This is a genomic window from Limnobacter sp. SAORIC-690 (assembly GCF_002954425.1).
GTDB lineage: Bacteria > Pseudomonadota > Gammaproteobacteria > Burkholderiales > Burkholderiaceae_B > Limnobacter > Limnobacter profundi.
Genome location: NZ_MQVZ01000001.1, coordinates 2066489 through 2181831 on the forward strand (window position 1 = coordinate 2066489; position 115343 = coordinate 2181831).

99 protein-coding genes, 1 tRNA gene and 7 pseudogenes (1 of these 107 cut by a window edge) are annotated in these 115343 nt (G+C 52.4%); 46 read left to right on the plus strand and 61 right to left on the minus strand.

Annotated features, from left to right (window positions below; translation table 11 throughout):
- Positions 1-116: 116 nt before the first annotated feature.
- Both BSZ31_RS09905 and BSZ31_RS09910 read right to left on the minus strand, forming a co-directional pair.
- Positions 117-746, minus strand: coding sequence for a response regulator transcription factor (locus tag BSZ31_RS09905; RefSeq protein ID WP_105028622.1), 630 nt, complete (start codon positions 744-746; stop codon positions 117-119).
- Positions 739-2277 carry an ATP-binding protein gene (locus BSZ31_RS09910; protein WP_105028623.1) on the minus strand — a complete coding sequence of 513 codons (1539 nt, stop codon included), beginning with the start codon at positions 2275-2277 and terminating at the stop codon, positions 739-741. The genes BSZ31_RS09905 and BSZ31_RS09910 overlap by 8 nt, the downstream gene beginning before the upstream one ends.
- Positions 2278-2457: 180 nt before the next feature.
- Here BSZ31_RS09910 and BSZ31_RS09915 point away from each other — a divergent pair.
- From BSZ31_RS09915 to BSZ31_RS09925, 3 genes and pseudogenes are all read left to right on the plus strand, one after another.
- Positions 2458-3449 (plus strand): annotated as a pseudogene (locus BSZ31_RS09915) (CheR family methyltransferase).
- On the plus strand, positions 3446-4048 hold the full coding sequence (locus BSZ31_RS09920) for a chemoreceptor glutamine deamidase CheD (RefSeq protein WP_105028624.1): 603 nt from the start codon (positions 3446-3448) through the stop codon (positions 4046-4048). Before BSZ31_RS09915 ends, BSZ31_RS09920 begins: the two are co-directional and overlap by 4 nt.
- Before the next feature lie 11 nt (positions 4049-4059).
- The gene (locus tag BSZ31_RS09925; RefSeq protein WP_105028625.1) at positions 4060-5199 is read left to right on the plus strand and encodes a chemotaxis response regulator protein-glutamate methylesterase; all 1140 of its coding nucleotides are present in this window, start codon (positions 4060-4062) and stop codon (positions 5197-5199) included.
- A gap of 1 nt (position 5200) precedes the next feature.
- Here BSZ31_RS09925 and BSZ31_RS09930 read toward each other — a convergent pair whose 3' ends face one another.
- Entirely contained in the window at positions 5201-6919 is a 1719-nt protein-coding gene (locus tag BSZ31_RS09930; RefSeq protein ID WP_105028626.1) for a bifunctional diguanylate cyclase/phosphodiesterase, read from the minus strand.
- A 102-nt stretch (positions 6920-7021) separates the two neighbouring features.
- Between BSZ31_RS09930 and greB the strand changes: the two genes are divergently transcribed.
- Positions 7022-7579 (plus strand): transcription elongation factor GreB, encoded by a 558-nt coding sequence (gene greB / locus BSZ31_RS09935; protein ID WP_105028627.1) that lies wholly within the window; start codon positions 7022-7024, stop codon positions 7577-7579.
- A gap of 352 nt (positions 7580-7931) precedes the next feature.
- On the opposite strand, the pseudogene BSZ31_RS09940 reads toward greB, so the two are convergent.
- The 8 genes and pseudogenes from BSZ31_RS09940 to BSZ31_RS09975 all read right to left on the minus strand — a co-directional run bounded on the left by BSZ31_RS09940 (position 7932) and on the right by BSZ31_RS09975 (position 15072).
- Positions 7932-10159, minus strand: a pseudogene (locus BSZ31_RS09940) (bifunctional (p)ppGpp synthetase/guanosine-3',5'-bis(diphosphate) 3'-pyrophosphohydrolase).
- A 59-nt stretch (positions 10160-10218) separates the two neighbouring features.
- On the minus strand, positions 10219-10473 hold the full coding sequence (gene minE / locus BSZ31_RS09945) for a cell division topological specificity factor MinE (protein ID WP_105028628.1): 255 nt from the start codon (positions 10471-10473) through the stop codon (positions 10219-10221).
- Positions 10474-10477: 4 nt separating this feature from the next.
- Positions 10478-11289, minus strand: a pseudogene (gene minD / locus BSZ31_RS09950) (septum site-determining protein MinD).
- A gap of 10 nt (positions 11290-11299) precedes the next feature.
- Positions 11300-12121 (minus strand): septum site-determining protein MinC, encoded by an 822-nt coding sequence (gene minC, locus BSZ31_RS09955; RefSeq protein ID WP_168426927.1) that lies wholly within the window; start codon positions 12119-12121, stop codon positions 11300-11302.
- Positions 12122-12223: 102 nt separating this feature from the next.
- Positions 12224-12430: a DNA-directed RNA polymerase subunit omega gene (rpoZ, locus tag BSZ31_RS09960; RefSeq protein WP_008251793.1), complete on the minus strand. Its 207-nt coding sequence runs from the start codon at positions 12428-12430 to the stop codon at positions 12224-12226.
- Positions 12431-12439: 9 nt separating this feature from the next.
- Complete coding sequence (gene gmk / locus BSZ31_RS09965; RefSeq protein ID WP_105028629.1) at positions 12440-13087, minus strand: guanylate kinase; 648 nt, start codon at positions 13085-13087, stop codon at positions 12440-12442.
- Positions 13088-13157: 70 nt separating this feature from the next.
- Entirely contained in the window at positions 13158-14060 is a 903-nt protein-coding gene (locus tag BSZ31_RS09970) for a hypothetical protein (RefSeq protein WP_105028630.1), read from the minus strand.
- An 82-nt stretch (positions 14061-14142) separates the two neighbouring features.
- Complete coding sequence (locus BSZ31_RS09975) at positions 14143-15072, minus strand: YicC/YloC family endoribonuclease (protein WP_105028631.1); 930 nt, start codon at positions 15070-15072, stop codon at positions 14143-14145.
- Between the two features lie 77 nt (positions 15073-15149).
- Between BSZ31_RS09975 and BSZ31_RS17575 the strand changes: the two genes are divergently transcribed.
- The 5 genes from BSZ31_RS17575 to hemW are packed head-to-tail and all read left to right on the plus strand — an operon-like array spanning position 15150 to position 19118.
- Positions 15150-15326, plus strand: a complete 177-nt coding sequence (locus BSZ31_RS17575; RefSeq protein ID WP_255411425.1) for a hypothetical protein — start codon at positions 15150-15152, stop codon at positions 15324-15326.
- Complete coding sequence (locus BSZ31_RS17580) at positions 15320-16351, plus strand: DNA polymerase IV (protein WP_255411426.1); 1032 nt, start codon at positions 15320-15322, stop codon at positions 16349-16351. The genes BSZ31_RS17575 and BSZ31_RS17580 overlap by 7 nt, the downstream gene beginning before the upstream one ends.
- A 38-nt stretch (positions 16352-16389) precedes the next feature.
- Positions 16390-17121, plus strand: a complete 732-nt coding sequence (rph, locus tag BSZ31_RS09985; protein ID WP_105028632.1) for a ribonuclease PH — start codon at positions 16390-16392, stop codon at positions 17119-17121.
- A gap of 23 nt (positions 17122-17144) precedes the next feature.
- Positions 17145-17774 (plus strand): RdgB/HAM1 family non-canonical purine NTP pyrophosphatase, encoded by a 630-nt coding sequence (gene rdgB, locus BSZ31_RS09990; RefSeq protein ID WP_105029825.1) that lies wholly within the window; start codon positions 17145-17147, stop codon positions 17772-17774.
- A gap of 39 nt (positions 17775-17813) precedes the next feature.
- On the plus strand, positions 17814-19118 hold the full coding sequence (hemW, locus tag BSZ31_RS09995; protein ID WP_206018587.1) for a radical SAM family heme chaperone HemW: 1305 nt from the start codon (positions 17814-17816) through the stop codon (positions 19116-19118).
- Positions 19119-19134: 16 nt separating this feature from the next.
- Here the strand turns inward: hemW and BSZ31_RS10000 are convergent, their stop codons facing one another.
- Entirely contained in the window at positions 19135-19659 is a 525-nt protein-coding gene (locus tag BSZ31_RS10000) for a hypothetical protein (RefSeq protein ID WP_008251809.1), read from the minus strand.
- A gap of 123 nt (positions 19660-19782) precedes the next feature.
- On the opposite strand from BSZ31_RS10000, the gene clpB reads away from it, so the two are divergent.
- Entirely contained in the window at positions 19783-22371 is a 2589-nt protein-coding gene (gene clpB / locus BSZ31_RS10005; protein ID WP_105028634.1) for an ATP-dependent chaperone ClpB, read from the plus strand.
- Between the two features lie 322 nt (positions 22372-22693).
- Here clpB and BSZ31_RS10010 read toward each other — a convergent pair whose 3' ends face one another.
- The gene (locus tag BSZ31_RS10010) at positions 22694-23572 is read right to left on the minus strand and encodes a metal-dependent hydrolase (protein ID WP_168426928.1); all 879 of its coding nucleotides are present in this window, start codon (positions 23570-23572) and stop codon (positions 22694-22696) included.
- A gap of 125 nt (positions 23573-23697) precedes the next feature.
- On the opposite strand from BSZ31_RS10010, the gene BSZ31_RS10015 reads away from it, so the two are divergent.
- Together BSZ31_RS10015 and rraA are read left to right on the plus strand one after the other, a co-directional pair.
- The gene (locus BSZ31_RS10015; RefSeq protein WP_146106658.1) at positions 23698-24702 is read left to right on the plus strand and encodes an AraC family transcriptional regulator; all 1005 of its coding nucleotides are present in this window, start codon (positions 23698-23700) and stop codon (positions 24700-24702) included.
- Positions 24703-24784: 82 nt separating this feature from the next.
- Complete coding sequence (rraA, locus tag BSZ31_RS10020; protein WP_105028637.1) at positions 24785-25276, plus strand: ribonuclease E activity regulator RraA; 492 nt, start codon at positions 24785-24787, stop codon at positions 25274-25276.
- 5 nt (positions 25277-25281) lie between these two features.
- Here rraA and BSZ31_RS10025 read toward each other — a convergent pair whose 3' ends face one another.
- On the minus strand, positions 25282-25731 hold the full coding sequence (locus BSZ31_RS10025) for a hypothetical protein (protein WP_146106659.1): 450 nt from the start codon (positions 25729-25731) through the stop codon (positions 25282-25284).
- A gap of 360 nt (positions 25732-26091) precedes the next feature.
- Between BSZ31_RS10025 and aceA the strand changes: the two genes are divergently transcribed.
- Positions 26092-27408, plus strand: coding sequence for an isocitrate lyase (gene aceA / locus BSZ31_RS10030; protein WP_206018588.1), 1317 nt, complete (start codon positions 26092-26094; stop codon positions 27406-27408).
- A 192-nt stretch (positions 27409-27600) separates the two neighbouring features.
- On the opposite strand, the gene BSZ31_RS10035 is transcribed toward aceA, so the two are convergent.
- The 5 genes from BSZ31_RS10035 to BSZ31_RS10055 form a co-directional block, all read right to left on the minus strand.
- Positions 27601-29223, minus strand: coding sequence for a methyl-accepting chemotaxis protein (locus tag BSZ31_RS10035; RefSeq protein ID WP_105028639.1), 1623 nt, complete (start codon positions 29221-29223; stop codon positions 27601-27603).
- A 133-nt stretch (positions 29224-29356) separates the two neighbouring features.
- Positions 29357-31054 (minus strand): cation:proton antiporter, encoded by a 1698-nt coding sequence (locus BSZ31_RS10040; RefSeq protein ID WP_105028640.1) that lies wholly within the window; start codon positions 31052-31054, stop codon positions 29357-29359.
- A gap of 105 nt (positions 31055-31159) precedes the next feature.
- Complete coding sequence (locus BSZ31_RS10045; RefSeq protein ID WP_146106660.1) at positions 31160-32788, minus strand: methyl-accepting chemotaxis protein; 1629 nt, start codon at positions 32786-32788, stop codon at positions 31160-31162.
- 109 nt (positions 32789-32897) lie between these two features.
- Positions 32898-36224: a PAS domain S-box protein gene (locus BSZ31_RS10050; RefSeq protein ID WP_168426929.1), complete on the minus strand. Its 3327-nt coding sequence runs from the start codon at positions 36222-36224 to the stop codon at positions 32898-32900.
- A 137-nt stretch (positions 36225-36361) separates the two neighbouring features.
- Positions 36362-37264, minus strand: a complete 903-nt coding sequence (locus BSZ31_RS10055; RefSeq protein WP_105028643.1) for a LysR family transcriptional regulator — start codon at positions 37262-37264, stop codon at positions 36362-36364.
- Positions 37265-37367: 103 nt separating this feature from the next.
- Between BSZ31_RS10055 and BSZ31_RS10060 the strand changes: the two genes are divergently transcribed.
- Positions 37368-38036 (plus strand): haloacid dehalogenase type II, encoded by a 669-nt coding sequence (locus tag BSZ31_RS10060; protein ID WP_105028644.1) that lies wholly within the window; start codon positions 37368-37370, stop codon positions 38034-38036.
- 101 nt (positions 38037-38137) lie between these two features.
- Entirely contained in the window at positions 38138-40006 is a 1869-nt protein-coding gene (locus tag BSZ31_RS10065; protein ID WP_105028645.1) for a hypothetical protein, read from the plus strand.
- Positions 40007-40048: 42 nt separating this feature from the next.
- On the opposite strand, the gene BSZ31_RS10070 is transcribed toward BSZ31_RS10065, so the two are convergent.
- The gene (locus tag BSZ31_RS10070; RefSeq protein ID WP_008251850.1) at positions 40049-40258 is read right to left on the minus strand and encodes a cold-shock protein; all 210 of its coding nucleotides are present in this window, start codon (positions 40256-40258) and stop codon (positions 40049-40051) included.
- A gap of 266 nt (positions 40259-40524) precedes the next feature.
- Between BSZ31_RS10070 and BSZ31_RS10075 the strand changes: the two genes are divergently transcribed.
- Positions 40525-41313 carry a GNAT family N-acetyltransferase gene (locus tag BSZ31_RS10075; protein WP_105029827.1) on the plus strand — a complete coding sequence of 263 codons (789 nt, stop codon included), beginning with the start codon at positions 40525-40527 and terminating at the stop codon, positions 41311-41313.
- A 21-nt stretch (positions 41314-41334) separates the two neighbouring features.
- On the opposite strand, the gene ppx is transcribed toward BSZ31_RS10075, so the two are convergent.
- Entirely contained in the window at positions 41335-42834 is a 1500-nt protein-coding gene (gene ppx, locus BSZ31_RS10080) for an exopolyphosphatase (protein ID WP_105028646.1), read from the minus strand.
- A 144-nt stretch (positions 42835-42978) separates the two neighbouring features.
- Between ppx and ppk1 the strand changes: the two genes are divergently transcribed.
- Together ppk1 and BSZ31_RS10090 are read left to right on the plus strand one after the other, a co-directional pair.
- Positions 42979-45117 carry a polyphosphate kinase 1 gene (gene ppk1 / locus BSZ31_RS10085; RefSeq protein WP_240605684.1) on the plus strand — a complete coding sequence of 713 codons (2139 nt, stop codon included), beginning with the start codon at positions 42979-42981 and terminating at the stop codon, positions 45115-45117.
- A 77-nt stretch (positions 45118-45194) separates the two neighbouring features.
- Positions 45195-45863 carry a hypothetical protein gene (locus BSZ31_RS10090; protein WP_146106661.1) on the plus strand — a complete coding sequence of 223 codons (669 nt, stop codon included), beginning with the start codon at positions 45195-45197 and terminating at the stop codon, positions 45861-45863.
- A gap of 27 nt (positions 45864-45890) precedes the next feature.
- On the opposite strand, the gene BSZ31_RS10095 is transcribed toward BSZ31_RS10090, so the two are convergent.
- Together BSZ31_RS10095 and BSZ31_RS10100 are read right to left on the minus strand one after the other, a co-directional pair.
- Positions 45891-48185, minus strand: a complete 2295-nt coding sequence (locus BSZ31_RS10095) for a bifunctional (p)ppGpp synthetase/guanosine-3',5'-bis(diphosphate) 3'-pyrophosphohydrolase (protein WP_105028649.1) — start codon at positions 48183-48185, stop codon at positions 45891-45893.
- 30 nt (positions 48186-48215) lie between these two features.
- Positions 48216-49075 (minus strand): annotated as a pseudogene (locus BSZ31_RS10100) (alpha/beta fold hydrolase).
- A gap of 84 nt (positions 49076-49159) precedes the next feature.
- On the opposite strand from BSZ31_RS10100, the gene BSZ31_RS10105 reads away from it, so the two are divergent.
- On the plus strand, positions 49160-49927 hold the full coding sequence (locus BSZ31_RS10105; protein WP_105028650.1) for a 3-hydroxybutyrate dehydrogenase: 768 nt from the start codon (positions 49160-49162) through the stop codon (positions 49925-49927).
- A 722-nt stretch (positions 49928-50649) separates the two neighbouring features.
- On the opposite strand, the gene BSZ31_RS10110 is transcribed toward BSZ31_RS10105, so the two are convergent.
- The 5 genes from BSZ31_RS10110 to BSZ31_RS10130 form a co-directional block, all read right to left on the minus strand.
- Positions 50650-51453, minus strand: coding sequence for a transglutaminase family protein (locus BSZ31_RS10110; RefSeq protein WP_105028651.1), 804 nt, complete (start codon positions 51451-51453; stop codon positions 50650-50652).
- Positions 51450-52409, minus strand: coding sequence for an alpha-E domain-containing protein (locus BSZ31_RS10115; RefSeq protein WP_105028652.1), 960 nt, complete (start codon positions 52407-52409; stop codon positions 51450-51452). Before BSZ31_RS10115 ends, BSZ31_RS10110 begins: the two co-directional genes overlap by 4 nt.
- Positions 52410-52421: 12 nt before the next feature.
- Positions 52422-53837: a circularly permuted type 2 ATP-grasp protein gene (locus tag BSZ31_RS10120; protein ID WP_105028653.1), complete on the minus strand. Its 1416-nt coding sequence runs from the start codon at positions 53835-53837 to the stop codon at positions 52422-52424.
- Positions 53838-53936: 99 nt separating this feature from the next.
- Positions 53937-56372: a DNA internalization-related competence protein ComEC/Rec2 gene (locus BSZ31_RS10125; RefSeq protein WP_105028654.1), complete on the minus strand. Its 2436-nt coding sequence runs from the start codon at positions 56370-56372 to the stop codon at positions 53937-53939.
- A gap of 90 nt (positions 56373-56462) precedes the next feature.
- A complete protein-coding gene (locus tag BSZ31_RS10130) occupies positions 56463-57248 on the minus strand; it encodes a TatD family hydrolase (RefSeq protein WP_105028655.1) in 786 nt (261 codons plus the stop codon).
- A gap of 15 nt (positions 57249-57263) precedes the next feature.
- Between BSZ31_RS10130 and BSZ31_RS10135 the strand changes: the two genes are divergently transcribed.
- Complete coding sequence (locus tag BSZ31_RS10135) at positions 57264-57821, plus strand: DUF2062 domain-containing protein (RefSeq protein ID WP_168426930.1); 558 nt, start codon at positions 57264-57266, stop codon at positions 57819-57821.
- Positions 57822-57830: 9 nt separating this feature from the next.
- Here BSZ31_RS10135 and BSZ31_RS10140 read toward each other — a convergent pair whose 3' ends face one another.
- Together BSZ31_RS10140 and BSZ31_RS10145 are read right to left on the minus strand one after the other, a co-directional pair.
- Positions 57831-58520 (minus strand): ABC transporter ATP-binding protein, encoded by a 690-nt coding sequence (locus tag BSZ31_RS10140; protein WP_105028656.1) that lies wholly within the window; start codon positions 58518-58520, stop codon positions 57831-57833.
- Positions 58513-59766 (minus strand): lipoprotein-releasing ABC transporter permease subunit, encoded by a 1254-nt coding sequence (locus BSZ31_RS10145; RefSeq protein ID WP_105029829.1) that lies wholly within the window; start codon positions 59764-59766, stop codon positions 58513-58515. The genes BSZ31_RS10140 and BSZ31_RS10145 overlap by 8 nt, the downstream gene beginning before the upstream one ends.
- Positions 59767-59839: 73 nt before the next feature.
- Between BSZ31_RS10145 and BSZ31_RS10150 the strand changes: the two genes are divergently transcribed.
- The 4 genes from BSZ31_RS10150 (at position 59840) to lysS (ending at position 65480) form a co-directional block, all read left to right on the plus strand.
- Positions 59840-61045 (plus strand): hypothetical protein, encoded by a 1206-nt coding sequence (locus tag BSZ31_RS10150; RefSeq protein WP_146106662.1) that lies wholly within the window; start codon positions 59840-59842, stop codon positions 61043-61045.
- Complete coding sequence (gene recJ / locus BSZ31_RS10155; RefSeq protein WP_105028658.1) at positions 61045-62787, plus strand: single-stranded-DNA-specific exonuclease RecJ; 1743 nt, start codon at positions 61045-61047, stop codon at positions 62785-62787. Before BSZ31_RS10150 ends, recJ begins: the two co-directional genes overlap by 1 nt.
- 52 nt (positions 62788-62839) lie before the next feature.
- Positions 62840-63944, plus strand: a protein-coding gene (gene prfB, locus BSZ31_RS10160) for a peptide chain release factor 2 (RefSeq protein ID WP_105028659.1) whose coding sequence is annotated in 2 segments (ribosomal slippage) — positions 62840-62920 and positions 62922-63944 — 1104 coding nt in all. Because the reading frame shifts where the segments join, the coding sequence is not laid out codon by codon here.
- 3 nt (positions 63945-63947) lie between these two features.
- On the plus strand, positions 63948-65480 hold the full coding sequence (gene lysS, locus BSZ31_RS10165) for a lysine--tRNA ligase (protein ID WP_105028660.1): 1533 nt from the start codon (positions 63948-63950) through the stop codon (positions 65478-65480).
- Positions 65481-66529: 1049 nt separating this feature from the next.
- Here the strand turns inward: lysS and BSZ31_RS10175 are convergent.
- Genes BSZ31_RS10175 through BSZ31_RS10185 form a run of 3 tightly spaced genes read right to left on the minus strand, consistent with a single transcriptional unit; the run spans position 66530 to position 73341 of the window.
- Complete coding sequence (locus tag BSZ31_RS10175) at positions 66530-67423, minus strand: transglutaminase family protein (RefSeq protein WP_168426931.1); 894 nt, start codon at positions 67421-67423, stop codon at positions 66530-66532.
- Positions 67424-67451: 28 nt separating this feature from the next.
- The gene (locus BSZ31_RS10180; protein WP_168426932.1) at positions 67452-70016 is read right to left on the minus strand and encodes a circularly permuted type 2 ATP-grasp protein; all 2565 of its coding nucleotides are present in this window, start codon (positions 70014-70016) and stop codon (positions 67452-67454) included.
- 40 nt (positions 70017-70056) lie between these two features.
- A complete protein-coding gene (locus BSZ31_RS10185) occupies positions 70057-73341 on the minus strand; it encodes a DUF2126 domain-containing protein (RefSeq protein WP_105029830.1) in 3285 nt (1094 codons plus the stop codon).
- A gap of 59 nt (positions 73342-73400) precedes the next feature.
- Here BSZ31_RS10185 and BSZ31_RS10190 point away from each other — a divergent pair, with 59 nt between their 5' ends.
- The 5 genes from BSZ31_RS10190 to BSZ31_RS10210 are packed head-to-tail and all read left to right on the plus strand — an operon-like array spanning position 73401 to position 77702.
- Entirely contained in the window at positions 73401-73946 is a 546-nt protein-coding gene (locus BSZ31_RS10190; RefSeq protein ID WP_168426933.1) for a pyridoxamine 5'-phosphate oxidase family protein, read from the plus strand.
- A 54-nt stretch (positions 73947-74000) separates the two neighbouring features.
- Positions 74001-74852 carry a glutathione-dependent disulfide-bond oxidoreductase gene (gene yghU / locus BSZ31_RS10195; RefSeq protein WP_105028665.1) on the plus strand — a complete coding sequence of 284 codons (852 nt, stop codon included), beginning with the start codon at positions 74001-74003 and terminating at the stop codon, positions 74850-74852.
- A 56-nt stretch (positions 74853-74908) separates the two neighbouring features.
- Positions 74909-75304, plus strand: a complete 396-nt coding sequence (locus BSZ31_RS10200; protein WP_146106663.1) for a hypothetical protein — start codon at positions 74909-74911, stop codon at positions 75302-75304.
- A gap of 16 nt (positions 75305-75320) precedes the next feature.
- On the plus strand, positions 75321-76130 hold the full coding sequence (blaOXA, locus tag BSZ31_RS10205) for a class D beta-lactamase (protein WP_206018589.1): 810 nt from the start codon (positions 75321-75323) through the stop codon (positions 76128-76130).
- 9 nt (positions 76131-76139) lie between these two features.
- Positions 76140-77702: a phospholipase D family protein gene (locus BSZ31_RS10210; RefSeq protein ID WP_240605685.1), complete on the plus strand. Its 1563-nt coding sequence runs from the start codon at positions 76140-76142 to the stop codon at positions 77700-77702.
- On the opposite strand, the gene iscX is transcribed toward BSZ31_RS10210, so the two are convergent.
- From iscX to uvrB, 10 genes are all read right to left on the minus strand, one after another.
- Entirely contained in the window at positions 77703-77897 is a 195-nt protein-coding gene (gene iscX / locus BSZ31_RS10215) for a Fe-S cluster assembly protein IscX (protein WP_105029833.1), read from the minus strand.
- Between the two features lie 16 nt (positions 77898-77913).
- Positions 77914-78252, minus strand: coding sequence for an ISC system 2Fe-2S type ferredoxin (gene fdx, locus BSZ31_RS10220; RefSeq protein WP_105028667.1), 339 nt, complete (start codon positions 78250-78252; stop codon positions 77914-77916).
- Between the two features lie 32 nt (positions 78253-78284).
- Entirely contained in the window at positions 78285-80168 is a 1884-nt protein-coding gene (gene hscA, locus BSZ31_RS10225) for a Fe-S protein assembly chaperone HscA (protein ID WP_105028668.1), read from the minus strand.
- Positions 80168-80716: a Fe-S protein assembly co-chaperone HscB gene (hscB, locus tag BSZ31_RS10230; RefSeq protein WP_105028669.1), complete on the minus strand. Its 549-nt coding sequence runs from the start codon at positions 80714-80716 to the stop codon at positions 80168-80170. The genes hscA and hscB overlap by 1 nt, the downstream gene beginning before the upstream one ends.
- Positions 80716-81039 (minus strand): iron-sulfur cluster assembly protein IscA, encoded by a 324-nt coding sequence (iscA, locus tag BSZ31_RS10235; protein WP_105028670.1) that lies wholly within the window; start codon positions 81037-81039, stop codon positions 80716-80718. The genes hscB and iscA overlap by 1 nt, the downstream gene beginning before the upstream one ends.
- Before the next feature lie 34 nt (positions 81040-81073).
- On the minus strand, positions 81074-81454 hold the full coding sequence (iscU, locus tag BSZ31_RS10240; protein ID WP_008251917.1) for a Fe-S cluster assembly scaffold IscU: 381 nt from the start codon (positions 81452-81454) through the stop codon (positions 81074-81076).
- A gap of 27 nt (positions 81455-81481) precedes the next feature.
- Entirely contained in the window at positions 81482-82693 is a 1212-nt protein-coding gene (locus tag BSZ31_RS10245; RefSeq protein WP_105028671.1) for an IscS subfamily cysteine desulfurase, read from the minus strand.
- 27 nt (positions 82694-82720) lie between these two features.
- Entirely contained in the window at positions 82721-83203 is a 483-nt protein-coding gene (gene iscR / locus BSZ31_RS10250; protein WP_105028672.1) for a Fe-S cluster assembly transcriptional regulator IscR, read from the minus strand.
- A 174-nt stretch (positions 83204-83377) separates the two neighbouring features.
- The gene (locus BSZ31_RS10255; protein WP_105028673.1) at positions 83378-83869 is read right to left on the minus strand and encodes a low molecular weight protein-tyrosine-phosphatase; all 492 of its coding nucleotides are present in this window, start codon (positions 83867-83869) and stop codon (positions 83378-83380) included.
- A 72-nt stretch (positions 83870-83941) separates the two neighbouring features.
- Entirely contained in the window at positions 83942-86005 is a 2064-nt protein-coding gene (uvrB, locus tag BSZ31_RS10260; RefSeq protein WP_105029834.1) for an excinuclease ABC subunit UvrB, read from the minus strand.
- A 236-nt stretch (positions 86006-86241) separates the two neighbouring features.
- Here uvrB and BSZ31_RS10265 point away from each other — a divergent pair, with 236 nt between their 5' ends.
- The 5 genes from BSZ31_RS10265 (at position 86242) to BSZ31_RS10285 (ending at position 90655) form a co-directional block, all read left to right on the plus strand.
- Positions 86242-87429, plus strand: coding sequence for a pyridoxal phosphate-dependent aminotransferase (locus BSZ31_RS10265; protein WP_105028674.1), 1188 nt, complete (start codon positions 86242-86244; stop codon positions 87427-87429).
- A gap of 132 nt (positions 87430-87561) precedes the next feature.
- A tRNA-Asn gene (locus tag BSZ31_RS10270) sits at positions 87562-87637 on the plus strand.
- Positions 87638-88390: 753 nt separating this feature from the next.
- Positions 88391-89533: a toll/interleukin-1 receptor domain-containing protein gene (locus tag BSZ31_RS10275; RefSeq protein WP_105028675.1), complete on the plus strand. Its 1143-nt coding sequence runs from the start codon at positions 88391-88393 to the stop codon at positions 89531-89533.
- Positions 89534-89535: 2 nt separating this feature from the next.
- Positions 89536-90123, plus strand: coding sequence for a hypothetical protein (locus BSZ31_RS10280; protein WP_105028676.1), 588 nt, complete (start codon positions 89536-89538; stop codon positions 90121-90123).
- A 46-nt stretch (positions 90124-90169) separates the two neighbouring features.
- The gene (locus BSZ31_RS10285; protein WP_105028677.1) at positions 90170-90655 is read left to right on the plus strand and encodes a TIR domain-containing protein; all 486 of its coding nucleotides are present in this window, start codon (positions 90170-90172) and stop codon (positions 90653-90655) included.
- Positions 90656-90658: 3 nt separating this feature from the next.
- Here the strand turns inward: BSZ31_RS10285 and BSZ31_RS10290 are convergent, their stop codons facing one another.
- Positions 90659-91120 carry a uracil-DNA glycosylase gene (locus BSZ31_RS10290; RefSeq protein ID WP_369907268.1) on the minus strand — a complete coding sequence of 154 codons (462 nt, stop codon included), beginning with the start codon at positions 91118-91120 and terminating at the stop codon, positions 90659-90661.
- 3 nt (positions 91121-91123) lie between these two features.
- Here BSZ31_RS10290 and BSZ31_RS10295 point away from each other — a divergent pair, with 3 nt between their 5' ends.
- On the plus strand, positions 91124-92335 hold the full coding sequence (locus BSZ31_RS10295) for a site-specific integrase (RefSeq protein ID WP_206018590.1): 1212 nt from the start codon (positions 91124-91126) through the stop codon (positions 92333-92335).
- A complete protein-coding gene (locus tag BSZ31_RS10300; protein WP_020925840.1) occupies positions 92325-94406 on the plus strand; it encodes a hypothetical protein in 2082 nt (693 codons plus the stop codon). The genes BSZ31_RS10295 and BSZ31_RS10300 overlap by 11 nt, the downstream gene beginning before the upstream one ends.
- Positions 94407-95274: 868 nt before the next feature.
- Here the strand turns inward: BSZ31_RS10300 and BSZ31_RS10310 are convergent.
- Genes BSZ31_RS10310 through BSZ31_RS10335 form a run of 6 tightly spaced genes read right to left on the minus strand, consistent with a single transcriptional unit; the run spans position 95275 to position 100757 of the window.
- The gene (locus BSZ31_RS10310) at positions 95275-96144 is read right to left on the minus strand and encodes a LysR family transcriptional regulator (RefSeq protein WP_105028678.1); all 870 of its coding nucleotides are present in this window, start codon (positions 96142-96144) and stop codon (positions 95275-95277) included.
- 4 nt (positions 96145-96148) lie between these two features.
- Positions 96149-97150, minus strand: coding sequence for a phosphonate dehydrogenase (locus BSZ31_RS10315; RefSeq protein WP_045952931.1), 1002 nt, complete (start codon positions 97148-97150; stop codon positions 96149-96151).
- Between the two features lie 19 nt (positions 97151-97169).
- Positions 97170-97970, minus strand: a complete 801-nt coding sequence (gene phnC / locus BSZ31_RS10320; protein ID WP_041682765.1) for a phosphonate ABC transporter ATP-binding protein — start codon at positions 97968-97970, stop codon at positions 97170-97172.
- 33 nt (positions 97971-98003) lie between these two features.
- Positions 98004-98957, minus strand: coding sequence for a phosphonate ABC transporter, permease protein PhnE (gene phnE, locus BSZ31_RS10325; protein ID WP_240605688.1), 954 nt, complete (start codon positions 98955-98957; stop codon positions 98004-98006).
- 18 nt (positions 98958-98975) lie between these two features.
- Positions 98976-99872 carry a phosphate/phosphite/phosphonate ABC transporter substrate-binding protein gene (locus tag BSZ31_RS10330; RefSeq protein ID WP_105028679.1) on the minus strand — a complete coding sequence of 299 codons (897 nt, stop codon included), beginning with the start codon at positions 99870-99872 and terminating at the stop codon, positions 98976-98978.
- Between the two features lie 24 nt (positions 99873-99896).
- Positions 99897-100757, minus strand: coding sequence for a phytanoyl-CoA dioxygenase family protein (locus BSZ31_RS10335; RefSeq protein WP_045952932.1), 861 nt, complete (start codon positions 100755-100757; stop codon positions 99897-99899).
- A gap of 317 nt (positions 100758-101074) precedes the next feature.
- Between BSZ31_RS10335 and BSZ31_RS16735 the strand changes: the two genes are divergently transcribed.
- Positions 101075-101302, plus strand: a complete 228-nt coding sequence (locus tag BSZ31_RS16735; protein WP_108914056.1) for an SRPBCC domain-containing protein — start codon at positions 101075-101077, stop codon at positions 101300-101302.
- 835 nt (positions 101303-102137) lie between these two features.
- On the opposite strand, the gene BSZ31_RS10350 is transcribed toward BSZ31_RS16735, so the two are convergent.
- From BSZ31_RS10350 to BSZ31_RS10380, 7 genes are all read right to left on the minus strand, one after another.
- Positions 102138-102641, minus strand: coding sequence for a hypothetical protein (locus tag BSZ31_RS10350; RefSeq protein WP_146106664.1), 504 nt, complete (start codon positions 102639-102641; stop codon positions 102138-102140).
- 912 nt (positions 102642-103553) lie between these two features.
- On the minus strand, positions 103554-103778 hold the full coding sequence (locus tag BSZ31_RS10355) for a hypothetical protein (RefSeq protein WP_105028682.1): 225 nt from the start codon (positions 103776-103778) through the stop codon (positions 103554-103556).
- Positions 103744-104220, minus strand: a complete 477-nt coding sequence (locus tag BSZ31_RS10360; protein ID WP_105028683.1) for a hypothetical protein — start codon at positions 104218-104220, stop codon at positions 103744-103746. Before BSZ31_RS10360 ends, BSZ31_RS10355 begins: the two co-directional genes overlap by 35 nt.
- A 104-nt stretch (positions 104221-104324) precedes the next feature.
- Positions 104325-105734 (minus strand): DnaB-like helicase C-terminal domain-containing protein, encoded by a 1410-nt coding sequence (locus BSZ31_RS10365; RefSeq protein WP_105028684.1) that lies wholly within the window; start codon positions 105732-105734, stop codon positions 104325-104327.
- Between the two features lies 1 nt (position 105735).
- A complete protein-coding gene (locus tag BSZ31_RS10370; RefSeq protein ID WP_105028685.1) occupies positions 105736-106674 on the minus strand; it encodes a helix-turn-helix domain-containing protein in 939 nt (312 codons plus the stop codon).
- A 195-nt stretch (positions 106675-106869) separates the two neighbouring features.
- Positions 106870-107277 carry a hypothetical protein gene (locus tag BSZ31_RS10375; RefSeq protein ID WP_105028686.1) on the minus strand — a complete coding sequence of 136 codons (408 nt, stop codon included), beginning with the start codon at positions 107275-107277 and terminating at the stop codon, positions 106870-106872.
- Positions 107278-107299: 22 nt separating this feature from the next.
- Positions 107300-107530: a hypothetical protein gene (locus tag BSZ31_RS10380; RefSeq protein ID WP_105028687.1), complete on the minus strand. Its 231-nt coding sequence runs from the start codon at positions 107528-107530 to the stop codon at positions 107300-107302.
- Positions 107531-107715: 185 nt separating this feature from the next.
- On the opposite strand from BSZ31_RS10380, the pseudogene BSZ31_RS10385 reads away from it, so the two are divergent.
- From BSZ31_RS10385 to BSZ31_RS10410, 6 genes and pseudogenes are all read left to right on the plus strand, one after another.
- Positions 107716-108045 (plus strand): annotated as a pseudogene (locus BSZ31_RS10385) (helix-turn-helix transcriptional regulator); the annotation flags it as partial.
- A gap of 16 nt (positions 108046-108061) precedes the next feature.
- On the plus strand, positions 108062-108247 hold the full coding sequence (locus BSZ31_RS10390) for a hypothetical protein (protein WP_105028689.1): 186 nt from the start codon (positions 108062-108064) through the stop codon (positions 108245-108247).
- A 205-nt stretch (positions 108248-108452) separates the two neighbouring features.
- Complete coding sequence (locus BSZ31_RS10395) at positions 108453-109535, plus strand: AAA family ATPase (RefSeq protein WP_168426934.1); 1083 nt, start codon at positions 108453-108455, stop codon at positions 109533-109535.
- A gap of 111 nt (positions 109536-109646) precedes the next feature.
- Entirely contained in the window at positions 109647-109850 is a 204-nt protein-coding gene (locus BSZ31_RS17820) for a DUF4224 domain-containing protein (protein ID WP_369907290.1), read from the plus strand.
- Between the two features lie 110 nt (positions 109851-109960).
- The gene (locus tag BSZ31_RS10405; protein WP_240605783.1) at positions 109961-110893 is read left to right on the plus strand and encodes a tyrosine-type recombinase/integrase; all 933 of its coding nucleotides are present in this window, start codon (positions 109961-109963) and stop codon (positions 110891-110893) included.
- 16 nt (positions 110894-110909) lie between these two features.
- A complete protein-coding gene (locus BSZ31_RS10410) occupies positions 110910-111143 on the plus strand; it encodes a hypothetical protein (RefSeq protein ID WP_105028693.1) in 234 nt (77 codons plus the stop codon).
- A 294-nt stretch (positions 111144-111437) separates the two neighbouring features.
- On the opposite strand, the gene BSZ31_RS10420 is transcribed toward BSZ31_RS10410, so the two are convergent.
- Together BSZ31_RS10420 and BSZ31_RS10425 are read right to left on the minus strand one after the other, a co-directional pair.
- On the minus strand, positions 111438-111854 hold the full coding sequence (locus BSZ31_RS10420; RefSeq protein ID WP_105028695.1) for a hypothetical protein: 417 nt from the start codon (positions 111852-111854) through the stop codon (positions 111438-111440).
- Positions 111841-112293: a hypothetical protein gene (locus tag BSZ31_RS10425; protein WP_105028696.1), complete on the minus strand. Its 453-nt coding sequence runs from the start codon at positions 112291-112293 to the stop codon at positions 111841-111843. The genes BSZ31_RS10420 and BSZ31_RS10425 overlap by 14 nt, the downstream gene beginning before the upstream one ends.
- A gap of 237 nt (positions 112294-112530) precedes the next feature.
- On the opposite strand from BSZ31_RS10425, the gene BSZ31_RS10430 reads away from it, so the two are divergent.
- The 3 genes and pseudogenes from BSZ31_RS10430 to BSZ31_RS10440 all read left to right on the plus strand — a co-directional run.
- On the plus strand, positions 112531-113391 hold the full coding sequence (locus BSZ31_RS10430) for a MobA/MobL family protein (RefSeq protein WP_168426935.1): 861 nt from the start codon (positions 112531-112533) through the stop codon (positions 113389-113391).
- A gap of 221 nt (positions 113392-113612) precedes the next feature.
- Positions 113613-113693, plus strand: a pseudogene (locus tag BSZ31_RS17825) (integrase core domain-containing protein); the annotation flags it as partial.
- A gap of 78 nt (positions 113694-113771) precedes the next feature.
- Positions 113772-114122: pseudogene (locus tag BSZ31_RS10440) on the plus strand (sterol desaturase family protein); the annotation flags it as partial.
- A gap of 16 nt (positions 114123-114138) precedes the next feature.
- Here BSZ31_RS10440 and BSZ31_RS10445 read toward each other — a convergent pair.
- Positions 114139-114729 carry a TetR/AcrR family transcriptional regulator gene (locus BSZ31_RS10445; RefSeq protein ID WP_105028698.1) on the minus strand — a complete coding sequence of 197 codons (591 nt, stop codon included), beginning with the start codon at positions 114727-114729 and terminating at the stop codon, positions 114139-114141.
- 5 nt (positions 114730-114734) lie between these two features.
- Positions 114735-115343, minus strand: partial view of an SDR family oxidoreductase gene (locus tag BSZ31_RS10450; RefSeq protein WP_105028699.1) — the 3' portion only. Its footprint extends 222 nt past the window's final position; the window shows 609 of its 831 coding nt (coding positions 223-831); its start codon lies beyond the right edge, outside the window — the gene reads right to left on this strand; it ends in the stop codon at positions 114735-114737.

The following is a 115343-nucleotide window of genomic DNA, read 5'->3' on the forward strand; positions in this document are numbered from 1 at the left end:
GTGGGCGATCAAGAACGACAAGAGATCGGAACCCAAGCCAATTGGGCGATTAAGAAAGCTGCGAGAGAGTTGAACCCAAGCCGATGATCAGGCAGTTAACGAACGGCCGAGCAAGCTTAGATCAGCCCGTTCTCCAACGCATAGCGCGTGAGTTCACCATTGGTTTTCATGCGCATTTTTTCAAGAATCCGCGCCCGGTAAACGCTTACAGTCTTCGGGCTCAGCGACAGCTCATCCGCAATTTCGCTCAGCTTCTTGCCTGCAGCAATCATGCGAATGGTTTGAAATTCACGGTCACTGAGCGAGGCGTGCAGTGGTTTTTCAGAGTCCTCAGTCAAGTGGCTGGCCAGAGATTCTGCCAATTCAGGAGTGATGTACTTGCGGCCCGCTGCAATGACCTGGATGGCATCCACCAGTTTTTCAGGGGCGGTATTCTTGGTCAGGTAGCCGGAAGCGCCGGCCTTCAAACAGCGCACTGCATACTGGTCTTCAGGGTGCATCGACAACATCAGGATTTTCAGGGCAGGGTATTTGTCCTTCAGGATCTTGACAATATCCACACCGTTTTTACCCGGCATTGAAATGTCCAGTATTGCCAAATCAACCGTGTTGGAAGTCATGGCTTTCATGATTTCCGAATATTCGCCCGCTTGGGCTACCACCTGTACAAAGCCTGTGTCATCCAGCAACTGCTTCAGGCTTCCCCGAAGCAATGCATGGTCATCTGCCAGCAGCACCTTAATCATTTCCCGCCTCACCTGTCTGAATGCTTCTTGGTATCGAAACCATGACCGTTGTCCCGGATCCCAAGGATCCGCTGACATCGACCCAACCCTCAAAGGCTGCAACCCGTTCTTGCATGCCACGAAGGCCGAACGATGTTTCTTTCAATTTATCAGTATTCTCGATTCCTCGACCATTGTCACGAATCTCCAGTGTTAATTCACTTTCTGTTACAAACAGTTCCACGTCAACCCGTGTGGCCTGTGCATGTTTCACAATGTTGGTCAGGGCCTCTTGCAAGATCCTGAACAACGCTGTGCTTTGTTCGCTGTCCAGGTCCAGTTCTTCAACATTGCACTGGAACGTGCCCTCAATCTGGGTGCGCTTCTGGAAGTCATTCATCTGCCACTCCAGGGCAGGAATCAAGCCGTAGTCCAGAATTCCGGGGCGCAAATCCTTGGCGATCCGCTGGCTGCTCGCCAGCAAATGTTCAATCAGTTCCAGCATGTCATCGAGTTTTTCTTGCGATGCAACATCCAGAGTCATGTTCTTGTTCAGCCAGGCCACGTCTGCTTTTAACTTGGTGAGCGATCCGCCCATGTCATCGTGAATTTCACGGGCAATTGCGCCGCGTTCCTGTTCCCGTCTTTTCTCAAACTCGGTGGTTACAAGGCGCAACTCGGTCTGTGCATTCAGCAAGCGTTCTTCGGCCTGTTTGCGATCCGAGATGTCGAGCAACACGCCATCCCACACAAACATGCTGCCCCGAGGTTTGGCTACTGCGTTCATGTAGACCCAACGCGATTCGCGTTTGCCGTAATTCTTGATTCGACCTTCCCAACTCACCGGCACGCCAGGTTTGGGCGGGTCCATCAAAAGCTCAAAAAGGGTTGCGGCATCGTCGGGTTCAAACTGCTCGAAGAAATAATGTGGATTTTCGAGAAACAACCTCGGCGGCACACCAAACAGACGCACCACACCTTCGCTCACAAAAGGTACGGTGGGGCGGGGCATTGAAGGGCCCGATTGCATTTGAAAAATTATGCCTGGAATATTCTCTGCGATGGCTGCAAACCGACGCTCAGACTCCCGCTGCGCCAGTTCAGCTGCGGCCAGGCTTCGCCGTTCATTTGCAGCCCGCAAGGAACGCTCGATGGCTGGCACCAGACGCGCCATTTTGTCTTTCATCAAATAATCGTCGGCACCCGCACGCATGGCCTCGACTGCGACATGTTCACCAATGCTGCCTGACACAATAATGAAAGGAATGTCCAGCCCCGAATCGCGCACCACACGCAGGGCCTCCTCAGAGCCGAAGCCAGGCAGGTTGTGATCCGAAATCACCACCTGCCACTCCTCGTGTTCCAGGCATTTTCGCAAATCTTCGATGCGGTCTACCCGCGTCGCTGTGTACTTCAATCCACCTTGTTTAAGGCGGTAGCACATCAGCTCAAAGTCCGAATCATTGTCCTCTACCACCAGTACTTTCAATCCACCATCTGAAAAGTTACTGATGTCCAGCAATGAAGGGGGTAGTCCTTTGGAATCACTCATTGTCTGTTCGCTTGTTGTTGGTTTTTATTGTTGTGTGCAGGATCAAAGCGAGAGATAACGCCCTTTCAAGGTTTTAATCCTTGCATTATTTTGTTCATCTTATCGGAACATATCAGGGTATAGAACTCATTCGCGTCGGGGCACCTCCCAAATTGTGTTAACCCCGCGACAAAGGCCCTGATGAACCGACCCCCAGTGAAATTTGAATTCTCCAAAGCCCAATACGCCAACGATGCTGTAGCCGGTGCAAAACAGGCCGCCGCAGCGGTCAATCGCAGTTTGTTAAGCGATGACAATGCCGACCGTGAATTCGAGTTCAATGACAAGGACTTTGCCCGGGTACGCGAGCTCATCCTGAAAATTGCGGGAATTTCACTGGCACCCAGCAAACAAAGCATGGTGTACAGCCGATTGGCCCGTCGCTTGCGCGCCTGTAACCACAACCGTTTTTCCACCTATCTGGATGCGCTGGAGTCCAATGCAAGCAACCCGGAATGGGAGCACTTCACCAATTCGCTGACCACCAACCTCACATCCTTTTACCGTGAGGCACATCATTTCGACATTCTGAAAAAACAGTTGCAATCGCTTTCACGCAATGCGCGAATTGAGTTGTGGTGCAGCGCAGCGTCAACCGGTGAAGAGCCCTACACCATGCGATTACCGCCATGGAAGCCTTCAATAGCATGAATCCGCCCGTGCGTATTCTGGCCACCGACATTGATACCAAGGTGTTGGACCATGCCAAAAAAGGCGTGTACCGCATGGACCAGGTCGACAAAATTCCCGATGAAATCCTGCGCAAGTATTTTTTGAAGGGGAAAGGCGAAAGCGAAGGCTTGATCCGTGTACGCCCCGAGGTGCAAGCATTGTTGACATTCCGAAAGCTGAACCTGATGGACAATGTCTGGTCCCTGCGACCCGGCTTTGATGCCATTTTCTGTCGGAATGTCATGATCTATTTTGAGAAAGATGTGCAGTTGCAAATCCTCAAGCGGTTTGCTCCTCTGATGAATCCAAATGGCTTGTTGTACGCAGGTCACTCTGAGAATTTTGCCATGGCGCGAGACTATTTCACCCTGCGTGGTAAAACCGTATACACCGTCAACACCGACAAGGCTGCGAAAACCGGCACTGGTGGTGAAGGTCAGCCGCGGCAGGTCACTGCATGAGCACAGGGCTTCTCACCTCGTCTGCTGCTGCGCACTGCGCAACGTTGCCAGTGAAGAAAATCATCATGCCCGGCGATTATTTTGTATCGTGGGCACCTGCTGAAATTTCCACCTTGCTTGGCTCGTGTGTGTCCGCATGTGTGTGGGACAGCCATCGAAAAATTGGGGGGCTGAATCACTTTATGTTGCCCGATTCGCCCTCTGAGGCCCGCAGCCTTGGCGACAAAACCAAGTCCTTGCGTTATGGCCTCTATGCCATGGAATGCTTGATCAACGACTTGCTGACCATGGGCGCGAGGCGAGAACACCTCAGCGCCAAAGTGTTTGGCGGTGCCAATATTACTGGTGCCTTGAATACCCAGCACGTGGGTCGCAGAAATGCAGAATTCGTGATCGATTTTTTGCAGAAAGACAAAATCAAAGTGGTGGCATCCGATTTGGGTGGGCCACACAGCCGTCGCATTCGTTTCAATACCCAAACCAGTTCTGTGCGTGTTGAGCGAGTGGCCAGTGCCAATTCAGCCGCCTTGCAACAGGAAAAGCGCTACAGCGAAAAGATTAACAAAGACCCCGTCAATGGCGACATTGTGTTTTTCTAAGGGCCCATGAGATGAACAAAATCAAAGTGTTGGTGGTGGATGATTCGGCCTTGATTCGAAACCTGATGAGCAAGATCATCAATTCACAGCGCGACATGGAAACCGTGGCCACAGCACCCGATCCATTCATTGCCAGAGATCAAATCAAGAAATTCAATCCCGATGTGATTACACTGGATATAGAAATGCCCAAAATGGATGGCATTGAGTTTCTGGAAAAAATCATGCGTTTGCGGCCCACGCCGGTGTTGATGGTGTCTACATTGACTGAACGTGGAACCGACGTAACCTTTCGCGCCCTTGAACTTGGAGCAGTTGATTTCGTGACTAAACCGAAACTGGACATCAGCCAAGGCATGATCGACTATGCCAACGAAATTACCGACAAAATTCGTGCTGCGTATGCCGCCCGTTTTCGTCTAAACCGTCTGCCACCGAAACCTGCTGCGCAAGCGCCCACGGCGCAAACTGACCCGGTCACTGGCATGGTGGTACCGGCAGAAGTGGCCAAGCCCGCGCCCGCCAACAATGCATTGGGCAATCGCTTTGCAGCCACCGAGAAGCTTGTGTTGATTGGCTCATCGACAGGTGGCACCGAAGCCATTCGAGTCATTCTTGAACAGTTGCCCAAAGACAGCCCTGCGATTCTGATTACCCAACATATGCCTGCCGGTTTTACAAAAAGCTTTGCAGATCGCTTAAACCAGGTGTGCAATATCACTGTAAAAGAAGCTGTGCACGGTGAGCGCGTATTGCCAGGCCATGCCTACATTGCGCCCGGTGACAAACATCTGTTGTTGGGGCGAAGTGGTGCCAACTACATTTGTCAGCTTTCGGATTCTGAGCCGGTCAACCGTCATCGCCCGTCGGTGGAAGTGCTGTTCAAGTCAGGCCAGGAAGTCTCGCCACGCAATATCGTGGGCATCATGCTCACAGGCATGGGCAAAGACGGTGCACAGGCCATGGCTGACATGAAAAAAGCGGGTTCCTACAATATTTGCCAGGACGAGGCCAGCTCCGTGGTATTCGGCATGCCGCGCGAAGCAATCGCCCTGGGTGCCGCCGATGAGGTGGTGTCACTGAACATGATCGCCAAGCGTCTGCTTGATTACCTCTCGAAAATCGGCGGACGTTCAGCCGTTCGCATCTAACTCACTGAAGCCCGGTCTTGTTGAGCCAGTTTTTCAGGCTCTCCAGGTCCATAGGACGCGAAAACCAATAGCCTTGAAGCCTGTCGCATCCCATCTGGATCAGGCTCTCGCGCTGCTCTGCAGTTTCAATCCCCTCAGCATGCACAATCAGGCCCAATGCATGCGCAAGGTCAATGACAGCTTTCACAATCATGTGGCTGTTTTTGTCCTCGAGCAAATCCATCACAAAGCTTTTGTCGATTTTCAGGACATCCACGGGCAGTTGGCGCAAGTAGTTCAGCGAGGCATAGCCAGTACCAAAATCATCCATCGCAATTTGCGAGCCTTGTGCTTTCAGTTTGTTCAGTGCGTCCACCGTGCGGGCCATGTCATCAATCGCTGCAGATTCAGTGACTTCAAACTCAATCCATTTCGGGTCAAGCCCCGCATTTCGAATGGTTTGCTGAGCCTTGGCCGGAAACTCCGGATTCAACAACTGACCAGCCGAGCAATTGACCGCGCACCACAGCATGTGCCCTTGCTGGTGCAGCTCCAGCACTTTTTTGCTGCTCGATTCAATCACCCAGTCACCCAGTGCATCAATCAAGCCCGAATCTTCGGCAACGCCAATAAACTCGCTGGGCATGATCCGGCCCAGTTCTGGGTGGGTCCACCTTACCAGGGCCTCAAGACCACAAATGCGGCCCGTTTTAAGGTCTTCAATGGGCTGAAAGTCAAGCACCAGCTCGTTGCTTTCAATGCCTTTGGCCAAGCCCAGTTCAATCGTTTTTCGGCGTTTGGCGAGATCATGAATTTCCGCATCCAGAACATTCAACAATTCCAAGCCGCGCGACTCGATCACATGCGCCACTGACTGTGCATGTGTGACCAACTCGGCTGCGTGTTGGCCATGCACACCTGGGCGCGCCAACCCCAGGCGCATATTGGGGCGTACCGCAATGTTGTCCACTGTGAATACACGGTTCAGGTTGGCTTCAAACTCGCACAGAGTGTCAGCAATCAAGGTTTGGTCTGCACTCCAGTCCAGCTTGTTGGTCAGCACCACCAGCACATTGTCAGACCAGCGACAAATAATGTCCTGTTTGAATGTGTCCCGAATTCTCTCTACAATTTTTTCCAGCATGTTGCGCCGAATGCGCGGGTCCACTTCCGGGCGGCGTGCTTGGTTCCTCGACACGTTCACGCTGAGCAGGCACAGGTCGTTGTCCTCGCCAGAATTTGTGCTTAGGCCCGACAAGGTTTTCACCAAACCCTGGCGGTTTAAAAAACCAGTGGCTGAATCAAAATACACCGCCCGCCTGTGGGCTTGCTCAAGCAGCAGTTTTTCACGGCGAAGCCGGTGTGTGTGTATTTCCCGGCGTACCGCAGGAATCAGGCGCTCGGGTTTGGACTTCTCCACATAATCGCGCACACCTTCGTGCATGGCCTGCACGCCCAAAGCGTCGTTGGCCAGTCCTGAGAGCAGAATCATGGGTGTTTCGGGTCGCAGGGTCTGAACCATTTCAATGGCCCTCTCGTGCGTCAGTTGCGGCATGGAATAGTCGCAAATCACCAAATCAGGTTCGATGTCGTCCAGCGTTGTTCGGAGCGTTTCCTCGCTGTGGGCGTGCCGGACAATTGCTGTGTGCCAGGTTTTGGTCAGCTGCCGCTTGATCAATAGAAAATCGTCGTCGCTGTCGTCGACAACAATGATTCTGGGCGCTTCCTGTTCTATCGTCATTGAAGGTTTTATGATGGTGTTATTGGCAAAGAAACGACCGCTTTCCTGTATCCTGCACACTTCTGCAGAGGCTGTCTAGTCGGGCAATTCACGAGAAAAGACATGAGCAAGGCTTTCACGAAAGAAAACGATTCAGAATTCGAGGACGATGGCCCCGACGCGGCCCCAGCCTTACCTCAAGGCTTGAAAAATTACATCACACCCAAAGGCTACCGCCGCTTGCGCGACGAACTCACCCACCTTGTGAAAACCGAGAGGCCCGAGGTTGTGTCTGTGGTGTCTTGGGCAGCGTCCAATGGGGATCGCTCTGAAAATGGAGATTACCTGTACGGCAAAAAACGCCTGCGCGAAATTGATCGGCGCATTCGTTTTCTCACCAAGCGCACTGAAATTGCCGAGGTGGTAGATCCCGCTACGCAGCAAGAGCTTGAAAGCATTTTCTTCGGCGCTACAGTCACCTATATCAATTCAAAAGGTGAGGAACTGACCGTGAAAATAGTGGGGGTTGACGAAGTGGATACCGCCAAAGGGCACATCAGCTGGATTTCTCCGGTGGCCCGTGCTTTGTTGAAAGCAAAGGAGGGCGATGTTGTGCAATTGATGACACCGGCAGGGCGCGATGAGCTTGAAATTGTCGAAGTGCGGTATGTGATTGATTGACCCAGTGCGGGTGCATTTTGATCTGAACTTGAAGAGTCAGCGCTGGGGGTTTTTAGCCAACTCGGAGTGGGTGATTTCTGATCTGAACTTGAAGGGTCAACGCTGCTTTTAAAGCCCAATCGGCGGCGGTGTTTCGATCGCCTCGCCTTCAAGAAAACCTGCCCTTGCGTGCCGAGCAGGGCCGGTGTTGCCCAGCATGGGCGACAGAGAACGAACCCGACCCGTTTTTTAGGAGGGTCGTTCTCAGGCATCGCAAGGCTCAGCAAGGGATCAACAGGTTTTCTGGCGAGAGAGCGAAATCCAAGCCGAGTGGGCTACCAAGAAAGCGGCGAGAGATCGGAACCCAAGCCGATTAGTGTGTCGCCGTGTCTGCCACGGGCAAACGCACTTTCGCAAAAGCCCGGCCCTTCACACGGGTCACACGCTCCACGTATTCAAGCCTGCGCAAGGCCATCAAAATGCGCGCCAAGTGCACACGGTCAGTCACCTGAATGGTGAAATGCAACAGTTTGCGGTAAGCCGTTTCATCACTCATCGTCAGGTTGGTAATGTTGGCTCCGGCATCTGACAAAGTGGCCGCAATCGTGGCCAGTGCGCCTTTCTCGTTCACCGCCTGCAAATCTACATTCACATCGAAGGGGCGGGTAATTTCAGGCGACCATTGAACATCGGTCCAGCGCTCAGGTTCTTTGCGAATCTGCTTGCGGGCTGTTTCGCATTCGTCGGTGTGAATGATCAAGCCTGAGCCCTTGCGCACGTAGCCAATAATATTGTCGCCAGGAATTGGCAAGCAGCAGGGCGCGCGTTGAACCGACATGCCTTCACCACCGTGAATCATGATAGGCGCACGGGCTTCACCCACGTTGCCTGAAGGTGCATCCACCCTCGCATCAGCACGGCCCATGGCGATCAGTACACGGCGCGCCACAACTGGCGCCACACGGCGGCCTGCGCCAATGTCGGCCAGCAATTCGTCTCGGGTGCTCACTTGCGAGTCTTTTTGTAAACGGTCCCACACCTCGTTGGTGAGATGCTCAAGCTTGATCTGGTCGGCTTCAAGCGCCTGTTCCAGCAATCTGCTGCCCAAGCGCACGGTTTCCTCAAGATTCATGGACTTCAAATAGTGCCGAATCTCGGAGCGTGCCTTTCCTGAGCGCACAAAACCAAGCCAAACCGGATTGGGGCGGCTGTGGGGTGCAGTAATAATTTCAACCACATCGCCACTTTTCAAAATGGTACGTAATGGCTCAATCACTTGATTCACGCGTGCAGCCACGCAATGGTTGCCCACATCGGTGTGCACTGCGTAGGCAAAGTCGACCACGGTTGCGCCACGGGGCAGGCTCATGATCTTGCCGTTCGGCGTGAACACGTACACGGCATCCGGGAACAGGTCTACCTTGATGTGTTCCAAAAACTCGGCTGAATCGCCGGTTTGGTTTTGAATGTCAAGCAGGCTTTGCAGCAGGCGGTGGGTTTGCGTTTGAATGGTGTTCAGCGCTTCGCCTTCGCCTTTGTACAGCCAATGCGATGCCACGCCTTTTTCGGCCACCTGGTGCATTTCTTCAGTGCGAATTTGAAACTCGACTGGCGTGCCGTACGGACCCAGCAAGGTGGTGTGCAGGCTTTGGTAACCGTTCAGTTTTGGAATGGCAATGTAATCTTTGAACTTGCCTGGAACTGGTTTGAACAGTTGGTGCAGCATACCCATGGCCATGTAACAACCGGGCATGTCTTTCACCACCACCCGGAAACCATACACATCCAGCACTTGGGAAAAGCTCAGGCGCTTCTCGATCATTTTGCGATAAATGCCGTACAGCGCCTTTTCACGGCCATACACCTGACAATCAATGTTGGCGTCGCTCAGGCATTTTTCAACCGCTTCCAAAATTTTGCCGACCACTTCACGGCGGTTGCCTCGTGCTGCCAACACTGCTTTTTTCAGCACTTCATAACGCATGGGGTAAGCATGCTGAAAGCTGAGTTCTTGCAGTTCGCGGAAAATTTCGTTCAAGCCCAGTCGGTGGGCAATGGGGGCGTAAATTTCGAGGGTTTCAAGTGCAATGCGGCGTTTTTTGGCGGGGCTCATAATGTCGAGCGTTCGCATATTGTGCAAACGGTCGGCCAACTTCACCAAAATAACCCGCAGGTCTCGGGCCATGGCCAGCAGCATTTTTCGGAAGTTTTCAGCCTGGGCTTCTTCCCGGGAAGAAAACTCCATTTTGTCGAGCTTCGAAAGCCCGTCGACCAAATCGGCCACCGAGCCACCAAAGCGCTCGATCAAATCTTCTTTGGTGGTGCCCGAGTCCTCCATCACATCGTGAAGCAGGGCGGCTTGAATGGCCTGGCTGTCCAGGCGCCAGCTGGCGCAGAGTTCAGCACCGCGATGGGGTGGGTTACGTAGGGTTCACCCGTGGCGCGAAACTGCCCCAGGTGCGCAACGTCAGAAAACTTGTAAGCCTCGCGAACGCGCCGAATCTCAGCCTCGGGCAGATAAGTCGAGGCTAGTCCGATAAGCTGTGCGATAGAGACCACATCGGGTCGGTTTGGCTCAGGTTGAAGTTCTCTGGCTTGCATTGCCCCCCGCATTTTGTACCACTGTTACAACTAAAACTACGATCTTCTATTGTGCAGTCTTACTTCTGGTCCGGCAAGACGATATTGACTTCCAACATCTCCATATTGCCTTGTTTTTGAAGGTTAAACTTCACGTCTTGTTGATCAATCTTGACGTATTTGGCAATGACTTGCATCAATTCGTCCCGCATTTGGGGCAAAAAGTCGGGACCGTCCTGGTCAACACGCTCGCGCGCAATGATCAAAGACAGTCGTTCTTTTGCAACATTGGCCGATTTTTTCTTTTCGCCAAACAGCATGCTCAGTAGTGACATGGCCTTAACCTCCAAACAAGCGCTTCAGCAGGCTTGGCTTTTCATAGTCTACGAATCGCAAGGGTTTGGTTTCACCCAAAAAGCGTGAAATGCAGTCTTGGTAGGCCAGTGCAGCGTCATTTTCCTCTGCGTGAATCACTGGCATGCCCTGGTTTGAGGCCTGCAATACAGTTTCACTTTCAGGAATTACGCCCAGCAAAGGCACGCGAAGCAGGTCGCTACATCGGTGTAGCTCAACATTTCGCCGTCAGCGGCGCGCTTGGCCGAGTAACGCGTAATCAGCAGGTGTTCTTTTACCGGCTCACCGCCTTCTTTGGCGCGTTTGCTCTTGGCTTGCAGAATGCCAATGATCCGGTCGGAATCGCGAACCGAGGACACTTCCGGGTTAGTTACCACAATTGCTTCATCGGCAAAGGTCAAGGCCATCACGGCGCCACGTTCAATGCCAGCCGGGCTGTCGCACACAATGTACTCGAACCCCATTTCGATTAGGTCCTTGATCACTTTCTCCACGCCTTCTTCGGTCAAAGCGTCTTTGTCGCGTGTTTGCGAGGCGGGAAGGATGGACAGCATGGGGCAATGTTTGTCTTTGATCAAAGTTTGTTGCAGACTCGCTTCGCCATTGATCACGTTGACCAGGTCATAAACCACCCGGCGCTCGCAACCCATGATCAGGTCCAGGTTTCGCAAACCCACGTCAAAGTCGATCACCACTGTTTTAAAACCACGCAAGGCCAAGCCTGCGGAAAAACTTGCGCTGGTGGTAGTTTTACCAACGCCACCCTTACCGGATGTAACAACAATGACTCGACTCACAAATGGTCTCCTAGCGGATGTTGATGGCCTTGAGTCGCAATACTGCCGGCTCAGTGCCATGGTCAAGATGAATTAATGTAGGTTTGGAACGGTTCTCTTCGGGAAAGCCGCCCTCGAATGTTAAATAGTAACCAGCCACGGCCACCAGTTCCGCTTCGAAACAAGTGGAGATGATTCTGGCTTGGGTATCGCCCGCTGCGCCGGCCAAAGCGCGGCCACGTAGTACTCCGTAAACGTGCACATTGCCATCGGCGATGACTTCAGCACCGGCTGACACCTGCCCCATCACGATCAGGTCTGCCCCCTGGGCATAAATTTTCTGGCCGCTGCGTACCGATTGGTCGATCACCATGGTTCGGCGGGGGGTGTCGAAACTGGGCACAGCCGGGTGGCTGACCGTTGTGGAATCGGACTCATCCGCCGTTTGTGTCTCGGTGATTGCTGCTTCAGGTGTTTCAGGCGGTGGTGCTGATTTCAATTCCGCTTCGGGTTCAGCCTGATCAGCTTCTGCAGTTTCGAAACGAACCCCCAATTCTTCTGCCTGGGTTTCAAGGGCCTCACTTTGGCCACGTACTTCAACCAACAGCACACCAGCAGCCTTCAGCATTTCCGCGTAGGCTTTCAATTCAACGCCATGTTCGTTAAGTTCAGTATTGTTCCAGCCAGAAAAGTCGAGTACAGCAGGCTCGGCGGAATACACACTGGGCGTTGGGCCCAAGCGCTTCTTCAATGCCTCAATACTTTCTTGCAGCGGAGCGGGGCGCAAGGCGAATGTCACTGCCTTGATTTTGGCAAATTTGATGTCCAGCAACGCTGAGGAAGGTTTGTTCAAGGTAATGGAGGTCCGGGAATTCTGAGTTTTCAGTCAATTTTACGAACAAAGCCCGAGCCGTGTGCCGGTCTCGGGCTTTTTGAGATGCGCATTTGCCCGATGTTAGATGGGCACGCGTTTCAGCATTTCAATACCAATTTCCCCAGCTGCTATTTCACGCAGTGCGGTCACGGTGGGCTTGTCTTTGTCAGATTTGACTTTGGGTGTGTGGCCTTGGGCCAGCATGCGGGCGCGGTAAGTGGCGCACAGGGCCATGTCGAAACGGTTAGGGATCTTTTTCAAGCAATCTTCAACGGTGATGCGGGCCATCTGGTGTCCTTACAGTCCAATACTTTTGAGTTGCGCCCCGTGGCGCGCCATTTGCTGATTGAAACGGCAACGGGATGCGAAGACGATCGATTTCAGCTCCAAAAGAGCCTGTGTGAAATCATCGTTAAGGATAACATAATCAAAGCGTCTCGCCTGCTCGATCTCGAGTTGTGCAGCACCCATTCTCTTAAAAATTACCTCTTCACTGTCTGTGCCACGCCCACGCAGTCTTTTTTCGAGTTCTTCGATGCTTGGCGGAAGAATGAAGATCGACACGACATTTTCTACCTTGCGCACCACTTGCTCGGCGCCTTGCCAGTCAATTTCCAGAAGTACGTCGCGGTCAATTGCCATTTGCCCTTCCACCCATGAACGCGATGTGCCGTAGTAGTTGCCGTGCACATGGGCCCATTCCAGAAAGCCGTCTTGGTCTCGGATGGCTTCGAATTCGGGCTGGGAGATGAAATGATAGTCTTTGCCATCAACCTCGCCAGGGCGCGCCTTTCGAGTGGTATTGGAGATGGAAAGACCAATTCCCTGAACCTCGGCCAAAAGCGCTTTCACCAGCGAGGATTTGCCAGCGCCTGAAGGGGCGCTGACAATAAAGAGGCTGCCAGAATACTGTGGCGTGTGCTGGGGTTGGGCCAAGGCGGTCATGAAGCGCTCGAACAAGGATCAATAAGCCGTGATTCTATGGGATTTCCTGTGGACTCGCCATGCCGCATGTTTATTCAGAGTGCTTGGAATGCTCTGTCAGAACAAACCACGGTTTTGTGGAGGTTTCATCGCCGAAGCCACTGCCTTTGTTTACTTGATAACTTGAAATGGGCGCGGCGATTAATTCCCGTTCATTGGGCAGTAGGGCATTCGACACGGACACATCTTTGGCCAGCTCAGTTTCAATCACGCAGCTGACCGTACCAAAAAGGCTCGAAACCATGGCGGCGGATGGCTCGTCGCGCTTGCGCATGCTCAAGAAATAGTCGGGAACGAAAGGTTTACCCGTTTTTGCCGCGTCCAGCATCGCCAGAAACATCGGAGAGTTGCGATTCAGGTTGTGTTGGGCCTGGGCTGATTGCACAGGCAGGGCATTCAAAAAGCTGATCAATATCAGGCTGCGCTCTCGCAGATCCGAGTGCTGCTGTGGTGCGCCCTTGAACTCCCCACGCAAAAATTCGTTCATGCATTGCGAGTATCCATCCGTTGCAATGTAATCCCGAAGCACGCACCGTTCTGCTGCGGTAACCGGCAGGGGCTGTGGCCCCTGCTTATTGACATTGGGCATGGTTTGAGGTGCTGACAGCACTTCAATCCTTTCCTGAAGGGACAGCTCGTTTTCGAACTTGTATCGCTCACCCACTTTGACTTTTGGAATTTCCCCCTGGCTGGAATTGCCGATTTCCAGGCGGCCGCTTTTGATCAGGTCCATATCAGCCAGTTTTTCCTGACCAACCCGGTATTGAGCGAGATCGTCGCGTTGCATCCGCAGTGTGGGGTGGCACAACAAGGCTTGTGCCGCTCGCTGCTGCCCTTTGGCGACCAAAAGCAGACCGGCAAGGCGCGGGTCTGTGGCTGCGTGGGGTAACACGTGCTTCAGTAGTTGATTGAGAAAAGAGATAGGCGTGGTCATTGGGCAAGGTCTCGAACAAACGAAAGTTCGATTGGGTGCCCAAGTATTCGGATTGGTTCAGTTCAATTGCAAATGCCGAAGTTTATTCGATGTTCTGGACCTGCTCGCGAAACTGCTCCACCAACACTTTCAAATCAATGCTGGCCTGGGTTTGCGCAATCGCGTGTGCTTTGCTGCCCAAAGTGTTGGCCTCGCGGTTCAATTCCTGGGTTACAAAATCCAGCCGTTTGCCAATCACCCCGCCTTTTTTCAGAATACGGCGAACCTCAGTGAAGTGCGTTTGGAGTCGCTCAACTTCCTCTTTCACATCAATGCGTACGCTGTGCAGGGCCACCTCGTGTTTGATGCGTTCTTCAAGGTCTTCCACGGTCAAGTGGCTTGCTTTGTCCGAAATGATTTTGTCGAAGGCCTCGGTCATGCGTTCCCGAATCTTGCCCTCATAGTGGGCCAAAAACTGGGGCAACATCGGCAGCAGGCTGTTGACAATCGCTTCCATGCCATCCACTTTCTCCAACAGCACTGCCGCCAGGCCTGCACCCTCACGTTCGCGGCTTTGCTTCAAGGCATCAATGGCCTGCTCGCACAAGGCTGAAATGGTCTCTTGCAGTTCTTCGCCGCTCAGGCTGTTGTCTTCGACCACACCAGGCCAATTCAGCACCTCGGTAATGCGAAAGCCGTTGGCCTTGGGCAAGGCGCTTTGAATGCTGGCCTCAAGTGCAGCCAATTGTTTGACTTGTTCCAGATCAACCTTCGGAATCCGTTTTTCACCCTCTGCACGTCCCCAGGAAATCCGGCATTCCACCTTCCCACGGCTCAGCGCATTCATCAGTTTTTCGCGGATCAGTGGTTCCACCATGCGCAGGTCATCGGCCATGCGGAAGTTCAGGTCCAGAAAACGGGAATTCACGCTGCGCAACTCCATGCTCAGGGTGCCAGCACGGGTCGTGCTTTGTGTATTGGCAAAGCCTGTCATGCTGTGTACTGCGGCGGTGTTTTTGCTGTCCTTGCTCATTTGCGGCCTGTGCGTGTGTGTCGGTGGTGCATGGATTGTAAACTCTGGGCTGGTGCTTGTTTTATTCGGGGGTGTTTTTGTCGGGTCGAATCATTGCCCATTTGGACATGGACGCCTTCTACGCCAATGCCGAATTGGTGCGCAACCCGGCTTTGCGGGGTTTGCCCGTGGCTGTTGGGGGGCGCCGAGGCATGCAGCCGCTGCCCGGGCAGCAATTCCCGACCTTGGCACAGTACCAGGCAGGGGTGTGTTAACCACCGCCAACTACGAAGCCCGTGCACTGGGTTTGCATTCGGCCATGCCCACCATGAAAGCAGCAAAACTGGCGCCTCACGCGGTGTTGTTGCCCGCCGATTTCGACTGGTACAAAACCCTGTCAAGGCAGTTCAAGACCGCCGTGCGGGAATTGGCACCCAACGTTGAAGATCGCGGTATCGATGAAATCTACATTGATTTGACCGGGGAAACCGGGGGGGATTATGAGGCAGCCATTGAACTGGCGCGCCGATTAAAGGCTGCAGTAACCCAGGCCACTGGCGGCATGACCTGTTCAGTGGGTCTGTCCGAGAACAAGTTGACCTCCAAGATCTGCTCCGACTTGCAAAAACCAAACGGTCTAAGCGTGGTGCGCCCCGACCAGTTTCAGGAAATGATCTGGCCGCTTCCGGTGGGCAAAATCAACGGTGTGGGGCCCAAAGCTCAGGAAAAGCTGAAAGCCATGGGTGTTAACAGCATTGCCGAGCTGGCTGCTCAACCCGTCGATTTGCTTCAGATGCGTTTCGGCGAAAGTTATGGGCTTTGGATGCATGAAAGCGCCCATGGTATTGACCGGCGGGAAGTCACTTTGTTTTCGGAACCGAAAAGCATCAGCCGTGAAACCACGTTCGAGAACGACATGCATGTGCGCAGGCAACGCGACAACTTGACGCAGGTACTTGAGCACCTTGCAGACAAGCTTTCTCAAGACTTGGCCCGAAAGCAGCGGTTGGCAAAAACGATTGGCGTGAAAGTGCGTTTCGCGGATTTCAAATCCCTGACCCGCGATGTCACCACTGGATTGACCGTCCGCACAGCGGATGAGGTTTTGCAAGCCGCTCGAGCTTGCCTGAAGAAAATTCCGTTTGAAGACAAAGGAGCCAGATCAACCATCCGCCTGTTGGGAATCAAAGCCAGCCATCTGATTACCCCTGCGGAGGATGCGCTTGAAAAGGCTGCCGAGGAAAGCAGGCGAACCAAAGGGCAAGCCCAGTTGTTTCTCGACCTTGAAGATGCGCCATAATGCGTGCACTACGAAAGAACACGCACTGGAGAATTTGAATGAATGCCACCACAGCCCGCCCTGACGGGCGAAGCCCCCACACCTTGCGCAATATCAGCCTGGAGCGCAATTACACCAAGCATGCCGAGGGTTCTGTCATGGTGCGTTTCGGCGACACTCATGTGTTGTGCACCTGCAGCGTTGAAGACAAAGTGCCAGGTTTTTTGAAGGGTCAGAATCAGGGTTGGTTGACTGCTGAGTACGGCATGCTGCCCCGTTCTACCCATTCCCGCATGGATCGTGAGGCGGCCAAGGGCAAGCAAAGTGGCCGCACGCAGGAAATTCAGCGCCTGATTGGCCGTGCCTTGCGCGCAGCAGTCGACTTAAACAAGCTGGGTGAACGCACCCTGAAAATTGATTGCGATGTAATCCAGGCCGATGGCGGCACACGCACGGCATCAATCACGGGCGCCATGGTCGCCGTGGCCGATGCAATTGGCAAACTGGTGGCCAGCGGTGCTTTGACTGAAAACCCGATCAAGCAGTTCGTAGCGGCCGTGTCGGTGGGTGTGGTCAATGGCCAGGTGGTGCTTGATTTGAATTACGACGAAGACTCCACCTGCGAAACCGACCTGAATGTGGTGATGACCGAGAAAGGTGGCTTTGTAGAAGTGCAGGGCACCGCCGAGGGCGATGCCTTTAGCCGGGACGAATTGAATGGCATGCTGGACTCGGCCGCAGCCGGTATTGCTGAGCTGGTTCGCCTGCAGAAAGCGGCTTTACAGGCATAAAAACTAAGTTGGATTACAAAGCGATGGCAGCGAACAGCGAATGGGTATTGGCCAGTGGCAACAAGGGCAAACTGCGGGAATTTCAGGACCTGTTTGCCCCTTGGGGCGTGAATTGGGTTGCACAAGGTGAACTGGGTGTGCCCGATGCCGAGGAGCCCTTTCATACCTTTGTTGAGAATGCCCTCACCAAGGCGCGCCATGCCAGCCGCCTTACAGGCCGCCCCGCGCTGGCCGATGACTCGGGCTTGTGCGTGCCAGCCATTGGGGGGGCACCGGGCGTGTTGTCGGCCCGCTATGCCACCTTGTTTGGTCAAGAAAAAAGCGATGCCAATAACAACGCCTGCTTGATTGAAAAGCTCCAGGGTGTTGAAGACCGCCGCGCGTATTTTGTGTGCGCCATGGTGTGGGTGGCCCATGCCGATGACCCCACACCCACCATTGCTCAAAAAATGTGGTGGGGTGAGGTAATCGATACGCCGCAAGGTGAGCACGGTTTTGGTTACGACCCTCACTTCTGGCTACCCGAACACCAGTGCACCGCGGCGCAAATGCCCAAAGAATTGAAAAACCAATTCAGTCACCGGGCGCTGGCCACCCAAGCCCTGTTGCAGGAATTTCAGCAGCGCCTGGGTTTGAAAAAGGCGGTTGCATAAGTGAAGCAGGGCGAGGACAAATCAGGCAAGCCGGGATTCATGGCTTCAACCACGGCTGGCAACCTGGTGGGCCGTGTCTTCATGCCCAGCGAACTTCGATTTGCTGCCATGCCGCCGCTAGCGCTTTACATTCACCTGCCTTGGTGTGTGCGCAAATGCCCTTATTGCGATTTCAACAGTCACTTGGCGCCGGAAAGCAAGCTGCGTGAAGTGGGTGTACCGCTGGTGTCCGACATACAGCGCGTCGACATGAATCCATCAAGCGCTGGTGAGCAGGGTTTCGCAGAGTCGCTGCCCATGGACTTGCAACGCCGTTACCTCAACGCCCTTGTAGCCGACCTGGATCAGCAGTTGCCCAAAATCTGGGGCCGAAAGTTGTACTCCATTTTCATTGGCGGTGGCACACCTTCCTTGTTTGCGCCCGAGTTGATTGATGAATTGTTGGGTGCAGTGCGTGCACGTTTGGGCATGCCACAAAGTGGCGAAATCACCATGGAAGCCAACCCTGGTACTTTTGAACAAGCGCGATTTGAAGGCTTTCGAGAGGCGGGCATCAACCGCTTGTCGATCGGTGTGCAGAGTTTCTCCGATTCTCACTTGAAGGCCTTGGGCCGGGTGCACAACAGCGGGCAGGCCGTGGCCGCAGTGCGCAGTGCCGTGGCCTTGTTCGATGAAGTGAACATTGATCTGATGTATGCCTTGCCCCATCAAAACGTGGAGCAGGCACTGGCCGATGTGGCGCAGGCTGTGGCGCTGAACAGCACGCACTTAAGCCTGTACCAGTTGACCCTGGAGCCCAACACGCTGTTTGCCGCAAAACCGCCGCCTCTGCCCGATGACGACACCTTGATCGACATTGAAGAGGCTGTTCACAAGGCTGCGAAGGAGGCAGGCTTTGAGCAATACGAAATTTCGGCCTTTGCCAAACCCGGGCATCGCTGCCAGCACAACCTGAATTATTGGGGGTTTGGCGACTACTTAGGGCTGGGTGCCGGGGCGCACGCAAAAATAAGTTACCCCAACCGCATTGAACGGGAAATCCGCCACCGCAACCCCATGGCTTACATGGAAGAAATGGAGGGCGCGGCGCAACCACTGGAGGTGCGCACCCTGGCTGTGAGGGAGTTGCCATTCGAGTTCATGCTCAATGCCTTGCGCTTGATCGACGGTGTACCCGAAAGCTGGTTCGTGGAGCGTTGTGGCAGGCCACTGAGCGATTTGCAAAAGCCTTTGAAACAGGCATTAAGCAAAGGTTTGATCGAAACTCAACCTGGCCTGTTCAAGCCCACTGAATTGGGCTTTCGTTTTCTGAATGACCTTCAGGAAATGTTCCTGGCCAGTTAAGCGCTTTTAATCCGGTTCAGTTCAAGTGGCGCGTTTCGGGCCGCTCGATAATGCTGGGCACACTCTTGAAATGCAAACCCCAATCAGCCTGCCCACAGGTTTTGATCAACAAGTCAGCAAAGCCGTGTTGCAGCTGTTCGGCCATTCGCATCTCGAACCCTTTGCCACTGCCTGCAACCAATTTCAACACCAGATCGGTGTTGTGCGCCTCGCCACTGGGGCGCAGCTCAATCTGAGTGATCAGAAGGGGGTCGGCACCCAGTGGCGTGGTGGTGTTTTTGTCTTGAAACGGGCTTTTGAAATCAGCGGAGTACAGCGACACTTCGCGGCTCATTTCGAGCAGCGCTTTGCGGCCCGCCTCGTTTAGCGGCCTGTCGCTGGCCAGCAGCTTCTGCATCATTTCATCCAGGCTGGGTATCAACATGCGCACCATGCGGCGCGTTAGCCATACCCGTACCTCCTGATTTTCAGCCGAATTGATTCGCATCAATATGCGGTCATGCTCGGGCGCGTAAGCTACTTGGAGTTGTTTGATTTGCATGTTGGCGTGTTTGAAAAATAGTGCATGTCATTTGTGTTGGCGCTATCTTGAAAACAACACGCTCGCCCACACATACCGTTCATGGGTATTGTGACTCAAAATTGTTAAGAAGGGTTTGCACACATGCGTTTAGATCGACTCACCACCAAGTTTCAGGAAGCTTTGGCCGACGCCCAAAGCCTGGCTGTGGGAAAAGACAACCCCACCGTTGAACCTGCACACGTCTTGTTGGCCATGCTCAAGCAGGGCGAGGGGTCTGTTCGCGGGGTGATCAGCAAGGCTGGCGGTAACCCGCAGGTATTGATCAAGGGCGTTGAAGCCGAGGTGAACAACCTGCCTCAAGTGGCTAACAACGCCGGTCAAATCCAGATAGGCAGCAAACTGCAGGCTGCTTTGAACCTGACCGACAAAGAGGCGCAAAAGCGCGGTGATCAGTTCATTGCCAGTGAACTGTTTTTGCTGGCTTGCCTGCAAGACAGCACCGGATTGGCCAAGGTGATGAAAGAGGCGGGCTTGAATGCACAATCGCTGAACACCGCAATTGAACAGGTGCGCGGCGGTGCGGCCGTGGACAGTGCAGACGGTGAAAGCCAGCGCGAGGCCTTGAAAAAATACACCATTGATCTAACCGAGCGGGCTCGCATGGGCAAGCTGGATCCCGTGATTGGTCGCGATGATGAAATTCGCCGCGCCATTCAGATTTTGCAGCGCAGAACCAAGAACAACCCTGTATTAATTGGTGAACCTGGCGTGGGTAAAACCGCCATTGTGGAAGGTTTGGCACAGCGCATTGTGAACGGCGAAGTACCCGATACCTTGAAAAACAAGCGTGTGCTGGTATTGGACATGGCCTTGTTGCTGGCTGGTGCCAAGTACCGTGGCGAATTTGAAGAACGCCTCAAAGCTGTACTTAAAGACGTGGCCGCTGATGAAGGCCAGACCATTGTGTTTATTGATGAAATTCACACCATGGTGGGTGCCGGCAAAGCCGAGGGCGCGATTGATGCTGGAAATATGTTGAAGCCTGCGTTGGCCCGTGGTGAGTTGCATTGTATCGGCGCGACCACGCTGGACGAATACCGCAAATACATCGAAAAAGACGCGGCGCTTGAACGCCGTTTCCAAAAAGTGCTGGTGGGAGAACCCAGTGTAGAAAGCACCATCGCCATTCTGCGTGGACTGCAAGAACGCTATGAATTGCACCATGGTGTGGACATTACCGACCCCGCCATTGTTGCGGCTGCGGAGCTTAGCCACCGGTACATTACCGATCGCTTCCTGCCCGACAAAGCCATTGACTTGATTGACGAGGCTGCAGCGCGAATCAAGATGGAAATTGATTCCAAGCCTGAGGAAATGGACAAGCTCGATCGCCGGATCATTCAGCTGAAAATTGAACGAGAAGCTGTGAAGCGCGAGCAAGACGACGCTTCTAAAAAGCGCCTCGCCCTGATCGAAGAGGAAATTGTTCGTCTTGAGCGTGAGTATGCAGACCTCGACGAAATCTGGAAAAGTGAAAAAGCAGCAGTGCAGGGCAGTGCGGCCATCAAGGAAGAAATTGATCACATTCGCGCCGAAATTGAGCAACTCAAGCGCAAGGGCGATTGGCAAAAAGTGTCTGAACTTCAGTATGGCAAATTGCCCGATCTGGAGAAAAAGCTGAACGACGTGAAAGACAACGAGGGCGGAGAAAAGAAGCCGAACAGGCTGTTGCGCACGCAAGTTGGCACCGAAGAAATTGCAGAGGTGGTTAGCCGCGCAACCGGCATTCCAGTGAGCAAAATGCTGCAAGGTGAGCGCGACAAATTGTTGCAAATGGAAGCAGCCTTGCACATGCGAGTGGTGGGGCAAGACGAAGCCGTCACCTTGGTATCCGACGCTATTCGCCGTTCACGGGCTGGGCTTTCGGACCCCAACAAGCCCTTGGGTTCGTTCCTGTTTCTGGGCCCCACCGGTGTGGGTAAAACAGAGCTGTGCAAGGCACTGGCCGGTTTCCTGTTTGATTCGGAGGACCATCTGATTCGCATCGACATGAGTGAGTTCATGGAGAAGCACACTGTGAGCCGGCTCGTGGGTGCGCCTCCGGGGTATGTGGGCTATGACGAAGGCGGTTACTTGACCGAGGCTGTGCGCCGCAAACCCTACAGCGTGATTTTGCTGGATGAGGTTGAAAAGGCCCACCCCGATGTGTTCAACGTGCTGTTGCAAGTGCTGGATGATGGGCGTTTGACTGATGGGCAGGGCCGCACTGTGGACTTTAAAAACACAGTCATTGTGATGACATCCAACCTGGGTTCGCATGAAATTCAGCGCCTTGCCGGACAAGATGGTGAAGTGATCAAGGCTGCTGTGATGGAAGAAGTGAAGCAACACTTCCGCCCGGAATTCATCAACCGTGTGGATGAGCTGGTGGTGTTCCATGCTTTGGACAATGCACACATCGCCAATATTGCCCGCATTCAGTTGCAGCGTTTGCAGCAGCGCCTGGCCAGCCGCGACATGCGCCTGGAGGTGAGCGATGCAGCCTTGGCCGAAGTGGTGAAAGCTGGCTTTGATCCGCTGTACGGTGCTCGACCCTTAAAGCGTGCCATTCAGCAGATCATCGAAAACCCGGTTTCAAAAATGATTCTGGAAGGCCGGTTTGGGCCAAACGATGTGGTGCCAGTTGATTTCAAGGAAGGTGCATTTACCTTTGAGCGGGTGGTTCACTGAGTGCAGCTATTTGAAATCGCATCGTTGTGCTCATCGAAGCCGCTAAACTCCGCGCCTGAAAAGCCTTGCCTAAGTCACTTACTCGCGACGATCAAGACCCGCCCGCCGTTCCCCGTTTGGAATGGATTAGACGCGAAGCGGCTCCGCAAGACGCGCTAGAGTTTGCGGCATCCATTCCGAACGGGATCAGAACGGCCACCGCCGCAATATTCACGTTGGGCGGGGCTGTCGAGAGAAGTGACTGGGGCAAGGCTTCTCCAGCGCGAATATTGGTTTTTGCGTTGACCAGTGAACGTTACACAGGCCTCGCAATGCCCACGTATCAATGCGCCGCAGCGTACATCGCTTCACCAGCCGCGACCGGGTTGCCTGTCTTGTTGAAGGTTTCAAGCCATATCCCATAGTTATGAACAGTGGGGTCTTGCCAGGGGTGAAATCCTGGTTTGAAGTAGTTCAACAATTTGGGCAGCAGGCTGCTGTACAGCCCTTTGGGACCCAACAGCCACACCAGGCCTTTCGAATACATTTTGAACCGGGTCCAGCCCTTGAAACCATCGGTGCCCAAAATGATCCAGGTGAATACCAGCGTGTGTAAGGTGAAGTTGAACATGGCGTGGGCCATGGCCAGGCTTCGCTTGAAGTAACCTACTTTGGCCACTTTCTGCATGACATCAAATGCCACGGCCTTGTGTTCCATTTCTTCCACGGCATGCCAGGCCAGCATGGCGCGAACCCGATGATCTGCGCCGGCCATCACTTCCTTGCGGGCAAAAAACATCTCGGCCATCATGGCTGTGAAATGCTCCAGCGCTGCGGTCATGGCCAGGTTGTATTCAGGCGAAAGCACCTGCAAACGGCGGTTCATGATCTTCGTAATCACATGCAACATTTTGTCCACTGGCACACCTTGCTCTTTCAGGCGCTTGTTGTAGTCGGTGTGCACTTTGCCGTGTTGACCTTCCTGAAAGGAAAAGTCTTTCACTGCTTTCAGCAACTCAGGGTCGGTAATTTTGTCTTTGAAATTCCGCACGCTCGAGATGAAATAGCGCTCGCCGTCCGGAAAACTCATTTGAACACCATCAATCACGCGGGTTTTGAATGCGTCGCCAGCCATCCAATAGCGAGGGATGTCTTTGTCAGTGATTCCAAAATCCAGATCTTTCCGGACCACGATGTCTTCTTTGAACGATGTTGTTGTCATGACTGCCTCCTGCTGCATTGTGTGAATAAAGATTACCGAATCACCACAACACACGATATGATTTGAAATGACAAAAAAGGAAGAATTCGCGACAGATTTAATCTGATCACGCCACAGGAGGTTTGGTGGAAACCATCAATTTTCAAATGCTTGCAAGCCTGGCCAATGCTGCAAGGCGCTGCGACATTGACTTGAACAGTGTGATGCAGGAGCTGAAACTGGAAATTGACATGAGCGGGGACCCACGTCGGCGCATGTCTTTGTCGTGCTTCAGTTCCTTGTTCTCCGCGGTTGAGGCACGCAAGCCCAGCCAACACTTTCCGCTGGTGTTTGGTGATTCTTTCAACTTCGATGGCTTGCCCGAGTTGGCCACTTTTGTGACCAGCGCTTCAACCCCGCAAGAGGCCATGCGTGTGCTGGACTGGTCGCCCAAGCTGTTGCACCCCAATTTGCACTTCATCACACTTGACCTGGGAGATGAGGCCGCACTGGAGATCAAGGTACCCGATCCGGAAGGTGTGAACGAAGACCTGCCCGGATTTGTTGAAGCTGCCATGTCGGCCGTCTTGAAGTTTATTCATCTTCTCAGCCCCGGTTCACACTTGATCAAGCGCATCGAATTTCGCCACGCGCCGTTGACCCAAGAGTCGGCTTATCTGAATGTGCTCAAAACCACGGTGCTGTTTGAGCAGGGCAACAACCGTTTGGTGGTGGATTCTTCCGCACTGGATTTGCCTTTGCCGGGCGGCATTCCTTCCGCACACCACAAGGCGCAGGCTGTAATTTTGAACCGCTTGTTGCCGGATGTTGAGGAGCAAACCCTTGAAAAACAAATCAAGCGCCTTTTGAAGTCGCGCTTGAGTATGCTAAGTGAACCAATACAGACGATAGCCGAGGTGCTGCACATTCACCCCCGTACCTTGCAGCGAAGGCTGAAAAGCGAAGGTAAATCGTATGCTGAAATTCTGGGGGCCGTTCGCCATGAACTGGCCTGCGAGATGTTGAAAGGCTCGGTGCTTGACATTGAAACCATCGCTGCAAACCTTGGCTATTCTGATCGCCGCAGCTTTACCAGCGCATTTTTAAAATGGCAGGGTATGTCCCCAAGGGAATTCAGAAATCAGCACTGAAACCGGATGGTCATGTTCCATGCCTGAATTTCATGCTTAAATTTTGGCTTTGAATTGATTTACTAAATTGTCGGAGAGCTTTATGACACCTACCACGGACCTATGCGATGCCAACGAAGACAAAATTGCCGCAGGCACTTTGCGTGTTGTTGAGCCGATGTTTCAAAGTTGGGGCTTGAAAAGCAGTTTTATGGGGCAAGCCCACACTTTGAAGGTGTTTGAAGACAATTCCTTGGTGCGAAGTGCCCTTGAAAAAGACGGGCAAGGCAAGGTGCTGGTGGTTGATGGCGGTGGCAGCATGCGTTGCGCCCTGGTGGGCGGAAATTTGGGACAGTTGGCCGAGAAAAACAACTGGGCGGGTATTGTGGTTTACGGCTGCGTGCGCGACACCCTCGAGTTGGATGAATGCGATGTGGGAATTCGTGCACTGGCCGCGCACCCCATGAAAAGCCAGAAGCGAGGCATTGGGCATGAGAACATTGAAGTGGCGCTGAGCTTCACCACTGTGCGCCCCGGCAATTGGGTGTATGCGGATGAGGACGGTGTTTTGATTTCAGAAACAGCCTTGAGCTGATTGTTTCAGGACAGGTCTCCGGTCGAAAAATTCGGTGGCCTTGTTTCATCGGTTTGAATCAACGAAGTTCGACTTATCCGAATGGCACCAGTGCCAGAAACGATTGATATTTCATCGTAGCCTTTTTTCATGATGGGCAGCGTGCCATAAGTTTTTACCAGTGAGTCAACGATTTCATTGGTGCTTTTGTCCACGCCGGCCGTCACGCACAAGAATTTGCTGGGATTGGGGATCAGTTGATAAATTCGATCAACTGATTCTTTAATCTTGTGCAATTGATCCGGTTGTATGTGAGCCACCAAGGCCTTGCCATCGGACTCGCGCCACAAGGCCAGGCCCACGCAAAGCGCGCACCCCGTAGTTCCAATCCGAACCGAAAGGTTGTGGTTCGCGGTATATGAGATCAAGCCATATTGGTTCTGACCAACCATGTGGGATGGAAGCGAGCGAGTCATGTGGATGTCCGTTGCTTGTTTTTTTTGAGTGGTTCGGCAAGGCCAAAATGTTCACACGAACCATTTTTAGTAGGTTGCGCCGCATGATTTAGAGTGGATACTCTTTTTCATTTAGAGAAAAAGTATTTCATATCGTGATTAATTTAACGTAAGTAATTGATTTTAAACAATACGAAAAAAAAGTCTTGTATAAGATATAACTCTTGTTGCTCTGCGAAATGATCTGTAAGATACGGCTCATCACCTGATCGACACCACTTGCCCAAGTGATACCCGCGAAGCTGCACACGCAGGGCACCGCAAGTAGGCCATCAAGCGAACCGTTTTCTTTTTTCTCTATTGCCTTCTGAGGACATCACTATGAAATCTTTTGACCAACAGGTTCAAGAACTCAACAAAGACTGGGAAACCAACCCACGCTGGAAGCTGGTAAAGCGCGGCTACAAGGCCGAAGACGTGGTACGTCTGCGTGGTTCAGTTCAGCCAGAGTACACACTGGCCAAGCGCGGCGCTGAAAAGCTGTGGGAAAAAGTGAACGGTGGCGCCAAGAAGGGCTACGTAAACGCTTTCGGCGCAATCACTGCTGGTCAGGCCATGCAGCAAGCCAAAGCTGGTTTGGAAGCTGTTTACCTGTCAGGCTGGCAAGTTGCTGCCGACGGCAACAGCTCCGAAACAATGTACCCCGACCAGTCACTGTACGCCTATGACTCAGTGCCAAAAATGGTTCGTCGTATCAACAACACATTCCAGCGCGCTGACGAAATTCAGTGGAAGAACATTTGCGACGGCAAGATGAAGGCCGAAGACGCAATCGATTACTTCCTGCCCATCGTTGCCGACGGTGAAGCTGGTTTCGGTGGTGTTTTGAACGCCTACGAACTGATGAAGAACATGATCGCCTCTGGCGCCGCCGGTGTTCACTTCGAAGACCAATTGGCTGCTGTAAAGAAGTGTGGTCACATGGGTGGCAAGGTGCTGGTTCCAACCGCTGAAGCCATTCAAAAGTTGATCGCTGCACGTTTGGCTGCCGACGTAATGGGTGTTCCATCCATCGTTCTGGCCCGTACCGACGCTGAAGCCGCCAACCTGCTGACTTCTGATTTCGATGAGAACGACAAGCCATTCCTGACTGGTGAGCGCACTGCCGAAGGTTTCTACCGTGTGAAGAACGGTCTGGAACAAGCCATTTCCCGCGGTATCGCCTACGCACCTTATGCTGACCTGGTATGGTGTGAAACAGGTACACCTGACATCGGTTTTGCCCGTGAATTCGCGCAGGCCGTTCTGGAAAAGAACCCAGGCAAGCTGTTGAGCTACAACTGCTCACCCTCTTTCAACTGGAAGAAAAACCTGAACGACAGCCAGATCGCTTCCTTCCAGGAAGAACTGAGCGCACTGGGCTACAAGTACCAGTTCATCACTTTGGCTGGTATCCACGTCAACTGGTACAACACATTCCAGTTTGCCCACGCATACGCTCGTGGCGAAGGCATGAAGCACTATGTGAACATGGTTCAAGAACCTGAGTTCGCAGCACGTGAAAAAGGTTATACTTTTGTATCTCACCAGCAGGAAGTGGGCGCAGGTTACTTCGACGATGTAACTACTGTGATCCAGGGTGGCGCTTCTTCAGTAACAGCCTTGACAGGTTCTACAGAAGAAGAACAGTTCCACTGATCCGCTGGTTGAACTGAATTTGTCGGCAATCTTGGCAGTCTCCCACCCTAGGAGGGGTGGATAGATTGACCGACGGAGGGGGAGAGGAGACAAGCTCAAAAAATCAATTCAAGAGTATTTTTCCCCTTGCTGAGCCTTTACAAAAGGCTCAACAGCGAGTGCTGAAGCCCGGTAAGAAACTTGCCGGGCTTTTTATTTGAATGTACTGATTGCATGCACAAGCACATTCGATACGGATTGAAGTTGCTGTGCTACCCGGGTGTTGTTTTGTGCAGCTTGGGTGTTTTCTTCGGTCATTCTCGCCACTTTCTCCACACTTTGGCTAATCTGTATACTCACCTGCGACTGTTCCCTCATGGACACGGCGATGGTTGAAATTGCGTCTGAAACCCGTTCAGAATGGTTTTTGATGTCCAGGATAGTCATGTTCACTTGATTGGCCTGGCTCAAGCCAGCCTGAACCAGTTTCACAGAATTACCCATACTGCCGACCGCACCTTGAGTCATGCGTTGAATGTCATAGATCATGTCCGAGATCCGATGCGTTGCGGTCTTGGTTTGTTCTGCAAGTTTTCGAACCTCGTCCGCAACCACTGCGAATCCACGGCCCTGGTCCCCTGCTCTGGCAGCTTCAATGGCCGCATTCAAGGCCAGCAGGTTCGTGTGTTCAGCTATTTCAGTGATGGTTGAAATGATTTCTGAAATATCATTCGAACGTGCCTCGAGTGTTTGTACTGTCAATGCGCTTTCATCAACCGAGTGGGCGATTCGTTCAATTCCACCCACGACCATTTTCAAAGTGGCAATGCCATTTTCAGCAGCATTTCTGGCAGTGTGTGCCGTGTCGCTGGCCTGAGAAGTATTCTCCGAGATGTGCGAAATGCTGACGGTGAGTTCTTCAACTGCCGCAGCCATGGTCGAAGTGGCCTCGGCTTGTTCGTCACTGGACTTGGCCATGGCCTGCGACAGGCGAGACACCTGATTTGAGTTGTCATCCAGTTCCTGTGCTGATTGGCGAATGCCGTTGATCAATACCCGAAGATTATTCTGGGCTTTGGATATCTCCTGCAACAGTGTGTCGATTTCATCTTTGCCTTGAGTTTGAACGGTGCGCCCAAGCTGGCCGTTTGCCAATTCCCGAATATGCTGGTTTGCTCTGGCGAGTTTGGTTCTAAGCAATTTCCCAAGGCGAAGCATGATCATGACACCCGCGAGCAAGGACAAGACAACCACTGAACCTACCGCCCACAGAGAACTGGTGTAGGTTTGAACAGACTGGGCAGTTCGATTCTCAAGCATGGTTTTTTCGGCAGATTCAACCTGATCCAGCAAGGCCTGCATTTTATCCATGATGGGCTTGCCAGACATGGCTGCAAAAATGTCCAGAAAATCAGCCTGATCAAGTTCACCCTTGTCCAGGCTTTGACGCAGTTTGATGGTTTCATCGATCGAAAAAGTCAGCCATGGCGAATAGAGGGTTTGCAATTCCTCAACCCAGACGAATGATTCTGGCAGTTCATTTTTGCGTTTTGACAGATAAGCAAGTTCTTCCTGATAGCGTTTTTTGCCAAATTGGTATGTCGACAAATAGGAGTCATCGCCAGTCAGCAAGTATCCCCGTTGGCCCGATTCAATGAATACCAGACTCTCACGAATGGTGCTGACATGTTGCAGTGTTTTGAAACTGTCGGTGTTGTTCAGCCCACTGACTTGAATGCGTTGCATGTTCCACAAGCCCAAGCCCCCTCCAATGGCGACGCAAGCGATCAACAAGGCGAAGCCCAATACTATTTTTGACTGTATGGTTTGAAGCATCGAAATTCCTGAATGACAAAGATTGAAATTTTGTCAATTATCAGCAGTTCGGTTGACTTTCAAAACCTTGAAATGCGGGGTGCTTCTGAACCCCGCAATTCAAGTAAATTCACGAATTTGAAACAAAAATCAATTAGGCGTTTGAAGGCTCTGGCCGGGTTTTGATGAGGTCGTGAACGATGGCATCGCTCAATGTGTCTTCCCAGCGGTACACATGTACATCGGGCAGGGCGCCCAGCATTTGTTTTTCCTCTTTCGAGTACGCCTGCACAAAAATCTGAATTGCCGGGTTCAGCATTTTGGCATTTTCGATCATCTGGCTCAGCCCCGGGGTATCGCCAGTGGCAATAACAAGGCTATTTGCGTTGGTGGTGTGCGCTTGAACCAAGGTCACTGGGTCTGCATATTCGCCAGACACGGCAGCCTGTCCATTCTTTCTCAGTTTGGCCACCACCTCGCGGCTGGTATCAACAATCACCATGGGTACATTTTTTTTCTTCAGCGATTTGGCAATTCGTTTGCTCAACTCGGTGTGCCCCACCAACACCACGTGTTTACCAAGGTACTTGCCATCGGTTTGCTCAGGTAGCTCTTCCATGCTGTGGCTGCGTGCATTCAAATTGCGAACCCATTGATAACGCCTGACCATGCTGTCGTTCAATTTGGGAATCAGGGAAAACACAACCGGGTTCAGGGCAATCGACAAAATTGCGCCGGAAACGACCAGGCTTTGTACCTGTAAGTCCACCAGACCCAGATACAAACCCAACCCAATCAAAATGAATGAGAACTCACCAATTTGTGCAAGGCTGGCCGCAATAACCAAAGCGCTCTTGAGGGGGTACTTGAACAGCAGGACCAGTGCGCCAGCAGCCAGCGATTTGCCCAGCACGATAATGGCCACCACAGCGAGTACGCGCAGCGGGTACTCAACAATGACATCGAATTGAAACAGCATACCCACTGACACAAAAAACAGCACAGCGAATGCGTCTCGCAATGGCAGGGATTCCTCGGCAGCGCGGTGGCTCAGTTCAGATTCCCGCATCACCATGCCGGCGAAGAAGGCGCCGAGTGCAAAAGACACATCGAACAGCCCTGCGGCAACGAAAGCCAAGCTGATGGCCAGTGCAATCACTGAGAGTGTGAACAATTCGCGAGATCCTGTTTTCGCAATGTGCCAAAGCATCCAGGGAATAACACGCTTGCCCACCACCAGCATCAAACCCACGAAAAGCGCCACCTTCACCAAGGTGAAACCGATGTCGAAGACCAGATTGGTTTCCGGGTCCAGGGTTCCGCCTTTCAACAAACCTGCCAGTGGCGGAAGCAAAACCAGAATCAGTACCATGGCCAGGTCTTCAACCACCAGCCAACCCACTGCAATTTGACCGTTTGCACTGGTCAGCATGCCGCGGGCTTCCAGTGCTTTCAGCAACACCACCGTGCTGGCCACTGACAAGGCAAGACCAAACACAAGGCTTTGACCCATGGGCCAATCCCAGAAATGGGCTACACCCATGCCGAGCAGTGTTGCGGCTGCCATTTGAACAATGGCACCGGGCACTGCAATTTTTTTTACTGCTAGTAAATCGTTGAGCGAAAAGTGCATGCCCACACCGAACATCAGCAGCATCACGCCAACCTCGGCCAATTGATTGGTTAGCGCGGGGTCCGCTACAAAGCCAGGGGTGGCTGGGCCAATCAGGAATCCGGCAACCAGGTAGCCCAGCAAGGCGGGAGCTTTCAGTTTTTCTGCAATGAAACCGAAAATGAGCGCAAGGCCGAAGCCGAATGCCAATGTGGCAATCAGGGAAACGTCATGGGGCATGATGGGGCAGTCCTAATGGTATTGTTCTAATGATAGCAAGTGCGTATGGAACGCACCCGCTTCATAGACAAGGACTTGCCCCCAAAGTTGCGTACAAAACGCGACTTATTCTGTTTTGAATACCTTGACCGCACTCATCATGGATTGCGACACGCCAGACAAGTGTGCCGCCACCTGTGTATTCTGCTGCGCGGCGGCCGTGTTTTCTTCCGTCATCTGTGCCACACGTTCTACGTTGCGGCTGATTTCGATACTGACATTGGATTGTTCTTTCATCGAAACAGCAATCGCGGCAATCGCCTCAGAAACCCGATCCGAGTCAGACTTGATTTTCTGGATGGTGGTATTCACCACATCAGCTTGACCAATTCCTTCTTGCACCAGTTGTACCGAGGTATCCATTGACTTCACTGCACCCTGCGTGATGTTTTGAATTTCAAATACCATACTGGAAATTCGGTCGGTGGATCCCTTGGTTTGCTCGGCCAGTTTGCGTACCTCATCAGCCACCACAGCAAAGCCACGTCCCTGTTCACCTGCACGTGCGGCCTCAATGGCCGCATTCAAGGCAAGCAAGTTGGTGCGGTCAGCAATCTCGGTGATCGTGGATACGATTTCTGAAATGTCTGCCGATTGTTTCTCCAGTGTTTGAACTGCCCGCGCGCTGGTTTGAACAGATTGTGCAATTCGCTGAATGCCGGCAACCACTTCACCCAAAGTCACCATGCCGTTGTCGGCCGAGTCGCGTGCCGCGTTGGCAGTGAAGGTTGCGTCGTTTGAATTCTCGGAAATTTGAGAAATACTGACGGTCAATTCTTCAACCGCTGCTGCCATGGACGAGGTGGCATCCGCTTGTTCCACACCCGCATTGGCCATGGTTGTTGAAGATTCTTGAACTTGTGTTGCGCTGCTGCTGAGCTCAAGTGCAGATTGGCGAATGCCGTCAATCAACTTTTTCAAGTTGCTCTGTGCAATCGCCAAGGCGGCCAGCAGTTGGTCCACTTCATCTTTGTTCTGGTGGTGAATCGGGCTGCTCAGTTCACCATTGGCCAGGGCATTGATGTGTTTGCCAGCAGTACCCAATTTGTTTTGCAGCAGCTTGACCAAAGTGATGGTGGCAAAAACGCCCACGATCAAGCTTGCAATCAGCGCCGCTGCCACTGACCACAGGGCTGTTTGATAAGTGGTCTCTGCTGCTTGTGTGCGTACCTTCAGCAAATTCAATTCTTCTTGTTCAATTTGTCCGATCAGCTCTCGCATTTTGTCCATGATGGGTTTGCCCGACAAGGAGATGAATCGGTTCATGAATTCGGTCTGGTCGATCTCTTGATTGTTCAACGATTTGCGCAGCGCAATTGTTTTCTCGATGGAAAACTTCAGCCAGTTTGAATACATTTCCTTCAGGCTGTTGAATCGTTCGGTTTGTGCAGTGTTGTCTGAAGTGAGTTTGATCGCAGCGGCGAAGTGGGTCTCAATTTCCTTGATGCCCTCAGTGTAGGGCTCCAGATAAGTGGGATATCCCGTTACCAGGAAGCCACGTTGACCGGTTTCGATGTTGGTCATGTTTTCCCGAATCAGGGCGACCTCTCGCAACACCTCATGGGTATGTTCGTTGGCCTGAGCCCCATCCATGATTTTCTTGGCGTTAATCAACCCGAGCGCACCTGTCAGCAGGCCCAGGGCAATCACTAGAGCGAAGCCAAATCCCAGTTTGGCACGTATGGTATTGAACATGGCACTTCCTTTGTGGTGGTTTGCTTGTTGTAGTTCAGCAAGTATCACCAATGTTCACAAAGTGAAGTATCTCTAGTTTTGGGGGATTCCCCTTTTGAGTGTTTTGATATTAAAGCGATTTTGTGGATTGTTGCCCTTGAATATCCAGCAGTATCCGAATCAGGGTCTCTTTCTTGAATGGTTTGATGACGTGCTCGCACATGCCCGCATTCAGAATGTCCATTCGATCCTGTTCGCTGGCTGATGCAGTCACAGCAACAATGGGTGGTGCCGCATTGCCCAGTTCTTCAAGAATCCTGGCAGTGGCTTCATAGCCGTCCATTTCCGGCATTTGCAGGTCCATCAACACCATGTCGTACCGTTCAGAAACGCACGCTTGCACGGCCTCCTTGCCGTTTTCCGCCAGGTGTACCTGCGCACCCCATTTTTTCAACATCTCCGAGGCCACCATGCGGTTCAGTTTGTGGTCATCCACCACCAGTACACGCTTGTTCAACATCGGTGGAACTGCTGGTCCAGTGTCAGCAGGTGCTGTCAGCGTTTGCAATTTCAATGCCTGCTGGTCTTCAGCCCTGATCTTGAATTCCGGCTCAACGCAATTGACCGTGAAATGGAAAGTTGTACCCACACCGGGCGTGCTCTCCACCCAAATTTGACCACCCATCAGTTCTACCAGATTCTTGCAGATCGACAGGCCCAGTCCAGCCCCGCCGTAGCGGCGCGATGAACTGTCATCCACCTGGCTGAAAGGCTGGAACAGCGCTTCACATTGCTCCTTGTTCATGCCAATGCCGCTGTCTTTCACACTGAATTGAAGTTGCTTGCCATCGGCTACGCTTTGTACCTGCAAATGAATACGCCCTTTCTCTGTGAATTTCAGAGCATTGGACAACAGGTTGTTCAGAATTTGTGCCAAGCGAAGGCGATCGCCTTTCAGGCTGACTGGGCAGTTTGCATCTTTGGTGCAGTACAACTGAATCGCTTTTTCTTCTGCACGGTAAGCAAATAAATCGGTGGCCTTGCTAAGGACCTGGTCCAGCAGAAAACGATTGTGGCTCAGTTCCAGCTTATTGGCTTCAACCCTTGAAATATCCAGAATATCGTTCAACACGTTCAGCAATACATCGGCTGCCGAGCCGATTTTGCTGAGGTAGTCGCGTTGTTTGGCCTGCAGGTCGGTGTCTTCCAGCAATTGCAGCAAGCCCATGATCGCATTCATGGGCGTGCGAATTTCATGACTCATATTGGCCAAAAATGCACCTTTGGCCTTGCTTGCTGCTTCAGCTTGTTGGGTGCGCTCGGTCAACACATGGTTAATTCGTTCAAGTTCACGTTGTTGCGCCTTGAAGTCGGTAATGTTGGTTGAAATCGAGAAAAAGCCTTCAACTTTGCCGTACAGTACATCCGGAATCAAATGCACCAACATGTCGGCATAGCCGCCAGAGGGCAGTGGTTTTCTGCGTTCGAAACGCTGCTTTTCGCCTTTCAGTACGCCCAGCACATAGTGGTGGTCATGAATAAACAGTTCTTCACCCAGCACCTTGCGCATGTGTTGTCCACGCATTTTGTCTGCTGGAATGCTCGACCATTTTTCATGGTTGCGGTTGGCAAAATGGCAACGCAAGTCAGTGCTCCAGTACGACACCAATCCCGGTAAGCATTCAGACAGGGTTCGCAGAAAATGTTCCCGCTCAATCAGGGTTGCCTCATTGCGCTTGCGCTCGGATATGTCCTGGATTTGGGAAATAAAGTAGATCACCCGGCCTTTGTCATTGCGTACAGCCGACACCGAAAGATGCACCCACACCACATGTCCTTCCTTGTGTATGTAGCGTTTTTCAAGTTGGTAGTTGTGGCGGCGTCCCTTCAGTACATCGCGTACCAGGTGGGTGTGTTGCATGGTGTCTTGCGGGTGGGTAATCGCATCAAAACTAAAGCCCAGCAACTCCTCTTCGCTGTATCCCAGAATTTCCGACAATGCCTTGTTGACTTGCAGGAATTGACCTTTGAAGTCCAGCATTGCCATGCCAATTGCTGCCCATTCAAACGAGGAACGGAATCGGGCTTCTGCCTCGCGCAAGGCATCTTCAAATTGGCGTTGTACAGTCACATCCACATTCACCCCAATCATTCTGAAAGGAATTCCTTTGGCGTTTCTATGGGTTTTTGCACGGGCTTGTATGTGGCGAATACGCCCGTCACTTGCCCGGCGAATGTTGAAGTTGAATTGAAAGGTGTCCTGGTTCTTCGAGGCCTCGAGCAACACCGTGCCCAGTTTATTGACATCCTCTGGAAGCACGTAACTCAGCCACTCTTTGTAGGACACCAGTTCCTGTTCATCTTTCACGCCGTAAATTTTGCGCATGGCGCTGTCCCAGCGAATGAACTTGTCCTGAATGTTGTATTCCCAAACTCCAATACCTGCACTCTCGGTGGCCAATTGAAAGCGTTCGTCGTTGAATTGCTGGTCAGCCTTGGCTTTTTCTTTCGCCAAAACCTGTTGAACCTGATAGGTCATGCTGGCCTTCACCATCAGCACTGCCAGTATGCAAAAGGCCAGGTAACCCAGAAAAAGGCCAATGGTTTGTTCTCGCCACTGAGCTTTCATGGGCGCCGCATCGGCCCAGGTGATCAGGTACAGGGGAATGGGCGTATTTAACTGGTCGGAATTTGCCAGTGACAGGCTTGCGAAATAATGGTCTTTGAACAAGCCATGTTCAATTAAATTGCTTGCAGCCTGCGTTTGATCTGCTGGTGTCTGGCGGGACTCGAAATAAGGCAGTCGCTTGCCCACAATTTTCATTAACTCGGGCTGAACCAGCAACACAGTCCCGTCTTTGAACGCCAGTCCACTGTGTACATGTTCACTCAGTTGTAGCGACGCAATCTTACGCTCAAGGTATCGGGCATTAAATCGACCTTGAATCACGCCGAGCATCTCGCCTTGGCTGTCTTTGACCTGATAGTTGACTACCAGAACCAGCTGCCTGCTGTCATTGAAGGTATGTGAGAAAGAGACCAGTCTCTCGTTGTGCAGCAGCCGTGCGTTCGGGGTGAAATCGGCTTTGGTGTTGATCAGGTCGCGGTCTACCCCGGTTTGCCCCAGAATATTGCCGACTGAATCCCGGGCGACAATCGTCTCCATGGCGGGCAGTGCGCTTTTCAGCAATTCCAGTCGCTTGTGAATGTTGACGCTGTTGTTGACTTCAATGTTGTCTGACAGCTGGAGGGTTGCTTCATCAAATGACCGCACAATCGCGCTGAACTCGTCGTGCAAAATATCGTGAAGCAATCGAAGCTGGGTTTGGGTATTTTGTTCAGCCGAATCATTGATACGGCGCAGGTCAGCAGCAGCCATTGCAAGCAAGGCAAGGCCGAGCACGCAGAGCATGGCTCCGGCGAGAATCCATTGATATCGGATTTTGCTTGTAGTCACCTGATACAACCTGTGGCAAGTGGAAAAAGTAGAGCTGATTGTTCGGGGCATAGCACCCCACAGCTATTTTGTTACACCTGCCTGCGCATCAATTTGTGGATTAAAGGGGCCTTTTCGCGGTTTATTGCACTCAAGTTTCAGGTATTCCAGTAAGAGTCAATGCTGTAGCGGTGCTTGAGAAAATCGATCCACAAGCGCACGCGCAAGGGCAGGTGCTTCCTTTGGGGGAACACCGCGTAAATTGCATTGGGTGGCGCAATAAAATCGTCCAGCACGGTTACCAACTTGCCACTGCGCAGGTGTTGTTGTACTTCCCAGCGGCTGCGCCAGGCCAGGCCCGCATCGTTCAAGGCCCAATCGAGAATGGACGAACCGTCATTGCATGCAAGGCTGCCGCTCACCCTGATTGGAGTGGCTTCACCCTGAATGGTAAACAGCCAGCCACTCGGGGCGCCCGAGCTCACCAGGTTCAGGCAGTTGTGATTGGCCAGGTCACTTGGATGCTGCGGCCTGCCGTGCCGTTGAAGGTAGGTGGGCGTAGCAACCACCAGCCGCTGGTTGTCAGCCAGTTTCACACCCACCAGGCTGGAGTCGGGCAGCACCCCAATTCTTACAGCGCAGTCCATGTTTTCATTTAACAAATCAACAACCCGGTCTGACAGATCCAGTGACACGGTTACTTCAGGGTGCTCACGTACGAAGTCATGCACCAGGGGTGCCACATGCTGCCTACCGAATCCGCCTGGTGCAGACACGCGAAGGTGCCCGCTGGCCTTGATGCCTCCCAGGCTGACACTGGCCTCGGCGTTGGAAAGGTCGTTCAATATTCGCTGACAGTCCTCGAGAAACGCCGAGCCTTCATAGGTCAGGTTCAAGGTCCGGGTTGTGCGAAGCAAGAGCTTGACCCCCAGTCGCTCTTCCAGCGCATCCAGGCGCCTGCTAATGACGGCTGGTGCCACACCTTCTTCTCTGGCAGCAGCAGAAAGGCTGCCTTTGGTCGCCACCGCAGCAAAGGTCGTGATTTGTTTAAAGTGGTCCATGCTTTTGCTTAAAAAGTAAAAATGTCTTCAATTAATTGGAAGAGTATCGTGGTTTTATTCAATAAACTGAAGATTACTCAATCTGTAGGGCGAGGTGTAAGGAATGGCGACTCCAAAATTGGTTCTTTTTGATGCCTATGGCACCTTGTTCGATGTGTATTCTGTGTCAAGCACTGCCGAGCAGATTTTCCCCGGGCACGGCTCGGCCCTCTCGGTGTTGTGGCGTGATAAACAAATTGAATACACCCGCCTGCGCGCCATGGCGGGGCGCTACAAGCCTTTTTGGGACATCACTATTGATGCCTTGCGTTATGCCTGCGAGGCACTCAAGCTCGATTTGACGGAGGAGCGGCAACGTCGGCTGCTGAATGTGTACTCAAGCCTGGCTGCGTACCCTGAAAACAGGGCAGTGTTGCAGGCATTGAAAAGCCGCGGCATCAAAACTGCGATTCTGTCCAATGGCAATACGGAAATGTTGAATGTGGCCGTGCGTGGTGCCAACTTTCAGGGCTTGCTGGATGCGGTGTTGTCAGTCGATGCACTGCAAACTTTCAAAATTCACAGTGCTGTGTATCAAATGGGTTTGAATCACTTCGGCGCAAAGGCCTCGGAAACCTTGTTCGTTTCCAGCAATTGTTGGGATGCGTGCGGAGCCACCTGGTTTGGTCTTCCAACGCTGTGGGTGAATCGCGCCGGTTTGCCTTTGGAAAGGCTGGACGTGGAACCCATGGCCACCGGTCGTAATTTGAATGATGTTTTATCCCTCGTGTGAGGGAGTGGAAGCTCTGGTTTTTGCCAGCTGACTTGATTCGTGTCACCTTAATAAAAAAACACTGTCAGTCCTTGTCTTGAATTCAAGCAAAGGAAGTCGAAATGGCTGGTCCTCCACCATTGGTTTTAACCCATACACACGCAGTTGCGCCTGTTGAAATAAAATTCTCACCCGCGACAGACAATTTCTCTTTGCCAAATTGCCGGGCTCACACCATTCGCAAGGCGAATTACAAATCGCTGGGCAATGGGCAACTGGTTCGCACAGGCTGGCAATCCAGGCTAAGGGCCTGGGTTGAGGGTAACAATGCAGACCAGCGCTATCACCGGGCGGCTTATGAAAGCAGCCAGCGAGTGTCGGCTGCACTTTTCTCGGAACATTACAAATGCACACTTGAGGGTAAACCGGCGAATGTCTCAAACAGCCCTTTGGTCAAGGCGCGTTTTTACAGGCAAGACAATTTACGGTTTAATCCGCAACTGCGTGACCCAAGGTTTGGTTTGTCCAAACAGGATCAACGCGCAGTCAAGCTTTCCAGATGGGCACATTACGCCAATGGGGTTACCGAGCTGGGTGCAGCACCCACCGGGCTGTTGCTCAAGGTCAGCAAAATATTGTTTACGCCAAAGCGCGATGACAAATCATTTACAAGCCAATTGCGTGTTCTTGCGGTATTGCCCGTGGTCGCGGGTATTGTTGCGCTCTTCTCCCGGGGGGTATTCATTGAGGGCATGCACAGGGTTTTCAATAATGTGAAACAGGCTTTGCAAACCGACATGCGCGCGCTGGCTTGTAGCTTCAGTGCCATATCCGCGGTGTCTGCTTTGGTATCGCTGGCCTTGGGGGCAGGCAGTTGCATGGTCGGTTCCAAATCGAAGTTGAGTAGTGCGATAACAAACCTGATTCAGTTCAACAAGGACAAGCACCTTCACCGAATTTATCTGTTGCTCAACGACGTGAACAACAAACCCGGTGCGGTTGCTGTGCTTTCAAGGGCTTTGCGGCAAAAAATTGGGCAGAACCATCGCACGGCCGAGGGAACTCCAATTCTTCTGGATCGTTTGTTGAACGTTGTTCATGGCAGACAAAATGAAGTGCAAATCAAGCAGGCCATTGAAAAGACGATTGGGTCTTATCTGACAGAATTTAGCCCCTCGGGCAGCACGCAAGGCCGTTTTCTGGATCCCAAGTCTGACAAAGCCGAACTGTTGGCCCGTGAGAACCATTTTCTCGCTTTGACCAATCTGATTGAGCATTCTGCCATTCATGCTGATCCACATGACAATTTCAAGGACATGCGCCATCACATTGAAAGTGGGGCAGAAAGTTTTCGAAAACTTGTTTTGAAGGGGACTGGTAATTTGCTCAACGTGCTTGCTTGTGCACGGAAAGACACACAGGATTCAGGCTCTGTGTTGAAGCACCCAGCGACAGGACTGCGTTACAGCGCAGAGAACATGCTGAACAATGCGCACCAGTATGGGCCTTTAACCCGTGGCTTGGCCAGGTTCTCAGAGGGCTTGCGGGTTTTTAACCACGGTGTGTTGTTGTCTCTTAACTACCAACTGACTCGCCCAATCGCCAAGCTGGCGGGATACATCACCGAGGCTGCGCTGAAACGGCCCAACTCCCGTGTAACCAGCTTTAGCATTGGCAGGGCAATCGCCAGTTCGATCTGGGCCGCTGTCGATGCGTTCTTGATACTTTCTCTCGCAGCTGGCAATGGAGTGGCCTTCGGCGGGCCCGAGGCAGGAACCAAATTGAAGTTTCCGCTAAACATACCGCTTGGGTCTTTCAGCTTGGGAATTTCCATTATCAGCACGGCTGCACAAATGCTGGTGGTGGCTATACCTGCCGCTATTTTGATGGGTGCTGCAAAAGGCGCTTGCTATATCGAAGGGTGGAATGGCAATGTGGCACGGCCCCTTGAATTGGCTGGAGGCAAGAGAAAAGCCGTGCAGTGGGCATAAAAAAAGCCGCCCTGGGGCGGCTTTTTCACGTAGGCGCGAGTATTACAGCGCTGTTACGTTTTCAGCTTGTGGGCCTTTCTGACCTTGAGTCACAGTGAAAGACACTTTCTGGCCTTCAGCCAAGGTTTTGAAGCCGTTGCCCTGAATGGCGCTGAAGTGTACGAACACGTCAGGACCGTTTTCACGGGAAATGAAGCCAAAGCCTTTGGATTCGTTGAAAAATTTAACTTGACCGGTTACGGTATCAGACATAGCAATATCCTGGATTTCTGAATTGAACAAAATAGCTAAAAAACTGGGTGAAATTCGAGAAACAGAACTATTGCTTAAGCGGTTTGCCTGAATTGAACTGACCTGAAGTAGCGCCAAATTTTTTTTGCTGAAGTCAGTTTAGGCTTTTCCTCAGGCTTGTCAAGCAACATTTTCAGTTCAGTCACCTTTTCTTCATATTTCTTTTATAGCTCTGTCACATGCAGTCCGTACATTTCGTGTCATCGAAATGACAAATGGACCCTTGGATGGAAGCGATCAAGCACGATGTCACCAAGCAAGATGCCTTGAGAAATGCCTTGTACCTAAGTACGCCCGCGCGTGCACAGGCCCCTTCGTTGGAGGTTTGTCTGGCCAAAACAGCTGCTGAGGTGCTGGAAGCCCAAAAACTACGTTTCAATATTTTTTCTGAAGAATATGGTGCAGATCTGGGTAGTAACGGGATTGATCATGATGTGTTTGATGCCTACTGTGATCACCTTCTTGTAAGAAACAGCCAAACCGGCGAGGTGGTGGGTACCTACCGCATTCTCGCGCCAGAAAATGCGGCGCGCTTGAAGTGCTGGTACTCTGAAACCGAGTTTTTCATGAATCGCATTGAACGGCTTCGCAAAACAACGGTGGAAGTAGGCCGCTCTTGCGTACACCCCGATTACCGCAATGGCGCGGCCATCATGTTGTTGTGGAGCGGTATTGCGCAATACATGAAACTGGGTGGTTACAAACACCTGATTGGTTGCGCCAGTGTAAGCCTGCGGGACGGTGGCCACCAGGCTGCCAGCCTGTTCAAGCAGCTTGAGCCACACCTGGCCGAAGCCAGTTGCCAGGTATTCCCCAAGAACCGCTTGCCAGTGGAACGCTTGCGTTGCGATGTGGAAATTGAACCACCACCCTTGGTGAAGGGTTACTTGCGCCTTGGCGCAGTGGTGTGTGGCGAGCCAGCCTGGGATCCCGATTTCAACACCGCTGATTTCATGATGTTGTTGTCGATTGACCGCATGAGCCCACGTTACGCCAGGCACTTCGGCTTCATCTAGGCGGGCTTGAAGGGCCCGGCCTCAGCGCCGGGTCAGTAATTCAAGTTGCAGCCCGATTCGCTGCCACTGTTCAACCTCGGTTTCAAGGCTGTATTGCGTCAAGGGGTGGGTGATCAGCCAGTTTTTCGGCACGCTCATTTGAATGCCTTGTTCAAGCAGTTTCACCTTGAGCTCTGGCAAAGCCTCGACTTCCCGGCGGCGCAAAAAAAGCGCGGCAAGGCGCAAGCACATGGGCGCAGCCCAATGTACAGCGGTATTGGCAATGTCGCTGACCTTGCCCAGTTTCCCGTTGTGGGCCAATACCCAAGTGGATAGCAGCTGTTGTTCCCGTTTTGAAAACCCGGGCATGTCCGCATTGCTGAGAATGTATGCCGCATGTTTGTGGTGGCCGTTGTGACCAATCGACAAGCCAATTTCATGCAACATGGCTGCCCAATGCAGCATGGGCAGTTGTTCTTTTAACTCGGGCAGTTGCTTCATCAGTTGCTTGAACAACAACTCGGCAAGTACTTTGACTTTGCCGGCATGTTTGCTGTCAATTTTGTAGCGGTGAAGAAACTGGGCCACTGTAATTTCGCGCATGTCTTCGTTGTGCTGGCGGCCCAACATGTCATAGAGCAAACCTTGGCGCAGCGCGCCGTCAGTCACATCCATGTGCTCGATTTCAAGTTCTTCAAATACTGCACTCATCACAGCCAGGCCGCCAGGCATCATGGGCAGGCGATCCACTTTCAATCCCTCAAGGGTGATGTTGTCGAGGTGGCCTGCGGCTGAAACATGTTCGCGAATCAGGTGCAAACCCTCCGCAGACATGCCATGTTGCGTAAATCCGTTGGATACACATATTTCAGCCAAAGCCCTTGCCGTGCCTGAAGAACCAATAGCGTGGGTCCAGCCCATGTCCAGCATCTGGCGGCGCAGCACAGCCACTTCCTTGCGGGCTGCCATCACCGCGTTTTTCATGGCGCGGGGGCTGATACTGCCGTCAGCGAAGTACTGTTGTGCCGTGCTGACACAGCCAATGTACAAACTCTCCATGGCCTCGGGTTCGTAGTCTTCACCGATGATGAATTCTGTAGAGCCACCACCGATGTCGACCACCAGGCGTTTGCCCTGACCGATTGGCAACTGATGGGCCACGCCGCAGTACACCAAGCGGGCTTCTTCCACGCCTGAAATGACATCAATCGGGAAGCCCAGGGCCGCCTCGGCCTTGCCGATAAATTCCACAGCATTGCGAGCCACGCGTACCGCGTTGGTGGCCACCGCGCGTACCTCTCCGGGTTTGAAAGAGCGCAGGCGTTCTCCAAAGCGGCTCAGTGCACCCAGGGCGCGTTCTTGGGAAGCATCGTCCAGGTACTTTTGGGCGTTCAGGCCCGCACCCAAGCGGACGGGTTCGCGCAGGGTGTCGATGATGTAAATTTGAGATTGACCGTTGAGTTCTTCTACGCGTGCAACAATCATGCGAAAGCTGCTTGAACCCATGTCTACGGCTGCAATCAACTGGCGTTGCTTGGACATTGTTTGTTCTGTGTTTCAGGTCAGGCGCTAGGATGCCACAAATGCAGCACACTGGCTTTGTTTGTGGTCATTTGACCACTTTCAAATGTTTGTCACAATTTTGAAATAACATTTGAAGAGTTTCACTTATACATGGAGTATTGTTTGAAAGTTGCCGCTGTCTCTGATGTAGCACCGAACAAAGAACTGTATTTAAATCGCGAGTTGGGTGTTTTGGCGTTTAACCGCCGGGTTTTGGCCATGGCAGAAGACCAAAGCGTGCCTTTGCTGGAGCGTTTGAAGTACTTGTGTATTGTGTCCAGCAACATGGATGAATTTTTTGAGATTCGGGTGTCGGGTTTGCAAGAGCAGATTCGTCAAAACCCTGAGTTCATGGACAAGGATGGCCTCAGCGCACTTGAAACCCTGCACAAGGTATCCACTGTCTCGCAAGAAATCGTAGAACAGCAGTACCGTTTGCTCAATGAATCGGTGTTACCAGCCATGCGGGACGAGGGCATTGCCCTGATGACCCTGGCCACCTGGAATGAAGAGCAGGCCCATTGGGCCCGCCAGTATTTCAGGCACGAAGTATTGCCGGTGTTGACGCCCATCGGGCTTGACCCAGCTCATCCGTTTCCGCGAGTGCTGAACAAATCCCTGAACTTTGCCGTTGAATTGACGGGTCATGACGCATTCGGGCGCGCATCGAATGTGGCGATTGTGCAGGCACCCAGGGCTTTGCCACGTCTGGTTCGAATGCCATCAAACCTGTCTGGTTACCAGCATGGTTTTGTGATGTTGACCTCAATTTTGCAAGCCTTTATTCCAGAACTGTTCCCGGGCATGGAGGTGCATGGTGTGTATCAGTTCCGTGTCACCCGAAACAGCGACTTGTATGTGGACGAAGAAGAAATCACCAACTTGCGTGTGGCTTTGCAGGGTGAATTGTCGCAACGACACTTTGGGGATGCGGTACGTCTGGAAGTCAGCGACCAAACCTCGCCCGACATGACTGCCCGCTTGTTGAAAGAGTTTGGACTGCCCGAACAGGCCCTCTACAGGGTCAACGGCCCCGTGAATCTTGTTCGGCTGATGCAGTTGCCCGATTGGGTGGATCGTCCCGATTTGAAATTTACGCCATTTGCTCCAGGTCGACCCGACGCGCTGGTGAAGCAGCCCGATATATTCAAGGCGATTCAAAAAGGTGATGTGCTGTTGCACCACCCCTATCAAAGTTTCAGCCCAGTGCTGGAATTCATCAAAAAAGCAGCGACCGACTCCGATGTGGTCGCGATCAAGCAAACCATTTACCGCACCGGCACTGAATCGGTACTGATGGACAGCCTGTTGGCTGCCGCGCGCAGTGGGAAGGAAGTGACAGTGGTGTTAGAGCTGATGGCCCGTTTCGATGAAGAAGCCAACATCAACTGGGCCTCGAAGCTGGAGCGCGTGGGTGCACACGTTGTGTATGGCGTGGTTGGCCAGAAAACACACGCGAAAATGTTGATGGTGGTTCGCCGTGAAAAAACTGAAACAGGCAAGGTGATGCTGCGCCGTTATGTCCATTTGGGTACAGGCAATTACCACCCAAAAACGGCACGTTTGTACACCGACTTCGGCTTGTTTTCCTGCGATGAATCGCTGGGCCACGACGTGCACGAGGTGTTCAATCACCTGACGGGTTTGGGCCGTGCCCGCAAACTGAACAAAATATGGAATTCACCATTCAACCTGCACAGCAATGTGGTGATTGCAGTGCGCAAAGAAGCCGAACTGGCCAAGGCCGGCAAAAAGAGCAGAATCATGGCACGCATGAATGCCTTGCTGGAGCCGCACCTGATCAATGAACTGTACGCCGCATCACAGGCTGGGGTGAAAATTGATCTGATTGTTCGGGGAGTTTGTGCGCTGCGCCCAGGCGTACCGGGCTTGAGCGACAACATTACCGTGCGTTCAGTGGTTGGCCGTTTGCTGGAGCACAGCCGCGTATTTTACTTCAGCAACGATGGTGAAGAAGAGGTGTACATTTCCAGCGCGGACTGGATGGACCGAAACTTCTTCCGGCGCGTGGAGCTGGCCGTGCCAGTGACCGACAAAAAATTGAAGAAACGGGTAATTGATGAGGGTTTGAAGGCTTTACTGGCGGACAACATTTTGGCGTGGACCATGGACTCCAATGGCAATTATGTCCGCCGAAAGCCGACAGGCGCACGTCGAATGAATTCACAGAATTATTTGTTGAGTACACTTGCGGCCAGTTTTGTGGAGCAGAGCGAACCTGTTTCAAGCAATCCTGTTTGATTGATTAAATTAAATGGAACTACGCTAAAACAAAAAGTTACCGAGGAGTCCTTTTTACCTTGTTAAAGGACATCCAAATGACCGCAGTTTCAAGCGTGAATATATCTTCTCAATCGTCTGTTGACGCCCGTAGTCATACGGCTCAAAGTCGATCGGCTCGTTCTCCGAGTCTGTTGCATTTGGTCAAAGCCGCGGGTGTTTTAGCGCTCGCTTTGTCTGGTGGCGCGCAGGCCGCTGGTGTTCGGAGTTTCCCGAATGACCGGCGTTTGCTGCAATCGGCTGACCAGCCAACCGTACCGGAGCCTTACGATTACGACTCGATTTGTAAGTCAGGCATTCTGGATTCCTATGCAGAGGGTTTGAATTATGAGGATTGCATCACACAGGAAAAGGCGTCGATTGATTCAATTGAGAAAACAAAGCCTTTGGCAACACTCAAAAAGTGTTATCAAGTCAGTGGTTACCTCGCGGCGGCATTGACGGGAGTTGGTTTGCTTTCATCCATGACATGCAGCAATGCGGGGACGATAGTCGGCAGTGTTAGCGGTTCACTGGGCATTACGGCATTAATTCCAACTGCCGTTTGCGGCGGTATGTATGCTCATATTGACGGTCGTTTGAAACAATTCAGGGAAGTCGCTGAGAAATGTTGTCGTTTTTTCCCGAAAAAGGCGGACATCAAAGCAATGCAACCAGCACCCGCACCCAAGCAAGGTTTGCCTTCTCCTGAGGGTAATAAGCCCTGATGATTTATCGGATTGGCATTGTGGGTACTAACGCCGCCGTACTTCAAACACCCCGTTGATTTCCAGCAGGTGAGTCAGTGCCCCACGCAACTGCTCACCGCTGCTTACCTCGGCGGTGAATTGCATTTTGGCAATGCCGCGTTGGGTTTCAGTTTGTACGCCAATCACGTTGATTTTGTCTTTTGAAAATACTTCTGTGATGTCGCGCAACAAACCCTGCCTGTCGTTCGCGGTTACTGCAATGTCCACGGGGTAGTGCAAACCCGAGGACTCTCCCCAAGTGGTTTCAATCAGCCGTTCGGGTTGGCGGCGCATCACCTCGGCCAGGTTGGAACAACCCAGCCGGTGAATAGACACACCTTTGCCGCGGGTAACAAAACCAATAATCGGATCGGGTGGGGCAGGGCGGCAGCATCGCGCCAGGTTGGTCATTAGTGTGCTGACACCCACCACCAGCACGCCCGATTCCTTGCCTGCGGAGTTACCAGAAGAGCCCGGTTTGCGTTTGTTGAGTATTTCAACCTGTTCTTCCTCGGACAAAGGTCCGGCGGGTTGCAGGTCGGCGCGCAATGCGTTTTCAATGGCGCGTGGCCGTATTTCTTCACGGGCCAGCGCGACGTACAAATCGTCGGGTTTTTCGTAACCCAGCTTTTGGGCCAATAGCTCGAGGTTTTGTGCGGTCTGCCCGATGCGTTGCAGTTCACGTTCAGCAATCGCACGGCCGCGTTCAAGTGTTTCCTTGCGTTCTTGCTGGGCGAACCACTGCTTTACCTTTTGACGAGCGCGGTGGCTGATCAGGTACTTTTGCGTGGGGTTCAGCCAGTCGCGCGAGGGACCGGTGGCTGCATCGCCGCGAGCACTCACAATTTCAACCGTTTGGCCATTGTCCAGGGGCGTGTTCAGTTGCACCATTTGCCCGTTGACCTTGGCACCGCGGCAACGATGGCCCAATTCGGTGTGCACGTGGTAGGCGAAATCCAGTGGCGTGCTGCCAGTGGGCAATTCAACCACTTTGGCTTGCGGTGTGAATACATACACGCGATCGTTCAGCGCGCTGGTTTTCATTTCCTGCGCCCAGTCGCTGGCTTCACCCATGGTGTCGGTGACGTCTTTTTGCCAGGCCAACAGTTGTCGCAACAAGGCAATGCGCTCTTCAAACTGGCCCTCTGCCCGGCTTTCGCCGGTGTAGCCGTCCTTGCCCGATTCTTTGTAGCGCCAGTGCGCCGCCACACCATATTCAGCAAACTGGTGCATGGCTTCTGTGCGAATTTGCACTTCCAGCGTTTTGCCTGTTTCGTCCTGTACCACGGTGTGCAAGCTTTGATAGCCATTGGGCTTGGGCTTGCTGATGTAGTCGTCGAATTCTTCAGGTATGGGTGTCCACAAATTGTGAACAATCCCCAATGCGGTGTAGCAGTCATCGACTGTGTCTACAATCACACGGCATGCGCGCACGTCGTACAGCTTGTCGAAGCTAATGCCTTTACCGCGCATCTTGTTCCAGATGCTGTAAATGTGTTTTGGACGCCCGCTGATTTCACAATGAATACCAGCCAGCAACAAATTTTCCTTGATGCTGGCCATGGCCGATTCAATGAACGCTTCACGTTCGACGCGCTTTTCATCCAGCATCTTGGCCACGTTTTTGTACGTGTTGGGTTGCAAGATGCGGAACGACAAATCTTCGAGTTCCCACTTCAACTGCCACAGGCCCAAGCGGTTGGCCAGGGGGGCGTAGAGATCGAGGGTTTCCTGCGCATGCGACACCGCATAAGGCCACAGAGGGCCTTTCTCGTTTTTGATGTCCTCGTGGCTGGTGAAGTGCCTCAAGGTTTGGAGTCGGGAACACAAACGGATCATGATGACGCGAATGTCGGTGGACATGGCCAGCAACATTTTGCGCAAGGTTTCAATTTGGTCGGCCCACCGCAGGGTTTCAATGGTGGTGCGCGTGGCGCTGGGCCCTACCATGGATCGCATTTTGAAAAGCTTGCGCAGGCTGGCCAGCATGCGGCCCACCTCATCACCAAACTTTTTCTCCATTTGGCTTTCAAGGTGTTTGTCAAAAAACACCAGTGGCCCCAAGGCACCTGCAATGCGGGTGTTGGCATCGGCACGCAACTCCGCCAACAGGTCGGCCACAGCCAACATGTGTTGAATAGCGGGTTCTTGGGTGTCCAGAATATGGTCAGCCGCGTGAAGCCTTGCGTAATTCAGTGCTTCTTCGACTCGGGCCGCGTCAAATTTGTTCAACAACACCAGGGCTGGCGCAGAAGCGCTGCCTTTTTTCTCGGAGCCCAGTGTTGATGAAACTGAAACCATGTGTATTTGGGTGGATTCGTTAAGACCAGTTTAAAACAAAAAATCGCGAACAATATTAATTTGCTCGTTCTGCATGAAAGTAGGGGCATGACCAACGCCGTGCACCTCGATAACGCGTGGCTTGGGACCACGTTGACTCATTTCCGCCACGGTCTGTTTTGACAGAAGATCAGAATGTTCTCCGCGCACCACCAATGTGTCGGCCTTGATGGCGTCAAATGCAGCCCACAGGGCTGTTTCATGCAGCAAGGTGGTGGATTCTGACAGGTTTTGAAACGCCTGGCCGATCGCTGGGTCATAGTGGGGTTGCCAATGTCCGTTTTTTTCGACCAGTACCGAGTCGCACAATTCATTCCATTGCGATTCAGTGTGGGGACCAAAGGGTTGCGATATGGTGCGAATGTATTGCCTTGCCTCTTGAAGTGTTTGAAATTCAACGGGTTTCCCCACGTAGTCGCCAATGCGCTGCAGCGCGCTAAAGCTCAGGCTCGGGCCGACATCGTTCAGTATCAGTTTTCGAATCGGATTATTGGGCAAACTTGCGTAAGCCATGCCGATCAGGCCGCCCATGGAAGTGCCAAACCAATCCAGCGTGCCGGCATTCAAGCGGGCGACCAGGGCCACGCAGCGCTTACGTAGGTGGGCACGCCGTACAGGGCAGCATCGGGCAGCCAATCGGATGCTCCCCGACCTGGCATGTCGGCAGCCACCACGCGCAGGTCTTTTCCAAGGTCCTGGGCCATTGTTTCAAAATCAGCACTGCTGCGGGTTAGGCCATGAACACACAACAACACATGTGGGTTGTCGGGATCGCCCCATTCGCGGTAGGCTAATTTGTGTAAACCATGTGGACTTAACCATTGCACCGTGTGCAAGCGCGCTGTCAGCATTGTTCAATACCCTCCATTAAATTGTTTTAATCAGTATTTCAGAGTTTCATTATCGAAAGAGGTTCATCCGTGGATTTTAAGAACATGAATGCGTTGGTCACCGGCTCAACCAGTGGTATCGGTTTGGGCATCGCCCAGCGTTTGGCGGCCAAGGGTGTGAATGTGATGTTGAATGGTTTTGGCACACCAGAGCAAATTGAAGCGGCCAAACAAAGCGTTGCTGCGTACGGTGTGAAGGTGGGTTACCACGGTGCCGATTTGACCAAAGTGGCCGAAGTAGAGGACCTGGTCAAAAGCACTGAGCAGTTGTTTGGCCAAGTGGATGTGCTGGTGAACAATGCAGGAATTCAGCATGTGTCCCCGGTTGAAAGTTTTGATCCTGCCAAATGGGATGCGGTAATCGCCATCAATCTGAGTGCGGCATTTCACACCACTCGCTTGGTGTTGCCGGGAATGCAGGCACGCAACTGGGGGCGAATTGTGAATATTGCGTCTGCCCATGGTTTGGTGGCCTCGGCCAACAAGTCGGCCTATGTCGCTGCCAAGCACGGTATCGTGGGGCTGACCAAGGTAGTCGCTTTGGAGAATGCAAAAACAGGCATTACCTGTAACGCGGTGTGCCCAGGCTGGGTGCTAACACCATTGGTGCAGGCACAGGTGGATGCACGTGCGGTGCGGGAAGGTGTCTCTGTTGAAGAAGCGAAAGTAGGTTTGTTGAGTGAAAAACAACCTTCGCAAGAGTTTGTAACGCCAGAGCAGTTGGGTGGTTTGGTGGTGTTTTTGTGTTCCGATGATGCGCAGGAAGTGCGGGGCGTGGCGTGGAACATGGACGGCGGGTGGGTGGCGCAGTAAGCGTCGCCACTGCGGTTATTTGCTGAACTCGGCGTGGGTTGCTTGTGCCGTACTGGGCCAGTGACTATGGGGCTAAACCTTAAGGGGGCGTGCTGGGGTTTTTGGCCAACTCTGCGTGGGTTGCTCGTGTCGCACAGAAAACTGCTTGATCCCTTGTTGAATGGATTCTTGCTCACCTCGCTCGGCAAAAGGGCGGGCCGAGTCTCGGTGTCGGCTTGTAGCCGACCGCTGCGAATCCACTCAAACGGGGCGGTTTTCTTGAAGTGCGCCCCAAGCAATCCCACTGCCGAGTTGGCTCAAACCCGCAGAGTGCGCCCATCTGCAAGTTCAGCGCCTCGCCACCTCCGAGCGACTCACGGCTGGTTTCATCGTCCAATCGGCACTGGCGAATCTCCCTCACCACGCAACTCACGGCTGATTTCATCGCCCAATCGGCGGCGGTGTTTCGATCGCCTCGCCTTCAAGAAAACCTGCCCGTTTGAATTCACCCGCCACGGTCGGCCATGGGCCGGCGCCGAGACTCGGCCCGCCCTTTTGCCGAGCGAGGTGAGTCAGGGTGAATATCAAAAAGGGAAATACAGGTTTTCTGGCGAGAGATCGGAACCCAGCCGAATGGGCGGTTAATAAGCTCCAAGAGATCGAAACCCAAGCCGATTGAGCCACCAAGAATGCTCCGAGAGATCGGAACCCAAGCCAATCTGGCTATAAAACCAGCTGGCGATCTAACCAACCCGTTCAATGGTTACTTGGACGTCAAGGGTCTCTTGCCCACCCCCGGTGCGAATGCCACGAATTGGAGAGGCACCTGTGAAGTCTTTGGCCACTGCCAGGCGGCAGTGATTGCCCTGCACCAACGATTTGTGCGTTGCATCCACCCCCAGCCACTGCTGGCGGTTTTCATCGAACACTTCGACCCAGGCGTGGCTGTCGTGCTGCTCCACATTGGGATTGAAAAAGTAGCCGCTCACGTATCGCGCAGGAATGCCATGTGCTCGCAGGCACGCCAGCATCACATGAGAATGGTCCTGGCAAACACCTTGTCCATTTTCAAACGCCTGCATCGCCGAATCAGCCACGGTGGTGCTGCCTTTGGTGTACACAACACGGTCCGCCACTGCATGGGCCAGAGTCAATATCCTGTGGGTAAAAGGAATGTGTTTGTCCGTCACAAAACTCGCGAATTCACGCATTTCATCACTGAAACGCGTAAGCGGCGTAGTGGGGGTGTACACCAATGGATTGAGCGACAATGGCTGCAGGGGCACGTAACCATCATCGAGTGGATCAATTTCTACATGGCCATAGGACTGCACCGTCAGTTCCCTGTGCTGCTGGTTCACCGAGAATGTTTGCACCGAGTTTCCATGATGGTCGCAGGCACTGTGATGTTTTGCAGGTGTTCTTATTTTCCAGTCAATAATACGTTGTTTGTCGTCTTGCTGCGGGGTAAGGCGCACGTGCTGAATGCTGTACAGCACGGGCCAGGTGTAACGGTAGGTGGTGTGGTGTTGAATGCGCAGTTTCATGCCTCAAGTGGTACCAGGAAATCTTTGCTGATCCGGTTGCCCAAATCATTGACGCGTTCAAGAAAGTTGGTCAGGTAGGCATGCAAACCCATTTGCAGAATGTCGTCGATTTGGCTGTACAAAAGCTCAGCGCGAAGCTTGCCTGCCCGACGCTCTGTGTTGGCCGAGTAATCGTTCCGAATCATTTCCAGGTTGGCACACACTTCATTCAATGAAGCCAACAGAGAGCGAGGCATGTCGTCGCGCAGGATCAGCAATTCAGCAACGCGGTCGGGCGTGATTACATCCCGGTATACCTTTCGGTAAGTTTCAAAAGCAGACACCGAGCGCAAAATGGCGGCCCAGTGGTAATAATCGGCATGTGGGTCAGCAGTGCTCAAATTGGCCAAGGGGCTAAAAGGCATGCTGTGAAACTTCACATCCAACAATCGTGCGGTGTTGTCTGCACGTTCCAGAAACGTACCCAGGCGAATGAACCGGAATGCATCGTCTTTCAACATGGTGCCAATGGTGACACCACGGGACAAATGACTGCGAAATTTCACCCACTCAAAGAACTCAGAGGGGTCGCGTTCAACCGTGCCGTCAGCCAATACTTTCTTTAGTTCAAGCCATGTGGTGTTGTTGGTTTCCCAAACTTCGGTGGTCAACGCACCACGCACGGCACGTGCATTCTCGCGGGCACCTTGAAGGCAGCAGTAAATGCTGGAGGGGTTGTTGGGGTCTTTTACCATAAAGTCGATCACGGCCTCTGCGCTGACCTCATCGTGTTTTTTTGCAAATGCTTCGGTCAGTTCACAAATCGACAGCATGGCTCGCCAGCCTTGTTCTGCATTCTCAGGATCTTGCGGAAGCAGGGCGGTTTGCACATTCACATCAAGCATGCGGGCGGTGTTCTCGGCGCGTTCAATGTAACGGGCCATCCAGAACAAATGGTCAGCAGTTCTACTCAGCATGGTGTTTGCTCCTTATCGTTCCAGTACCCAGGTGTCTTTGGTGCCGCCGCCCTGGCTGCTATTCACCACAAGCGATCCTTCTCGCAGTGCCACCCGGCTTAGTCCACCAGGGATCAGGCTGACTTTGCTGCCCGACAATACAAAGGGCCGAAGATCAATGTGGCGGGGGGCCAAGCCCTGTTCTACAAAAGTTGGGCAGGTTGACAAGGCCAAAGTGGGTTGGGCAATGAATTTTGCAGGGTCTGCAATCAGCTTCTGACGAAAGTCTTCAATTTGTGCTTTGGTAGATGCCGGGCCCACCAACATGCCGTAGCCGCCTGCGCCGTGCACTTCTTTCACAACCAACTCGGGTAGTTTGGCCAATACTTCTTTCAACTGATCTGGTTTTCGGCATTGCCAGGTAGGTACGTTTTGAATAATGGGTTCTTCGCTCAAATAAAAACGAATCATGTCGGGCACATAGGGGTAAATCGATTTGTCGTCGGCCACACCGGTACCAATTGCATTGGCAAGGGTCACATTGCCCGCCCGGTAAACAGAAAGCAGACCAGGCACGCCAAGTTGTGAATCTTCGCGGAATGCCAGTGGGTCAAGAAAATCGTCATCCAGCCTGCGGTAAATAACATCAACACGTTTGGGACCTTGTGTGGTGCGCATGTAAAGCACTTCTTCATCCACAAACATGTCTTTGCCTTCCACCAGTTCAATGCCCATTTGTTGAGCCAGAAATGCATGTTCGAAATAGGCCGAGTTGTACATGCCCGGTGTCAGTAACACCACGGTGGGGTCGCTGCTGTTTTGGGGTGAAACCGAACGCAGGTTTTCAAGCAGATTGTCGGGATAATGTTCAACCGGGGCCACGCGATTGCGTGCAAACAGTTCCGGAAACAGGCGCATCATCATTTTCCGGTTTTCAAGCATGTAGCTTACGCCTGACGGCACACGCAGATTGTCCTCGAGCACATAGAACTCGCCTTCCCCAGCGCGCACGACATCCACACCAGCGATGTGGGCATAGATGTCGCCGGCCACTTTCACACCCTGCATTTCAGGGCGATACTGCTCGTTGTTGAAAATCTGCTCAGGCGGAATAAGCCCAGTGCCCAGAATTTTTTGTTCGTTGTAGATGTCTTTCAAAAACATGTTCAAGGCTTGAACACGCTGGCGCAAACCTGCTTCAAGTGTTTTCCATTCAGACGCTTTAATTACCCGCGGCACAATATCGAATGGAATTAACCTTTCGGTACCAGATTCTTCGCCGTACACGGCAAAGGTAATTCCCACCCTTCTGAAAATAAGGTCGGCTTCCGCACGCTTGTTCTGCAATTTTTCAGAGGATTGCATCTCAAGCCAACGCGAAAAGTCCTGATAATGCGGGCGAACTTCACCGCTTGGCGTGTACATTTCGTCGAAGGGTGTTGATGACATAAGTTGATTATTCCTGTTCTGTGTAGTCTTGAAGTAACAAGAAGCATGCCAAGCGCATGCAGGCTGATTGTGTCGCGCACAGCCATAAAGTTAACAGTCTTAACGACCTTTTGCACCGCTTTCGTGCATGTGCCAGTAACGCTGACGTAGCGCGTGTGCATTGTCCACTTCGGGTTGGAAGTCCAGGTGCTTAAACCTCCATTTCACTGCACCATTTTGGGCGGTATTCGACCATTGGACGCCCATGGCTTCGTATCGTTCAATCACGGCCTTGTGCGGGTGACCAAACTGGTTCTCCCAGCCTGCTTGTATCAGTGCATATTCAGGCCGCACGGCTTGAAGAAAGGGCATGGTGGACGAGGTTTTGGAGCCATGATGCGGCACAATCAGAACACGTGATTTCAAGGCATTTGCACCGTGTTGGGTTAGCAATGCCATTTCTGAAATCGCTTCAATGTCGCCGGTCAGCAGCACACTGTGATTCGCATTGCTGACTTTTAACACGCAACTTTGATTGTTCTTGGCCAATAATTTTTGGTGTGAATGTGCGGGCGTATCAAGCCCGATTGGTGTGAATGTGACGCCATCCCAGGTCCATGGCTTGAGCATGTGGCATTGCGCTGTGTCGCTTTTCAGGGTTTGCGCGAGCAGGTTTAAGCTGTGTTGTTTGTTGATCGAGGACGCGAACTGTACGGGCGGTGCTTTTTGTAGCAGCAGGGGCGCGCCGCCTGAATGGTCTGCATCATCATGCGACAGCATGAACATGTCGGCCCGCCGATAACCATGCGCTGCCATCCAGGGCAGCACTACACGCCGGGCCGAATCAGCGCGCGCGTTGAACGCAGGGCCTGCATCGTAAATCAGCAGATGGTTTTGGGTTTGAATGCTGATGGCCGTACCTTGACCGACGTCCATCAAGGTCATCCAGAAATCATGGTGTTCGGGCCTTGGCGGTGGAAGTAGAAGCAGGGCAATCAGCGTGATTCCTGTCCACCTTGGAATCAGCCCCGCCGGCAGAATCAAAATCAAGCAACCCAAGCCCACCAAGCCATTGACCCACCATGGCTGGTTGTGTATCGGCAAAGTGGCCCAACTCAATTCATTGAAGAACACAAGCCACTCGCGTTGCAGCGAAAGACTGTTGCCCGCAAGCCAAAGCAACACGGGCTGCTGTGTAAGCCCACCGAGCAGAGCCAGTGGCGTGCTCACGAAACTCATCCATGGAATGGACAGGGCATTGGCCAAGGGGCTGATCAGCGACTGCTGGTTAAACAGCAGCGCGCAGGGCAGTACCAATCCGATGGTCACCGTGTATTGGGCTTTCACTGCGTTGGCGATGAATTCATGCTTCGGTTTGATGAAGTGGTAGTGTCCCTGTGTCACGAAAATAAGGACTGCCACGGCACCGAAAGAGAGAATGAAGCCCGCATCCAGCACAGCCCAGTTGTCAAAGGCAAGGGTTAAAAACAAGGCGAGAAAAAAGGTGTCCCAACTGCTTTGCATGCCACCACGTACTTGCCCAACAAACAACGCAAACAACATGAATACCGTGCGTTGGGCTGGCACTCCCCAGCCTGCAACCAAGCCGTACAACACTGCAAACAGCAATCCAAATGCGCTACCTGCCAAAGGGGCCGGTACGCGAAGGCACAACCGGGTTGATCGACGCCAAAGCGCGCCAAACAGTTTGCCTGCAAGCATGGCGAACAGGGTAATGTGCAAACCGGAAATGGCAACCAAATGTGCAATGCCAGTGGCGCTGAACATTTCCCGATCCTCTGGGCTGATCAGGCCTTGATCACCCACCACCATGGCTAGCACCAAGGCTTGCTCAGGGTGGCTTTGTAAAGCAGTGACGATCGTGCTTGCAATCTGTAGGCGTGCCCGTTCTATCCAGACCAGCGGGTTCAATGTGGTTTGTTCAGGCAGTTGTTCAAGCTTGCTTTTGAATTGAGCTGTGCCCGCAATTCGGTTGGCAAACCAGTGGCGATGAACATCAAAACCTTCCAGTTGCAAAGGCGCCTTGGGCGATTTGATGCGAACGGTTGCCCGAAAATACTCGCCTGGCTGAAGCGCTCGATACGTAGATACCGTTTCGACAAAAGTTTGCAAGCGTGCACCCGTGGCTAGGCATTTGGTCGCAACCGCATGGTCTCGCGGCGTGTGTTCGATCAACCAGGTTTGTGCGTTGTTGTCGCGAAACGCTTTTTCAAGAAGCCGAAATTCAGATTGAATGGTTTGCTTGTTGCAGGCCAGGGGCACTTGCGCTTGTTGATGTGCGGCGGCCTGAATGCCCGTACAAAGCTGTGCCATTGCAAAACCCAGAATGAACCAGCCTAGTTTTTCAGTGGCTTGCCGACTGACTCCGCCCCGAATACCCAACAACAGGAAAACTGCCGACCAAGCGAATAAAATGACGCTTTTTTCGCCGAAAGTGTCAAAGGCCATGCTCCAAATCCATGGCAGCGTGGCTTGGCTGTGAAACAGCAAAAGGCTAAGCAGGTAGGCTGTGGTGAACAGCGGCAGGGAAGGCACAACTTGAATTTGGTGTGGACGCAGTTTTGCAAGCGTGCACCAATGCGCGTACGTTCACCAATGATGAACACGACCGGGTGATGCCTTTGGTTAGCCTTGAAGGGCTAGGGCGGGCAAAACCCGCTGCGCGTTCAGTTGGGTTTGCACAGAAAGCGCTTGCAGGCTTAAGCCGCGCAGTTCTGCGATTGCTTGGGCAATTCTTGGTAAGTGTTCAGGCGCGTTGCGTTGTTTGTTAATCCATTCCGGCGCAATGTCCGGTCCATCAGTTTCAAGCACCATGGCACTCTCGGGCAGCTCGGCCGCCAATCTGCGCAATTGAAGCGCTCGAGTAAAAGTGCTCGCACCACCAAATCCAAGACACATGTTCAAGTTCAGAAAATGATCCGCTTGCTGAAAGCTGCCGTTGAATGCGTGGGCAATGCCGCTGCGTGGTTTGTAAATCCGAAGGCCTTTTAAAACGGGGTCTTGCGCTTTGCGAACATGCATCACTACCGGCACATCGAAATCACGGGCCAATTTGAGTTGCGCATGAAAAAATTGAACCTGTTTGTCCCAATTCAAGCCAGGTACAAAGCCATCAAGTCCTATCTCTCCCAAACCCGCGAATTTTGGATCGTCGATCGAGGCCTGAATTTTTTGTTTTAAAGTCAGCAGGTCTTCTTCTTTGGCTTTGTCCACAAACATGGGGTGTATACCCAGGCAATACACAGCGCCCGGGATGCTATGAGCCAGACTTTTTACCTCATCAAAATTGAAAGCGCCTACGGCGGGCAATACAAAGCGGGTAACATGCAATTCACGCGCACGTTGAACCACCGCAACGCGATCGCTGTCGTATTCAGAAGCATCAAGATGAAGGTGCGTGTCGGTCCACATACTTTAAAGTTTGCCATGTTTCGTCGAAAAATTCGTAAGTACCTTCCCACTGTCGACCACTTCGAGCGTTTGCCTTGGGCTCGGCCGTTCAAGCGCTTCCTGGGGCATCCCAATATTTGGGCACTGAACAGGAAAAGCGTAGCGGGCGGGGTAGCTGCGGGTTTGTTCTGTGGGCTTATTCCTGGGCCATTTCAAATTTTTGGTTCTCTCATTTGGGTGTTGGTTGCCAAAGTCAATATGCCGGTGGCCTTCGCAACCACTTTGTACACCAACCCAATCACGATTGTGCCGCTGTATTTGATTGCAGTTGCTTACGGGCAATTTTTGTTGGGGGAAATTGGCGAGGCCAACATGCAGCCCTTGCCGCAATGGAATTGGTCTGCCTGGGGTGACTCCACCCACGCCATGCTGGACTGGATGCTGTCCATGGGGCCATCACTCGCTGTTGGTTTGCCCGCGTTGATGGTGACCTTGTCTGTATTGGGTTACTTCAGCGTGCGTTTGGCCTGGAATATTGGTGTGCGAATTGCAGTCGTGCGCAGGCGCAAACGTCGGCCTGCTGTTGAGCACTGAAAGCAGAACTTACTCTGCTTTGAGCTCACCTTTTTCAAGCCTCAACACCTTGCTGCATTTGCGCGCCAGTTCCATGGAATGTGTCACGATGATCAAGGCTGATTTGTTGGCAGCCTTGCTGTGAATCAGGCTTTCAAACACTTGGTCAGCTGTGTCCTGGTCCAAATTGCCCGTGGGCTCGTCGGCTAAAATGGCTTTCGGATTGGTCACCATGGCACGCGCAATCGCCACGCGTTGGCGTTCTCCGCCAGACAATTCCGCAGGGCGGTGGTTCAGCCGGTGCTCAAGCCCGAACTGCTTCAACAGCACCGCACTTTTTTCACGGGCTACCTGTTTGTTTTCACCGCCAATTCGAAGGGCCATGGCCACATTGTCCAGCGCATGAAATTCTGGCAGCAAGTGGTGAAACTGGTAAATAAAGCCCAGGGTTTTGTTGCGTTCAATGCCCAGTTTGCGAACGGACCATGGCTCGATGGCCTGACCTGCCCACAACACAGAGCCGCTGTCGGCTTTTTCCAGACCACCCAGCACATGCAGCAAGGTACTTTTGCCCGCGCCAGAGGCGCCCACAATGGCCACGGTTTCGCCAGCCTGTACTTGAAAGTTCAGGTTTTTGATCACTTGCGTGGCTTGGTCATTCGCTGTGATTCCCTTGAATGCCTTGCTCAGGTTTTTGGTTTCCAGAACAACATTACTCATAACGCAGGGCCTCCGCTGGTTCGGCACGCGAAGCACGCCAGCTTGGGTAAATGGTGCTGAGCACGCTTAGCACCAGGGCCACAGTCACAATGGTGACCACATCGCTTGCGCGAGGGTCGGAGGGCAGCTGGCTGATGAAGTAGATTGATTTTGGCAAAAACTCAACGCTGAGCGCCCGTTCAATGGAGGGCACAATCGTGCCCAAATTAATGGCAAGCAACCAGCCGGCAGTTACGCCCAAAAAGGTACCTATCCAGCCAACCAGTGCGCCTTGCAACATGAAAATTCGCTGAATGGCAAATGGGCTTGCACCCAGGGTGCGCAGAATGGCGATCTCTCCGCGCTTGTCTTTCACGGTCATTACCAGCATGGACACCAGGTTAAATGCGGCCACCGCAATAATCAGGGTCAGAATAATGAACATCATGCGTTTTTCGGTTTGTACCGCAGCAAACCAGGTGCGGTTTTGCACTGACCAGTCACGAACCCACACGCTGGGTGGTAACTGGCTTTCAATGTCTCTGGCCACAAACGGGGCTGCATCCATGTCGTTTAACTTCACACGAATACCGGTTGGGCCAAGGCTGCGGTAAAAGCGGGCTGCGTCGTCAATGTTCATCAGCACCAGGCCACTGTCGTATTCATAGTGGCCAGTGCTCACCAAGGCTGTTATCTCGAAGGCCTTCAAGCGGGGAATCATGCCAGCTGGGGTCATTTGGCCTGAAGGGGCAATCAGCGTAATGCGGTCGCCCACGCTTACACCAATCTGTTTGGCCAACTCGATGCCTAGTACCACACGAAATTCGCCAGCTTGCAGGTTACTCAGGCTACCCGAAATGACTTCTTTGAAATCAGATACTTCCTGTTCTTGGGCGGGGTCAATACCGCGAACGATGGCTGGGCGCAGCAGGTCTCCATGCGCCAGCATGCTTTCGCCAGCCACATAGGGAGCGGCGCCGATTACTTTTGGGTTGGCAGCCTTGATTGCACCCACCAGCGCTTCTGGGTTCTCAAAGCCTTCTTGGGGAGCCAATACCTCGATGTGTGCAATCACCGACAACATGCGGTCGCGGACTTCTTTTTGAAAGCCATTCATCACCGACAACACCACGATAAGCGCCGCTACGCCAAGCCCAATGCCGGCCATGGACAATCCAGAGATAAAGGAAATGAACTTGTCACGGCTTCTGTGACCGCCACCGCGCACATAGCGCAGTGCAATTTCAACATCAAAGGGTAAACTAATCACAAATTGTCCCGAATTGTTCAAATGCGCTGTTGAAGTTTCAAAGCGCTCTCATTGTAGTGTGAATAAAACCGTGTCCAAACCTAGCAATGCGCCTTTGTGGGTGTTCGTTCCCAACATTCTGGTGCCCGAAATGGCGCTGCAACGCCTGTCCGCCCATGCCCAGAGCCAGTCTTTTACAGGCTTGCCAGCCGGTTTGCTGCAAACCATGGCCAGAAATGCTGCACCGAAATACCAAAACGCCGATGGGCTGGATCGCATCGAAGCCTGGTTGATGCGCTACTTGGATTCACAAGCGCAAGCAAAGTTCGACCAGTACCCGGCCTGGGCCATGCTGCAAATGCCGCAGGTTGATAGTGGCCTCGCGGCTGTAACCCCTTTCACCCGGTTTTGGGGGACAGTGGGTTGTCTGGAAATTGAACGCGATGGTGTGCGTTTTACACCGCCCGAGGTATTGCAGCTCGGCCAAACTGACCTCGACGCCTTCTGGCAAGTGGTGCTGCCCCTGTTGCAACTACACGGTTGGGCACTGAACACGCCAGCGGGTTTTCACAGTTTATTGAGTAACCCGACGCCGGTGCCCATGGAACAGGCGTCGCCGTGGTCGGTGCAGGGGATTCGCCTGACCGATTACCTGCCCATGAACCAGGAATGCAGCGACTGGCGGCGCATGTGGCTGAATATGCAGGTGGAGTTGCACAACGCCGAATTCAACAAGGCCCGCGAAGCCAAGGGATTGAAGCCCCTGAATGCGCTGTGGTTTTGGGGGGGAGGTGAGGCCTGGCAAACTGATGTGGCCGTGCCGCGTGTGAAATCGGTGTCAGAAGGTGGCGTGTTTGATGCGGTGAAAATGACCGACAGCGCAGACGAGGCTGTGAACCGATTTGTGTTCTGGACCCAGTTGTTGGGTTCTTTGCAAAAGAGCTCGGTACAAACCGAAGCGAGCGAGTCTGGGGCAAAGCCCGACAACATTTATTGCGTGAACTTTCAGGGTTGGGGCGGCAATATTGGCGTGTTCAAACTGCTGGAAAGCGAGGTGTTGCAACCCATGCGCTTGGCTGGCTTGGCTTTTAACTGGGTGCTGTTGGGCAACCATGGCTGGAAAACTTTAAGAAGCAACTGGATGAACCGATTCAAGTTTTGGCAAAACAAGCCTGACTGGGCTGTGCTGGGAGAACCTGAAATGCAGGAGGGGCCCACTGAGGAAGACCTGCAAGCTGCGTGGCAACAAGGCCAGCGCGACCAAGACAGCATTCAGGCCGAATGGGAGGGGCGGTGATGAATACCACTACCGTTGAGCACCGGGTTCGTACCCCTCGCCCGCAAGTTGAAGCGGTGCTTCGCAGCCAGGGCATGCACCCCTTGATGGCGCGCCTGATGGCAGCGCGGGGTGTGGATTCTCAAGCGGAAGCTGAAACCAGGCTCGCTGATTTGATTCCACCTTCGCAGCTCAAGGGCATTGACCAAGCCGCAGAAATTCTTGCAGACGCACTGGAGGCCGGTGCCCGCATTGTTGTGGTGGGCGATTACGATTGCGACGGCGCCACAGCCACCGCAGTGGGCGTGCGCGGCTTGCGCATGCTTCTGCAAAGCCTGGGCGCAGATGAAGAAGCTGCCAAATACCACATTGATTTTTTGGTGCCCAATCGCTTTGAATACGGTTATGGGCTAAGCCCTGAAATCGTTCAATTGGCTGCGCAGCAGTTTGAACCTGATTTGCTGGTGACCGTGGACAACGGCATTGCCAGCGTGGAAGGTGTGAACGAAGCCAATGAGCTGGGTATCGGTGTAATCGTGACCGACCACCATTTGCCTGGCGACCAATTGCCGCAAGCGCTCGCCATTGTGAACCCCAACCAGCCCGGTTGTGAGTTTCCAAGCAAATCAATCGCTGGCGTGGGCGTGATGTTTTATGTGTTGCTGGCCACCCGTGCTGTTTTGCGCGAGCGTGGCGTGTTTGATGCCGCCAGTCAGCCCCGAATTGACGCACTGCTTGATTTGGTGGCCCTGGGCACTGTGGCTGACGTGGTGAAACTGGACGCAAACAACCGCCGCTTGGTGGCGCATGGTTTGCAGCGCATTCGCGCAGGCCGCGCTCAGCCCGGTATGCTGGCTTTGTTCCATGAAGCCAGCCGCGACCCGCGCAAAGCCACCGCAGCCGACATGGGTTTCGCATTGGGCCCCCGCCTAAATGCTGCAGGCCGGCTGGCCGACATGGCCATTGGCATTCGAACCCTGCTGGCCGACGACGCGGGCGAGGCCAGTGCACTGGCCGCCCAGCTGGGCAAAATGAATGAAGAACGCAAGCGCATTGAAGCCGACATGAAACGCGATGCGCTGGAAGACATTGAAAAATTCATTAGCCAGGATGAACCCGCCGCAGGCATTGTGGTGGCGCACAGCACTTGGCACCAAGGCGTCATTGGCATTCTGGCTTCTCGCATCAAAGAACGCCTTTATCGCCCCACTATCGCATTGGCACCGGGTGATGACGGCTTCTGGAAAGGCAGTGGCCGTTCAGTGCAAGGCGTGCACTTGCGCGATGTGCTTGATTTGGTGAGCAAACGCCTGCCCGAAGGCAGCATGCCCAAGTTTGGTGGGCATGCCATGGCAGCTGGCTTAACACTTGCAGAAGGCGCAATCGACCAATTCAAAATTGAATTCGCCAGGGCCATTCTGGATTTAAGCGACCCCAGTGTGCTTACCCAGGTGGTTGAAACCGATGGTTCAATTCCTGCAGATTACATTGCAGCCAGCGCAGCCGATTTGCTGGAAACTCAGGTGTGGGGGCAAGGCTTCCCGGCACCCCTGTTTTGTGATGAGTTTGAGGTGCTTGAACACCGTTTGCTGAAAAACGCACACAGTAAGTTCACTTTACGCCGCGACGGCAAAACCTTTGTGGCCCTGCGCTGGCGCGCCGTAGAGGCACTACCGGCCAAAGTGAAACTGGCTTACCGGTTTGAACGGGACACCTTCACAGGCGGTGATGCGGTGCAAATCATTGTGGAACACGTGTTGTAGGGCAGCTTGCGTTACAATATCGGGTTACGCACATTGAATTTGTTAGAGAAACATGGAAGCCGAACGCCTGAATGCCATCATCAACGCCCTGACTGACCTCGCCGACCGCGCAGGCCAGTTGCGGAGGTATCTTTGACGTCGACCGCAAGGCCGAGCGACTCACAGTAGTTGACGCCGAACTGGAAGACCCCAACGTTTGGAACGACCCCAAACATGCGCAAGAATTGGGCAAAGAAAAAAAGATGCTGGACGGCGTGGTGGTGACCATGAACACCGTGCAAGCCAACATTAGCGACGCGCAAGAGCTTGTCGAAATGGCGCAAGCCGAAAGCGACTTTGATACGCTGGAAGCCATTGAAAGCGATGTGGCCGAATACGAAAAGATCATCGCCGATCTGGAATTCCGTCGTATGTTCAGCAACCCTGCAGACCCATCCAACTGTTTTATCGACATCACCGCTGGTGCGGGCGGCACCGAAGCCCAAGACTGGGCGAGTATTTTGCTGCGTCAGTACCTGCGCTATTGCGAACGCAAAGGCTTCAAAGTTGAGGTGATGGAACAATCCGACGGCGATGTGGCAGGTATCAAATCAGCCACCGTCAAAGTGGAGGGTGAATATGCTTTCGGCTATTTGCGCACCGAAACTGGTGTGCATCGCCTGGTTCGAAAATCACCATTCGATTCCTCCGGCGGTCGCCACACTTCTTTTGCGTCGCTTTTCGTGTATCCCGAAGTGGATGATTCTTTCGAAATCGAGATCAACCCGGCCGATGTTCGCACCGACACCTACCGCGCCAGCGGAGCAGGTGGTCAGCACATTAACAAAACCGATTCCGCGGTTCGCTTGACCCACATTCCTACCGGCATTGTGGTGCAGTGTCAGAACGACCGTTCCCAGCACCGCAACCGCGATGAAGCCTGGGGCATGTTGAAAGCCAAATTGTACGAGTTCGAGATGCGCAAGCGCATGGCCGAGCAACAGGCTTTGGAAGACACCAAAACCGATGTGGGCTGGGGTCATCAAATTCGCAGCTACGTGCTAGACAACAGCCGCATCAAAGACCTGCGCACCGGTGTGGAAATTTCCAACACCCAGCGTGTACTGGACGGCGACCTCGACCCATTCATTGAAGCCAGCTTGAAGCAAGGTATCTAAACCATGAACGACAAAATACAAGCCGCTGGTGACGAACAGCCAGTTGACGAAAATCAGATTATTGCCGAACGCCGCGGCAAGCTGGCCAAACTGCGCGAGAAGGGCCAACCTTTCCCCAACAGCTTCAAACCTGAACACCGCGCTGCCGATTTGCATGCCCACTATGGTTTGCTCGACAAAGAAACACTCGATCCGCAGGGCATTGAAGTATCTGTGTCTGGTCGCATGATGTTAAAGCGCGTGATGGGCAAGGCCAGTTTTGCAACAGTGCAAGACGGCACTGGCCGCATTCAGTTTTACATCAACAACGAAGGCGTGGGCGAAGACGTTCACGGCGAATTCAAGCACTGGGATTTGGGCGACATCATTGCTGCCAAAGGCAAGCTGTTCAAAACCAACAAAGGTGAGTTGAGCGTGCATTGCACGGAAATCCACTTGTTGGCCAAAAGCCTGCGCCCTTTGCCTGACAAATTCCACGGCTTGGCTGATCAGGAAATCAAGTACCGTCAGCGCTACGTGGATTTGATCGTGTCCGAGCAAACACGCGACACCTTTGTTGCGCGCTCAAGAGCCATGTCATCGGTTCGCAATTTCATGGCCGACCACGGTTTTCTGGAAGTGGAAACGCCCATGTTGCACCCCATTCCTGGTGGCGCATCGGCCAAGCCTTTCATTACCCACCACAATGCACTGGACATGGAAATGTACTTGCGCATTGCGCCCGAACTGTATTTGAAGCGCCTGATTGTGGGCGGTTTCGAGCGTGTGTTCGAGATCAATCGCAATTTCCGCAATGAGGGTGTCAGCCCACGCCACAACCCTGAATTCACGATGATGGAATTCTATGCGGCGTACTGGAACTACCGCGACTTGATGGACTTCACCGAGCAGGTGATTCAACACGCCGCCACCACTGCGACCGGCAGTGCGAGGTTGACTTACCAAGGCCGCGAACTGGACTTGTCCAAGCCGTTTGCACGCCTGACGATTGTTGAGGCGATTCAGAAATACTTCCCGGAATATAGTACGGAAGACTTGCAGAACATTGACTACCTGAAAAAGGCCTTGGCCAAGAAGGGTGTGCATGTGGACAAAGAGCCTGCGCTGAAAAACGCGGGCATCGGTGCATTGCAGTTGGCCTTGTTTGAAGAAACGTCTGAAAGCCTGTTGTGGGAACCCACCTTCATCGTGGACTACCCGGTTGAAGTGTCGCCCTTGGCGCGTGCCTCGGATGCCAATTCACAAATTACCGAACGGTTTGAATTGTTCATCACTGGCCGTGAAATTGCCAACGGTTTTTCTGAGTTGAACGATCCAGAAGACCAAGCCGACCGGTTCAAAAAGCAGGTTGAGGCCAAAGAAGCGGGCGATGATGAAGCCATGTTCTTTGATGCTGACTTCATTCGTGCGCTTGAATATGGCATGCCACCCACTGGTGGTTGCGGCATTGGTATCGACCGTTTGATGATGCTGATTACCGATAGCCCCAATATTCGCGATGTGATTTTGTTTCCGCATCTAAGGCGCGAAGATTAATCAAGTTTGACTCACCGTGCATGCGTGTTTACAGCACCGTGCGCGGTTTGTATTCGACGCATGTGTTAGTTCTCCCAACGTGTAAGCTCACCGCACGTATCCCACCATCCCGCCTTGGCGGGCTTTCATCCCTTCTTGATTGCTGGCTCGGTTCATGCGAAACGCAAAAGCGTGTTCGCATCGATTGCTTGCGCAATCGCCCCTCGCTGCCCATCAAGCCGGAAGCCCACCTGAAATCGGCGGAACGGCGCGACACATGCAGCGAACCTTTGTCTGGTGACACACAACTGAGCATTTAATTTGCTTACTGTGGTCATGCCATTACACTGAGCATCCAGAATATTTCCCGGCTCACTATGCGTCGTTCAGCCTTTTTTGTGTTCGTTGCTTCCCTTCCGATTGTTTCTGCATGTTCCGCGTTTGATCAACGACTATCAACTCAACTGTTTATGCATTCGAGAACAACATGCGAGTTGACATTCAAATCTCATGAAGTGCTAATCATCGAGAATTTTTGCGACACTGATCAGAGACCAATCTTAATCAAGACGGCTGATCACGAAATCAGGTCTGACTGGATCGATGAACGGACTAGCCGCTTTCTCTTTCAGGAAGGTTGCGCCAGTTCAGATGAATGTTTCTATGAGCTGAGTACAAACGAAGTCGGGGTGCGTGGCCGCTTCTCATATCGAATCAATATGACAGAAGGTGAATACAGCTTCGAAGTCGATAAGTCTGGACAGTCGAAGGTGTTTAAGCAGTCATCCAAGGATATTCCGTCTTGAAAGGATTATCACAGACTTTTTTAAGTCTCTGCGCATGTCGCTTCATCTCGCCGATTTCAGGTGGGCTGCCCGCTTGATGCACAGCGAGGGGCGATTGCGCTAGCAATCGATGCGAACACGCTTTTGCGTTTCGCATGAACCGAGTCAGCAATCAAGAAGGGATTCAAGCCCGCCAAGGCGGGATGAAGCAACAAGCGCAGAGGCCATCAAGAAACCGACGGGATGAAGCAACAGGCGCAGAGGCAATCAAGAAGCTGGCGATGTCTAAAAAACCGTCACCGCCACCTTCAAGGTATGTTCCCCGCCACCATGCACCACACCCCGCATCGGCGGCACATCCGCGTAGTCTCGCCCAACTGCCACAGTCACATACCGGGTATCCGGCAACTGGTTGTTGGTCGGATCGAAGTCTACCCACCCTACATCAGGACCACACCACAGTGAAACCCAGGCGTGGCTGGCATCAGCACCCAACAGCTTGGGTTGCCCTGGCGGTGGTTCGGTCAGCATGTAGCCGCTTACATAGCGGGCTGAAAGCCCCAGCGAGCGAAGCACGCCCAACATGACATGCGCGAAGTCCTGGCAAACGCCCTCGCGGCTTTGCATGACCTCCTCAACCGTGGTCTGGATGGTGGTGGAACCACTCTGGTAGCTGAATTCCCGAAAAATACGCTGCATCAAGGCCTGCCCGGCGTGCACCACCTGGCGCCCGGGCCAGAAATCGAGACTGCCATAATCGCGCAGCGAATCGAGCAAAGGCACATGCTTGGATTCAAACCTGAACTGGTAATCGTCAGAAATTGCCTGGCCAGCTTGGTAGCGCAGCTGGTCCACCAACTCATTCCAGCTTGGACTGATCAAATCGTCAATTGGCCCTGTGTGTAAAAAGCTGCTCACCTCGACTTCGCTTTCGCTGTGCACTTCGAGGTGATCGTGTGGGTAATTCATCTCGAAGTGATGAACGACATTGCCGAATGCATCGGTGTTGCTTTGTACGGTCGACGGGTTGGGGCGAATTTTCAGCGTGTGCGAAATCAGCTTTTGACCCTTGCGCAAAGGCCCGGCTTCCATGCCTTCGCCTTCTTGCGGCTGCAAAATACAAATTTGCTGCGAGCATTCCGCAGGTTGTTGATAGTCGTAGTCGGTAACATGGGTCACCTTTCTTCTTTCCGAGAAGGGCATTGATTTATCTTCCCTGAATGACCTGGTCGGGCAACTCTGCCAGTCTGAAATATTGGGCACCCACAAGGTCTGAAACTTTGTAGGCCGTGTCGAGTAATTCTTGCAGCCAAACGCGCAATTTGCGCCCGGTATCGGCCGGGAAGGGCGGTTGCAGTCCCTCCAGGCTCAGGCCGTCCGGCATGTCGCCATTGCGGTACACGCTATTGAACAGTTGTCGAATCTGGCTGGTGTCGCCGGGCAAGCGGTCAATCACAATGTCCAGCTTATACAGAATTCGGCGAATGGCATAGGGCGCATCTTCGTCAAAGATCAATAAGTCGAGTGTGGGCAACCATTCAAAGCGGTGTTGATAGCGCGACCTGTAGGTGATGGTGCTGTCGGCCAAGGCGATGGCCAAAGCCAGGCCGTGTTCGCCCGCGCGCCCAGGCATGCTGGTCAGTGACAGCAAACAATCGCAGGCACCGCACAAACGTTCAAGTTGACGGCCCAGTTGCAAAAAGCGCCAACCGTTGTCGCGAGTCATGTGGTCACTTTGCTCGCCGTGCATGGCCAGCAAATACAACTGAACCTGCTCCAGCGAAGCGGTGGGCAAGCTGCGTTGAAAACGTACCCAGTCCGGCTCGATCAGCACTTTGGCGCAATCGTTCAGCAATCGCCAATGGCCGCTGCTCAAGCGCTCCCTCAATTGCCCAGCAACATTGGCAAGACCGTTCAATTGTCCCGCAAGCCCAACGGCAGGTGGCGCATCGATTCCGGTTTTGTACCAGAGCCGTTCAAGAATATTGGCCTCAAGTTCATCCTGGTTCAGAGGTTCAGCCGGGTCAAACTCGGTACTCAATCCTTGTTTGCCGCACAATTCATGCAACAAACCCAAGGTCGTGGTGTCCAGGTATTCTTCTTCGTTCAGCAACAATTGCGCGCGCATTAACAGGCGCAATGAAAAACTGGCCCGCTCGGTGTAACGCCCAAGCCAAAACAAATGCTCCGCAGCCCGACTGGACACTGGCCTGCGCAACGCCTGCAAATCTTTGGCTTGCAGTTTTTCTTTCAGGTTGGTGGTGCGTTCGACAGGTTCGCCGCTGCGCACCCAAGTGTCCAGGCTGGTGCCGCCTTTTTGCATGCTCACAATGCCGTGTTGGTCACCGGCCACGCGGGTCAGCCCACCCGGCATCACGGTGTAGTTGCCCTGTCCATCGGTCACGGCAAACAGGCGCAGCATCATGGCGCGTTCTTCAATACCGCCAGCACCGGTCCAGATCGGTACGCGCGAAAGCGGTATCAATTCCTGAAGGGTGTATTGCGAGGGTCGCTGACTGATTTTGGATAACCAGGCCCGCTGTTCTATTTCATCCAGCTCCGAGCCCATGATGGATTCCATGGTGCGTCCTCGGCGGTTTGGTCCAGTGGATTTAATCACCAGGTTGTTCAGCCGTTCGCTGGCCTGCGCCCATGCAGGTGATTCGCCGCACCACCAGCTGGGCACGCTGGGCAACAGCAAATCTTCTTGAAGGTAGTGTTGGCCTAGCCCCGGCATAAAGCCGTGTATGGCCGGGCTTTCCAACCAGCCTGCGCCGGGCATATTGGCCATGACAACACCACCGGTGCGAATAGCCTGCAAGAGGCCGGGCACGCCCAGTTGGGAATCCTCGCGCAGCTCAAGCGGGTCGAGCCATTGGTCATCCGTTCTGCGAATCAATCCATCGATGGGCTCAAGTCCATTCACGGTTTTTAGAAACACATTGTTGTTGCGCACGGTCAGGTCGCTGCCTTCAACCAGCGAAATACCCAGATAACGCGCCAGGTAGGTATGCTCAAAATAAGTTTCGTTGTACGGGCCAGGGGTCAGCAGGGCAATGCGTGCATTTTCACCCTTGGGCGAAAGCCTGCGGATACCATCGATGTAGTCGCGGTAAAAACCGGCCAAATGCTGAATGTGCATTTCTCGAAAGCCGCGTGTAAAACTGCGCGAAATACTCAGACGGTTCTCAAGTGCATACCCAAGCCCGGAAGGGGCCTGCATGCGATGGGTGATCACCCACCATTTGCCATCCGGGCTGCGGCCGAGATCGAACGCCACCATGTGCAGCCACACCTTGTTAGGTGGTTCCGTGCCTTGCATTTGCGGCAAGTAGCCTGAATGCCCAAAGACCAGATCTGCAGGGAGCAGACCTTTGGAAAGTAATTCGCGCTTGCCATACACGTCGGCCATCATCGCATTCAACAGGCGCGCACGTTGGGCAATCCCGGTTTGCAGCACCGCCCAATCAGCCTGGTCAATGATGAAAGGCAGCAAGTCGAGCGACCAAGGGCGCGAGGTGCCCTGTGCGTGGTCGGCGTACACATTGTAGGTAATGCCGTTGTCGCGAATTTGCTTGGCCAGGGCATTGAGCTTGCTGTCCAGGTGATCGCTAAGCCCGGTGGTGGGCAATCGGCTGACGAAATCTGCCCATGCTGGGCGCAGAACACCTTTGACCGCCAGCTCGCTGTAGTACGCGCTGGTGCCTTGAAGGATGCTCTGCTGCCAGGGCACCTCGACATTTGCTAGGGTGGTGTTCGGGTTCGCGCTCAAAGCGGTCACTGCCTAAAGTTCGGTGCCCTATTGTAAATGCCTAACACCATCTTAGGTCTAGTGTGATGGGGAACTCGGGTCTTCCGCTTGGGCTTTTTACACTAACCTTGCCATGGGTATGGCCCATGCGGAAGAAGCGGGTTAGGCGTCGGCTTTCTGCTTCGAAGGCATTCACCGGGAATAGGTCATAATTGCGCCCGCCCGGGTGGGCTACATGGTACTGGCAACCACCCAGGCTGCGGCCATTCCATGTGTCGATCAAGTCGAACACCAAGGGGGTGTGTACGCCAATAGTGGGGTGCAGGGCGTTGGGTGGTTGCCAGGCCCGGTAGCGCACGCCAGCCACGTATTCGCCCTCGGTGCCCGTGCTGTGCAGGGGTACTTTTACACCATTGCAGGTCAGGGTGTAGCGTTCATCGACAAAGTTTTTTACTTTCACTTCCAGGCGTTCAAGTGACGAATCGACATACCGCACAGTGCCACCGGGCGCGCCTTCCTCGCCCAATACGTGCCAGGGCTCCAGGGCGCTGAATAACTCCACCTCAACACCACGGCTGGAAAAGTCGCCCATCTTCGGAAAACGGAACGCAAAGTGCGGTGCAAACCAGTCCATCTGGAACGGGAAACCGGCAGCATTCAGATCGGCCACGACATCTGCGATGTCGTTTTTGACGAAGGTGGAGAGCATGAACTGGTCGTGCAGGCGTGTGCCCCATTTCACGAGCCTTGCCGTGTAAGGTGTTTTCCAGAATTTGGCAATCAGGGTGCGCAGCAGCAGTTGCTGCGCTAGGCTCATTTGAGCATTCGGTGGCATCTCGAATGCACGCAACTCAAGCAGGCCCAGGCGTCCTGTGGAGGTGTCGGGGCTGTACAGCTTGTCAATACAAAATTCGCTGCGGTGGGTGTTACCTGTCGAATCGATCAAAATGTTGCGCAAAAGGCGGTCGATAATCCACGGTGGCGGGTTGCCTCCGTGTTTCTGCATTTGTTTTTCAAGCTCGGTCAAGGCCAGTTCAAGTTCATGCACTTGGTCGCTGCGTGCTTCGTCTACGCGCGGGGCCTGGCTGGTAGGGCCAATAAACAGGCCTGAGAACAAATAGGATAAGCCTGGGTGGTTGTGCCAGTAACGCAGCAGGCTGCCCAGCAAATCAGGGCGGCGCAAAAAAGGGCTATGTTCTGGGGTTTCACCGCCCATCACGAAATGGTTGCCTCCACCCGTGCCGCTGTGCCTGCCATCCAGCATGAATTTTTCGGTAGAAAGGCCAATTAGTCGCGCTTCTTCATACAAATTCGTGGTCAGGTGCAATAGCTCACCCCAGTTTTTGCTAGGTTGAACATTCACCTCCAGCACGCCTGGATCGGGTGTAACTTGCAACATGGTCATCCGCTTGTCACGCGGGGGAGGGTAACCCTCCAGCACCACAGGCTGACTCATCGCCTCGGCGGTATCTTCAATTCTGGCTACCAGTTCAAGATAATCGTCGAGTACCTCGAGTGGGGGCATGAACACATACAAATGTCCGTTGCGTGCCTGCACACACATGGCGGTACGCACAATGTGCGTGGCCGATTCTTTCATTACAGGGGCCTTGTCATCGGTCACACTGGCTGCACTTGCTTTGGCACTGGGCTTTTGCAGGGCCACGCGTGAAGGAGCAGGGGGTGCGAACGGGTCGGCAGGAATGGTGTATGGATAGTCCTTTTTAGCCACCCAGGGTTGTGAATCCAGCGGCAGGCGATAGCCCATGGGCGAATCGCCCGGAATCAGGTACATACGTTCGTCTCGCAAAAACCACTGCCCTGTGCGCCATTGGCCTTTGGTTGATTGAATGGGCAGGCAATAGCCCACTTCCTCGGTCAGCCCTTGGGTAAACACCTTGTTCAGGCGCTTGCGCTCAAGTGGGTCGTCCAGCCTTGAATCGAATGGGTCCACATTCACGGGCAGTTTGCGCTCTCGCCACATGTAATACCAAGCGTCTTCGAAACCAGGCATCACGTAGCGCGGGTGTAGCCCCAAGCGGCCGCACAACCCTTCCATAAACTGTTTGGCGGTGGCGTTGTTTGCTTTTCCATCCGCTTGTTCATGGCTGAGCAGTTTCGGGTTTTTCCAGATTGGCTCACCGCTTTTCAGCCAGTACAGCGAAAGTGCCCAACGCGGCAACTGCTCGCCGGGGTACCACTTGCCTTGACCAAAGTGATATAGGCCGCCCTTGCCATAATATTTGGCGAGCCTATTCAGCATCTTGATGCCGTATTCGCGTTTGGTGGGCCCCAGTGCATCAATGTTCCACTCAGCAGCACCCCGGTCTGTGTTGGCCACAAAAGTGGGTTCGCCACCCATGGTCAGGCGTACATCCAGTGCGTCAAGTGCTTTGTCCACTTCAAAGCCCAGTGCTTCAATGCCCGTCCATTGCTCATCAGAATAAGGTTTGCTGGTGCGCGGCGATTCATACACGCGCTGCACGCTCATTTCATGTTCAAACTCAACTTCGCATTCATCCAGCGTTCCGGTGATGGGTGCTGCGCTGCTGGGTTCAGGTGTGCAGGCCAATGGGATGTGGCCTTCTCCAGCCAGTAAACCGGAAGTGGGGTCCAAGCCTATCCAGCCGGCACCAGGCAAATACACCTCGCACCAAGCATGCAGGTCGGTGAAATCTTTTTCGGGGCCATCGGGGCCGTCGATGGCTTTGACGTCGCTGGTCAGTTGAATCAGGTAGCCCGAGGCAAACCTGGCCGCCATGCCCAGTCTGCGGAAAATTTGTACCATCAGCCACGCAGTGTCGCGGCAGGAACCAGACCCGCTGTTCAGCGTTTCATCGGGTGTTTGCACCCCCGGCTCCATGCGGATCAGGTACTTGATCCGCTTGGCCAAATCCTGGTTCAGAGCCACCAGAAAATCGATGGTTTTAACCCGGCTCAAGTTCATCTCGGCCATGTAGGCGTTAAAAGCCTTTCCTGTGTGGCAGGGCACTAGATAGGGTGCAAGTTCCTGGTCTAGCGATGCATCGTATTTGAAGGGGAAAAACTCAGCCGCTTCTTCGAGGAAAAAATCGAAGGGATTCAACACTGACATTTCAGCCACAAGGTCCACCGCGATTTCCAGCATCTCGGTGCGCTCGGGAAATATCAAGCGCCCCATGTAATTGCTTTGCGGGTCTTGTTGCCAGTTGATGAAGTGGGTTTGCGGCAACACCTTCATGCTGAAGGAGAGAATGCGCGTGCGGCAGTGCGGGGCCGGGCGTAAACGCACCACTTGGGGGCCCAGGTTGATCAGGCGATCGTAGCGGTAGCGTGTAATATGGCGCAGAGCAACGTGAATAGACACTGTGTAATCCCAAAAATGAAGCCGAACAAACAAAACCCGTTTACAGCATGGAGAGAAGCATGAACCATGCCGAAGAAATCTGGAAAACTTTGGTGCGCGCCACGGTGGACAAAAAACACCCTTGGCGTGTTGTGGGTTTCAGCACGGCAGGCCCGAAAGGCCCCCAAGTGCGCTCGGTCATCTTGAGGGCCGTCAACACTGACAATCATCAACTGGTTTTTTACACCGATCGCCGAAGCCAGAAAATGGCTGATATCGCCCACGATTCACGTGTGGCGCTTTTGTTTTGGAACCCACGCAGCAACACCCAGCTTCGAGTATGTGGCATTGCAGCGCCGCAGACCAGTGAATTGATTGTGAACAGTCTTTGGGCACGTATCCCCGAATATGCCCGAAAAGACTACGCAACCCTGAGCGCCCCCGGTGACGCACTTACTGGGGGAGATCTGGTTTACGACCTTGATACAGCGCGCGCCAACTTTGTGGTGTTGAATGTGAAAGTATTGAGTCTTGAACTGCTGGAATTGAAACGGGAGGGGCATGTCAGGTTTCGTTGCGATCTTGACGAAACCGGACGCTGGATTCATCAAAACATGATTCCCTGAGGGTATCCTGAACTTTGGATTTTTTTGAGCAGTCAGCAAAGTGAGGTTTTAGCCATGAGCGACACGAAATATACACCACCCAAGGTTTGGGTGTGGGACAAGGAAAGCGGCGGCAAGTTTGCGAATATCAATCGCCCGATTGCCCGTGCCACGCACAACAAAGAATTGCCAGTTGGCGAGCATCCCTTGCAGCTTTATTCACTGGCCACGCCCAATGGCGTGAAGGTCACTGTGATGCTGGAAGAATTGCTGGCTCTTGGCCACACAGGCGCTGAATACGACGCCTGGTTGATCAATATTTCCAACGGCGACCAGTTCAGCAGTGGCTTCGTGGAAGTGAACCCCAACAGTAAAATTCCTGCGCTGCTGGACCGCAGCACCAAACCCGCCACGCGAGTATTTGAGTCGGGCTCCATTCTTTTGTACCTCGCCGAGAAGTTCAAGGCATTCTTGCCCACCGACCCAGCCAAACGGACAGAAACCTTGTCGTGGTTGTTCTGGCAAATGGGCAGTGCGCCCATGCTGGGTGGTGGTTTTGGCCACTTTTACGCCTATGCACCCGAGAAGTATGAGTACCCGATCAACCGCTATGCGATGGAAGTGAAACGACAACTGGATGTGCTGGATCGTCAGCTGGCCGACCACGAGTACATTTCTGGCAGCGAATACACGATTGCGGACATGGCGATTTGGCCTTGGTACGGTGCATTGGTCACCAACAAGGTGTACGAGGCGGCCGAGTTTCTGGAGGCCCACACTTATACCAATGTGCTGCGCTGGACCCATGAAATTGCCAAACGGCCAGCGGTTATTCGCGGGCGAATGGTGAATCGCGCCTGGGGTGAGCCCAATGAGCAGGTGCTTGAGCGGCACAGTGCCAGCGATTTCGACGGCAAAGCCATTTAACGGCCGCCAGCTGGGGCACAATGTGCCCTTTCTTTGATTGGCAGTGGAGTTTTATTGTGTACAAACTTGCGTTTGCATTGGTAGTGGCTGGTTTGGCGGGTTGCGCGTCAACCCATGATTTGTCCAAAGGCAGCAACATGCTGGGCGGTGGTTACAAGCAAGAAGAAATGGGTCCAGGCCTGTTTTATATTTACGCTCGCTCAAACCACGCCCCTTGGACCAATCTTGAAGCCGCCCGAACAACTTGGCGTACCGGAGCGGAGCGGGCTTGCGCGTCTGCTGAATACGATGAACTCGCCATTGAAGAAAACGAGAAAGACACCGGCCTGCAAAACAGCAGTGGCGTGCGTTACCTGGTCACTGAGCGAACCGGGTATGCCAAATGCGATTCATCGACGTTAAGCAGCGCAGAGATCAATCAAATTATCGGAAAGGACTCCGCAGTTCGATAATCACCGGGGAGAGTGAATGCGTTTGTTCAGCGCAGTTTTCGTTGTGTGCTTCATGTTGGTAAGCACCGTGCATGGCGCATCCACACCCGTGGTGCATGAACGACAGGACTGGAAAACATTTTTCGATCAGCACGATGCTGTGGGCACGCTCGTCGTGTTGGACCAACGTAGCGCCAATCCAGTTTTTCAGGTCTATAACCCGAAGCGTGCCAGCACCCCTTACCTGCCAGCCTCCACTTACAAAATTCCTCATGCCTTGTTTGCACTGGAACACGGTGTGGTGAAAGACGAGTTTCAGGTTTTTAAGTGGGATGGAAAGAAGCGCGATTTCGACGTGTGGAATTCTGATCACAATTTGCGCTCGTCCATGCGGGGCTCTGTGGTGTGGGTGTATCAGTGGATGGCGCAACAAATTGGTGAACAAGCCGCCAAAACCTATCTTGAAAAAGCAGGCTACGGCAACGCAGACCCCAGTGGTGGAAAAGACGGTTACTGGCTGGATGGCAACATACGAATTACTGCGTTTGAGCAAATCAGTTTTCTACAAAAACTGTATGCGAACAGCTTGCCTTTCAGAATAGAACACCAGCGCCTCGTGAAAGACATCATCGTTGTCGAGGCTGGACGAGACTGGATACTGCGTGCAAAAACAGGCTGGGAGGGCAGCTTTGGCTGGTGGGTCGGTTACGTTGAATGGCCAAGCGGACCGGTGTTTTTCGCCTTGAATATCGACACACCCAACCGTATAGGCGACCTCCCAAAGCGAGAAGCGATTACCCGGGGCGTGTTACAGTCCATGAACGCGCTGCCCCCGGCGTCGAAATGATCTCTTAGCGTGATCGCACTGGAGCGGAAAAATGGCAATCAAAGCAATGACCGCCGTTTTTTTCTGCTTGCCCTGTTGCAAGGCTGTGCCTTGCCCCCATTGAACGATCGAACACAGTCAACTGCACTTGCCCCTGAGCAGGCCCGCGTCACAACACTTGGAAAAGCCTTGTCAGGGCGCTTGGCACAAAACAGGGCTAAGGCTGGCATTTACCCCATGCAAGACCCCAAACAGGCTTTTGCAAGCCGGGTTGCGTTGGCACGCACAGCAGAACAAACTATCGATATTCAGTCGTACTTGTGGCACAACGACACCACGGGCACCTTGATGTTAAATGAACTGTTCTCTGCTGCAGAACGTGGCGTTCGGGTTCGATTGCTGCTGGATGACAACGGTATCACTGGCCTGGACAATCAATTGAACCGCCTGGACCGACATCCGAATATTGAGTTGCGTCTGTTTAATCCGTTTGTCATTCGCAATCCAAAATGGCTGGGCTACATCACCGACTTCTCGCGTGTAAACCGCCGCATGCACAACAAGGCTTTCACCGTGGACAATATGGTGACCATTTCTGGTGGGCGCAATATCGGGGATGAATACTTTGGCGCAAGCCAAGCTCAGTTATTCACTGACCTTGACGTGCTGTGTGTTGGTGCAGTGGTTGATGCGGTGTCTCGTGACTTTGATGCCTACTGGACAAGCGATTCGGCCTATCCGGCCAGCAAAATTTTGCTTCCTTCGGAGCCGGCCGTGCTTGATGAGCTTGACCGTGAACAACTCACTGTAGAGCAAGAAGAGCGCGCTGCCGTGTACCTAAAACAGGTTCGAGAATCTGTGTTTGTACAAGATTTTTTGCGCGGCAAGTTACCGTTGCAGTGGACCCAGGTACGCATGGTTAGCGATGACCCTGCCAAGGGACTTGATGAAGCCAGTCGCGAAGATTACCTGGTCAGTGAGTTGCGCGATTTCATTGCAGAGCCTAGGTTCAGCCTGAGTGTGGTGTCGCCTTACTTTGTGCCCACAGAACGGGGCGTTGCGTTCTTTTCACGTTTGGCCAAAGCGGGTGTGAATGTGCAAATTTTGACGAATTCGCTGGAGGCGACCGACGTGGCTGCGGTGCACTCGGGCTATGCGAAAACACGCGTGGAGTTACTGAAAGCTGGCGTTAAATTATTTGAATTGAAAAGTAGTTCAGGGGTGCAAAAAACTGGAACCAGGCGGAATCTGATGTTGGGCACTTCAGGTTCAAGCCTGCACACCAAAACTTTTTCAGTCGATAGTTCGCGGGTGTTTGTGGGTTCGTTCAACTTTGACCCACGGTCCGTGAACCTGAATACCGAAATGGGTTTCCTGATTCAAAGTGAAAGTCTGGCCACTCAAATTGATTTGGCGTTTCAGGCCCTGCCAGTGATGGCCTACGAGGTTCGTCTGGATGAAAACGATGCCTTGGTGTGGATTGAACGGCAGGGCGGAAAAGAGATTGTTCACAACCTGGAGCCCAAGGCCACTTTGTGGCGAAAGGCGGTTGTTTTCTTTTATTCCCTGCTTCCGATCAATGACCTGTTGTAATCAGTCCTGTTCTTCAATCCAGGTCATCTGGATTGCTTCCAGAATTTTCTCATTCGATTTTTCTGGATCATCGTTGAAGCCTGGCAGGGCGCATACCCACTTGTGCAAATCCGTGAAGCGAATGTACTGCGGGTCAACATCAGGATGAGCGTCAATCAGCTCCAGCGCAATGTCCAGCGTGTCGGTCCATTTCATGTTGCTGCCTCCTTGATCAGTGATTCTCACGTGCGTGGTTGATCGTGTACTTCGGCAATTCAACCACCAGGTCTTTGTCAGCCACTTTCACCTGGCAAGACAAACGGCTTTGAGGTGTCAGGCCCCAGGCCATGTCCAGCAAATCATCTTCGTCATCATCGCTTTCGTTCAGGCTGTTGAAGCCCTCCTTGATCACCACATGGCAGGTGGTGCAGGCACAGCTCATTTCGCAGGCATGTTCCAGTGCAATGTCGTTTTTCAGAATGGCTTCGCAAAGCTGTGCGCCCACTGGCACTTCAAATGTTTTGCCTTCCGGGCACAAACTTTCATGGGGCAAAATTTTAATAATCGGCATTTCTCAATCTCTCGTGTTCTGTTGTGTTGCGTTTATTTCGCAGCGCCACCCAGGGTGGTGCTCACAGTGTCAATGGTTTTACCTGTCAATGCTTTGCGTATACCAGCGTCCATGCGGCGCGCTGCAAAGTCCTCTGTCAGATGGCTCAAGTCTTCAATGCCCTTTTCAATGGCGCGTAAATCGTCTGTTTGCGCCAATTCACGCAATGCATTCACACTGGCGTTGATCGTTTCAAGCTCGCTGGCGTCAAGCAGTTCACTGTCTTTGCCAATCGCAGCTTCAACCGATTCCACCAAGCGCATGGCCTCAACTTGTTGCTCGCGAAGCTGACGTGCATTCATGTCGGCTTCGGCAAATTCAAAGCTGTTTTTCAGCATGCCCGCGATTTGATCGTCGTCCAACCCGTAGGAAGGCTTCACTGTGATGTTGGCTGAAACACCTGAACCGGTTTCCATGGCATTCACAGCCAGCAAGCCGTCGGCATCCACCTGGAAGGTGACGCGAATGCGCGCAGCACCGGCCACCATGGGTGGAATACCCCGCAATTCGAACCTTGCAAGTGAACGATTTTCAGACACAAGCTCGCGTTCGCCCTGAACCACGTGAATGGCCATGGCGGTTTGACCGTCTTTGAAGGTGGTGAATTCTTGCGCACGCGCCACAGGAATGGTGCTGTTGCGGTTGATCACGCGCTCGGTTAAACCACCCATGGTTTCAAGGCCAAGGCTTAAGGGTATTACGTCAAGCAACAGCAGCTCATCGTCGCTGCGGTTGCCCGCCAAGGTGTCTGCTTGAATGGCAGCACCAATGGCCACCACCTCATCCGGGTTCAAATTCACCAGCGGGTCTTTGCCAAAAAATGCTTTCACTGCTTTGCGAATGACTGGCATACGGGTAGAACCGCCCACCATGACCACACCGTCAATTTCCTCGGTACTTAAGCCGGCATCTCGCAGGGTTTTGCGTGCGGCTTGAATGGTGCGTTTCACCAAGGGCTCAACAATGGTTTCAAACTGTTCCGCAGTCACTGTTTCCGCGATGGTTTCGCCGCTTTTGAATTCAACGCTGAGAAATGCGGTGTGCTCGTGGGAAATTTGTTCCTTCACTCGGCGGCAAGCCATCACCAGGCGCGAACGTTGTTGTGGGTTCAGTTCCTGAAACCCGTGCGTGGCAATAAAGTGATCAGCCATTGCGCGATCGAAATCGTCGCCACCCAAGGCAGAATCGCCACCCGTGGCCAGCACCTCAAATACACCACCTTGCAATCGCAAAATGGATACATCAAATGTGCCGCCACCCAAATCGAATACCACAAATTGCCCTTGCGCTTTTTGATCAAGGCCATAAGCCACAGCGGCGGCGGTGGGTTCGTTGATAAGGCGCAAAACGTTCAAGCCGGCCAGTTGAGCAGCGTCTTTGGTGGCCTGGCGTTGGGCGTCGTCAAAGTAAGCGGGCACAGTTATCACAGCGCCCACCAGCTCACCACCCAAGGTGGCCTCTGCACGTTTGCGCAAGTTGCGCAGAATATCGGCAGACACTTCAACCGGGCTCTTGGTGCCGTAATCAGTTTCAATTTCAACCATGCCGCCTGAATCTTTGACACGGTAGGGCAGGTTCAAGCCTTCCACGTCCTTGAAGCCGCGACCCATTAGGCGTTTGACGGAGAACACCGTGTTGAACGGGTCGGTGTCGGCACAGGCCAAAGCATCTTCGCCCATGTTTTTTACGCCGGTTTCGCCGTAGCGAACCACGCTGGGCAAAATAACGCGGCCAGAAGAATCGGGTAAACATTCGGCACTGCCGCTTCGCACGCTGGCCACCAGCGAGTGCGTGGTGCCCAGGTCGATGCCCACAGCAAGCCTGTGCTCGTGGGGCGCAGTCGACATGCCGGGTTCGGCAATTTGTAACAAAGCCATTAGCTGGCGTCCTCCTGTTGCTCCAATTTCTTGGTCAACTCAATCATGAATTTGTCGATAAACAGCAAGGCCTGCGCGGTGGCGTTGGCCGCCTGCGCATTCTTCTCGCTGTCAATTTGCTGCGCAATCAGTGCAAGGCAACGTTTCTTTTCTGCAGCCACTTCATCCAGCAAGTCTTCAAGTGCCTCAACGCTGTCAATTTCTTCCAGTGCTTCACGCCACTCCATTTGCTGCATCAGCAGGGCGGGTGGCAAGTTGCTTTGCTGCCCACGCGGGTTTTCACCGTTTAGCTCACACCAGTAAATGGCGCGTTCCATGGGGTTTTGAAGGCGCTTGTAGGCCTCGTTAACCCGCGTGGCCCACTGCACCGCCAGCCGCTTTTCTTGAGCGCTGGAATTTGCAAAACGGTCGGGGTGAGTTTGACTTTGCAGGCGCAAGTACGAAGCAGAAAGGGCTGCGCTGTCCAGTGCAAACTGGCAGGGCAACCCAAAAATTTCAAAGTCGTTGTCGCTAAGCTTGATTGCTGACTTATTTGCCGAATTAGCCATTACACTGTGAAGCTTTCACCACAGCCGCAGCGCGCCTTTTCGTTGGGGTTGTTGAATTTGAAACCCTCATTCAGACCTTCGCGTGCGAAGTCCAGTTCAATTCCCTCAAGGTAGGGCATGCTTTTCGGGTCCACAAACAGTTTTACACCATGGGCCTCGAACACATTGTCCTCAACGGCCACAACATCGACAAACTCAAGTTTGTAAGCCATGCCGGAACAGCCGGTGGTGCGCACACCAATACGCAAGCCAATTCCCTTTCCGCGTTTGGTCAGGAACTTGCTGATGTGGTCGGCGGCGCGCTCAGTCAATGTAATCGCCATGGTGTTCAATTCCTTTTCAACAACTTTTCAACGATCAAGCATGCTTCTTTTTGTAATCTTCAACTGCTGCCTTGATGGCGTCTTCAGCCAGAATGGAGCAGTGAATTTTTACAGGTGGCAATGCCAGTTCTTCAGCGATTGCAGTGTTCTTGATTTCCAAAGCCTGGTCCAGGGTTTTGCCCTTGACCCATTCGGTCACCAGTGACGAAGAAGCAATGGCTGAACCGCAGCCATAGGTTTTAAACTTCGCATCGGTGATCACACCGTCTTCACCCACCTTGATTTGCAGCTTCATTACGTCGCCGCAAGCAGGTGCACCCACCATGCCTGTGCCCACTTCGTCGTCGCCCTTTTCGAACGAACCCACGTTGCGGGGGTTTTCATAGTGGTCCAAAACTTTTTCGCTGTATGCCATGGTACTTCTCCTCAATCTTTAAATATTTCAGTGCTCTGCCCATTGAACGGTGCTCAAATCGACGCCGTCCAGGTGCATTTCCCACAGGGGCGACAATTCGCGCAACTTCGCCACTTTGGTTTTCATCAGTTCGATGGTGAAATCAATATCTGCTTCGGTAGTGAAACGGCCAATCGAGAAACGAATGGAGCTGTGCGCCAATTCGTCGCTGCGACCCAGGGCGCGCAACACATAAGAAGGCTCCAGCGATGCCGATGTACAGGCTGAACCGGAGGACACCGCAATGTCTTTCACGGCCATGATCAACGATTCGCCTTCCACAAAATTGAAGCTCACGTTCAGGTTGTGTGGAATACGTTTTTCCAGGTCGCCATTCACATAAATTTCGTCAATCGCTTTCAGGCCGTTCAGCAAGCGGTCACGCAGTGCTTTCATGCGGGGCAGTTCGCTGGCCATTTCTTCTTTGGCAATTCGGAAAGCTTCGCCCATGCCCACAATTTGATGGGTGGCCAAGGTGCCGGAACGCATGCCGCGCTCGTGGCCGCCACCGTGAATTTGTGCGTCGATTCGAATGCGGGGTTTGCGACGCACATACAATGCACCGATGCCTTTGGGGCCGTATGTTTTGTGGGCGCAGAAGCTCATCAAATCGACTTTCAGCTTTTGCAGGTCAATTTCAACTTTGCCTGTGGCTTGTGCGGCATCCACGTGGAAAATAATGCCTTTCTCGCGGCACAATTCGCCAATTGCAGGAATGTCTTGAATCACGCCAATTTCGTTGTTCACGAACATCACTGAAATCAGTACTGTATCGGGGCGAATGGCGGCTTTCAAAGCATCCATGTCCAACAACCCATTTTCCTGAACGTCCATGTAGGTGGCTTCAAAGCCGTGGCGTTCCAGGTCGCGGAAGGTGTCCAGCACGGCCTTGTGTTCAGTTTTTACAGTAATAATGTGCTTGCCTTTGGTTTCGCCGTAAAACAGCGCCGCACCTTTGATGGCCAGGTTGTTCGATTCGGTTGCGCCAGAGGTCCACACGATTTCGCGCGGGTCAGCATTCACCAAAGCGGCAACATCTTCACGGGCTTTTTCAACTGCTTCCTCGGCGGTCCAGCCATAGGCATGGCTGCGAGATGCCGGGTTGCCAAAGCTTTCACGCAGGAAAGGGATCATGGCGTCGGCTACGCGCGGGTCCACCGGAGTGGTGGCGCTGTAATCGAGGTAAATCGGCATCTTCATAATGTGTGTGCTCCAATCAACTGCTGTTTAATGTGTGTGCTGTGCGGCCGTGGCATTAGATGCTGTTGGCCTTTCACGAAACTGAATGGTTCGTTCCGCGTCTTTCTGTTTGTGCTTTTCAACCAGGCATTGCAAGGTTACTGAGCCCAGGTATTCCAGCATTTTCGTATTCAGGCTGCTCCAAAGGTCATGCGTCATGCACTGGCCTTCGTCTGTGCAGTTTTCCTTGCCGCCGCATTGTGTGGCGTCCAGCGGTTCGTCCACGGCCAAGATGACATCGGCAACGCTGACTTCCTTCAAGGCGCGCGCGATATGATAACCGCCACCGGGCCCGCGAACGCTTTCAACCAACTCGTGGCGACGTAACTTGGAGAACAATTGCTCCAAGTACGACAGGGAAATGTTCTGGCGCTGGCTGATGCCGGCGAGCGAAACCGGCCCCGTGTCTTGCTGCAAGGCAAGATCAATCATGGCTGTGACGGCAAATCTGCCTTTCGTGGTCAATCGCATGGCATCCCTTTTTAATTCCTACTATTTTGGTCAAGTATAGCAAAGTTGACTGTTTTACTCAAGTATTCGTGGGGTTGTTTGGTCTAGGGGAAACCTTGATCTGACAAAGAAAAACCGCCAGCCAAGGCCAGCGGTTTTTGACTTCAGCGCCCGCCCATGGCGGGTTGTGCCGGTTTATGCGGCAGCGAACTGAAACACGCGCTTGCGCAACACTTCCAACAAGCCTGTGCAACTGTCTTCGATGTAGTTCAGTACGGTGTCGAAACCATCGGGGCCGCCATAGTAGGGGTCGGGCACGGTGGCTTCATCGTGTTCCGTGGCGTAGCGCATCATCAACTGGATTTTGTGCGCGTACTGGCGTGGGCACTGCTGTTGCAGCAGGCTCATGTTGTCCCAGTCCATTGCCAAAATCATGTCGCTGTCGCGGAAGTCGTCCGCAGTGACCTGGCGTGAAATCAGGCCGGAAATGTCGTAACCACGCTTGGCAGCAGCAGCCACCGCGCGGGGATCGGGCGTTTTGTCCAAATGGTAGGCATGCGTGCCGGCTGACTCAACAGAAATTTCATGGTCAAGACCCGCTTCGCTTACCATCTGCCTGAAAACGCCTTCCGCTGTTGGTGAGCGGCAGATGTTTCCCATGCACACAAACAAAACTTTGCTTTTCATATTGGCTTCCTATTGTCCTGAACCCATTAAAGTAAAACTCTTAAAACCTGTGTGGCGCGCTGCCTAACCTTGTCAGGCGCTGCGCTTGGCATCTAGCGATGTCACATTCGAATCGCCCTTGCTGCCAAACAACTGTTCTTTCAACAAACCCAGCTGGTCGCGGGCCTGGGCGGCTTTCTCAAACTCCAGGTTCTTCGCGTGATCCAGCATGAGTTTCTCAAGCCGTTTAATTTCTTTTGCCAACTGCTTCTCGCCCAGCGGTGCAACCTCCATGGCCTTGTCGGCCTTGCGTTGCCTTGAAGCATTTGGATCGAATACGCCGTCAATTAGTTCCTTGATCTGCTTGTTCACGCCCCGCGGTGTAATGCCGTTCGCCGTATTGAACTCAATTTGCTTGTTTCTGCGGCGGGTGGTTTCGCCGATCGCCAATTCCATGGAATTAGTAACCCGGTCTGCATACAGAATGGCTTTGCCGTTTAAGTTTCGGGCGGCCCGGCCAATCGTTTGAATCAAACTGCGTTCACTGCGCAAAAAGCCTTCTTTGTCGGCATCCAGTATTGCAACTAGGGACACTTCCGGAATATCCAAGCCCTCGCGCAACAAATTAATTCCAACCAGCACGTCAAATTCACCCAAACGCAGGTCGCGGATAATCTCTACACGCTCTACAGTGTCAATGTCAGAGTGCAAGTAGCGCACGCGCACGCCATTGTCGCTGAGGTAATCAGTGAGGTCTTCGGCCATGCGCTTGGTCAACGTTGTGACCAATACTCGATCGCCAGCGCGAGTTCGTTCGTGGATCTCGCTGAGCAGGTCATCGACCTGGGTGGTGGCAGGGCGCACCTCTATCACAGGGTCTATCAGCCCTGTGGGGCGCACCACTTGTTCAACCACTTGGCCAGAATGCTCTTTCTCGTAATTCGAGGGCGTGGCTGAAACAAACACTGTTTGCCGCATTTTGGACTCGAATTCTTCGAAACGCAAGGGGCGGTTGTCCATGGCAGATGGTAGACGAAAGCCGAAGTTAACCAAAGTTTCCTTGCGGGAGCGGTCGCCACGGTACATTCCGCCCAGTTGGCCAATGGTGACGTGGCTTTCATCAATAATCATCAGCCCATCCTTGGGCAGGTAATCAATCAGCGTGGGGGGCGGTTCGCCTGGCGCAGCGCCCGACATGTGTCGGCTGTAGTTCTCGATGCCCTTGCAAAAACCGAGTTCGGCCAGCATTTCAAGGTCGAACCGGGTTCGCTGCTCCAGGCGCTGGGCTTCGACCAATTTCCCGGTTTTTACAAAGAAATCCAGCTGTTCGCGCAATTCTTCCTTGATGGTTTCAATGGCACGCAGCACCGTGGCGCGGGGCGTTACATAGTGGCTGCTGGGGTAAATGGTGAAACGGGGCAGCTTCTGGCGAATTTTGCCGGTGAGTGGGTCAAACAACTGAATGCCATCAATTTCATCGTCGAACAGGTCGATGCGAACCGCCAGTTCCGAGTGTTCGGCTGGGTATACGTCGATCGTGTCGCCTCGAACACGGAAGGTGCCGCGCGTGAAGTCCAGATCGTTGCGCTTGTATTGCATGGCGATCAAGCGCTTCAGGATATCCCGCTGGCTGAGTTTGTCGCCGTGACGAATGCTCAAAATCATGGCGTGGTAGTCGGATGGATCGCCAATACCGTAAATGCAGCTTACGGTGCCCACAATAATGGTGTCGCGGCGTTCCAGCAGGCTTTTTGTGGCCGAAAGCCGCATTTGTTCAATGTGCTCATTGATCGAGCTGTCTTTTTCGATGAACAGGTCGCGGCTGGGTACGTACGCCTCAGGTTGGTAGTAGTCGTAATAGCTGACGAAGTATTCCACCGCATTTTTCGGGAAGAATTCGCGCATTTCGGCATACAACTGGGCAGCCAGTGTTTTGTTGGGGGCCAGCACCAGAGCAGGGCGCCCAGTTTGGGCGATTACATTGGCCATGGTGAAGGTTTTGCCTGAACCCGTTACACCCAGCAGGGTTTGGAATACTTCACCGTCGTTAACGCCTTCCACCAGTTTTTCAATCGCGGTCGGTTGGTCGCCAGCCGGGGAATAGGGCTGGTAAAGCTCGAACGGACTGTTGGGGTAACTGATAAATCCAGGGGCCATGTTAAACTGCAAGTCTTGATGCGAGGCAACCACAAAGCACACAGGTTTTAGCCAATGATTAACCCAACGGGTTGAACCTTCTGGCCAATCCCGTAGAATTACGGAGTTGCATCATTGGGCTGATGGCTGCAGAAATTTCGCAGCATTTTGTGATAAGCCAATCCTGCATTATCGTCGGAAACTAGTTTTATTTCCAGACTTGACTTTTTCTTTTTTCACTCCCAGACAACGGAATCATGCTTTCAAATCGCGCACTTACGATCAAACCTTCCCCTACACTTGCCGTGACAGCCAAGGCGGCCCAACTGAAAGCCGAGGGTAAAGACATTATCGGCTTGGGCGCTGGTGAACCCGACTTCGACACGCCTGACCATATTAAAGAAGCTGCCAAGAAAGCAATTGATGCGGGCTTCACCAAATACACCAACGTGGGCGGTACGCCCGGCCTGAAAAACGCCGTAATCGCCAAATTGAAGCGCGACAATGGCTTGGAATACAAGGCCAACGAAGTGGTAGTTGGCGTGGGTGGCAAGCAGTGTATTTTCAACATGATTCTGGCTACCATTAACGATGGTGACGAAGTGGTGATTCCCGCTCCGTACTGGGTCAGCTATGCAGACATCGTAGAAATCGCCGGTGGCGTGCCCAAACTGGTGTTTGCCGGCATTGAGCAAGGCTTCAAGATTACTCCAGCGCAACTGGAAGCCGCCATTACACCAAAAACCAAAATGTTCATGATCAACAGCCCCAGCAACCCCACTGGTGCGGTTTATACCAAGGCTGAGCTGGCCGCGCTGGGCGAAGTACTTTTGAAGCACCCCAATATTCTGGTGGCCACTGATGACATGTACGAGCACATCAACCTGACCGGTACGCCGTTCGTGAACATTGTGAACGCATGCCCAGCGTTGAAAGACCGCAGCATCGTATTGAACGGTGTTTCCAAGGCTTACAGCATGACTGGTTGGCGAATCGGTTTTGCCGCAGGGCCAGCCAAACTGATCGATGTAATGACCAACCTGCAAAGCCAGTCGACTTCAAACCCCACTTCAATTTCTCAAGTGGCTGCTGAAACTGCTTTGAACGGTGACCAGGATTGCTTGAAGCCCATGGTGGCTGCATTCCGTGAGCGCAATGAATTTGTGACCAAGGCTTTGAACGCAGTACCCACCATTCAGTGTTTGAAAGCGGAAGGTGCTTTCTATGCGTTTGTGGATGCGCGAAAGGCGATTGAAAAGTTGGCGGCTGCTGGAAAGATCAAGGCGGCAAACGACCTGGAACTGACCGCGTACCTGCTGGAAGCTGGTGTGGCTGTGGTGCCTGGTTCGGCCTTTGGTGCTGAAGGGTACTTCCGCATTTCATTTGCAACCAGCATGAGCAACCTGGAAAAAGCTTGCGATCGTATTGCGAAAGCGCTGGGCTAAGGGTCAGAAAGGGTCAGTTTGATTAAGGATTAAGCAAGCAAGAAGGTTTTTGTCATTGATTTGCCTTAATTGGGCGCTAAGTGGCCAAATAGGGTTGCGCAAAAATTTTTCGCTGCTATAATCTCGGCTCTTTCCCCGATAGCTCAGTCGGTAGAGCGACGGACTGTTAATCCGCAGGTCCCTGGTTCGAGTCCAGGTCGGGGAGCCAAATACAGAAAGGGTTTCGAGAAATCGAAGCCCTTTTTCTTTTCCCGCAAAAAACGCACTTTCCCGCAAAACGAGTCTGTAAGCCAAACTTTGAAGTAAGTATAGTCACTCGCGAGGCTTTCTGTCTTTATCAATGGAATGTTTTTTAATCATGATGACACCTCGCGATTATTCACTCGAGTGAATAAGTTCGCTTAGGTTTTTCAACAACAGAATCGCCCCGTTTTCTCTGGCCACTTTTGATCCTAGCGAAAATTTCGAGCTCCCTTTTTCTCAACAACTTAGTTGTACAAGCTGCCGCAACTTAAGCTCGAGCGTTAGAAGTTCGGCCAGAGCGGACCATCAAGATATGGCTCTCAGATTCTGTCATTTGCCATGACCTACCGATGTGGCCCCTACTTCATTGGCAAGGTTAGACTTAATGCGGACACCTGAGCCTTTAGTTTGAATGTAGTCGTGGTTCACAAAGCGGTCGTTCGCCGTGTATGTGCTTCTGAGACCCATTCCAAGGTGGATCTAATATCTAGTTTTGGCCGGGACACCAACCGCCCCCAAGTCTACTTTCGTCAATGGAGAATCGGCTGTTCCATCAGCCATTGCATAAAGGCGAGCGGCAAAGAGTAGCATCGTGCGAAATGCAACAGCACATCTCATTCGGTGACACCCTAAAATCGGATATATTAGAAGTCGATAGGGTCCAGCATTGGGGCCCGCCCGGTCTGAGAGTCAGAACACCGCAATTGCGAGGAACGGCATGACAGCGCTATATCAACTTGCCCTGCTTGGCACCCCGACCGCAGCTCAAATTTCCGAACTTGAAGACGTCGTCGGAAAGGCTGTCGACATTTTCAACTTGCGGTTGGGGCATGAGATTGGATGGGAGGTTTGCCCCGATGAATTCAATCCAGAACAACAGAGATCGTCTGCGGCGGCATTTTTCGGAGGTCATGAACCTCCTCTTGCGAATGTGGCAAGGCTGCTGGCACGGGGCATCCCGCTCATTCCAGTCGCCTCTGACGTTAATAGAGTTGGTGCAGAAATCCCCGCCTTGCTGCAACCGCTCAACTGCTTGGCATACACCGCTGGCGGGGCGCAACGTGTCGCAACTGCTTTGCTGGAATGTGCAGGGCTCCTTCCTCGACAGCGCCGGGTGTTCGTAAGCTATCGGCGGGGCGAGGCTAGGGAAGCTGCCTTGCAGTTGTTCGATGCGCTGTCTGCTAGGCTATTCGATGTTTTTCTTGATACACATGGCATTCCACCTGCTGAAGATTTTCAGACCATGCTATGGCATCGACTTTGTGACTCAGATGTCTTGCTGATGCTCGACACGCCAGGATACTTTGAAAGCCGTTGGACAAGTGCTGAATTCGGCCGCGCTTTGTCAAAAGGCATAAGCGTCTTGCAGGTAGGGTGGCCGGATACAACGCCTTCTGCGCGTACGGCGACGGCCAGTCGGGCAGAACTGCTACCCGAAGAAGTTGATCCGTCGACCGGACGCATCGCAGACGGTGCGGTAGATCGCATCTGTCTGCAGTTGGAGGAAGTTCGCAGCCAGAGCCATGCGGTGCGCTCTGTCAATCTCGTGAGCAATTTGCGCAACGCTATTCAAACAATCGGCGGCCAAGTTCTCGGAGTGGGCGCCAACAGAGCAGTCTATGTCCAACTGCCGGATGGACGGAATATAGTTGTTTATCCAACGGTCGGAGTTCCCACGTCAACTACGTTGCACGATGCGTCTACGAATTCACCGGAACAATCCGTTGCCGTTGTCTACGATCACGTAGGCCTGCATCCCAGGTGGCTGAGCCATCTAGACTGGCTGGGTCAGCATATTCACGCCGCCAAGTGGGTTAAAGCCAGCGAGGCGGGTTGGCAATTCGCGGACTGGGCGGCGTAGCCATGAGCGCAATATTCCTCTCGGCCAGCGTACCACTTGTTGGACGTGGCACTTACCACGAAACGGCCAATCCATTTCTTATCCAATGTGCGGTGAGAGAACTGGTCATAGCAGTCATTCGTCAGCACAAGATTATATGGGGTGGTCATCCTGCGATTACCCCGATGATCTGGAGCATATGTGAAGACTTAGGTGTCGATTACTCACAGTCTGTCGTCTTATATCAGAGCAAGTTCTTTGCAGATGCGTTCCCTGAAGAGAACAAGCATTTCCAGAATGTCGTTCTCACTGACGCTGTTCCCAATGACAGAGCGGCGAGCTTGCTTGTCATGCGTGAAAAGATGCTCTCGCGTGCAGACCTCAGCGCTGCTGTGTTTATTGGTGGAATGGAAGGGGTAGAAACCGAGCATGCGCTTTTCAGGCGATTCCATCCAGCCGCCAAGGTGCTCCCGGTGTCCTCGCCGGGAGGAGCGGCGCTGAATCTAGCCAAGGATCATGGCTATTTCACCGGTGAAGCGCTCGTAGATGTGGACTTCGCTCAGCTTTTCCATACGCATCTGGCGGTTCCCTTGACTGGCAAACCGAGTTAGTTCATTTCTCGTCACTGGCCTCTAGAACATTAACCGAGGATTGTTCATGCCACGGAAAGTCTTCTACAGCTTTCACTATCAGCGCGATAGTTGGCGCGCCTCCAAGATACGCAACATTGGCGTTGTGGAGGGCAACCCGTTAGCGACCGATAACAAATGGGAAGAGGTGAAGCGAGGCGGTGACGCCGCGATCAAGCGCTGGATCGACGAACAATTGCAAGGGCGAACCTGCACCATTGTTTTGATTGGCGCGGAAACGGCAAATCGCCCCTGGATTCGATATGAGATCGAGCAATCATGGAACAGCGGAAAGGGGCTCTTGGGGATACGTATCCACAAACTGCTGGACAACAACCAGCAAGCATCGGTGGCCGGGGCGAATCCATTTGATTCATTTACCTTGAATGACGGTAGAAAGCTATCGGCCGTCGCGCGCGTCTACGATCCTCCAGGAACTAGCAGTAGTGCGGTCTATTCCTCTATCAGCGACAACTTGTCGAGCTGGATCGAAGCGGCTATCGCCGCGCGCTAGAAGTCAGAGCACTTCGTCAAACAACGATCCGGTACTCATGGGGTACCCATACAGTTCCGAGATTTGCGACTGAAATTGTGTCTGTCCACCGTAGCTGGGGTGCCTCACGCAAATCACCGGCACAGCATCTGTGATGCGATGAACTGCAGCAGCAGCATCGTTGCCTATGGCAACGATACGAGAGGGCTTCAGCAAGACAATGAGTTGCTGGAGCAATTCTTCGCCGGCTCGCCTTTCTTGCGCGTTGTGCTGCCGGTTAGTAAACGGATCTCCGGATTCATGCGGGTGAAGGGGAAAGACGTTCCAGAGGAAGATGCGAGCATCAATGTGTTCCAGCATGCCCCATATGACCGCTGCAGTTCGCTCGGCTATAGCGCGTCCTATAGTAGGCCGCTCTGCGATCAGATCGAGATTCCATCGCTTGGCGTGCTGGCCCATGTGAACGTCATCAGTCAGGGCTACCATGCAATGCTTGATAGCGATAAGAGGTGGTATTTAGGGTCTTTGGCTGGGCTCCTTAAGAAGTGGTATGCCCTTGGCCACCAGGGCGTTGCTGGCAGCGCGATAGCGGCGTTGCGAGAACTTAGACTCAAAGGCAACCAAAAAGGTGTGGCAGTTTCCACAATGGATCCTCATGATGGGCCATTCACCGATATTGAGTTGGAATCCATTCAGGTGGCGTTGAATCGTGCCTACGCTGCCGGCGCACTGTCCACAGACGACTATCTCCTATCCTGGTTGTTCATGCTACTTGGGCAACGGCCTGCGCAATACGCCTTGCTGAAACTGTCGGACTTCACTGTCTTGGAGGTTGGCGATGGCTCGCTTACTTATTGTTTGAACGTGCCACGCGTTAAGCAACGCAAGCCAGCTAGGCTCGAATTCCGAGAGCGGCTGATTACACCGCAGATTGGCAAGCTTCTTCATGACTATGCGAACGAGGTTAGAGCGGCTCTAGAAGGAAAGTTGGGCGACGTTAACCAAGCGCCGCTCTTTCCTGGCCGTAAAACCGGGGATCAGCCAGTTGGTATGGAATACCATAGGACCGGACAAGAGGTTGCCAACCAGTTGGTAAGGGCATTGGGCAAACTCAAGGTTTACTCCGAGCGTACCGGAAATCACATTCATATTACCGCGACCCGCTTCCGACGAACCCTCGGAACCAGGGCAGCAGTAGAGGGCCACGGCGAGCTCATCATCGCAGAATTGCTTGACCACACGGACACTCAAAACGTTGGTGTGTATGTGCAAGCGACTCCTGAAATCATCAAACGTATCGATCGGGCGGTGGCGATGGCGCTGGCACCTATGGCTCAAGCATTCGCGGGTGTCATTATCCCAGATGAGTCCAAAGCGCTTCGAAATGGGGATCCGTCTAGCAGGGTCTTCGACCCTCGAATAGAGTCAACCTGTAAGCCGATGGGTAGTTGCGGCAGTCATGGATATTGCGGTTTCTCGGCACCCATAGCTTGTTACACATGTCAGAGTTTCCAGGCGTGGGCGGATGGGCCACACGAAGCGGTGCTGGGCTATCTGTTGGCCGAGCGCGAACGTAAGATGGTCGTAGCTGATGAGCGTATTGCCTCGATAAACGACCGAACCATCCTGGCCGTCGCTGAGGTTGTTCGACAATGCCAGGCAAAGCACGATGTAGCAACGGAGGATGGCCATGAGCGCTGAATTGGTCCTCTTCGTCCCCAAGGCAGAAAAAGGTGCTCAAGAGAACCTTAAGCAGTTCATTGGGCTTTGCCGTAATGAGCTGACAGCCTATGGCCGAGATTTGGATTTCGATGTCGACGAGTGGGATATCTCTGCCCATGTACAACTCAAGGGCATGGGAAATAAGCGTACGAGACTGCGTTTCTACACTCAGCCCTCCCTAACGCTGCCGACCCCGGAGGCAATGGTGGAGCCTTTTAGGTCGTTCGCCAAGGCATACATCCGATATACCTACGCGTTGCGTCCAGTCAAAAGCCAAAACTTCGTCCTTAGTGCGCTTCGAATGGTTCATGAGGCTCTGGTGGAGTCCGGAAAGGATAGTCCGGTTCACCTTGATGCTACTCTTTTGAATCGTGCTGCACAGATGGCGGGCGAATGTTTCGAGGGTAGCGCTTTTGGTACTGGAAACCAGATTGAGCGAATTGCGTCTTTCTTAGAAAGGCACCGCCTTATCATGATTCCATCCAATAACTGGCAGAATCCTATAAAACGACAACGGGATAGGGGCAGAGTCGGTAAGCAATTTGATGAGGAGCGCGCCGCAAAGTTGCCCTCGGAAGCGGCGCTAGAAGCGCTTCCGAAAGTCTTCCGGCTTGCAGATGAAACTCCCTACGTGCTGGTGTCATCTATTGCTGCAATCCTGTGCGCTGCTCCTGACCGAATTAATGAGGTCCTCCTTTTGCCCGTTGACTGTGAGGTACGGCAAAAGCAATCGGATGGATCGGAGGCCTATGGTCTTCGGTGGTGGCCTGCTAAGGGCGCTGACCCAATGGTGAAATGGATCGTTCCGTCCATGGTCGATGTGGTGGTAGACGCGATTGCGAAGGTACGCAAACGCACAGATCACGCTCGTAATGTAGCGCGATGGTACGAAGAAAATCCGAGTCGAGTTTATTTATCGACCGAGTTTGAATACTTGAGAGGGCAAGAGTACCTTAAGAACATTGAAGTCGGACGGGTTCTCTTCGGAAAGGACGTGGACCGGAGCATCATAAATTTGTGGTACCGGAACAAAAACATACAGACAGCCACTATTGGCGGGGTACGGTGCTATCGCTTCGTTGATATTGAGCGCAATGTACTATCCATGCTCCCATTGCACGCTCCTTGGCTAAACAAGGATCTCGGTCTGAAGTATAGCGATGCACTCTTCACTGTATGTAGAAATGACCTAGCGGCGGATAAGGCTACTTGGCCTGGGGTTGTTGCGACGGTAAGCATCAACCAGGTGAACAACAGGCTGGGCCCGAAAACAGGCAGTCACCATGAAACCATCTTTAGTCGTTACGGATTTACAGAGCCTGACGGTAGCCCGATCAAGGTTACGACACACCAGTTCCGGCACTATCTAAATACACTGGCACAAGCGGGGGGGTTGAGCCAGCTCGATGTTGCCAAATGGTCCGGACGGAAGGACATTCGCCAAAATGCGACGTATGACCATGTGTCCGCTGATGAGCTAGTATTAAAGATTCGTGGTGCATTAGGGGATGACAGCCAGATGTTTGGCCCGTTGGCCAATCTTCCCAAGCGCATCGTAATTCACCGAGATGAATTCGCTCGCCTTAAAGTTCCGACTGCTCATACTACCGAATTCGGTGTGTGTATCCATGATTACACGATGGCTCCCTGCCAGCTACATGCTGACTGCCTCAATTGTTCTGAGCAGGTCTGCGTAAAAGGCGATGAGGTTCGGTCAGCCAGGATTCGGGATGAGCTGGTGACTGCTAGAGAGAATCTAGAGGCAGCCAAGCAGGCTCATGCTGACGGTTACTTTGGAGCTAGTCGCTGGGTGGACCATCACGAGCTGACGGTAAAAAGGCTGGCTCAATTGTGTGCCCTTCTTGATGACACCAGTATTCCTCATGGTGCGGTCATCCAACTGTCAAACCTTCCTGTCCCGTCAAGAATCGAGCAAGCCAAAGTAGCTCGGGCCGCTTTAACGCACCGGCCGGAGCCGTCTGCTGATGCGAGTATATCGACTGAAACCATGCGCCGCCTGATGCTCGCGATGGAGGAAAATGGTGGCTAAGAACCGACCGAAAGCTCGAGCACGTAACTTGGGAGGCGAAGATATAGAAGCCATAGTTAGCATTCTGGATGGCTGGGATGGGAAGCTTACTTGGGAATTACTCATCGATGTCGTCGAGCAGCGACTTAGCGCCCGGTACACAAGACAGGCTCTAAATCAACGCGTCCGAATCAAACAAGCCTTCCAGCTAACAAAGGACCGCGTGGCCGGGCTCCCACATGCTAGGCGCAAAGGAGTCTTTGGCCTGGGAGCTACGGAAGCACAGGCGCTTTTAGAGCGTCTTGAGCGTATTGAGGCCGCAAACACCCGGCTTAAGGTCGAGAACGAAAGATTGTTGGAGCAGTTTGTTGTGTGGGCCTACAACGCTAGCAACCGGGGCCTGGATGCCCGGTTGCTGAGCCAACCGCTGCCAAGAGTTCACCGAGATCAAACTAAACTCGGAGCTGTCCAAAAGGCTGCCAAGTTGTAGTTGACCTTACTGCGAGATTACGAGTTATTAATAAGCTTGTATGGGGCGATGCGGGCGTCGGCCTATGGGCCGTGCACAATACCAGCTCAATACCGTCTAATCTGTACCTCCGCAACTGTGCCGTTAAGCATAAAGCTGCCATCCGGAAGACTTATGCTTTAGATCCCGATCGGCGACATGATGCTTTATCGGGATGAGAAGCTAGACTTCAAAGGTTTTGTCCTCAAAATTTCAAGAGCCAGTCGTTTGACTGGCTTTTTTGTTTGTTGTCCTAGCCCATATCTATCACTCCGCCGTAGCCGAAGCTGCCGTGGCAAGAATCGGCGTGGCGACGCGACAGCCCGAACTTCGGCGCCCAGGGTCGGCGGCGGCGTTACAAGCCGAGCTCCACAAGCCAATTCAGTGCGGACGGCTCAAAAGTATGTCGACGAAAGCAGCGATGGACGGATGCTTCAGCATGCCATTCCGAAACACGATGTAGATCTCCTTCCGGGGCGGATCGCCCTCAAAGGGAACCGTTGAAAACAAGACAAGTCGGGACTCGTTCGCGACGGACGCTTTCATCACGACTGATATCCCCAGTCCTGCCTGCACAGCGCTTTTTACAGCGGCGGTACTGCCCAGTTGCAAGGAAACCCCCAGCGTATTTGCCCGTGTACCAAGATACCGCCGAAGGACCCGTCCGGTGCCCGAGCCCGCCTCGCCTCCGATCAAGACTTGGTTTTCAAGCTGGTTCGGCCCAACACTCCGCATGCCCGCCCACGGATGCCCCAGCGGTACGATGAGTACCAGCTCTTCTCGTCGCCACAGCTTGGCACCGAATCCCGGGCGCTCGTCCCATCTTTCGACGACAGCGATGTCCACGTCGTAATTCTCTATGGTCCGCGCTATCGCCTCGTTTCTATCGATGACCACCTTGACCGAAAATGGCGTTCGCTCTTTAAACTTTTTTATATATGGCTGAAGCAAGTATATGCCCGTGTTAGAACTCGCCCCAATCGTGATTTCATCTTTCTTTTCAAATAGAGTTCCGGCTTTACACGCCAGGTTGACAAGCTGTTGCGCATACGGCAAAAAAGTTTCACCCTCGGCTGTCAAACTGCAACCGGCATTGCTTCGCACGATTACTTCCGTCTTAAGCGACTCTTCAAGCTGCTTGATATGCTGCGTCACCGTCGACTGCGAAATGTCGAGTTGTTTTGCGGCGTCGCGGAAGCCTCCGGCTGCGACTACGGCCAGAAAACTCTCAACGTGATCGAGATTGATCACTCAGTCATCTCCCCGCTCCAACATGGTTGACCGCTCCGCGTGGAATGCGCCCTTGCAACGCTTCGAGGATACTGAGGGCGGCTTCACGCTCGATTTCCATCCGTACCGATTTGACCGCCGAACCCAGGTGAGGCGTAAAGAATGTGGGTAAAGCAGGATCAAGCAATTCGTCAGGAATAGAATGCGGCCTGTCGGGACGCGCCCATTCCTCCATCTCGAAGACGTCTGCGGCGTAACCGCCCAGATGCCCCGTCCGAAGCGCATGCACCACGGCCCGCTCATCTACGATGGAGCCGCGACAGGCATTGACGAGGTACGCACCGGGCTTCATGCGGTCTAATGCCCGAGCATTTATGGTGTGGTGGGTATCTGACGACATCGGCAGCATGGGAATGATGAAATCGCTTGTCGCCAATAGCTGGTCCAGCGATGTTCTGCTTGCATTCCACGCCCTTTCCGACTCTTGCGGCAAAGGCTGCGGATCCGTGTACTGAATTTGCATATCGAAGGCGGCCAGCCGCTTTGCGACCGCCCGCCCGACCGCTCCCATCCCAATGATGCCGGCGGTTTTACCCGTCAAACCTGTGCCATAAAACCGCGGGGTCCAACCATTGAACTGGCGTGATCGAATGTAATTATCACCTTGCAGCATATTCCGTGTGATGCTCAGCAACAGGCCAATCGTTAGTTCAGCTGTGGGAATCGTAAGCAAATCAGGAACAATCGTAAACCAAATCCCATGGCGGGTACATGCCTCGACATCAAAGTTGTCATATCCTTTAAGCGCGGCGCCGATGACCTTCAGATTGGGGCACGCGGATAGGAAATCCGCATCTATGCTATCCGGCATAAACACCATCATCGCGTCCGCATCATTGGTGCGCAACAGTACCTCTTCCCGCGACATGGTTGAATCGGACTGATTGGAAATTACTTCAGCGGCGGTCTCAAGGAGGGCCAGCGTGTCGGGGTGGATTCGATGCGTTGTTACGATTCTTGGTTTCATGGGACCTCTGAGGAACGAACTACGCGACATGCCGCTGCAACGGCTCGTCTCTGTCGCTGTGTACGGCACGCTGCTGATAAATGGATCGTATCTTTTGCATCATGCCTTGATCATTCGGTTGGTTAGCCATATTCAAACTGATTCGCCCATCCCGCAATCCCACGACTCGATCAGACACTTCAAGTGCCAGGTCTACCTGGTGCAAGCTGCACAGGACCGCGACATTAAGATCTGTAGCCGCGGCTTTCAGCGTTTGCAGAACCGAGCGCGCCGTCAGCGGATCGAGGCTGGAGACGGGTTCGTCCGCAATAATAATCTTGGGCTTCTGCGCCAAGGCTCGCGCTATCGCAATACGCTGTTGCTGACCGCCTGACAGCAGTTGCGTAGGCGTGTTTGCATAATCGAGCATGCCGACCCGGTCCAGACATTCGAACGCGAGCACTTTGTCAGCCCGGCTGAAGCTTTTCAATGTGACGCGCCAAATGGGCATCTCTGCCAGACGCGCACCCAATACATTCTCGAGTGCTGAGAACCTTTTCACCAGGTGCAGTTGTTGGAACACGAACCCGATCTGGCCACGTACTGCCCGCAGACGCGCCGGAGACAGTTCATGTATGGATTCTCCGAGCGCCACGATAGAACCGGAGTCAATCGGCTCAAGGCCAGTGAGACATCGGAAAAGCGTCGACTTCCCTGCCCCGCTTGTGCCGAGCAAGGCAACCATTGAGCCGTGACGTACTTCGAAGTCAATCGATTCCAGGACAACTTTATTGCCGTATGACTTACCGACATTCTTTAACTGCAACGCTACATCTTTCATTGCGAACCTCCCTTCCAGTAATACGTGAAGCAATCAGTTATTCGCAGGGAGAGTTTCGAATCCCTCGCGTTTTGTGTCCAATATCAAGTACCTGAGCCGGTCACTGATGAAATCGATTGCCGACACCATCAGCAATACAACCGCCAGTACCGTAATCATCTTGTTGAATTCCAACAAGTCCACAGTATCTTTCAGGGTCTGCCCAATTCCACCTGCGCCTACGATGCCCAGTACTGTGGACGTTCTGACACTGAATTCCCAAATGTATAGAACGCTCGCGATCAGGTGCGGCATAACATCCGGGATCAGACCGTAGCGGATAATCTTTGCCCTGCTGGCACCGGTCAAGGCGAGCGCATCCAACGGCCCTTGGTCAACGGGCTCGATGGCTTCAGCAAACATTTTGCCGATTGCCCCTACCATGTGGAAAGTAATGGCCAGTACGCCGGAGAACGGACCGAAGCCCACTGCTGCTACAAATACAAGTGCATAGACAAATGTCTCCGTGCCGCGGCTGGCGTTCAGGATGGCGCGGGATACCCGATAGGTCCACTTGTTCGGACAGGTATTACGCGCAGCCATGAGTGCCAGCGGAAATGCAATGATTGTGGCGAATATCGTGCCAATCGTCGCCATGGCGAGCGTCTCGCCAGCCCCTTTTAGAATGACGTCCAGGTCGCTCAGGTCGGGTGGAAACATCTGCACGACGAATGACCATAGTCTCGGTAAACCGGCGCCTAGCTTCTGGAATTCTATCTGACACACGTACCAGGCCACTGCCAGCAAACTGAGTACTACGACCGACGTTGCAAAATGCCGCTTTCTCCTGGCTACGTCCCTCTTGACATTAGCCAGCATGACTTCTTCGATTCGCTGATTCATTGGTTCATCCTCTGTGGTATTGCGATGCGCGCCCGTATGTTCGTGCAGCGGAGACAAGGAGCTGGCGTGCGTCAGTCCACCTTGTCGTCCGCTGCCCTCATCCAAGAACGGACCCCTCGTGCTTTACAGTTTTCCCAGGATGCGGCCGGCGTCTTCGATTACCTTGTAATCGCTGTGCTTTGCCTTCACGAAGCCGTTATAGCCCGAGCCCATCAGCGACTGTGCTTTCTCTTCGGACAAGGACGTCAGTATTTCCGTGATGCGCGCTTTCAGAGCAGGATCAAAATCCTTCGGCACGGATATCGCGTCGTTCGGCAGCTTGCTGGATTCCCACACGATCTTGGACTTCGAAGGATCGATTTGACCCGCTTCGATCATCCCGTTCCGGCCCCGATCCATATCGGATCCGAGGTCGATCAGTCCGTGCTGAATCTGTGATTCGTTCTGGCCAAACGTGGCACCTTCACGATATTCAAAATAGCTCGCAGGGTCGATGCCGATGCTCTTGAAGTACGCCATCGGGATGAGCCAGCCAGAAGTGTTGCCCTGATCACTGAGTGACAGCTTCAAACCCTTCGCGTCCTCGGGCCATTTTTTGATCGGCAGATCGGCGCGACCGACAATGAGGGCTTTGTAGAACGGCTCCCCGCGGTACTTGACCGTTGCAAGCACTTCGGTGCCGGCCTTTTTATTCGACAAGACATAGCCCCAGGGTCCGAGCCAGCCCACATCGACATGGCCATTTGTCATTGCCACAGATATTGCCGCCCAGCTTTCCGGGGAGACGATTTCATAGGTCGCGCCGAGCTGGTCGGCGAGATACTTGAATATCGGCTCAAACTCTTTGATGGTCTGGCTAGGCGTTGGACGCACCGGCGCAATTGCAAAACGCAGGTGAAGTTTCCCATTGACAACCTCAGCTGCCTGCGCGGGTGTGCACACTATGATTGTGGCGATAAAGGCAAGAATGGCGCGCGTTAACGCCTTCTTGAATTTCGAAAACAGAGTAAAAACTTGCATTATGACCTCAGTGAGTTAAAGACTTCAGTAGTACTTTTGAGTCAAAGCTCGTTGACTTTCAAAGATGCGATCACCGTACATCGACAACGGATACGGGATAGTCAAAGGGAGTTCCACCATGCGCGGGAATACGGTGGATCGGCCAGAGACCATGAGGCTTTCATAATCCCCATAGTTGCCACAGCCCAGAAGTGGCCAAGCATCAGCCGCGGCATAGCCGATGAGCAGAAAACGCCGCCTGATCGTTGAGTGGTTTGGGCCTGAACCATGAAGGGTCCGGACGTGATGCAACGTGACAGTTCCTACGGGTCCCGTTAGTAACTCCCCTTCTGTCGGGTCGAGCGCTTCGTCCCAGTTGGAGCGAGAGATCGCGTGGCAAAACTTGCCCGTCTCGACGTTCCGGTGGTCGTACACTTTTCCTTTGTGGGAGCCTGGCAAGCATGCCATCGCGCCATTCTTCTCACTTGTCTCGTCGAGGAAAATTCCGAGAGTAAGAAAATCATCGTTTGTGTGGGGATAGAATGCCCAGTCCTGATGCCACTGGACTGGCGCGCCTGATGGCGGCTTGAAGTTGATTTTGCTATTGTGCAAACGGATGTTTTCGCCCAGGAAATGCCGAAGCAAATCGACGACTTTTTCCGACCTGACCAAAGAATCTATTGCATCGAAATAAAGGTGAGGATTCTCGACGCGACGCAGTAGCTTCGTCGTCTCGCCATTCTTCTTTTCGAACTGGTAAGTCTCATTGTCCGAAGCTACGCCAATAGCTCCCAATTCAATTTGCTTGACGTCTTCAAGAATCTTCGCTACTTCCTCCGCGGAGAAAAAGCTTTCAATCTTCGTATATCCCTTGTCGAGATATTCGCGTTGCTGCTCTGCAAACATGGTGATGCTCCTAGGTCTTCCAACGAATAATCGGGAGGGCAAACTGCGGCTCCTTCCGGCATGTTTGATTCGACTATGCAATCAATAAGTTACTTTGATCTACAGATCGATCATGAAAGGATGGTAGATCGTCGGTATGACATAGGCATGACAGCGGGACGCGGAATGCAACACAGAAGGATGGTCGCAGCGCCTGGTAAGCGCCGCCCGTGTCGCTTTCTGCCTACGTCACAATAGGCCTTTGCACGGTAATATCTGCAGTTCACCCCGCAAATGGCAGTGAACAACCCGCTGCCACCAAACTGGAGAGAGCCGCTATGCAACTCACCGTCGAGACGAACGTACGAGCCCCGATTGAACGGGTGTGGGAGGCGTACACCACACCCGACGAGATAATTCGCTGGAATGCGGCCTCAGATGACTGGCACACCACCAGGGCCATTGTGGAGGAGTGCATGCTGTGCCATCAGTGGCGGTCGCTCAGAGGACGGCGCCGAGTATGTGACAGAGGCCATCCTTTACTTGGAGGACTCCAATCCGCATGACAATCGAGCCGTTCGAGTGACTATTGAAGGACAGAGAGTAGGGTATCTGTCGCGACAGAATGCGCGCCTTTATCGAAAGCAATTAAAACAATTGGGCCATGCGCAGATCGTCTGTAAGTGTGATGCAATGATAGTCGGCGGGTGGCACCGTTCACCTGCGGATGCGGGGCACTTCGGTGTCAAGCTTGATCTGCCAGTTGTATAGTTCCTGCCTGTCCATTCAAGCCCATACGCTTCACGGGTTCGTGGAGGACTGTAAACAACCTCGTTGGTCGGTCGGCATTTGTTTACATGAACCTTTTCTCAGTGCTCTCCCTATTGAGAAAATCCCCATCGTTGCTGGCGAAATTTAGAAGTTTACAAACTTAGGTATGCATAACCCTTTTGAAGCCCATGATCGTCCTTGTGGATATGGCTGATAAATACATTTCTCTTGTCTGCCAAACTTTACCCCCCCCCAACATTTCTCATGCTTTTAAAGCTTAACCGAATTAGTCGCCGATGTGCTGAGTGCTACCGTTTGGCTTACGCAGCATTAGAGTTTATTCCTGCAATGACCGATTTATTGGGGGTGTATGCTTTGGTTTATATCACGGTGAATATTATATGGGATCGAATGGAAGCTCCCGCTGCGACGCTGACGCTCGCACAGTTCAATTGACTGTCAGAAATGGGTTGACGATAGTTGTTTTTTGGGAATATTTGAAACTCCGCTTCGGCCGAAAATCAGCCAAATCGAATGTCGTGCATTTCTACTTGCACGTATTGGGCAGATAAAAAATGCAAAGGGAAAGCGGAGCGATTCAGGTATTTATATTCAGTTTTAGAAGTTCTTCTACACGGGTCCCATAACATTCGGATCGTGAATCAAGGCATTCTTACACCAATAATCCAGACTCACTTTTCGATCCTCGGAGGTTGTCACTGAGGGATCCCATGGCTCCTTTTTAGCAAGCGTACCCACCCACGCGGTGATGAAATGAAAATGTTTTGGATTAACTCGCTTAAGAATGACCGTTACAATGCTGGTAAGCTCCCTTGGAGTGGTGTTCTCGACAACATGGCTAGGACCGTGGCGGCCCATTCTATGAGCAAAGGTCATCTGTTCCGTTGGTAATGTCAATTCAGTAGGAACCCTATTCTGGAATCCTACTGCCTTGCCCATTTCTACCTCTATTTCCAAAAACGGTTTGTTTTGAACATCAAGCTTGAGAAGAACTTGCGGGAGCATGCCAGCAAGTTCTGGATGGGCTTGTAAATGCTCAGCTCGTCTTTCGGTAACTTCAATTTTCGTCCCACATGATTTTTGTATTGTGAAGCTTGAGAATTTCGATTGCATAAGATATTTTCCAAATAGTTAATAGCGTCGGCATTTTCATACTCTTCAATTCTTAAATCTATTTTGGACGAAGGTTGCGCGGTGTTAGCGCCTTCAACTGCCTTGTTGACTTGTCCTGTGCGTCTACGCCGGTGAGCTGGCTATTCTGCGGCTTGATACTTCGCCAAGAGCCATCAGGATAAAACGAGATGCTTTTTATGTCAGTATCCTGATGAGCGAATGCAAGAAGTAAAAAATCTACAGTTCATAGTCAGAGTTGGAGCCAGAGTTGAAGGTTGTTGCCGGTAACACCTACATACATCGAGAAGCGGTAGAAGGCCTTGATACAACAATCGCCGCACCTTTAAAAGCGGCCCTGAGGGTAGCCCGTGAAATCTGCTGTTGATGGCTGCAAAGTAGCCTGTTCCATTTTTTATGCAATTACATAGGGCCAATCGGATCTTAGCTGCCTCCAGAGAGAGCTTTTTGGAGGTGACCTGCCCGGGAATTTCCTACCACTGAGAACTTAACTTTCTGGTCTCGGTTGGAAAATTTTTTTAATCAATAAGTTAGCTATTTATGGAAGGGTCACTTGATTTTTTAAGTTTTCCATAAAACTGTATTTAATCAGTTACTTGTTTAGTGATGAACTCAACATCGGATTCTGTTTTGATCCACCCTTCAAAAGGGGATGTTTTTAAGCTGCTTCCATCGGAGCTTGTGCCACCGCCGATTGTTGTATAGGCGGTGAAGTTTTGATCCGTTTGCCATGGTTGTGAATGCAAAAAGCCCCGGCTTTTGACCAGGGCTTTAGGTGTATCAGGTGAGCAGTGATAGCAATCGACACTGCATAATTAAAATGAATATCAATCTATTTGAAATCAAATTTCAATAATTTGAATCTAAAAATCTTTTCTGATATTAATTTATCAATCAAATGGAAAGTCCATTCCATAATTTTTTGGTTCTGGCCACCATTTCGTTCCGCACTGGTTGTGGCAATACGTACCGCGGAATGTTGTGTGCTTTCATCTCGTCGATCAACACGCCATACCAATCAATTCCCAGGGCCGCCATGGCATCAGCACGATTAATTTGACCGGCACCAAAATTTCTAAGAACATCAATGCGCTGTTCTTCTGTTAGCTCGTTGCTCATTTTGTTCTCCGATTTGGATTAATTCGGTGCCGTTCATCTTATAGCGGCCAACTCGGCCGCGTCGGTTTTTTTCAATGGCCATGTTGCCTTTTTCTGAAAGGTCAACAATGACGTCGAAATATTCCACTAGTTGTCTGAAGTGAAAATTTTTGATGTCATTAACAACAAAGACCGGGCGGTCTTCATCTAACGCTCGCATTTTGAGCGTACGAATTTCCTGCAAAGATTCCACCTTTGTTACAACTATTGCCTTTCGTGCAACTCCTTTGATTCGCTTACCAATTGCACTGTTCATCGCGTCCTTTCCCTTGAATTGGTAGATGAAGCCATACTCTATGCCACCGCCAAATGCATGATCTAGGCCGTGATGACCAATGCTGATTCGGCTGCGCAATTCTTTAGCGGTGGATTTCTTTACTAGGTTTTTTATTGATTCAAACATGATATTTCCTTTAATTTAAAATTGAGTTAATTCGTTGATGTACTGCACTTTGTAGGTCGATGAAAGTCTGCCTTGGCACTCGCACTATGGCAAAAGTAGCGCCTTCATCGCGCGTTTCTTGAAAACTTACTTGCCTTGTTCTCAATCGCCTCGGGCTGCCAGTTACCGCGATCCATAAAGCTTTGAGTATTTCCATGAAACGTGGTGTATGCAGTTCCCATTCTTCCGTTTCGGACCTTAAGCACAAGCACTTCACAAAGCTCAGGATCACTAAAGTCCTGGTCATAGACCACAGGGCGATGCAGGCCTAGAACAATGTCGGAGTCCTGCTCAATCGAGCCGGAGGACCTAAGCTGAGCCGCGGTGGGACGCTTGTCGCCCATGGCTTCAGCCTGGCGATTGAATTGACACAAAAGAATGATCGTGCAATCCATCTCTTTGGCTTGGTTCTTGAGGTACCGAGTGATCTTTGTAACCCTCTGCAATTCGGTCTCGTGGTCGTTGTCGTTGTCTGTCTCGATCAGAGTCAAATAATCGATCACGATCATGCTTGGCTTCGCTTTCACGCTCATACGCTTCGCTTCTCTGATGATTGAATGAACGGTCATTCTTGGCGTGTCGTCGATGTACATGCCTGTTAGTTTATTTTCGGCCAGTTCAATCGCAGCTGAGTAACGGTCCTCAAACCGCTCGTCTGCCTTAAGCGGGTTTTGTATGTCATACAGTGAAATCTGGCCTGTTGCTGCAACTATCCGGTCCCCCAGTTCCGTGCTTGGCATTTCTAAGCTGAAAATGAAAACGTTCCGACCCTGCTTAGCGCATTGCATGGCAAAGTGCTGGGCCATCACTGATTTCCCCATTGCTGGTCTACCGGCCAGAGCCACTAGTTTTCCGGGCCTAAATCCTCCGCCGCCAATCATGTCGTCTAAAGTTTCGATTCCGGTCGATATGGTTTTTTCAAGCCCCTGCTTTCTGAGATGCATCAAATCGACCTGATCATTTAGAACTTCTTGAATTGTCCTCAAGCCTCGGCCCTGGACGTTGCCTGCAAGCAACGCGGACATTTTCTCGATGAACCCTGGGAGATGTTCAGCGACGCTAAAAGCGGGCGATAGCGCGTCCTCCATGAGCTGGTTAACTACTGCTTTCATCTGTTCTTTAGCAGCCCTGCCAATGACCGTTTTGGCGTGCACAGCAAGCAAGTCAGTCTTAAGCATGTTGCCGTTTATAAATACATCGTGAACTTCGGCAGACATGTCCTGCTTAGCAAGCTTGCTAACTTCGTCTGCAAGCAACAGCGTATCGAAAATGTTCACCTGGTCATCCAGTTTTATGCACGCTTCAAAAAGCTGACTGGTTACCTTCCCGGAAAAATGCTGAGGTCTCAGACCTGCCGCTATGCAAGTCTGCATGTGTGCCTTGTCTGCGCAAAACATGTTGATCAGGTTCTTTTCGAGCTGAAGACCATTTTTTACAGTAGCGCCTGTGTTTGTTTCTGCGATTTCGTAGCTCATATCAGTTCATCCCATGTATTGCTTGTTGGTTTTTGCCGGCGGTGGTCAAAACAACACTTCCATCGGCTTTTTTGAAGTACAGACCGTTCCAGTTCTTTTGCAGTGAATTGCAAAAGTGTTGCAGCCAGTCCGCGTACTTTTTGTTTTTGGCGTTCTGGTCATTCAGGTACTTGTCTTTGAAGGCATGCCAGTCAAGCAAAACAAGCTCATCTGGCAAGCCCATCTTTTCTGCTCTTACCCAAACGTAGTGCGTCTCTGGAAGTGGGTATGCGCCTGTCTCATCACAGTGCTCCAGATACTGGGCAAGCGTCATTAATCCGCCTGCCGTTTTCTTGGCCTTAGGATTTTTTGCATGTCGTTGTTTTTTTTCTTCTATTACTGAAGACGAGGGGGAGGGTGAAGCGCCAGCTTCTTCTTTATTGTTCATTGAGATTAAATGATTGTTAGAAGCCGGATTCCGACTCACTGTGGAGCCGTATTCCGACCCATTAAAAGTCGGATTCCGACCCATTGACTGTAAATTTTGATGAGCCGGATTCCGACCCATTAACTTTTCCTGAGTTTTTTTCTTGTTCTCTACTGCGCAACTTTTCTTTTTTTCTTGAATTGCTCGAAAGGCTTCGTCGAGCAAAGTCTCCCTATCCTTGCTGGCGGGCTTATCAACAAGTAATGATTTAAGCTCGGCAGATTCGAGCGGATGCACCTTGTAGACGTTGCTCTTATTGAACCTGGCCTTGATGGTGATGTGCCCATCTCTTTCAAGGGATTTCAGCGCTGATTTGACGGCGGTCAACCCAACACCCATCTCTGCAGAAAGTGTGTAAAGTGACGGCCAGCATTCGAAGTCGTGATTCGCGGCATTAGCCAACATATACAAAAGATACTTGGCATTGCCCACGGCGGTGGAAATTCTTGTCTTCGCGGATACTGTGAAGCTCATTTCGAACCCCCAACGAAAACATGCACTTGCGCAACAAGTAACTGTTGCTTTTTAATTAATAAACGGGTATTCTTTGTCATATCGATGTCATCCCTAAATGACGTTTTGATAAATTCACAAAGCTTGTTCCACCAAGCGAAGTGAGACCAAAAGGATCCTGTCGGGGTCCTTTTTGTTTTCTTAACTACAAAAAAATTAGTGCACCAAAACCGATCCTTGAAAGATTGGCTGCTCTGGTAACCCTGAAATCATGACCCCCGCCAAAACAAGCTGACGAACACGGTCACTCGTGATTTTTATGCACACATCAATAATTTCAACTTTCTTCTCATTCACCTCCGTTTTAGAGATTTGTTGCAACTTGTTAATGGCCTTGCCAAGCTCGGCGTAGGCCCCCATAAATCCCATTGAGTTAATTTCGCGATCAAAAACAAACCCTCGTATTATTTGCTGGGCGCATCGTTTGATCACCTGACCCGAAACCTGATCGGCCTTTAAAACCTGATCGGCCAGCCCTTGGTCTATTTCCTCAATTTCGGCAAACCTTAAAATCATCGTAACCATCCCAATTTTTTTTTGGGCCAAAAACCCTGTTTTTTCCATGTATTTTTTGTTGCTTTAAATTTCAAGCGTTTTTCTTGCTGCGACCAGGGCGTTGCTTTAAGATTTCAATCGGAATCCCGGTGTATTCAGCCACGTGTTCCACCAAGTTTTTTGGAATGCCTTGAACTACCCAGTTTTGAACGCCCTGAGGCGTGTAACCAAATTTTTGGCCTGCCTTGGTTTGGCCACCCAAAACGCGGATGGCAATTTGTGGGCCGCTTAAGCCTTCAAAACATTGATCTTTGATTTCCATTTGTACCCCCGTTGTTGACTATTTAAATATAATTCAAATTTAAAGCAATATCAAGAAATTTTGTGAATAGTAATTTCAATACAGTTGACTTTTAAATCAAAATATTGTAGGATTGACACCAATGAATGAAAACTTTGAAGCGGCAATAAGCCACATCCTGCACAAAAAAATTCGGGGGTAATCGCTCGCGAATGGCCGATGCGCTTGGGTTTAGTCCGCAACAAGTCAGCCAGTGGTCAGCGGGGAAAACGAGACCGAGCGTGGATAGCTGTAAGCAAATCGCGGATTACTTAGGCATGTCTTTTGAGGAAATAAGGGATGGCTCGCAGTTCCTGGTGGCTGAAAAAAGCCTGGAACAACGTGTAAGTGAAATTGAGTCAAAACTGGCCAGCATGAATTTACCGGCCGGAAACGACGACGACATTGCGCATATTGTTCAAGTTTTGCAAACAGGTTCGCCCGAATTTAGGCGGGCAGCAAGAAAGATGATCGACTCCCTGGCTGGGAGTTTTTGAAAAAAAGGGGTACATCATGGCTTGTTCAAAATTCAACCGCGAAGACGCCACTGACATTGGTTTCGACCTTATGTATTACAAAAAAACCATAATGACCCGTACTACGTTTGAAGCAATTTGCTCGGTTGAAAACTTGGCTGAACAACTACTTCAGCACGCCCAGCTCGCCCAGGCCGGGCTGATGGAACACTTCGTCCGCTAAATAAACCCCACCGCCAACGAATTTATTAGCCCCTCGCTTAGGGGCTCAGGCCCCTTTTTGCTTGGAGTTTTAAATGTCCAATTTTGAAGAGAAAAATGGGCCATTGAGTTGGTATCGGGTACACGGTGGTATGACTTACATGGCATGGCACCAAATTTACAAAATGCACCATTCCGGCGACTTTTCCTTAATCGTGCCCGAAAAATTGGCCAAGCAATTGCAAATTGTGGAGCAGTTTGCCGATGTAAAAAAGAAGCGGGACCCGCTTGTCGAGGAACTGAATAAAGCGGGACTGCCTGTAAAAGATGAAGAGCCCGAAGATGGAGAGGAAAAGTTTGATCACGATGAGACCCCACCCGAGTTTCGGATGCCCGAATGTCATTTGCTTGAAAAGCTTCTAGGTCGCGAAACTGACACCATGCACGAAGAGCAAACTGATTTTTTCAAAAAGATCAAGTCGCTTTCGAACTGTGCGGGTAAGCAAAAATCGATTTATAAAAATCAATACGATCCGCGCTTTGCTCTTTTGGAGGAAATCCTGATTGAAAGCCACCCAGCGATGACTGAGGTGATCGACTTTCTGTGCAGCGAGCTTATTTTGTCTGCTCGACAGGAACGCCCATCGCCACGCCCCATCTTGATGGTTGGTCAACCAGGCATTGGCAAAACCCATTTTGCGAGATCAATTGCAAATGTAACGGGGGCGCCTTTTATTAATTTTTCTTGCGCCACCGCCGACGCGCCATGGGCCTTGACGGGTTCCAATTCTACTTGGAACAAAGGTAAGCCATCTAGTTTCATTTTTGAAATCGCCCGCACAAATGCGCACGCTGGCGTATTTTTCTGCGACGAAGCGAACGAAGGAAATCAAGACAATCGCCATTACCCAATCGAGCCAGTTTTGCTTGAGTTGCTTGATTTGGACCAGTCATCCAGATTCAAAGATCTCTATTTTGAGCATGAAATGGATTTAAGCGGCTGGATCAAAATCCTTGCTTGCAACTCCACCGCCGGCATTGATAGCGCAATTCTCGATCGCTGTGAAGTCATTCAGGTGTCTAGGCCCACCGCCGAACAGCAGCTCAAGATTATTCAAATGATGGCCGCCAAGCTGCCGGTAGCGTTCGAAGAAAAGGCTATGGAGGCCTTGAATGTTTCAACACGGTCCCTTCGCCAGATCAATGCAGATCTTCGTAGGTTGGCCGCACGCGCCCTTCGTAACGCCTGCGAAGAGGTCAATTTGATTGATGTGAAGCGCCTAGGTTTGAAGTCCGAATTTCGGTCATAAAAAATATAGTTGCCTAAAACCCCTGTTTTTTTCCACAGGTTTAATTTTTAAAGCTACTTTATTTTCATGTGTATCAAAAATGAGGCCTAGATGTTTTTGTCAGAAGAAGAAATGGTTGAGCTAAGTGGCATTGCAGTTGGCAGAAGCGGCCTAACCAAACATCAATTGCAGTGTGCATTTTTGCGCAATGCTGGCATTCCCTTTATTCAGAATGCTCGGGGCAGGCCAATCGTCGCCCGTTCATATTTCGAGTCTTCTAAGCTGGTGCCACCGCCGGCCGCTTCTAAGTCCACCTGGCAACCAGGGGTAATGTAATGGGCCGCACTGCGTACAAGAATAACAACTTGCCGCCCAGGCTGAGAAAGCGGACTAGAAATGGAACGGACTACTATGCCTATGACTTGGGGGGCAAGCCTAGAAAAGAAGTGGCCTTGGGCACCAATTTCTTGGCGGCGGTGGAAAGGTGGGCGCAACTTGAAAAGGAACATAGCGGCCTTTTGGTAATTAAGGAGGGGCCTACGTTCATTGACCTTGTGCACCGTTACGTAAAAGATGTGTTGCCTACCAAGGCACCACGCACGCGACAGGACAACTTGAAGGAAATTGAGAATCTGAAAAAGTTTTTTGGTAAGCCACCGGCGCCCTTGGATCAAATTAGACCGCTTCATGTCAGACAGTATTTGGACCAGAGGACAAAAGATGGCAAAGGCCACGTGCGTGCTAATCGCGAAAAGGCATTGTTTTCGCATATGTTCAACTTCGCCCGAAGCGTTGGCATGACGGACGCTGAGAACCCAGTAAAGGGGATCAAGGGTTACTCAGAGACAGGGCGCGCAACTGTTTACGTTGAAGACGATGCATTTGAGGCGGTGTTAAAAGAAGCTGACCAGCCCACCAGGTTTGCAATGAAGTTGGCTTACCTCACTGGCCAGCGCCCAGGTGACGTGCTTTCGGCCACCGCCGGGGACATTCGAGATGGCTTTCTTCATTTTGAGCAGTCAAAAACCGGCAAAAAGCTGAGGATCGAAATTGTTGGTGAGCTCAAGGTGTTAGTCGAAGAGATTCAGGCCTACCGGCGGGTCAAAAACGTGATCCACCAGTATTTGCTCGTCACTGAAACAGGCAGTAAGCTGACTGAGGGCGCACTGAAAGGGCGCTTCACCAAGGCCAGGGCTGCCGCTGGGGTGGATATTAAAGGGTTCCAGTTTAGGGATTTGCGGGCTAAGGCGGCGACCGATACCACCGAAGCCACTGGGGATATTAGGCAAGCCCAAAGGCAACTTGGCCATGCCGCATTGAGCATGACCGAACATTACACTAGGCAGCGTCGTGGTGATGCAGTCAAGCCCACCAAGTAACATCAAGAGGTCTTACATGATGGTAGAAGCGATCAAGGTGATTGAAAACACGCACACTGGTTTGGCGGTGGTCGGTGGCTCACATGTTGAGCTAGTCTCCTTTTTTGATTATCTGGCTGCCAGCAATGAAGTACAAAACATTGGGGCGGGGCTTGGGGTCGATGGCGACCAACTACGGGCTCTATTTGCAGAATCAGCTCGCTTGTTGACTCTAGTAAGACCTCTTCATATTTTGAAAAAGGCCGCTTGATCAATAAATCCCACAGTGGGATTTTTTAGAAAACTTAGTCATGAACATCGATCCAGATCTTCCACCTGACGCCTTTGAGATCATGAAGGAACGGCTGCTACACCATTCCTACATGTGCCCATTCTGCTCAAGCCTAGACCTCTCCCGGACACTAAGTGGAATTCAGGATTCAAAGGGCGAGGAGGGTATGCGGGCTACAATTTTGGTGTTCTGTAGAAGCTGTGAGGGCACTTGGTCCCATGTGATGGCCCACCTGGGGATCACCCAAGTGGGCGTGGGTTGCGAGCTCATTGATTAAAGTTGCTTGCGGTATAAAACGATGGCTGCCATTTGGTGGCATGCTGGATTAAAAACAAAATCATCATCCCCGAACTTCGTCAGCCCATGCAGCTCATACTGGCGACCATCTCGCAAGTCAGCAAGCTCATCAAAGGATTCGGCCTCTATAACTTCTAGCAAGTCTACTGCCGCAGCTTCAACTAGTCCTCTTTTTGTATCTTTCAAGCCCACGCCAAAAATGAAGTCCCTATCAATTTCGGTGAGGGTCCTTTTGGCCCAATCAAACGCAATTGCGTTCGAAATTTCCCAGGCAAACAGACAATTAAAATCGTCTTCATCATATCTAATTGGACTTTCGGGAACGCCAAGGCCTTTTGCTTCGCCAACAGCTTGCTTCAGTAATGCGATGTTGGCCAGCTTAGATTTGTCCATTGAGCCTGTTCCTTAAAAAGTCACCTGCACCGCCAGTCAGTGGGCTCGGCTCAGGCTTTTTTGTCATCGCTGCTACCTTGACCTGAACCTCTTCTGGAAGCCCCTTGAGGCTGGCTTCCGTTGCAAAACTGGGTCTGTTTTTATTTGCAACCTTTGGCTCCATGCTTTTGGGCTTGACCTCTTCGTGCTTTTGCCCACTCGAAGCCTTCTCGCCCCGTGGCATGCGCTCCCTTTTGTCGATGGTGACGCCGAATAATGCCTTGTCAATGTCTGTCCGCAACCAAGCAAGGAACTCTTGGCTTGCTTCAACATTCGGCATGTGCTCGCGTACGAACTCGCCCACTTTTTGAGTTTTTCTTGTCTCTTCGATACGTGCTTTTTTAATTAAGAGAATTTGTTTGCGTTCAATTTCAGCAAGTCGTTGTTGTGCTGTTCGCATTTTTTTCCTTCTTTAGTTATGGCTTTGAGCACTAAATTTAGAACACAGTGCTTTTGAGGTAAACGAATTACTAGGTTAAAAAAGCAGTGAGATTTATTCTTGAGAACAAGTTGAAGAACGCAACCATGCAAAACATGCAGTGATCTGTTGTTCTGAAATATTTCTTGATCTGAACGTACGCGACCACACCAATTTGCTCTTGTTTCAGATACGCAAACTACCTTTTGGAGTATTAACGTGAAGAACTTTAAGTGCCAAATAAATGTTGTTTCAAGGTCTGACGGGGCTTCGATTGTGCAGCGCTCAGCCTATCGAGCAGGTCAAAAAATCACCGATGCGGAAACAGGGAAGACTTACGATTATTCGCATCGAAAAGATGTTTGCTTCAGTTACATAACGGCCCCAAAGAATTCCCCGGGTTGGGCTTTGTACCCAGAAAAAGTGTGGAACGCAGCAGCCAAGGCAGACACGCGAAAAAATAGCCGCTTGGCCCGTGAGCTTATGATTTCTTTGCCCGCAGAATTTACATATGAAGAACGTGCTCTATTGGTTGCGGAAATTGCGCACTACCTGGTTAAGCAATACAAGGTGGTTGTTCAAGCGGACATTCATGAGCCAAAGATTTTTTCGGCGGAGGAGCTTTTCAAACTCAAAGGGCAGCACGCAGTACCCATGCAAAGTGCACCCGGATTTTTTCATAACGAGAACTGGCACACCCACATTCTATTCAGCACGCGCGAAATGACCCCCATTGGGTTTGGTAAAAAAACTCGCGTGCTGGATGATGGGAAAACTGGTCGCGTTGAAATTGAAAAGATTCGCCAGGCGGTGGCTGACATGATCAATGCGAAGGCGAGGGAGGCAGGAATCGACCTATTTATGCATTCGAAGTCGGCAAGGCGTCGTGGGTCACCTGAAATTCCAACGATCCCACTGGGGCAAAAGGGTCATTGGGCGGCTAAGCGCGGCCTACCACATACAACCGCCGAATTGAATCAGAGAATTGCTAAGCACAATCGTACTTTGACCGAAGCCGACTTCGACGAATTTCTTAAGCAGCCAGGTTTCACAAAACCAAGCCTAGGAATGAGCATGTAACCAGCCGGCTTGTTTCGCGCAGGTGAGCCACTCTTGGCGGCGCTTCTGGGCAAGATGTTGCACACGTGGTTATTGGCCCCACCAAAACCCTGGCCAAGCTGGCCAACCATATGGCCAAGACAATGCCGCAGTTCAACGGCGTGTTCGACCTGCATGAAATTCCACGACCCGAGCGCGTGAAACTGATGGCAGAGATTGATGTAGGTGAAGTGTGGGGAGTAGAAGCACGAGTAATTATTGAAGACTGGAGGCAGCATTACAATGCGGTCAGACCGCACTCCAGTTTGAACTACCTGACCTGACCCCGAATGAGTTCGTGGCAGGATTGCAAAACGATTTATCAACTGAGACCATAAAGTTAAGTTCTCAGTGGTAGGAAATTCCCGGGCAGGTCACCGCTGTACAAAATCAAGGCGCTGCACCCGGTGATGTGGGTGGTCGAGCGAACCATTTCAACTCCAGCCACACATTGGGCGCACCATGCCTTGACCAACAAGGATGGCATTGGCAATTACACAGGCAATTTCGGCAACATGCTGTTTTTGTGGGATGTGATATTTGGTACGGCGCACATCACCCGCAAATACCCGGAACACATCGGCTTGATGGACGACCGCATTCACGGCCAGGAACATTGGGCTCAGCAAATGTTTTATCCGGTGCTGCATTCCAGGCGTGAAGATTCTGCCTTGCGGTTTGGCGGCACCATTTACGACGAAAACAAACAGTAGCCAGTGGTGTTGTTGATCAGGCATTCAAATAACTGATCACCATTTCAATCAGTTCAAGTGTCAGTTCCTCATCGGTGATGAATGGATTGGGCTCGCTGATCGCACGGATCATGGTGAACACGATTGAGTTGGCTATGACAAAACTGCGAATGTGAAGCCGTTCAGGATTGTTCGACAGTGGATTTTTCAGCAGGTACATCCGCATGAAGTCAAGCAGCGTGTCTTGAAGCAGGCGCACTACGTTGTGTGTGGGCAGCTTGTACCAGTTGCGCACCAGTTCAATCGCAAGGCCATCGTCAGCCCTCAAGAAGGCCATGCCAAACCGCACCGAGCGGTCCACCATTTGACGAAGGTCGGTGGTTTTTTCCAGTACAAGAGCATTCAAGCCTTGTTGAAGATTGAGCGTGACATCCTCCAGCAATGCTTCAACCAGATCCTCGCGCGAATCGAAATACTGATACAGCGACCCCACGCTGACACCGGCCTGTTCGGCCACATGGTGTGTGGTGAATTTGTCCATGCCATGTTCACGAATGGCCTGCGCCGTAGCCTGAACAAGGCGTGCCACCAGTTCTTTGGATCGCTGTTGCTGCGGAATTTTGCGCATGGGTGTCAGAACTTTCCGATATAGAAGTCCCGCTGAATTTCATCTGCCCGAGCCGGGTTGTTGGCGTACTTCGCAAAATCGGAAACACCGGTTTCACGCAGCACTTCTTCATCAAGCCACGACACCTTCGAAGAAAAACGACTGCGCTGGTTGATCAACTCAAAAGCGGCATCTGCCATGATCTCTGGCTTGCGAGAAACGCTCAGACCTTCTTCGCCGCTGAACATGCCCACCGCAGCTGTAGCAATCAAGGTGGCAGGCCACAATGTTTTGACTGCAATTCCTTTGGCTTTCACTTCTTGCTGGAAACCCATGCTGAGCAGGGTCGTGGCGTACTTGGTGGTGGTGTAGGGAATGAACGCACCCAGCCAGCCTTCATCCAGGTTCAAGGGCGGGCACAGATTCAGCACACTGCCTTTGCTCGTTTGAAGGTGTGGCAGGCATTCACGCATGGTGATCAGGGGCGCGCGGGTATTCAATGCGTGCATCAAGTCGAATTTTTTCGTATCGGTGATGCCCAATTGCGTAATGCCAAGAAAGCCGGCGTTGTTCACCAGCAAATCAATGCCACCAAAGTGTTGCACAGTGTCCTGAATGGCACGCTTGGTTTGCTC

Coding starts and splice junctions, on each gene's coding strand:
- BSZ31_RS10045 (WP_146106660.1), bottom strand. CDS start 32,788: ATGTTCAATACCATACGTGCCAAACTGGGATTTGGCTTCGCTCTAGTG.
- gmk (WP_105028629.1), bottom strand. CDS start 13,087: ATGACCGCCTTGGCCCAACCCCAGCACACGCCACAGTATTCTGGCAGC.
- BSZ31_RS10390 (WP_105028689.1), top strand. CDS start 108,062: ATGGCTTGTTCAAAATTCAACCGCGAAGACGCCACTGACATTGGTTTC.
- BSZ31_RS10315 (WP_045952931.1), bottom strand. CDS start 97,150: ATGAAACCAAGAATCGTAACAACGCATCGAATCCACCCCGACACGCTG.
- BSZ31_RS09970 (WP_105028630.1), bottom strand. CDS start 14,060: ATGACCACGCCTATCTCTTTTCTCAATCAACTACTGAAGCACGTGTTA.
- BSZ31_RS10065 (WP_105028645.1), top strand. CDS start 38,138: ATGGCTGGTCCTCCACCATTGGTTTTAACCCATACACACGCAGTTGCG.
- BSZ31_RS10075 (WP_105029827.1), top strand. CDS start 40,525: ATGGAAGCGATCAAGCACGATGTCACCAAGCAAGATGCCTTGAGAAAT.
- BSZ31_RS10285 (WP_105028677.1), top strand. CDS start 90,170: ATGCCACGGAAAGTCTTCTACAGCTTTCACTATCAGCGCGATAGTTGG.
- hscA (WP_105028668.1), bottom strand. CDS start 80,168: ATGGCTTTGTTACAAATTGCCGAACCCGGCATGTCGACTGCGCCCCAC.
- BSZ31_RS10055 (WP_105028643.1), bottom strand. CDS start 37,264: ATGGACCACTTTAAACAAATCACGACCTTTGCTGCGGTGGCGACCAAA.
- BSZ31_RS09920 (WP_105028624.1), top strand. CDS start 3,446: ATGAGCACAGGGCTTCTCACCTCGTCTGCTGCTGCGCACTGCGCAACG.
- BSZ31_RS10370 (WP_105028685.1), bottom strand. CDS start 106,674: ATGAGCTTCACAGTATCCGCGAAGACAAGAATTTCCACCGCCGTGGGC.
- BSZ31_RS16735 (WP_108914056.1), top strand. CDS start 101,075: ATGCAACTCACCGTCGAGACGAACGTACGAGCCCCGATTGAACGGGTG.
- BSZ31_RS10360 (WP_105028683.1), bottom strand. CDS start 104,220: ATGTTTGAATCAATAAAAAACCTAGTAAAGAAATCCACCGCTAAAGAA.
- clpB (WP_105028634.1), top strand. CDS start 19,783: ATGCGTTTAGATCGACTCACCACCAAGTTTCAGGAAGCTTTGGCCGAC.
- BSZ31_RS10255 (WP_105028673.1), bottom strand. CDS start 83,869: ATGAAAAGCAAAGTTTTGTTTGTGTGCATGGGAAACATCTGCCGCTCA.
- BSZ31_RS10010 (WP_168426928.1), bottom strand. CDS start 23,572: ATGACAACAACATCGTTCAAAGAAGACATCGTGGTCCGGAAAGATCTG.
- BSZ31_RS10275 (WP_105028675.1), top strand. CDS start 88,391: ATGACAGCGCTATATCAACTTGCCCTGCTTGGCACCCCGACCGCAGCT.
- BSZ31_RS10425 (WP_105028696.1), bottom strand. CDS start 112,293: ATGCGAACAGCACAACAACGACTTGCTGAAATTGAACGCAAACAAATT.
- greB (WP_105028627.1), top strand. CDS start 7,022: ATGAGCAAGGCTTTCACGAAAGAAAACGATTCAGAATTCGAGGACGAT.
- rdgB (WP_105029825.1), top strand. CDS start 17,145: ATGGCAGCGAACAGCGAATGGGTATTGGCCAGTGGCAACAAGGGCAAA.
- BSZ31_RS10130 (WP_105028655.1), bottom strand. CDS start 57,248: ATGTGGACCGACACGCACCTTCATCTTGATGCTTCTGAATACGACAGC.
- BSZ31_RS10000 (WP_008251809.1), bottom strand. CDS start 19,659: ATGCAAATCAAACAACTCCAAGTAGCTTACGCGCCCGAGCATGACCGC.
- BSZ31_RS10280 (WP_105028676.1), top strand. CDS start 89,536: ATGAGCGCAATATTCCTCTCGGCCAGCGTACCACTTGTTGGACGTGGC.
- BSZ31_RS10365 (WP_105028684.1), bottom strand. CDS start 105,734: ATGAGCTACGAAATCGCAGAAACAAACACAGGCGCTACTGTAAAAAAT.
- BSZ31_RS10290 (WP_369907268.1), bottom strand. CDS start 91,120: ATGGTAGCCCTGACTGATGACGTTCACATGGGCCAGCACGCCAAGCGA.
- BSZ31_RS17820 (WP_369907290.1), top strand. CDS start 109,647: ATGGTTGAGCTAAGTGGCATTGCAGTTGGCAGAAGCGGCCTAACCAAA.
- BSZ31_RS10445 (WP_105028698.1), bottom strand. CDS start 114,729: ATGCGCAAAATTCCGCAGCAACAGCGATCCAAAGAACTGGTGGCACGC.
- rraA (WP_105028637.1), top strand. CDS start 24,785: ATGACACCTACCACGGACCTATGCGATGCCAACGAAGACAAAATTGCC.
- iscU (WP_008251917.1), bottom strand. CDS start 81,454: ATGGCATACAGCGAAAAAGTTTTGGACCACTATGAAAACCCCCGCAAC.
- BSZ31_RS09930 (WP_105028626.1), bottom strand. CDS start 6,919: ATGACGATAGAACAGGAAGCGCCCAGAATCATTGTTGTCGACGACAGC.
- BSZ31_RS10035 (WP_105028639.1), bottom strand. CDS start 29,223: ATGCTTCAAACCATACAGTCAAAAATAGTATTGGGCTTCGCCTTGTTG.
- BSZ31_RS10120 (WP_105028653.1), bottom strand. CDS start 53,837: ATGTCATCAACACCCTTCGACGAAATGTACACGCCAAGCGGTGAAGTT.
- BSZ31_RS10105 (WP_105028650.1), top strand. CDS start 49,160: ATGAATGCGTTGGTCACCGGCTCAACCAGTGGTATCGGTTTGGGCATC.
- BSZ31_RS10380 (WP_105028687.1), bottom strand. CDS start 107,530: ATGGAAATCAAAGATCAATGTTTTGAAGGCTTAAGCGGCCCACAAATT.
- hscB (WP_105028669.1), bottom strand. CDS start 80,716: ATGGCTAATTCGGCAAATAAGTCAGCAATCAAGCTTAGCGACAACGAC.
- BSZ31_RS10355 (WP_105028682.1), bottom strand. CDS start 103,778: ATGAGCAACGAGCTAACAGAAGAACAGCGCATTGATGTTCTTAGAAAT.
- BSZ31_RS10190 (WP_168426933.1), top strand. CDS start 73,401: ATGAACCATGCCGAAGAAATCTGGAAAACTTTGGTGCGCGCCACGGTG.
- BSZ31_RS09925 (WP_105028625.1), top strand. CDS start 4,060: ATGAACAAAATCAAAGTGTTGGTGGTGGATGATTCGGCCTTGATTCGA.
- BSZ31_RS09910 (WP_105028623.1), bottom strand. CDS start 2,277: ATGAGTGATTCCAAAGGACTACCCCCTTCATTGCTGGACATCAGTAAC.
- yghU (WP_105028665.1), top strand. CDS start 74,001: ATGAGCGACACGAAATATACACCACCCAAGGTTTGGGTGTGGGACAAG.
- iscX (WP_105029833.1), bottom strand. CDS start 77,897: ATGAAATGGACCGACACGCTGGACATTGCGCTGGAGCTGATTGACGCT.
- ppx (WP_105028646.1), bottom strand. CDS start 42,834: ATGTCCAAGCAACGCCAGTTGATTGCAGCCGTAGACATGGGTTCAAGC.
- BSZ31_RS10040 (WP_105028640.1), bottom strand. CDS start 31,054: ATGCCCCATGACGTTTCCCTGATTGCCACATTGGCATTCGGCTTCGGC.
- rph (WP_105028632.1), top strand. CDS start 16,390: ATGAATGCCACCACAGCCCGCCCTGACGGGCGAAGCCCCCACACCTTG.
- blaOXA (WP_206018589.1), top strand. CDS start 75,321: ATGCGTTTGTTCAGCGCAGTTTTCGTTGTGTGCTTCATGTTGGTAAGC.
- iscA (WP_105028670.1), bottom strand. CDS start 81,039: ATGGCGATTACATTGACTGAGCGCGCCGCCGACCACATCAGCAAGTTC.
- BSZ31_RS10245 (WP_105028671.1), bottom strand. CDS start 82,693: ATGAAGATGCCGATTTACCTCGATTACAGCGCCACCACTCCGGTGGAC.
- minE (WP_105028628.1), bottom strand. CDS start 10,473: ATGTCACTACTGAGCATGCTGTTTGGCGAAAAGAAAAAATCGGCCAAT.
- aceA (WP_206018588.1), top strand. CDS start 26,092: ATGAAATCTTTTGACCAACAGGTTCAAGAACTCAACAAAGACTGGGAA.
- BSZ31_RS09905 (WP_105028622.1), bottom strand. CDS start 746: ATGATTAAGGTGCTGCTGGCAGATGACCATGCATTGCTTCGGGGAAGC.
- BSZ31_RS10335 (WP_045952932.1), bottom strand. CDS start 100,757: ATGTTTGCAGAGCAGCAACGCGAATATCTCGACAAGGGATATACGAAG.
- recJ (WP_105028658.1), top strand. CDS start 61,045: ATGAATACCACTACCGTTGAGCACCGGGTTCGTACCCCTCGCCCGCAA.
- fdx (WP_105028667.1), bottom strand. CDS start 78,252: ATGCCGATTATTAAAATTTTGCCCCATGAAAGTTTGTGCCCGGAAGGC.
- BSZ31_RS10330 (WP_105028679.1), bottom strand. CDS start 99,872: ATGCAAGTTTTTACTCTGTTTTCGAAATTCAAGAAGGCGTTAACGCGC.
- BSZ31_RS10140 (WP_105028656.1), bottom strand. CDS start 58,520: ATGAGTAATGTTGTTCTGGAAACCAAAAACCTGAGCAAGGCATTCAAG.
- BSZ31_RS10090 (WP_146106661.1), top strand. CDS start 45,195: ATGACCGCAGTTTCAAGCGTGAATATATCTTCTCAATCGTCTGTTGAC.
- BSZ31_RS10420 (WP_105028695.1), bottom strand. CDS start 111,854: ATGGACAAATCTAAGCTGGCCAACATCGCATTACTGAAGCAAGCTGTT.
- phnC (WP_041682765.1), bottom strand. CDS start 97,970: ATGAAAGATGTAGCGTTGCAGTTAAAGAATGTCGGTAAGTCATACGGC.
- hemW (WP_206018587.1), top strand. CDS start 17,814: ATGGCTTCAACCACGGCTGGCAACCTGGTGGGCCGTGTCTTCATGCCC.
- BSZ31_RS10060 (WP_105028644.1), top strand. CDS start 37,368: ATGGCGACTCCAAAATTGGTTCTTTTTGATGCCTATGGCACCTTGTTC.
- rpoZ (WP_008251793.1), bottom strand. CDS start 12,430: ATGGCCCGCATCACCGTTGAAGATTGCTTGAAAAAGATCCCTAACCGT.
- BSZ31_RS10110 (WP_105028651.1), bottom strand. CDS start 51,453: ATGAAACTGCGCATTCAACACCACACCACCTACCGTTACACCTGGCCC.
- BSZ31_RS10115 (WP_105028652.1), bottom strand. CDS start 52,409: ATGCTGAGTAGAACTGCTGACCATTTGTTCTGGATGGCCCGTTACATT.
- uvrB (WP_105029834.1), bottom strand. CDS start 86,005: ATGGCCCCTGGATTTATCAGTTACCCCAACAGTCCGTTCGAGCTTTAC.
- iscR (WP_105028672.1), bottom strand. CDS start 83,203: ATGCGATTGACCACGAAAGGCAGATTTGCCGTCACAGCCATGATTGAT.
- BSZ31_RS10070 (WP_008251850.1), bottom strand. CDS start 40,258: ATGTCTGATACCGTAACCGGTCAAGTTAAATTTTTCAACGAATCCAAA.
- BSZ31_RS10265 (WP_105028674.1), top strand. CDS start 86,242: ATGCTTTCAAATCGCGCACTTACGATCAAACCTTCCCCTACACTTGCC.
- BSZ31_RS10295 (WP_206018590.1), top strand. CDS start 91,124: ATGCTTGATAGCGATAAGAGGTGGTATTTAGGGTCTTTGGCTGGGCTC.
- BSZ31_RS10025 (WP_146106659.1), bottom strand. CDS start 25,731: ATGACTCGCTCGCTTCCATCCCACATGGTTGGTCAGAACCAATATGGC.
- BSZ31_RS10300 (WP_020925840.1), top strand. CDS start 92,325: ATGAGCGCTGAATTGGTCCTCTTCGTCCCCAAGGCAGAAAAAGGTGCT.
- BSZ31_RS10095 (WP_105028649.1), bottom strand. CDS start 48,185: ATGGTTTCAGTTTCATCAACACTGGGCTCCGAGAAAAAAGGCAGCGCT.
- BSZ31_RS10410 (WP_105028693.1), top strand. CDS start 110,910: ATGATGGTAGAAGCGATCAAGGTGATTGAAAACACGCACACTGGTTTG.
- lysS (WP_105028660.1), top strand. CDS start 63,948: ATGAACGACAAAATACAAGCCGCTGGTGACGAACAGCCAGTTGACGAA.
- BSZ31_RS10135 (WP_168426930.1), top strand. CDS start 57,264: ATGTTTCGTCGAAAAATTCGTAAGTACCTTCCCACTGTCGACCACTTC.
- BSZ31_RS10375 (WP_105028686.1), bottom strand. CDS start 107,277: ATGGAAAAAACAGGGTTTTTGGCCCAAAAAAAAATTGGGATGGTTACG.
- BSZ31_RS10350 (WP_146106664.1), bottom strand. CDS start 102,641: ATGCAATCGAAATTCTCAAGCTTCACAATACAAAAATCATGTGGGACG.
- BSZ31_RS09975 (WP_105028631.1), bottom strand. CDS start 15,072: ATGAGCAAGGACAGCAAAAACACCGCCGCAGTACACAGCATGACAGGC.